General features: G+C 52.1%; 103 protein-coding genes, 1 tRNA gene and 1 other RNA gene (2 of these 105 only partly in view). 75 read left to right on the forward strand and 30 right to left on the reverse strand.

What is annotated here, in order from left to right; translation table 11 throughout:
- From CJP46_RS12885 to CJP46_RS12905, 5 genes are all read right to left on the reverse strand, one after another.
- Positions 1-1,031, reverse strand: the 5' portion of a protein-coding gene (locus tag CJP46_RS12885; protein WP_094595970.1) for a M42 family metallopeptidase. 7 nt of this gene lie to the left of the window's left edge; the window shows 1,031 of its 1,038 coding nt (coding positions 1-1,031); it begins with the start codon at positions 1,029-1,031; its stop codon lies beyond the left edge, outside the window.
- Positions 1,032-1,067: 36 nt separating this feature from the next.
- Positions 1,068-1,394: a LapA family protein gene (locus CJP46_RS12890; protein ID WP_094595971.1), complete on the reverse strand. Its 327-nt coding sequence runs from the start codon at positions 1,392-1,394 to the stop codon at positions 1,068-1,070.
- Positions 1,395-1,478: 84 nt separating this feature from the next.
- On the reverse strand, positions 1,479-3,269 hold the full coding sequence (pepF, locus tag CJP46_RS12895; protein WP_094595972.1) for an oligoendopeptidase F: 1,791 nt from the start codon (positions 3,267-3,269) through the stop codon (positions 1,479-1,481).
- A 200-nt stretch (positions 3,270-3,469) separates the two neighbouring features.
- Positions 3,470-3,664, reverse strand: coding sequence for a hypothetical protein (locus CJP46_RS12900; RefSeq protein WP_094595973.1), 195 nt, complete (start codon positions 3,662-3,664; stop codon positions 3,470-3,472).
- Between the two features lie 6 nt (positions 3,665-3,670).
- Positions 3,671-3,904 carry a hypothetical protein gene (locus tag CJP46_RS12905; protein WP_094595974.1) on the reverse strand — a complete coding sequence of 78 codons (234 nt, stop codon included), beginning with the start codon at positions 3,902-3,904 and terminating at the stop codon, positions 3,671-3,673.
- Between the two features lie 279 nt (positions 3,905-4,183).
- On the opposite strand from CJP46_RS12905, the gene CJP46_RS12910 reads away from it, so the two are divergent.
- Entirely contained in the window at positions 4,184-4,381 is a 198-nt protein-coding gene (locus CJP46_RS12910; RefSeq protein ID WP_094095967.1) for a cold shock domain-containing protein, read from the forward strand.
- Positions 4,382-4,542: 161 nt separating this feature from the next.
- Here the strand turns inward: CJP46_RS12910 and CJP46_RS12915 are convergent, their stop codons facing one another.
- Complete coding sequence (locus tag CJP46_RS12915; protein ID WP_094595975.1) at positions 4,543-5,736, reverse strand: MFS transporter; 1,194 nt, start codon at positions 5,734-5,736, stop codon at positions 4,543-4,545.
- 325 nt (positions 5,737-6,061) lie between these two features.
- Between CJP46_RS12915 and CJP46_RS12920 the strand changes: the two genes are divergently transcribed.
- Together CJP46_RS12920 and pfkA are read left to right on the forward strand one after the other, a co-directional pair.
- Positions 6,062-7,093, forward strand: coding sequence for a tetraprenyl-beta-curcumene synthase family protein (locus CJP46_RS12920; protein WP_094595976.1), 1,032 nt, complete (start codon positions 6,062-6,064; stop codon positions 7,091-7,093).
- 17 nt (positions 7,094-7,110) lie between these two features.
- The gene (gene pfkA, locus CJP46_RS12925) at positions 7,111-8,079 is read left to right on the forward strand and encodes a 6-phosphofructokinase (protein WP_094595977.1); all 969 of its coding nucleotides are present in this window, start codon (positions 7,111-7,113) and stop codon (positions 8,077-8,079) included.
- Positions 8,080-8,216: 137 nt separating this feature from the next.
- Here the strand turns inward: pfkA and CJP46_RS12930 are convergent, their stop codons facing one another.
- From CJP46_RS12930 to CJP46_RS12945, 4 genes are all read right to left on the reverse strand, one after another.
- The gene (locus CJP46_RS12930; RefSeq protein WP_094595978.1) at positions 8,217-9,575 is read right to left on the reverse strand and encodes an MATE family efflux transporter; all 1,359 of its coding nucleotides are present in this window, start codon (positions 9,573-9,575) and stop codon (positions 8,217-8,219) included.
- 176 nt (positions 9,576-9,751) lie between these two features.
- Positions 9,752-10,924: a putative glycoside hydrolase gene (locus tag CJP46_RS12935; protein ID WP_094595979.1), complete on the reverse strand. Its 1,173-nt coding sequence runs from the start codon at positions 10,922-10,924 to the stop codon at positions 9,752-9,754.
- Between the two features lie 330 nt (positions 10,925-11,254).
- Entirely contained in the window at positions 11,255-11,449 is a 195-nt protein-coding gene (locus CJP46_RS12940) for a hypothetical protein (protein WP_094596167.1), read from the reverse strand.
- A gap of 187 nt (positions 11,450-11,636) precedes the next feature.
- A complete protein-coding gene (locus tag CJP46_RS12945; RefSeq protein WP_373557982.1) occupies positions 11,637-12,461 on the reverse strand; it encodes a YitT family protein in 825 nt (274 codons plus the stop codon).
- 323 nt (positions 12,462-12,784) lie between these two features.
- Between CJP46_RS12945 and cshA the strand changes: the two genes are divergently transcribed.
- On the forward strand, positions 12,785-14,350 hold the full coding sequence (gene cshA, locus CJP46_RS12950; RefSeq protein WP_094595981.1) for a degradosome RNA helicase CshA: 1,566 nt from the start codon (positions 12,785-12,787) through the stop codon (positions 14,348-14,350).
- Between the two features lie 170 nt (positions 14,351-14,520).
- Here cshA and CJP46_RS36840 read toward each other — a convergent pair whose 3' ends face one another.
- The gene (locus CJP46_RS36840; RefSeq protein ID WP_218831031.1) at positions 14,521-14,646 is read right to left on the reverse strand and encodes a YjcZ family sporulation protein; all 126 of its coding nucleotides are present in this window, start codon (positions 14,644-14,646) and stop codon (positions 14,521-14,523) included.
- A gap of 176 nt (positions 14,647-14,822) precedes the next feature.
- On the opposite strand from CJP46_RS36840, the gene CJP46_RS12955 reads away from it, so the two are divergent.
- The 3 genes from CJP46_RS12955 to CJP46_RS12965 all read left to right on the forward strand — a co-directional run bounded on the left by CJP46_RS12955 (position 14,823) and on the right by CJP46_RS12965 (position 16,503).
- Positions 14,823-15,656 (forward strand): YesL family protein, encoded by an 834-nt coding sequence (locus CJP46_RS12955; RefSeq protein WP_094595982.1) that lies wholly within the window; start codon positions 14,823-14,825, stop codon positions 15,654-15,656.
- A 74-nt stretch (positions 15,657-15,730) separates the two neighbouring features.
- A non-coding RNA gene (ssrS, locus tag CJP46_RS12960) (6S RNA) lies at positions 15,731-15,922 on the forward strand.
- Positions 15,923-16,110: 188 nt separating this feature from the next.
- Positions 16,111-16,503: a DUF1499 domain-containing protein gene (locus tag CJP46_RS12965; RefSeq protein ID WP_094595983.1), complete on the forward strand. Its 393-nt coding sequence runs from the start codon at positions 16,111-16,113 to the stop codon at positions 16,501-16,503.
- A gap of 71 nt (positions 16,504-16,574) precedes the next feature.
- Here CJP46_RS12965 and tpx read toward each other — a convergent pair whose 3' ends face one another.
- Positions 16,575-17,093: a thiol peroxidase gene (gene tpx / locus CJP46_RS12970; RefSeq protein ID WP_094595984.1), complete on the reverse strand. Its 519-nt coding sequence runs from the start codon at positions 17,091-17,093 to the stop codon at positions 16,575-16,577.
- Between the two features lie 121 nt (positions 17,094-17,214).
- Between tpx and CJP46_RS12975 the strand changes: the two genes are divergently transcribed.
- Positions 17,215-17,832 (forward strand): rhomboid family intramembrane serine protease, encoded by a 618-nt coding sequence (locus tag CJP46_RS12975; RefSeq protein ID WP_094595985.1) that lies wholly within the window; start codon positions 17,215-17,217, stop codon positions 17,830-17,832.
- 48 nt (positions 17,833-17,880) lie between these two features.
- Positions 17,881-18,798 (forward strand): glutamate biosynthesis transcriptional regulator GltC, encoded by a 918-nt coding sequence (gene gltC, locus CJP46_RS12980; protein WP_076170234.1) that lies wholly within the window; start codon positions 17,881-17,883, stop codon positions 18,796-18,798.
- A gap of 64 nt (positions 18,799-18,862) precedes the next feature.
- Here the strand turns inward: gltC and CJP46_RS12985 are convergent, their stop codons facing one another.
- Complete coding sequence (locus tag CJP46_RS12985; RefSeq protein WP_094595986.1) at positions 18,863-19,546, reverse strand: zinc metallopeptidase; 684 nt, start codon at positions 19,544-19,546, stop codon at positions 18,863-18,865.
- A 31-nt stretch (positions 19,547-19,577) separates the two neighbouring features.
- Entirely contained in the window at positions 19,578-20,012 is a 435-nt protein-coding gene (locus tag CJP46_RS12990; RefSeq protein ID WP_094595987.1) for a MerR family transcriptional regulator, read from the reverse strand.
- Positions 20,013-20,275: 263 nt separating this feature from the next.
- Here CJP46_RS12990 and CJP46_RS12995 point away from each other — a divergent pair, with 263 nt between their 5' ends.
- The 3 genes from CJP46_RS12995 to CJP46_RS13005 are packed head-to-tail and all read left to right on the forward strand — an operon-like array spanning position 20,276 to position 23,587.
- Positions 20,276-21,721, forward strand: a complete 1,446-nt coding sequence (locus tag CJP46_RS12995) for an ammonium transporter (RefSeq protein WP_094595988.1) — start codon at positions 20,276-20,278, stop codon at positions 21,719-21,721.
- Between the two features lie 49 nt (positions 21,722-21,770).
- A complete protein-coding gene (locus CJP46_RS13000; protein ID WP_094595989.1) occupies positions 21,771-22,850 on the forward strand; it encodes a DUF294 nucleotidyltransferase-like domain-containing protein in 1,080 nt (359 codons plus the stop codon).
- Positions 22,847-23,587 (forward strand): exonuclease domain-containing protein, encoded by a 741-nt coding sequence (locus CJP46_RS13005; RefSeq protein WP_094595990.1) that lies wholly within the window; start codon positions 22,847-22,849, stop codon positions 23,585-23,587. The genes CJP46_RS13000 and CJP46_RS13005 overlap by 4 nt, the downstream gene beginning before the upstream one ends.
- Here CJP46_RS13005 and CJP46_RS13010 read toward each other — a convergent pair.
- The gene (locus CJP46_RS13010) at positions 23,573-24,028 is read right to left on the reverse strand and encodes a M67 family metallopeptidase (RefSeq protein ID WP_179281145.1); all 456 of its coding nucleotides are present in this window, start codon (positions 24,026-24,028) and stop codon (positions 23,573-23,575) included. The two genes, CJP46_RS13005 and CJP46_RS13010, sit on opposite strands and share 15 nt — an antisense overlap.
- Before the next feature lie 239 nt (positions 24,029-24,267).
- Between CJP46_RS13010 and CJP46_RS13015 the strand changes: the two genes are divergently transcribed.
- A complete protein-coding gene (locus CJP46_RS13015; protein ID WP_094595992.1) occupies positions 24,268-24,819 on the forward strand; it encodes a TlpA family protein disulfide reductase in 552 nt (183 codons plus the stop codon).
- A gap of 163 nt (positions 24,820-24,982) precedes the next feature.
- Here CJP46_RS13015 and cimA read toward each other — a convergent pair whose 3' ends face one another.
- Positions 24,983-26,602 carry a citramalate synthase gene (cimA, locus tag CJP46_RS13020; protein ID WP_094595993.1) on the reverse strand — a complete coding sequence of 540 codons (1,620 nt, stop codon included), beginning with the start codon at positions 26,600-26,602 and terminating at the stop codon, positions 24,983-24,985.
- 179 nt (positions 26,603-26,781) lie between these two features.
- Between cimA and CJP46_RS13025 the strand changes: the two genes are divergently transcribed.
- The 3 genes from CJP46_RS13025 (at position 26,782) to CJP46_RS13035 (ending at position 30,064) form a co-directional block, all read left to right on the forward strand.
- On the forward strand, positions 26,782-28,080 hold the full coding sequence (locus CJP46_RS13025) for a DNA polymerase IV (protein ID WP_094595994.1): 1,299 nt from the start codon (positions 26,782-26,784) through the stop codon (positions 28,078-28,080).
- A gap of 150 nt (positions 28,081-28,230) precedes the next feature.
- Positions 28,231-28,473 (forward strand): ferredoxin, encoded by a 243-nt coding sequence (locus CJP46_RS13030; RefSeq protein WP_094595995.1) that lies wholly within the window; start codon positions 28,231-28,233, stop codon positions 28,471-28,473.
- A gap of 127 nt (positions 28,474-28,600) precedes the next feature.
- Positions 28,601-30,064, forward strand: coding sequence for a L,D-transpeptidase (locus tag CJP46_RS13035; RefSeq protein ID WP_094596168.1), 1,464 nt, complete (start codon positions 28,601-28,603; stop codon positions 30,062-30,064).
- Positions 30,065-30,121: 57 nt separating this feature from the next.
- On the opposite strand, the gene CJP46_RS37105 is transcribed toward CJP46_RS13035, so the two are convergent.
- Positions 30,122-30,256 (reverse strand): hypothetical protein, encoded by a 135-nt coding sequence (locus CJP46_RS37105; protein WP_256992312.1) that lies wholly within the window; start codon positions 30,254-30,256, stop codon positions 30,122-30,124.
- A gap of 187 nt (positions 30,257-30,443) precedes the next feature.
- Here CJP46_RS37105 and CJP46_RS13040 point away from each other — a divergent pair, with 187 nt between their 5' ends.
- The 5 genes from CJP46_RS13040 (at position 30,444) to CJP46_RS13060 (ending at position 35,709) form a co-directional block, all read left to right on the forward strand.
- On the forward strand, positions 30,444-31,538 hold the full coding sequence (locus tag CJP46_RS13040; protein ID WP_179281165.1) for a quinone-dependent dihydroorotate dehydrogenase: 1,095 nt from the start codon (positions 30,444-30,446) through the stop codon (positions 31,536-31,538).
- A 24-nt stretch (positions 31,539-31,562) separates the two neighbouring features.
- A complete protein-coding gene (yjbM, locus tag CJP46_RS13045; protein WP_094595997.1) occupies positions 31,563-32,393 on the forward strand; it encodes a GTP diphosphokinase in 831 nt (276 codons plus the stop codon).
- 113 nt (positions 32,394-32,506) lie between these two features.
- Positions 32,507-34,069, forward strand: a complete 1,563-nt coding sequence (locus tag CJP46_RS13050; RefSeq protein WP_094595998.1) for an RsmB/NOP family class I SAM-dependent RNA methyltransferase — start codon at positions 32,507-32,509, stop codon at positions 34,067-34,069.
- Positions 34,066-34,827 carry a pseudouridine synthase gene (locus CJP46_RS13055; protein ID WP_094595999.1) on the forward strand — a complete coding sequence of 254 codons (762 nt, stop codon included), beginning with the start codon at positions 34,066-34,068 and terminating at the stop codon, positions 34,825-34,827. The genes CJP46_RS13050 and CJP46_RS13055 overlap by 4 nt, the downstream gene beginning before the upstream one ends.
- Positions 34,828-34,905: 78 nt before the next feature.
- Entirely contained in the window at positions 34,906-35,709 is an 804-nt protein-coding gene (locus CJP46_RS13060) for a Cof-type HAD-IIB family hydrolase (RefSeq protein ID WP_094596000.1), read from the forward strand.
- 82 nt (positions 35,710-35,791) lie between these two features.
- Here CJP46_RS13060 and CJP46_RS13065 read toward each other — a convergent pair whose 3' ends face one another.
- Together CJP46_RS13065 and CJP46_RS13070 are read right to left on the reverse strand one after the other, a co-directional pair.
- Positions 35,792-37,183: an RsmB/NOP family class I SAM-dependent RNA methyltransferase gene (locus CJP46_RS13065; protein ID WP_094596001.1), complete on the reverse strand. Its 1,392-nt coding sequence runs from the start codon at positions 37,181-37,183 to the stop codon at positions 35,792-35,794.
- 47 nt (positions 37,184-37,230) lie between these two features.
- Positions 37,231-38,397, reverse strand: a complete 1,167-nt coding sequence (locus CJP46_RS13070; RefSeq protein ID WP_094596002.1) for a GGDEF domain-containing protein — start codon at positions 38,395-38,397, stop codon at positions 37,231-37,233.
- Between the two features lie 134 nt (positions 38,398-38,531).
- On the opposite strand from CJP46_RS13070, the gene CJP46_RS13075 reads away from it, so the two are divergent.
- Positions 38,532-39,659: a glycosyltransferase family 4 protein gene (locus tag CJP46_RS13075; RefSeq protein WP_094596003.1), complete on the forward strand. Its 1,128-nt coding sequence runs from the start codon at positions 38,532-38,534 to the stop codon at positions 39,657-39,659.
- A gap of 78 nt (positions 39,660-39,737) precedes the next feature.
- Here CJP46_RS13075 and CJP46_RS13080 read toward each other — a convergent pair whose 3' ends face one another.
- On the reverse strand, positions 39,738-40,766 hold the full coding sequence (locus CJP46_RS13080; RefSeq protein WP_094596004.1) for a YkvI family membrane protein: 1,029 nt from the start codon (positions 40,764-40,766) through the stop codon (positions 39,738-39,740).
- A gap of 184 nt (positions 40,767-40,950) precedes the next feature.
- Here CJP46_RS13080 and CJP46_RS13085 point away from each other — a divergent pair, with 184 nt between their 5' ends.
- The 4 genes from CJP46_RS13085 to CJP46_RS13100 all read left to right on the forward strand — a co-directional run bounded on the left by CJP46_RS13085 (position 40,951) and on the right by CJP46_RS13100 (position 43,063).
- Complete coding sequence (locus CJP46_RS13085) at positions 40,951-41,544, forward strand: DedA family protein (RefSeq protein ID WP_094596005.1); 594 nt, start codon at positions 40,951-40,953, stop codon at positions 41,542-41,544.
- 91 nt (positions 41,545-41,635) lie between these two features.
- A complete protein-coding gene (locus CJP46_RS13090) occupies positions 41,636-42,208 on the forward strand; it encodes a xanthine phosphoribosyltransferase (RefSeq protein ID WP_094596006.1) in 573 nt (190 codons plus the stop codon).
- A gap of 118 nt (positions 42,209-42,326) precedes the next feature.
- Positions 42,327-42,656: a hypothetical protein gene (locus CJP46_RS13095; RefSeq protein ID WP_094596007.1), complete on the forward strand. Its 330-nt coding sequence runs from the start codon at positions 42,327-42,329 to the stop codon at positions 42,654-42,656.
- A 191-nt stretch (positions 42,657-42,847) separates the two neighbouring features.
- Entirely contained in the window at positions 42,848-43,063 is a 216-nt protein-coding gene (locus CJP46_RS13100; RefSeq protein WP_094596008.1) for a hypothetical protein, read from the forward strand.
- A 52-nt stretch (positions 43,064-43,115) separates the two neighbouring features.
- On the opposite strand, the gene CJP46_RS13105 is transcribed toward CJP46_RS13100, so the two are convergent.
- Positions 43,116-43,577, reverse strand: a complete 462-nt coding sequence (locus tag CJP46_RS13105) for a YhjD family protein (protein WP_256992313.1) — start codon at positions 43,575-43,577, stop codon at positions 43,116-43,118.
- Positions 43,578-43,778: 201 nt separating this feature from the next.
- On the opposite strand from CJP46_RS13105, the gene CJP46_RS13110 reads away from it, so the two are divergent.
- Positions 43,779-43,862, forward strand: a tRNA-Leu gene (locus tag CJP46_RS13110).
- A gap of 165 nt (positions 43,863-44,027) precedes the next feature.
- Positions 44,028-44,936 (forward strand): divergent polysaccharide deacetylase family protein, encoded by a 909-nt coding sequence (locus CJP46_RS13115; RefSeq protein ID WP_256992314.1) that lies wholly within the window; start codon positions 44,028-44,030, stop codon positions 44,934-44,936.
- Here CJP46_RS13115 and CJP46_RS13120 read toward each other — a convergent pair.
- A complete protein-coding gene (locus CJP46_RS13120) occupies positions 44,911-45,621 on the reverse strand; it encodes an N-acetylmuramoyl-L-alanine amidase (protein WP_094596010.1) in 711 nt (236 codons plus the stop codon). The two genes, CJP46_RS13115 and CJP46_RS13120, sit on opposite strands and share 26 nt — an antisense overlap.
- Positions 45,622-45,794: 173 nt before the next feature.
- On the opposite strand from CJP46_RS13120, the gene CJP46_RS13125 reads away from it, so the two are divergent.
- Complete coding sequence (locus CJP46_RS13125; protein WP_094596011.1) at positions 45,795-46,013, forward strand: YqzE family protein; 219 nt, start codon at positions 45,795-45,797, stop codon at positions 46,011-46,013.
- A 95-nt stretch (positions 46,014-46,108) separates the two neighbouring features.
- Here CJP46_RS13125 and CJP46_RS13130 read toward each other — a convergent pair whose 3' ends face one another.
- The 3 genes from CJP46_RS13130 to CJP46_RS13140 form a co-directional block, all read right to left on the reverse strand.
- Positions 46,109-47,095 carry a hypothetical protein gene (locus CJP46_RS13130; RefSeq protein WP_094596012.1) on the reverse strand — a complete coding sequence of 329 codons (987 nt, stop codon included), beginning with the start codon at positions 47,093-47,095 and terminating at the stop codon, positions 46,109-46,111.
- A gap of 142 nt (positions 47,096-47,237) precedes the next feature.
- Positions 47,238-48,179, reverse strand: a complete 942-nt coding sequence (locus CJP46_RS13135) for a YqhG family protein (RefSeq protein WP_094596013.1) — start codon at positions 48,177-48,179, stop codon at positions 47,238-47,240.
- Entirely contained in the window at positions 48,179-49,924 is a 1,746-nt protein-coding gene (locus CJP46_RS13140) for a DEAD/DEAH box helicase (RefSeq protein WP_373557983.1), read from the reverse strand. Before CJP46_RS13140 ends, CJP46_RS13135 begins: the two co-directional genes overlap by 1 nt.
- Positions 49,925-50,372: 448 nt before the next feature.
- On the opposite strand from CJP46_RS13140, the gene CJP46_RS13145 reads away from it, so the two are divergent.
- The 15 genes from CJP46_RS13145 to CJP46_RS37530 all read left to right on the forward strand — a co-directional run bounded on the left by CJP46_RS13145 (position 50,373) and on the right by CJP46_RS37530 (position 78,254).
- A complete protein-coding gene (locus tag CJP46_RS13145; protein ID WP_094596015.1) occupies positions 50,373-52,982 on the forward strand; it encodes an adenosylcobalamin-dependent ribonucleoside-diphosphate reductase in 2,610 nt (869 codons plus the stop codon).
- A gap of 750 nt (positions 52,983-53,732) precedes the next feature.
- Positions 53,733-54,512, forward strand: coding sequence for a DeoR/GlpR family DNA-binding transcription regulator (locus CJP46_RS13150; RefSeq protein WP_094596016.1), 780 nt, complete (start codon positions 53,733-53,735; stop codon positions 54,510-54,512).
- A 17-nt stretch (positions 54,513-54,529) separates the two neighbouring features.
- On the forward strand, positions 54,530-56,824 hold the full coding sequence (locus CJP46_RS13155; protein WP_179281147.1) for a helix-turn-helix domain-containing protein: 2,295 nt from the start codon (positions 54,530-54,532) through the stop codon (positions 56,822-56,824).
- A gap of 340 nt (positions 56,825-57,164) precedes the next feature.
- Positions 57,165-58,076 (forward strand): ABC transporter permease, encoded by a 912-nt coding sequence (locus CJP46_RS13160; RefSeq protein ID WP_143812971.1) that lies wholly within the window; start codon positions 57,165-57,167, stop codon positions 58,074-58,076.
- A 70-nt stretch (positions 58,077-58,146) separates the two neighbouring features.
- Entirely contained in the window at positions 58,147-59,031 is an 885-nt protein-coding gene (locus CJP46_RS13165; protein WP_373319038.1) for a carbohydrate ABC transporter permease, read from the forward strand.
- Positions 59,032-59,097: 66 nt separating this feature from the next.
- Positions 59,098-60,666 (forward strand): ABC transporter substrate-binding protein, encoded by a 1,569-nt coding sequence (locus tag CJP46_RS13170; protein WP_094596019.1) that lies wholly within the window; start codon positions 59,098-59,100, stop codon positions 60,664-60,666.
- A gap of 81 nt (positions 60,667-60,747) precedes the next feature.
- Complete coding sequence (locus tag CJP46_RS13175) at positions 60,748-62,853, forward strand: beta-galactosidase (RefSeq protein ID WP_094596020.1); 2,106 nt, start codon at positions 60,748-60,750, stop codon at positions 62,851-62,853.
- Complete coding sequence (locus CJP46_RS13180) at positions 62,850-63,839, forward strand: DUF4432 family protein (protein WP_094596021.1); 990 nt, start codon at positions 62,850-62,852, stop codon at positions 63,837-63,839. Before CJP46_RS13175 ends, CJP46_RS13180 begins: the two co-directional genes overlap by 4 nt.
- 371 nt (positions 63,840-64,210) lie before the next feature.
- Positions 64,211-67,657: a fibronectin type III domain-containing protein gene (locus tag CJP46_RS13185; RefSeq protein WP_256992315.1), complete on the forward strand. Its 3,447-nt coding sequence runs from the start codon at positions 64,211-64,213 to the stop codon at positions 67,655-67,657.
- Between the two features lie 572 nt (positions 67,658-68,229).
- Positions 68,230-73,659, forward strand: coding sequence for a sugar-binding protein (locus tag CJP46_RS13195; RefSeq protein WP_094596024.1), 5,430 nt, complete (start codon positions 68,230-68,232; stop codon positions 73,657-73,659).
- A gap of 478 nt (positions 73,660-74,137) precedes the next feature.
- Positions 74,138-74,983, forward strand: coding sequence for a class I fructose-bisphosphate aldolase (locus CJP46_RS13200; protein ID WP_256992316.1), 846 nt, complete (start codon positions 74,138-74,140; stop codon positions 74,981-74,983).
- The gene (locus tag CJP46_RS13205) at positions 74,983-76,140 is read left to right on the forward strand and encodes a Gfo/Idh/MocA family protein (RefSeq protein WP_094596025.1); all 1,158 of its coding nucleotides are present in this window, start codon (positions 74,983-74,985) and stop codon (positions 76,138-76,140) included. The genes CJP46_RS13200 and CJP46_RS13205 overlap by 1 nt, the downstream gene beginning before the upstream one ends.
- A gap of 1 nt (position 76,141) precedes the next feature.
- The gene (locus CJP46_RS13210; protein WP_256992317.1) at positions 76,142-77,344 is read left to right on the forward strand and encodes a carbohydrate kinase family protein; all 1,203 of its coding nucleotides are present in this window, start codon (positions 76,142-76,144) and stop codon (positions 77,342-77,344) included.
- 13 nt (positions 77,345-77,357) lie between these two features.
- Positions 77,358-77,951, forward strand: coding sequence for a D-lyxose/D-mannose family sugar isomerase (locus tag CJP46_RS13215; protein ID WP_094596170.1), 594 nt, complete (start codon positions 77,358-77,360; stop codon positions 77,949-77,951).
- Positions 77,952-78,107: 156 nt separating this feature from the next.
- A complete protein-coding gene (locus CJP46_RS37530; RefSeq protein ID WP_373557992.1) occupies positions 78,108-78,254 on the forward strand; it encodes a hypothetical protein in 147 nt (48 codons plus the stop codon).
- Positions 78,255-78,284: 30 nt separating this feature from the next.
- On the opposite strand, the gene CJP46_RS13225 is transcribed toward CJP46_RS37530, so the two are convergent.
- Positions 78,285-78,956 carry a hypothetical protein gene (locus CJP46_RS13225; protein WP_094596028.1) on the reverse strand — a complete coding sequence of 224 codons (672 nt, stop codon included), beginning with the start codon at positions 78,954-78,956 and terminating at the stop codon, positions 78,285-78,287.
- A 375-nt stretch (positions 78,957-79,331) separates the two neighbouring features.
- Between CJP46_RS13225 and CJP46_RS13230 the strand changes: the two genes are divergently transcribed.
- The 8 genes from CJP46_RS13230 to CJP46_RS13265 all read left to right on the forward strand — a co-directional run bounded on the left by CJP46_RS13230 (position 79,332) and on the right by CJP46_RS13265 (position 89,083).
- Positions 79,332-80,459, forward strand: a complete 1,128-nt coding sequence (locus CJP46_RS13230; RefSeq protein WP_094596029.1) for an ROK family transcriptional regulator — start codon at positions 79,332-79,334, stop codon at positions 80,457-80,459.
- Positions 80,460-80,646: 187 nt separating this feature from the next.
- Complete coding sequence (locus CJP46_RS13235; protein ID WP_094596030.1) at positions 80,647-81,609, forward strand: ROK family protein; 963 nt, start codon at positions 80,647-80,649, stop codon at positions 81,607-81,609.
- Complete coding sequence (locus tag CJP46_RS13240) at positions 81,578-82,303, forward strand: glucosamine-6-phosphate deaminase (RefSeq protein WP_094596031.1); 726 nt, start codon at positions 81,578-81,580, stop codon at positions 82,301-82,303. The genes CJP46_RS13235 and CJP46_RS13240 overlap by 32 nt, the downstream gene beginning before the upstream one ends.
- Before the next feature lie 57 nt (positions 82,304-82,360).
- The gene (locus CJP46_RS13245; RefSeq protein WP_094596032.1) at positions 82,361-83,683 is read left to right on the forward strand and encodes an ABC transporter substrate-binding protein; all 1,323 of its coding nucleotides are present in this window, start codon (positions 82,361-82,363) and stop codon (positions 83,681-83,683) included.
- Positions 83,684-83,765: 82 nt separating this feature from the next.
- Complete coding sequence (locus tag CJP46_RS13250) at positions 83,766-84,689, forward strand: carbohydrate ABC transporter permease (protein WP_094596033.1); 924 nt, start codon at positions 83,766-83,768, stop codon at positions 84,687-84,689.
- Complete coding sequence (locus CJP46_RS13255) at positions 84,689-85,528, forward strand: carbohydrate ABC transporter permease (protein WP_094596034.1); 840 nt, start codon at positions 84,689-84,691, stop codon at positions 85,526-85,528. Before CJP46_RS13250 ends, CJP46_RS13255 begins: the two co-directional genes overlap by 1 nt.
- A 22-nt stretch (positions 85,529-85,550) precedes the next feature.
- A complete protein-coding gene (locus tag CJP46_RS13260; protein ID WP_094596035.1) occupies positions 85,551-86,936 on the forward strand; it encodes a family 4 glycosyl hydrolase in 1,386 nt (461 codons plus the stop codon).
- Between the two features lie 20 nt (positions 86,937-86,956).
- Positions 86,957-89,083 (forward strand): glycoside hydrolase family 3 N-terminal domain-containing protein, encoded by a 2,127-nt coding sequence (locus tag CJP46_RS13265; RefSeq protein ID WP_094596036.1) that lies wholly within the window; start codon positions 86,957-86,959, stop codon positions 89,081-89,083.
- A gap of 116 nt (positions 89,084-89,199) precedes the next feature.
- Here CJP46_RS13265 and CJP46_RS13270 read toward each other — a convergent pair whose 3' ends face one another.
- Positions 89,200-90,003, reverse strand: a complete 804-nt coding sequence (locus CJP46_RS13270; RefSeq protein ID WP_179281148.1) for an inositol monophosphatase family protein — start codon at positions 90,001-90,003, stop codon at positions 89,200-89,202.
- Between the two features lie 433 nt (positions 90,004-90,436).
- Between CJP46_RS13270 and CJP46_RS13280 the strand changes: the two genes are divergently transcribed.
- From CJP46_RS13280 to CJP46_RS13305, 6 genes are all read left to right on the forward strand, one after another.
- Entirely contained in the window at positions 90,437-91,132 is a 696-nt protein-coding gene (locus CJP46_RS13280) for a GNAT family N-acetyltransferase (RefSeq protein WP_256992318.1), read from the forward strand.
- A gap of 369 nt (positions 91,133-91,501) precedes the next feature.
- Positions 91,502-92,305 carry a substrate-binding domain-containing protein gene (locus CJP46_RS13285; protein ID WP_094596038.1) on the forward strand — a complete coding sequence of 268 codons (804 nt, stop codon included), beginning with the start codon at positions 91,502-91,504 and terminating at the stop codon, positions 92,303-92,305.
- A 38-nt stretch (positions 92,306-92,343) separates the two neighbouring features.
- Positions 92,344-92,832, forward strand: a complete 489-nt coding sequence (locus tag CJP46_RS13290; protein WP_094596039.1) for a hypothetical protein — start codon at positions 92,344-92,346, stop codon at positions 92,830-92,832.
- 96 nt (positions 92,833-92,928) lie between these two features.
- Entirely contained in the window at positions 92,929-93,474 is a 546-nt protein-coding gene (locus tag CJP46_RS13295; RefSeq protein ID WP_094596040.1) for an RNA polymerase sigma factor, read from the forward strand.
- Between the two features lie 64 nt (positions 93,475-93,538).
- Entirely contained in the window at positions 93,539-94,198 is a 660-nt protein-coding gene (locus CJP46_RS13300) for an anti-sigma factor (RefSeq protein WP_256992319.1), read from the forward strand.
- Positions 94,199-94,385: 187 nt separating this feature from the next.
- Entirely contained in the window at positions 94,386-95,999 is a 1,614-nt protein-coding gene (locus tag CJP46_RS13305) for a GMC family oxidoreductase (RefSeq protein ID WP_094596042.1), read from the forward strand.
- Between the two features lie 82 nt (positions 96,000-96,081).
- Here CJP46_RS13305 and CJP46_RS13310 read toward each other — a convergent pair whose 3' ends face one another.
- Positions 96,082-96,501 (reverse strand): DUF1259 domain-containing protein, encoded by a 420-nt coding sequence (locus CJP46_RS13310; RefSeq protein WP_094596043.1) that lies wholly within the window; start codon positions 96,499-96,501, stop codon positions 96,082-96,084.
- Positions 96,502-96,555: 54 nt separating this feature from the next.
- Complete coding sequence (locus CJP46_RS13315) at positions 96,556-96,975, reverse strand: DUF1259 domain-containing protein (protein WP_094596044.1); 420 nt, start codon at positions 96,973-96,975, stop codon at positions 96,556-96,558.
- Between the two features lie 432 nt (positions 96,976-97,407).
- Here CJP46_RS13315 and CJP46_RS13320 point away from each other — a divergent pair, with 432 nt between their 5' ends.
- The 9 genes from CJP46_RS13320 (at position 97,408) to CJP46_RS13360 (ending at position 105,582) form a co-directional block, all read left to right on the forward strand.
- Entirely contained in the window at positions 97,408-98,448 is a 1,041-nt protein-coding gene (locus CJP46_RS13320) for a Cfr family 23S rRNA (adenine(2503)-C(8))-methyltransferase (protein ID WP_094596045.1), read from the forward strand.
- A 39-nt stretch (positions 98,449-98,487) separates the two neighbouring features.
- Positions 98,488-98,751 (forward strand): CD3324 family protein, encoded by a 264-nt coding sequence (locus CJP46_RS13325; RefSeq protein ID WP_094596046.1) that lies wholly within the window; start codon positions 98,488-98,490, stop codon positions 98,749-98,751.
- Between the two features lie 358 nt (positions 98,752-99,109).
- Positions 99,110-99,733: a 50S ribosomal protein L4 gene (gene rplD / locus CJP46_RS13330; protein WP_094596047.1), complete on the forward strand. Its 624-nt coding sequence runs from the start codon at positions 99,110-99,112 to the stop codon at positions 99,731-99,733.
- A gap of 144 nt (positions 99,734-99,877) precedes the next feature.
- Positions 99,878-100,762, forward strand: a complete 885-nt coding sequence (locus tag CJP46_RS13335; protein ID WP_094596048.1) for an AraC family transcriptional regulator — start codon at positions 99,878-99,880, stop codon at positions 100,760-100,762.
- A gap of 126 nt (positions 100,763-100,888) precedes the next feature.
- The gene (locus CJP46_RS13340) at positions 100,889-102,169 is read left to right on the forward strand and encodes a glycoside hydrolase family 27 protein (RefSeq protein ID WP_094596049.1); all 1,281 of its coding nucleotides are present in this window, start codon (positions 100,889-100,891) and stop codon (positions 102,167-102,169) included.
- A gap of 89 nt (positions 102,170-102,258) precedes the next feature.
- Positions 102,259-102,612, forward strand: coding sequence for a VOC family protein (locus CJP46_RS13345; protein WP_094596050.1), 354 nt, complete (start codon positions 102,259-102,261; stop codon positions 102,610-102,612).
- 56 nt (positions 102,613-102,668) lie between these two features.
- Positions 102,669-103,193, forward strand: a complete 525-nt coding sequence (locus tag CJP46_RS13350; protein ID WP_094596051.1) for an AAA family ATPase — start codon at positions 102,669-102,671, stop codon at positions 103,191-103,193.
- Positions 103,194-103,450: 257 nt separating this feature from the next.
- Positions 103,451-104,926: an FAD-dependent oxidoreductase gene (locus CJP46_RS13355; protein WP_094596052.1), complete on the forward strand. Its 1,476-nt coding sequence runs from the start codon at positions 103,451-103,453 to the stop codon at positions 104,924-104,926.
- Positions 104,927-104,985: 59 nt separating this feature from the next.
- Positions 104,986-105,582 (forward strand): TetR/AcrR family transcriptional regulator, encoded by a 597-nt coding sequence (locus tag CJP46_RS13360; protein WP_094596053.1) that lies wholly within the window; start codon positions 104,986-104,988, stop codon positions 105,580-105,582.
- A 187-nt stretch (positions 105,583-105,769) separates the two neighbouring features.
- On the opposite strand, the gene CJP46_RS13365 is transcribed toward CJP46_RS13360, so the two are convergent.
- Complete coding sequence (locus CJP46_RS13365; RefSeq protein ID WP_094596054.1) at positions 105,770-106,774, reverse strand: aminoglycoside phosphotransferase family protein; 1,005 nt, start codon at positions 106,772-106,774, stop codon at positions 105,770-105,772.
- Between the two features lie 182 nt (positions 106,775-106,956).
- Here CJP46_RS13365 and CJP46_RS13370 point away from each other — a divergent pair, with 182 nt between their 5' ends.
- From CJP46_RS13370 to CJP46_RS13405, 8 genes are all read left to right on the forward strand, one after another.
- Positions 106,957-107,973, forward strand: a complete 1,017-nt coding sequence (locus CJP46_RS13370) for a response regulator transcription factor (RefSeq protein ID WP_179281149.1) — start codon at positions 106,957-106,959, stop codon at positions 107,971-107,973.
- A complete protein-coding gene (locus tag CJP46_RS13375; protein WP_094596056.1) occupies positions 107,970-109,808 on the forward strand; it encodes a cache domain-containing sensor histidine kinase in 1,839 nt (612 codons plus the stop codon). The genes CJP46_RS13370 and CJP46_RS13375 overlap by 4 nt, the downstream gene beginning before the upstream one ends.
- Before the next feature lie 119 nt (positions 109,809-109,927).
- A complete protein-coding gene (locus CJP46_RS13380; protein ID WP_256992338.1) occupies positions 109,928-111,457 on the forward strand; it encodes an extracellular solute-binding protein in 1,530 nt (509 codons plus the stop codon).
- A gap of 87 nt (positions 111,458-111,544) precedes the next feature.
- Positions 111,545-112,441 (forward strand): ABC transporter permease, encoded by an 897-nt coding sequence (locus CJP46_RS13385; protein WP_094596058.1) that lies wholly within the window; start codon positions 111,545-111,547, stop codon positions 112,439-112,441.
- The gene (locus tag CJP46_RS13390) at positions 112,442-113,308 is read left to right on the forward strand and encodes a carbohydrate ABC transporter permease (RefSeq protein ID WP_094596059.1); all 867 of its coding nucleotides are present in this window, start codon (positions 112,442-112,444) and stop codon (positions 113,306-113,308) included.
- Between the two features lie 40 nt (positions 113,309-113,348).
- Positions 113,349-114,062: a glycerophosphodiester phosphodiesterase family protein gene (locus tag CJP46_RS13395; protein ID WP_094596060.1), complete on the forward strand. Its 714-nt coding sequence runs from the start codon at positions 113,349-113,351 to the stop codon at positions 114,060-114,062.
- A gap of 318 nt (positions 114,063-114,380) precedes the next feature.
- Positions 114,381-114,647 (forward strand): CD3324 family protein, encoded by a 267-nt coding sequence (locus tag CJP46_RS13400; protein ID WP_094596061.1) that lies wholly within the window; start codon positions 114,381-114,383, stop codon positions 114,645-114,647.
- Between the two features lie 160 nt (positions 114,648-114,807).
- Positions 114,808-115,343: the 5' portion of a GNAT family N-acetyltransferase gene (locus tag CJP46_RS13405; protein WP_094596062.1), read on the forward strand. The gene runs 16 nt beyond the window's last position; the window shows 536 of its 552 coding nt (coding positions 1-536); its start codon is at positions 114,808-114,810; its stop codon lies off the right edge, out of view.

Genomic DNA, 115,343 nt, shown 5'->3' on the forward strand with positions numbered 1-115,343 from the left:
CGGATATAAGCCGCAAGCAGCTTGACCGTATTCAGCACCGCCTGCTTGTGGGTCCGCTCCATCGCGTGCGAAGCGTGCACGCCCGGTCCAATCAGCGCAGCACGAATGTTATTCCCACCGGACAGGGCGGCGGAAGCGTCCGAACCGTAGTGTGGATACACGTCCACGGCGTATGGAATGCCTTCGGCTTTGGCCAGCTCGATCAGCCGGCTCGTCATATCATAATCGTACGGTCCGGAAGAGTCCTTCGCGCAGATCGAGACGTCAGTCTCTTTGCAGCTGAGGTCGTCGCCGATGCAGCCCATGTCCACGGCGATCATCTCATCGATGTCGGAAGGAATATAAGCGGTACCGTGTCCAACTTCTTCATAGTTGGAGATCAGCAGCTTCACATTGGTGGACGGTTTCCAATTTTCCCGCTTCATCGACTCCAGCAGGCCGAACAGCGCCGCTACGCTTGCCTTATCATCGATATGCCGGGATTTGATATAACCGCTATCCGTAATCGTCGCTCTCGCATCGAAGGAGACGAAGTCGCCGACCCCGATGCCCAGCTTCAACACGTCTTCCTTGGATTCCACCAGCTCGTCGATGCGGACCTCCATATGGTCCTCCTGGCGTTTGAAATCGCGTGCGTCGCTGTATACGTGCACTGATGGATGGGTGCTGAGGATCGTGCCGGTATAGGTTTTGCCACTGCGCGTATGGATGACGCAGTATTCGTTCTCGATGCTATGCATCATGAAGCCCCCGACAGAGGTCAGCCGCAGCGTGCCTGATGGCTTGACCGCTCTGACCATCGCCCCGAGGGTATCCACGTGAGCGCTCAGCGCAACGGTGCGGGAAGAATCCTCGCCCTGCACCTCCAGAATCGCTCCGCCTTTATGATTCCGGGTCAGCGGAATGTTCAGGGTTGCGGCTTCCTCTTCGATGAGTTTCATGATGTGGCCCGTAAATCCTGTAGGGCTCGGCGTATCGAGCAGCTTTTTCAAAAAGGTTAACATGTATTCTTCATTTGGTTGTATCGACATGTTCACGGTTCCCCTCCGTTTGATCTACATTTCTATTTACGACGGTTTCGCCTCGGCCCCCTCGTCAGAGTCCGCTTTATTTGCGGCAGGGTCCGGGAAGGTATACCCCGTTTCGGCCTGAACCTCTGCCAGTTGGGACGAGAGCTGCCTGATCTTTTTCTGAAGTTTGTACTGCCTGAAAATTCCATAGGACCCGACGATGATCCCGCCGATCAGCGTACATCCGAGAATGAGCAGAATCAGCGGGATGTTCACTTCGGCAAACATAAAGTTGACTTTCACGGGATCGACGTTGATCACGGCAAAAATCGCGGTGAGCAGCGCAAACAGAAGCCCAAATATGAGTGACCACTGCATTTTCATTTTTGAAAACACCCTCTCCGGCAGACAGTAGAAAAATCCCCCGCCCCCGCGGGCAAGGGATTTTCATAGGCCTGGCCGTTCAACTTATTTTGTCAGCTGTTCCATTTGCTCGATGACGCTTTCGAAGACGCTCATCGCTTCGCGGACCGGCTGCGGCGAAGACATGTCGACTCCGGCTTTTTTCAAAATATTGATCGAGAAGTCGCTGCCTCCGCTCTTCAGGAAGCCGAGGTAACGGTCGACGGCCGGTTGGCCTTCTTCCAGAATCTGCTTCGAGAAGCTGGTCGCCGCCGAGAAGCCCGTAGCGTATTTGTACACATAGAAGCTGGTGTAGAAATGGGGAATGCGAGCCCATTCCATCTCGATATCCTTGTCGACGACCATGTCTTTGCCGTGGTATTTCACGTTCAGGTCGTAATAGATCTCCGACAGCGCCTGAGGCGTCAACGCTTCGCCTTGCTCTGCACGTTCGTGGACGAGTTTCTCGAATTCGGCGAACATCGTTTGACGGAACACCGTTGTCCGGAACTGGTCTGCATAATAAGTCAGCAGGTACATTTTTTCCTTCGGATCGGTCGATTTCTTGAGCAGGTAATCCATCAGCAGCGCTTCGTTGGTCGTAGAGGCCACTTCCGCCAGGAAAATCGTATACTGCGCGTCACGGTATTTCAGCGCGTTGTCCGAATAATAGGAATGCAGCGCATGGCCCATCTCGTGCGCCAAGGTGAACATGCTGTTCAGGTTTTCCTTGTGGTTCAGCAGCACATAAGGGTGCGTGCCGTAGGCGCCCCAACTGTAAGCGCCGGTCCGCTTGTTCTCATTTTCGTATACGTCAATCCAACCGTTGTCATAGCCTTCCTGCAGGGAAGCCAGGTAGTCTTTGCCGAGCGGCTTCAAGCCTTCGGATACGGTCTTTTTCGCATCTTCATACGTAATGTCCATTTTATATTCGTCAACGAGCGGGGCGAACAGATCGTACATATGCAGTTCATCCACGCCCAGCAGCTTCTTGCGCAGCTCCATGTAACGGTGCAGCAGTGGCAGGCTTTCATGGATGGTGTCGATCAGGTTCGTGTACACTTCCTTCGGAATGTTGTCGCCGTAGAGGGACATCTCCAGCACGGAAGGGTACTTGCGCACATTGGCGTAGAACATGTTCTTGTTGACGTTGGCGCTCAGCGTGGAAGCGATCGTGTTCTTTTGCTTTCCGTACGTTTCGTACACCGCTTTGAACGCCCGCTCGCGGACTTCGCGGTTCGGGTTCTCCAGGAACTGGATGTAGCTGCCGTGGGTCAGCTCCACTTCCTTGCCGTTCTCGTCCTTGATTTTCGGGAATTTAAGGTCGGCGTTGTTCAGCATGCCGTAGATCGTCTGCGGAGCCTGGGACAGGTTGCCAACCTGCGCGAGCAGCGCTTCTTCCGCCTTGGATAGGACATGCGCTTTCTCACGCTTCATTTCGGTAAGCGTAAATTTGTAATCGGCAAGCTGCGGATCGGCAATGAATTCATCCAGCTTGCTGTCCGGCAGCGACAAGATTTCCGGCGTGATGAAGGACAGGGCTTCGCCCACCTGTACGCTCATTTTTTTGGCTTTGGCCGACAGGGCCTGGTATGTAGGGTTGGCTGTATCTTCGTCGTGGTGCAGGTGAGCGAACACATATAGGCGTTCCGTCTTCAGGGAGATTTCATCCTCCAGGGCGAAGCAATCTTTCACCGCTGCCGCGTTATCCAGTTTGCCTTGGAAATCGGCGGCCTTCTTTACTTCCTGCTGAAGTTCGGTAAAAGTTTTGTCCCAAGCCTGCTGGCTGGCGAACAGGTCCTCAATCTTCCATTGGTGCTCGGCGGGTACTTCAGAGCGTTTAGGTAATTGTTCCATCGGAATCCTCCTTGACTGTTGGGTTAATATGAATTGGGCTCCATGTGAAGAAGCCGCAGGAGGAACAAACAGGACCGAGAGCATGCTGATGGCGACGGCAAGCTTCAGGGTCTTCGAGTATCTCACAAAAGGGGACCTCCTCTGACGGTCTGTCTTGAAGAAATATACCCCTTAGTATGACCTTACCCGAAAAAGATTATTTATCCTCCATTAGGGCTGGAACCCATGGTAAGCAAATTGTATACAATAAGGAAAAAGGCAACCAGGACCATGATGAGGGCGATGATAGCCATGCCGCGCTTCAGCTGCGGCGGGATCGTATCCTTTTTCATGATCAGAACTGCGCCTAAACAGAAGGCCAAAATAACAAAGATCAGGACGCTGCCGTATTCCATCCCGAATTATACCTCTTTAAAGGCATTCATAATTTGACGCCATTCATCTTCATTGCCCTCATAATCTTCCTTCGGAAAGCGGTTGTTCACCCATTGCATCATGGCTGGCCGGCTCATAAAGGTGTGGGTCTCTTCGCCCCACTGATCGGAAATTTCCCGCAGGACGATATAGCGGCCCTGGACTTCGACAGTCATCATGTTCCATTTGTCTTTTTTGTATATTTCATGTTTTTTGATCATATGTCATTCTCCGTTTGGTCTTTTGGTAAAATGATACCGCAGAGGCTTGTGTAAAAGCAAATAAGAAAAACGTCCTCAATGCAAATTTCATTGAAGACAGACCGTGTTTACGCGGAAGTTTTTCTTGCGATAATGGGATGGTTCAGCTTAGATAAAACTTATAAATTCCGTTCCATAAAAAGAAGCTTCGGACGAAAAAGAGCGATTGCATTGTCAAAGGTCATGAAGTATAATGTACTTATTCGCCACAGATGGCGGTATTTTTAGGAGGTTGTTCATTTGAAAGGTACAGTTAAATGGTTTAACGCAGAAAAAGGCTATGGCTTTATCCAAGTTGAAGGCGGCGAGGACGTATTCGTACATTTCTCCGCAATTCAAGGAGACGGCTTCAAAACTTTGGACGAAGGTCAAGAAGTTGAATTCGAAATCACTGATGGCAACCGTGGCCCTCAAGCTGCTAACGTAATCAAATTATAAGATCGACTCCGGTAACGGATTCCTTATAAGTTTTGGTTAAAAATTGCTTATTAAGCACAGTTCTCATACGGGGACTGTGCTTTTTTGTCTTCGTATATTTGTGAAGAGAAAAGCCCGTTTCCTTCCGTTCTCGCGGTTAGAAAATGGGCCTTTTTTGTAGGTTACATCTTGCGGCTATCCATCGAAGCGCCCGGAACCTTGGCATTCCCGAGCAGGTGTCTAGCCAAAAAACCGGCGCAGGCGGTCAGTGCCAGCCCCGCGGCGATGAAATAGAAGGTTGTGCGCCCGGCATGTTCATACAGCACGCCGCCGAACGTCCCGCTGACGAGCCCGGCTGCGCTCGACCATACGATCGTAAACAGCGCGAGTCCTGTCGCCCGGAATTCATCCGGAATCATCCGGGTGATGTACCGGACCGCCGTCACATAGTAGATGCCGAAGGTCACGCTGTGCAGGGCCTGGACCGCGATGACCGTCCCGGGATGATCCGCGATCGACATCAAGAAGAAACGCAGCGCGAACATCAGCGCGGCCAGAGCGAGGAGCGGCAGCTCCTTGAAACGTTCTCCGAAGCGGCTTAGCAGGAAGAAAACCGGAATTTCGCTGAGGGCCGCCGCCAGCAGGGACCAGCCGATCAGCCCCTCGCTTGCGCCCATGCTTTTGAGTGTTAGGGTCAGGAACGCTTCATTCATCCGGTAAGGGAGAGCGAGACAGAACACGCCCGCAAAGAACCACAGCACTTCTTTTTGCCGAAGCACGTTCCACAGGCCATTCCATTCCATCTTCTGCCCGTCCGTTTTAACGCCGTCCCTGAGTCTTGTCGCTAGAAGGAGGGCAGCCCCCGCAATGAGGATGACCAAGAGCAGCGTTCGGGAAATGCCGACATTGCCGAGAACATAGCCGATGGACAGGGCGAAGAAGGCATAGCCGATCGAACCGAAAACCCGGATGACGATGAAATTTTTCCCGTGCCTCTGGGCGGTCTGAATCGACATCGTGTCCGACAGCGGGAATACCGGATAATAGAAGAAATAAAAGACCGTAATCAGCGCAAACACCATATAAAAAGAAGAGGTGGCTGACAGAATCAGCCCCATGCCCAGCTGTCCGGCGAAGAGCAGCAGCATGATCTTTTTGGTCGTCCGGTACCGGTCGCTGGCCATGCTCCAAAACATATTGGAGAAGATGGAGATGAAGGGCCCGACGGCGTAAAGATAGCCGACCTGCGAGCTGCTGAAGCCCAAATGGCTGAAGTACAGCTGGAAATAGGAGGCGACCAGGACGCTGGTCCCGTAGATGGTAAAGGTGAATGCTCTTTGCCAATTGACATCTGGCGTTGATTTTTCTAGTTTCATGCCACGTACCCCGAAGTATTGTATTTTTTGTGCAAAAAGTCACTCTGCAGCATGGTGCCGACCGTTATACTATATACGAGCATATGCTGCGGCGGTAGAATCTTTCAGCTTACCTTTTCGAGGAGATCCCGGCACACTCCTTTAATTGGACACATATTGTTGTAAAAAAAGGGCGGATTCATGCACGGTTTATTTGTGCAAATTCCAGGACCATATTATAATAAAGTACATTAGGATCGATACAAGTAGACAACAATGTGGAGGCACCGTCTTGAATGTAAATGGGCAAACTCGATATCAAGTTCCCCGGAATCCTGTCAGTTTAATGAGCCGGGTGTACAAGCATATATTGCCGGAAGTGCGAAAAGAACTGGACGGATGGCGGAGGAAAGCAGGGAATATCCCTGATCCCGAGCTGAGAAAGCAAGCCTTGGCGAGTATTGAGACGAAACAATTTCACTGTGAGGGCGGAGGCATCTATGCCGCTGTTCCGCTGCCGGCACGGCTTATACTTACCAAGCTCATCGTGGCTTATCAGACGATCAGCGACTATCTGGATAACCTGTGTGACCGCAGCACATCCATGGACGCCGAGGATTTCCGCCTGCTTCACCAATCGATGCTGGATGCGATCGACCCGGCGGCCGAGCCTGTGAATTACTATGCACTTCGTCAGGAGCAAAATGACGGGGGTTATTTGCATGGGTTGGTGACAACCTGCCAGAGCTGCATACGCCAGCTGCCCGGCTACGCTGCCGCAATGCCCTTTATCCGGGATTTAGCGGGCCTGTATACCGACCTGCAGGTTTACAAGCACATTAAACCGGAGTTAAGAGAACCGGCGCTGCTTGCGTGGTGGGAGCTTCACCGTGAACGGACTCCCCAGCTCCAGTGGAACGAGTTCGCCGCGGCAACCGGTTCGACCTTGGGCGTGTTTATGCTCTTTCTTGCCGCAAGCGACCGCAATTTGAGCAGTACTGCCGCCGCCTCCATTCATGCGTCATATTTTCCACATGTTTGCTGTCTGCATATTATGCTGGATTACCTGATTGATCAGGAAGAGGATCGGCTTGGCGGAGACCTCAATTTTTGCAATTACTATGAGAGCCCCGAAGTCATGCTGGACCGGATTGCCTTTATTGTGGAATCGGCCCGGAAGGATGTTGCAGCCATCCCGGTGCCCCCGTTCCATCGGATGATCATTGAGGGGCTGCTGGCAATCTATTTATCCGATCCCAAAGTCAGCGAGCAGCAGGAAGTTCGCTCCGTATCCAAACGTTTGATGAAGGGAAGCCCGCTTACCCGCTTATTCTTCTTCTTCAACAGCCGGTGGATCCGCAAGCATTTGTACGAGTGATAAGAGGAGGAAATAACATGGCAGTCAAAAAAATCGCAATATTAACCAGTGGCGGAGATTCGCAAGGGATGAACGCAGCGGTACGTGCCGTCGTACGCAGCGGCTTGTATCACGGACTTGAGGTTTACGGCATTCAGCGCGGGTATCACGGCCTGCTGAACGACGACATCTTCTCGATGGATCTGCGCAGCGTGGGCGATATTATCCAGCGCGGCGGCACCATTCTCCAATCGGCACGCTGCAAAGAATTCATGACACCGGAAGGCCAGGAGAGGGGTGCGGACATTCTCCGCAAGCACGGAATCGACGGCCTTGTCGTTATCGGCGGAGATGGCTCTTACCAGGGCGCCAATAAGCTCAGCAAGCTTGGCATCAACACGATGGCACTGCCTGGGACGATCGATAACGATATCGCCTTTACGGACTACACCATTGGATTCGATACCGCGGTCAGCATTGTCGTTGATGCGGTGAATAAGTTGCGCGACACCATGTCCTCGCACGAGCGGTCCTCCATTGTAGAAGTCATGGGAAGACACTGCGGAGATATCGCTCTGCATGCGGGCCTCGCTTCGGGTGCGGAGACGATCCTCGTGCCGGAAATGCCGCACGACATGGACGAAATTACGGAGCGGATGAAACAGAACTTCGCCCACGGCAAACGGCACAGCATCGTGCTCGTGGCGGAAGGCGTGGGAAGCGGAGAAGAGGTTGCCAAAGCTCTGACCGACCGCTGCCCGACGCTGGAACCGCGGGTCACGGTGCTTGGACATATCCAGCGCGGCGGGACTCCGACACCGGCAGACCGGAACCTGGCGAGCCGTCTGGGCGATTTTGCGGTTCGCATGCTGATCGAGGGCGAATCCGACAAAGCTTGCGGCATCATTAAAGGCGAACTTGTGCTGACGGATATCGATAAAGTCGTCAACACGAAGAAGGAATTTAACCGGGAACTGTATGAGCTTGCTTCACGGCTCTCGCAATAAACGATCGTACGGTACACATACAAGGCGCTGCGGGTTTAACCCTGCAGCGCCTTTTTGGTGAGCTTGAATGGGGAAGGATCGGTCATTTCGGTTTAGCTTGCACGGCAAGATGAGTAACCGCTCGGGGAACCCGGTGGCTACGCGCCTTTGGCGGCAGCGAACCGCCGCTGAACCTTAACGAGCCGTCCGAGCAGGAGTGCCGCGCCGACCGCGAGCCCTGTAATCAGGCCGACCCAATAGCCATAGGCTTGAAGCGGGGTGAACTCGGCCAGCAGATAGCCGACGGGAAGACCGATGACCCAGTACGAAATAAACGTAATGATGAATGCCGGATTGACGTCTTTGTATCCGCGCAGTACTCCCTGAACCGGCGTGGCTACGGCGTCGGAGATCTGGAAGAAAATCGCGTAGATCAGAAAATGCTGAATCAGTTCGATCACGTGGCTCTCCTCGGAGTAGAATCCTGCGACATAACGTCCGGCTACGAGCAGGATGACGGCGGTCAACAGCGAAAGGCCCACAGCCGTGGAAATGCCGAGCCTGCTGTATTGTCTGGCGTCCCGCAGCCGGCCCGCCCCGTTCTCGTAGCCGACCAGGATGGTCAGCGCCATGCTGATGCTGAGCGGAATCATATAGAGCGTGGACGCAAAGTTCATCGCCGCCTGATGGGCTGCGATCGTCACTGTATCGAAGCTGCTCATCAGCAGGGTGACGGCGGAGAACACCCCGGTTTCAAAAAAGATGGAAAAGCCGATCGGCACCCCGATCTTCAGAAGCTCTTTCCAGACGGAGAGCGATACGCCGTAAAGCTTCCGGAAGATACCGTAATCCGTGAACGGATGAAGCCGATGGATGAACAGGATCGCAATCAGGAACACGCACCAATAAGTGATGGCGGAAGAGATTCCCGCGCCTGCGCCCCCCAGACGAGGGAATCCCCAGTTGCCGAAGATGAGCAGGTAATTGCAGCCGACGTTAATCGGCAGCGAGATCAGCGTGATCAGCATGGAAATCCGGGTCTGGCCAAGCGCGTCTATATAGCTCCGCAGCACGGTATATCCGAACATCGGCACGATGCCGATGGACAGATAGCTCAAAAAGCGGAAGGCGATATTCCTGACGTCGGCCTCCAGGTTCATCCCGTCCAATATAACGGGGAGCAGCAGCGAACCGATTCCGAGAATCACAAGGGCCAGCAAAATGGCGAGATACAGCCCTTGTATTACGTGATGGGCTACCTTATTGCGGCTGTCGCCGCCAACCAGATGCGATACGATCGGGGTCATACCCATCAGGATGCCGCTAAGGCCGGTTTGCAGCGGAATCCACAGGCTTGTGCCGATCGCCACGCCGGCGAGGTCGGTCGAGCTGGCCCGGCCGGACATGTTGGTATCGAAAAACGTAATCGCGGACAGTGCGATTTGCGTAACCAGAATCGGCAGCAGGATGACGATAAACTGCATGGTTTTTTGCTTGAGCGACAGTGTTGTTTTCATGGTGAAATAAGCCTCACAGACATCTGAATTTCTGACATAAAGGTGACAAGACTATCATTGTAAACCATGGCACGCCGGTTTGAACAGGGTCATTTCCAAATAAATAAAACCCGGCGAAAGCCGCCGGGATAAGGAAGTGCGTTTATAATCGAGCCTTTTGATCTAGACGGTGCCTCTTATTTGTAGGCCACGCCCTGGGAATACCGGTTCGAAGCGTTCCATAATAAGTATTCGTCCACGCCGGCGTCTTTTAACGCTCGGATCTGATCCTCTACCTGCTGCTTGCCGTACTTCTCGTAATGGCCGCTGCCGAGCCAGCTCGCGGTAAAATCCTGAATCCACGGGCGGATGATAGGCTTGCGGTCTTCGAGCGGATCCAGCTTTTTATGCGTATCGGCCATGGATCCCTTGATTGTCTTGTAAGGTTCCTTGTCCGGGTCCTGGGCGCCGAACCAGCCCGTCGTGTAATGACTCGGATACACCATCGGACTGATCACGTCCACGTTTTCGGAAATTTTGCCGAAATCCTGCCCGATCCCTTCCGCCGCCGGAACGGACGCCGCATAGCCGAAAATGTCAACAGAAACGCGAATGCCGAGAGGGGATAACTGCTTGCGTGCATATTGGACGAACTCCGCGACCGCATCCACGCGGGATTTCCCGTTCTTGGCGTATTTCAGTGTGTCGGCCCGTTTCTCGAACCCTTCCGGAAACCGTACATAATCGAACTGGATTTCTTTAAAGCCAAGCTTTGCCGCTTCCTTGGCGATGGCGATGTTGTAATCCCATACCTCCTTGCTGTACGGGTTGACGAAGCTATCGCCTTTGCCGTTTTCCCAGACCGTCCCGTCCGGTTTTTTGAATGACAGATCCGGCCGCTTCTTGGCAAGGATCGTATCCTTGAATACAACCACCCGGGCGATGGGGTACACGTTATGCTTTTTCAAACGCTGCATCAGCTGGTCGATGTCGGGAATGAACGACTGCGGCTTGCCCATCTGCTTCAATGTGGCATTGTCCGTCTTATAGGTTATGTATCCGGCATCGTCCTTGATGTCGACCACCATCGCGTTCAAATCGGTTTTGTCGACGAGATCAAGCAGCTGATTCATACGCGAACCACCGGCGCTGTAAGCGGTAACGTAAATGCCTTTGACGTTGGGTGCGGTGACCTGCGGATCCACCTTGACCGGAGGGTGGTCTGCGCTGACCGGAACGTCTTTTTGGGAAGCGATTATAGCGGAATGAACGGTAGCCTGAAACAATTGGCTTAACGAATGATTGCTGTCATGTTGAGAATGCCCGGCACTGTTTCCGAGCAGCAGCAACAGTGCCCAAATAATATTCATAATACTCTCTCCCTTGAATGGCTTACATGTACATTATATCGGAACGACCTCCTGTTTAGTGCAACAGCTTTGTAATCATTTGGCGAAGGCTGCGGGGCTTAGTACCTTCCTTTTTTTTAAACGGATCGGCCTGGAATCAAACGGCCTTCCTCTTTCGTAGGGTTGCCACCGGGATGCCTAAATACTTGCGGGAAAAGCGACTTCCAACATTTTGACAAAAAATCTGGTTCCCGTCCTTGGGGCCGCTTCAGGCCAAATAAAAATGCCATCCGCGCTGCCGCCGAAGCGGCCATACGCGAATGGCATGTTATTCAAAGCACTTGCTATAAATCAGTGGAGAAACGCGGAGCTCTGATGTTCACAGATGCTGTACTGGATGATCTCCATGGCATCTTCTTGTTCCAGAATGCTAAGTCCGTCCCGCAGCACAATGAGGGAATTCAGTTCATTTTGCTTCAAGAATGGCATCATATCCGGGAACCATTTCATGACGATTTGGGACAACTTTACCGTTTCCATTTCCATTTCCACAAAAATCACCCTTTCCTCCTTCGAATCTTCACAGTCAGATGATCCAACGCAAGGCGAATCGGAAAAGCGTTTTAGTGCTTTGGGAAATTCGGGTCGATCCTAATCTCATGGAACTATTGTAGGAAGCGCGCACTATTAATATACCACATTTGGCGTTTTTTTTACACAACGCATACAAAAATCAGCTTCTGCGGAAGGAACCCATGACACCGACGGTCTCGACGATGTTGACGAACGCCTTGGGATCGGTCTGCTTGATGATGCGCTTCAGCTCGGCCAGCTCATATCGGGTGGTGACGGTCATCAGCATATCCTTTTCCACATTGGAAAAAGCGCCCTGCGTCTTGATTTTGGTTACTCCGCGCGGCCGTTCCAGCAGCTGATGAAGAAGAGCGTCCGTTTCGTTTGTGATGATGTACACGGTGACTTTGAAATGGCTTACATGGATCATGTCCACGACCTTGCCCGTGACGAATATGGATACGATGGAGGCGAGCGCAAGGTTCCAATTGTCCTGTAAGTAACCGGCCGCGAGGATGACCACTCCGTTCATGGTCACGAGAACACTGCCGATCGGGAAGTCGCGGTAACGGGTAACGATGGACCCGATGATATCGAATCCGCCTGAGGAGCCCCCGGCCCGGAACGAGATTCCTGCTCCGATCCCGACAAGTACACCGCCGAATACCGCGGCCAGCAGCCTATCGGACACGAGGGATGTCTCGGGGATCACCGCGATCAGCCATGTCGTGGCGACGACCGACAGAATGCTAAGAATGATGAAACGTTTGCCGAGCTGGAACCAGCCGGCGACAAGCATCGGTATGTTGAACACGAAATAAAGTACGCTGAGACTGATCGGTGTAAAATAATTCACGAGCATCGACAAGCCCGATACGCCCCCGCTCAGCAAATGCAGCGGAACGAGGAATAAATTGAACCCGCTGGCAATAAAGGCCGCACCCAGGACTACGACCAGATACTTCCAAATATTTTTGAGCTCCAAGCTCATCACCCCATTATGTAATTTTCTGCAAGAAGTTTGAAAGTTCTTTCAGCTTGACTGGTGTTTGTAAATTGGTTTGTGATATAATGTATTAGATGTTCTTGAGTACGGTTGTACAATAGTATTATTTTGCATTGTTTCAGGAGAATAATTACCGTTTACTAAATTCTGTAGGCTGTTCTGTTTGCCCGGATAAACGCTATAGAGAATATAAGCCATGAAATTATTGATCGAAGTTTGGCTACCCTATATAATGTTTACCGCTACTTAAGAATACAGACAAGATTGTGGTATGTCCACTTTATAGAAGGAGTATGAAAAATTTGAAAAATTTCGCAGAATTAGGCCTCGAACCAAAGGTATTGCAGGCCATTACGGAGCTTGGGTTTGAGGAAGCGACACCGATCCAGGCACAATCCATTCCGATCGCGATGAGCGGGCGGGACATGATTGGCCAAGCACAGACGGGTACAGGCAAAACAGCTGCCTTCGGTATCCCGTTGATTAATAAAATCTCCAAAGATACGGATAAAATCGTCGCCCTCATTATGACACCTACCCGGGAGCTTGCGATTCAGGTCGCGGAGGAAATCGGAAAACTGACCCGCTTCAAAGGGATTGGTTCCCTGCCGATTTACGGCGGTCAGGACATTGGACGCCAGATCCGCGCGCTGAAGAAGAGACCACAAATTATTATCGGCACACCAGGTCGTTTGCTTGACCACATTAACCGCAAAACGATCCGTCTGGACGATGTCGAAACCGTCATTCTGGACGAAGCCGACGAAATGCTGGATATGGGCTTCATGGAGGACATCCAAACGATCCTGAAACTGGTTCCGGAAGAACGCCAAACGATGCTGTTCTCCGCGACGATGCCGCCGAACATTCAGAAGCTGGCACAGCAATTTTTGAAAAATCCGGAGCATGTTTCCGTCATTCCGAAACAAGTCAGCGCACCGCTGATCGACCAAGCTTATATCGAAGTGCCTGAACGCCAGAAGTTTGAAGCGCTCAGCCGCTTGATCGATATGGAATCTCCGGAGCTTGCCATCGTTTTCGGACGCACGAAACGCCGCGTCGATGAACTGGCCGAAGCCTTGCAGAAGCGCGGATATTCCGCAGACGGCCTGCATGGGGACTTGTCCCAGAACCAGCGCGACACCGTCATGCGTAAATTCCGCGACGGAAGCATCGACGTGCTGGTAGCGACGGACGTTGCTGCCCGCGGTCTCGACGTATCCGGCGTTACCCACGTCGTGAACTTTGACCTTCCTCAGGATCCGGAAAGCTACGTGCACCGGATCGGACGTACCGGCCGTGCCGGTAAAGAAGGAACCGCATGGACCTTCGTCACTCCACGGGAGATGGATCATCTGCATCTGATCGAACGCGTAACCCGCCACCGGATTCCGCGCAAACCGCTGCCTACGCTGGCTGAAGCTATCGAAGGCAAACAGCGCGTTACGGCGGAAAGATTGCTTGAAACCATAGAGAATGGCGAATTGAACGAATACAAAGGACTAGCCATCCAACTGCTGGAGCAGTACGACTCCGTGCAGCTGCTGTCTGCGGCTTTGAAGATGATGACAGGCGAGAAGAAGGATTCGGATATCCAGCTGACGCCGGAAGAGCCGATCCGCGTCAAACGCCGTCACAGCGGCAAGCCGGACCTGCGCAGCGGACGCAAACCGTCCGGCGGCTACCGCGGCGGCAACAGCGGCAGCCGGAGCGGCGGTTATAACCGCGACCGCGATGGACGCGGCGGCGGCTACAGCAAGAGCTACAGCGGACGCGGGGATTCGTACCGCGGCGACCGCAAACCGCGCACAAGCAGCAGCAGCGAGGGACGCCGTCCGACGAAACGCGAAGACTCTTACGAGAAGTAAAATAATAAAGAGGCGAAGTGCCGCGTGCACTTCGCCTCTTTTTTCATGATTATAGAATTTATTCATTTTCACGGAGCTGAACCATTCTATAATCGCAAGAAAAACTTCCGTTTAACACGGTCTGTCTTCGCACGAATGTACGTCGATAGACGTTTTCTTATATCATCAAATTACCAGATGAATGCGCGAGTGATAATAACGAGCAGGATGAACAGCACCAGAATGGCACCTGTGGAACCAAACATGCCGGCACCGCAACCATATCCATATCCAACTCCGCCTACAGCGTGAGACATTGAACATAACCTCCTTCAAAAGTTGAACTCTTTTGGATTACGGTGTATCTTATGACGGTTTTCGCCCGCATGTATAGACCAACACCCAAATGCCGGAAATTAGGCTCTGGCAATGTACGGTTAAAATGCGGTATTATTATAGGTACAGGCATGTTAGTGGAGGAGGAGACTTTTACTTGGAATTCAAAGGTGCAATGGGTGGAATTTACAAAATTACAGAGTGGATTACCCGGATTGCTTACAGCAATATCTTGTGGATGCTGTGTTCGATCCCATTCTTCTTTTTTCTGGTAACGAAGCTGCTGGTGACGGGGGCTAACGAATCGCTGCAGATGAACTGGGCCATGGGAATCGTGGCACCGTTTACATTGTTTCCAGCAACCGCGGCGCTGTTTGCGGTAGTGCGCAAGTGGGTGATGGGCGATACCGATATTAAGATTTTCAGCACCTACTTTAGGGCGTATAAGGAAAACTACAAACAAAGCATGGTGGGCGGTATTTTCTACGTCCTGCTGCTTGTCATTATGATGGTGGATTACACGGTCTATATGACTCAATTCCGCAATATGCAGCTGATCGGTATTGTGATGCTGATCCTGTTGATCGTTCTGTTCCTGTCGATGTTCAACTTCTTCTCGATGATCGTTCATTACCATATGAGCATCGGCCAGATTTTGAAGAATGCGGTTCTGATTACGATTATCCGGCCTTTCCGGGTGCTCGCTACCGTACTTGGAAGTGCGGTCGTCCTGTTTATTGGTTCTAAGTATCCTGCGCTGATTTTCTTCTTCGGCGGAAGCGTCATCGCACTGTGGGCGTTTTTTAACTTCTATGGCACCTACATGAAGATGCAGGAGCAAGCGGAGCGTCTCAAACTGAAGGAAGAAGAGGCGCAGCAGGAAGCCGCTGATGCGGAGGGTACCGTAAGTCAGTCAGGTGATCCGGATAAAGACGATGAATTGCACAACGAAAGCGTTTTGAATGGCGATGGGCCAGGTAAAAGAAACTAAGTCAGCAAACGATATTTTCTTCTAAAATTTTACCAATTCGTTTACATGCTGACGATTTCGGTCTATAATAAGACTACATCCTGCGATGTTCGCCACGGTTAATCGTTGTTTTGAACCAATGATAATGTCTGAGGGAGATCTATATGCAGCGCAGCTGAAACGCCCTGTCTATACGACAAGGGGACTTCAAAACCGCTAATGCGATCACCCACCTGCTAGAGCAGGTTCAGAAGACAATTTAACCGGACGGCATAGGCGGGTTTTTATTTTGTCGATGAACCCATTGCGACCATAATGGTGCAGAATAGAGAACATCCCGACCCGGTTACATTTCCGGTTAGGGGTGTTTTTTTGTTGAATCTCCGGCATCATCCCGTACTTACTCTTTTGTTCTGACCGTAACAATGATAAACTGTTAAGTATTGATGATGTTTACTATAAAGGAGGAAAGGTCTTGTCGCTAAAGAGAGTTCTAGTGGGGGTCATTCGTAGTCAAGAAGGAACAAGCGACCGCGCGAAGGATCCTAAAATGAAAACGCGCTATTACAATTTATCGAAAGACAAGGCATGGGAGGAAATCTCCTCTACACTTAAAAAAATTCCTGGCTACAAAGTGCTGCACGAGGTGTCTTCCGTCGGGGAGATCACGCTTGAGAAGAGAACCTCGCTTGGCCGTACCGTGGATATTACCGTTTCGGTGCTATCGGTTGGTCCAGTCCGCACCGCTGTTGATATGTACTCCGCCTCCCGAGGCTCGCTAGGGGATTTGGGGTATAATTACCGGATTATTTTAAACTTGTTCGGCATTTTGGATAAGAAACTGGCTAAATTCAAAATATCACAATGAGTAAGGAAAAAGCGGGGGAAAGATCAGCTCTTTCTCCCGCTTTTTATGGGATCATAACGGCTTAAGCCGGATTACAGCAGTTCTTTAACAGCTGCCACGGCACTTTCGTAGTTCGGATGCTCGGCCATTTCCTTGAGGTACTCGACGTATGTAATCTTGTCGTTTTTGTCCACGACGAAAATGGAGCGCATGTCCAGACGGAATTCCTTGATATGAACACCATACGCATCGCCGAACGACATCTCTTTATGGTCGGAGAGGGTCACGACACGGTCGATTCCGGCTGCGGCACACCAGCGTTCCTGAGCGAATGGAAGGTCGGCGCTGATCGTCAGCACGATGACGTCGTCGCCAAGGCCGGCGGCTTCTTCGTTGAAACGGCGCGTTTGGGCGTCACATACTCCCGTATCAAGAGAAGGAACGACACTAATTAATTTGATTTTGCCGGCATAATCCTTAAGAGTAGCCTCTTCAAGCAAATTTTTGCTGACCTTGAACTCCGGAGCGGCATCGCCCACGTGAAGTTCCGGGCCAATGAGGGTAATCGGATTGCCTTTGAATGTAGCTGCATTTGTACGTTCTTGTGCCATATGAAATCTCCTTCCTGGTTATCAAAAATTGGTGATTCGTGACAAAGTCCATTATAATCTTTTTAAAAAGGCATTGTCCAATTTCGTCGGCGGTTTACTCGGATATAGAAGGAAGGATAACATGTTATTTGTACGTTACGAGAATTTAAAAAGTTATTTGAAGTACTACCCGATCACGACGCTGCTCTTTGTAGCCAACCTGGTGATGTTTCTCATTTTGGCCTTCAATGGGGGCTCCACCAACAATGAAACGCTGATCCGGTTTGGCGCACTGACCAATATCGATCAATATAATGAATGGTGGAGATATGTAAGCTCCATGTTTTTGCATGCGGGTTTTTCCCACTTGCTGTTTAACAGTTTCGCGTTGCTCGTGTTTGCCCCGCCACTGGAGAGGCTGCTTGGTCCTTGGCGATACGGGTTGCTGTACTTGCTAAGCGGAATTTTGGGCAACTTGATGACAATGGCTCATTACAACCGTACCGGAGAGATCCTGATTTCCATAGGCGCTTCGGGCGCGATTTACGGCATTTATGGTGCCTATCTGTACATCGCCTTGCTACAGCGGCAATGGATGGACGACGCTTCGCGGAAAACCGTGTACGGTATTTTGATCGTAGGCGTCATCGTAACCTGGGTTTCGCAATACAACATTAACTGGGTAGCCCATTTGGGCGGATTGATTGGCGGTTTCTTTATTTATGGACTGATGGCCAGGGTGCTGAAAAAGCGCGGCTAGCCATGCTCGGATGAACAGGTATCGTATAAGCAGAATGGAGCGAAAGTAGTGGAATTAAGACAGTTGCAATACTTTTTGAAGGTAGCACAGAAGGAACATGTCACGCAGGCCGCAGAGGAGCTGCATGTCGCCCAGTCTGCGGTGAGCCGGCAGATTCATCAGTTGGAGGAGGAACTCGGAGTCCACTTATTCATGCAGAAAGGCAGAAACCTGCAGTTAACCCCCGTAGGGCAGCTGTTCTGCAAACGGGTGGAGGGCATCCTGAAGGATTTGGATAAGGCGGTCATGGAGGTTCATGAATTTCTGGATCCGGAGCAGGGAGAAATTCGTATCGGATTTCCGCATAGCCTGGGGATTCATCTGATCCCTTCCGTAGTGGCGGAATTTAAACGCCGGTATCCGAACGTGAAATTCCGTTTCAAGCAGGGGATGTTCCCGTCCTTGATCCGTGACGTGATCTCAGCGGAAGTCGATTTGGCCTTCATTTCTCCTTTCCCGGAAAAGCATGAACATGTAGAAGGCGAAGTGATCCTGACTGAAGAGCTGTATGCGATTCTGCCGCCGAACCATCCGCTGGCCGAGAAGGAGAGCATCAAGCTCGTCGAGCTGAAGGATGAAAAATTCGTTCTCTTCAGCAAAGGCTATTCTCTGCGGCCGATTGTGTGGCATGCATGCCTCGAGGCCGGCTTCACGCCGAAGATCGCCTTCGAAGGAGAGGAGACCGATACGATCCGCGGATTGGTGGCAGCTGGTATGGGAGTCAGCATCCTGCCGGAACTGGCCCTGTTCCAGACCAATCCGCTGCAGCCGGCACGTGTTAAAATTTCGGAGCCGAAAGTCACCCGCACGATCGGGCTGATTCATCGCTCGGACGATAAACTTCCGCTGGTGGCGCAGTCCTTCCGCACCTTTCTGTTAAAGTATTTCGGCTTACACCAGAACAATAAAAATACCCCGGTCGGTTAAACGACACGGGGTATTTTTGTATTAGGGCTGTCTTCCGTGAATACATTTGCTCAGCTTGTGCGTGTTAGTCACGGTTGTTGTTCGTAAAGATCAGAATGTATCTGAGCAGTTCGAGCAGGGAAACCAGCGCCGCTGCAACATAGGTCAGGGCTGCGGAGTTCAGCACTTTCGCCACGCCGCGCTCTTCTTCGTTCGTGATGTATCCCTCGGATACCATGATCTCGCGTGCTCGGTTGCTGGCGTTAAATTCGACCGGCAGCGTGATGAGCTGGAAAGCTACTGCAACGGAGAAGAAGATAATGCCGAGGCCGATCAATCCAAACCATTGGAAAATGAAGCCGGCGATCAGGAGGATCGGAGCAAGTCCTGATGCGAAGTTGACGATCGGGAAAATCCGGTGGCGCAGAACCAACATCGGATAGTGCTCCTTGTGCTGAATGGCGTGGCCGATTTCGTGACAGGCGACGGAAATCGCCGAGATGGAGCTTTCGTAATATACCGGTTCTGACAGACGGACGACGCGGTTAATCGGGTCGTAGTGGTCGGAGAGAGCTCCTCGTACCGGTTCAATCGGCACGTCATGCAGCCCGTGGGTGTCCAGCATATGCCGGGCCGCATCGTATCCGGTCATGCCGCTGTTCGCTTGAACCGTGGACCACTTCTTAAAGGTACCCTGAACCCGAAATTGTGCCCAGAGCGAAAACAGAAATGCAATAATGATAAGTATATACATTCCGTCGAAATACATTTCCATACCTCCTGCCTTATTTTACGCAAAACTAGAGGGTTGGGCCGTGCTGTTCAAGGAAGAGGCGGATAGCCTCGATGCAGGCCGCACCCTGCGGGAAGAGATTCAGCAGCACCAGCCGCGCATGGCTTGGCTTCATTTGCTTAATCAGCGGCTCAAGCTCCTTCACCTCGCGCTCCAGCTGCTGCATGTGAAGCTCAAGGTGGGACAGCTTGTCGGACACCTGCTTCTCTTCCGGAACCGAATCCCATTTCTCGAGCATCTCTCTAATCTCATCCAAACTATATTTCTCTTGTTTCAATTCATTAATACGTTTAAGCCGGACCAAGGTTTCATGGCTGTATAAGCGGTAATTCTTAAGCGTGCGCTTCTCGGGAAAGATCAATCCCAGCTTGGTGTAATAATCAATTGTACGCTCGCTGACACCCCCTGCTTTAGCCAATTCACCGATCCGATACAGTATCATATCCCCATCCTATATCACCTCGCAGGAAATTAACGAATACTCGTTTCCATATTATATTACTTAAATTATGATACATGAATCCGAACCGTACAGTCAAACGTCATGCTTTTCCTGTAAACCTGACATTGTAAGTAAATATCACATGAAAAACATTTTTTCATTATTTTCAAAAAAAATCTTGTCAATTTCAGGACTATCAGCTTATAATGTCATTAAGAATTTCACTTTGTGTTAGAAATATTGACATTGGGGGAATGGGGTACATGAAAAGAAAATGGTTTGGAATCATGTTATTAATGCTTACATTATTGACGTTTCCCGTAACGGTTTTTGCTGCCGATGACGGGGTAACCAACGTTCAACTACAGGCTGGGTTGAACACCTTCTTCGTATTTATAGCTGCCATGCTCGTGTTTTTTATGCAGGCAGGTTTCGCACTGTTGGAAGCCGGCACGGTACGGATGAAGAATGCGGGCCACATCGCAGGGAAGACCGTACTGACACTCGGGATTGCTATCGTCGTGTTCTGGGCATTGGGCTTTGGCCTCGGGTTCGGCAACGGGAACAGTTTATTTGGAACGACGGGGTTTTTCCTGACCGGCGATTCCATGGCGGCATCCTTTGATTCCTTATCCGGATCGGATGCATCGTTGACGGTTAAGTTTTTGTTCCAGCTGTCCTTTGCGGCTGTTTCGCTGGCCATTGCATGCGGCGGTATGGCGGAACGCGCTAAATTGAGCGTATATATCGTATTTGGAACGATCTTCATGATCGTGATTTATCCGGTTGTTGCCCACTGGGTATGGGGTGGAGGCTGGTTGGGTCAATTGGGTATGCAGGACTATGCCGGATCGACCGTCGTGCATCTGACAGGTGCGACCGCAGCCCTGGTCATCACTTATATGCTGAAGCCGCGCCTTGGCAAGTATAACAAAGACGGCAAGCCTAACAGCATCCCGGGTCACAATCAGGTGTTATCAGTACTTGGCGTATTTATTCTATGGATCGGCTGGTTCGGTTTCAACCCGGGCAGTGCGCTGACTCCGCTGATGGATGGATTCTTCGGATATGTGGCCTTGACCACCAACCTGGCTGTCGCTGCCGGCGCTGTCGCCGCCTTGCTGATTTCCTGGGCAATATTCGGCAAAGCCGATATTCCGAGCATGCTGAACGGCGTTTTGGCCGCTCTCGTCGCCATCACCGGTTCTTGTGCATTCGTAGATGCGTGGGCGGCGATCGTGATCGGTGCCGTTGCCGGTATCATTACCTTCTTCACAGCTCAATGGTTTGAGAGAGCAGGGCTTGACGATCCGATCTATGCCTTTTCCGTACACGGTATTGCCGGGGTTTGGGGCGCCGTTTCCACCGGATTGTTCGCAACGCCAAAGCTTGTTGAGATCACTGGAGTAGGTAAACCGGGATTGTTCTATGGCGGTGGATTTTCGCAATTGGGTGTTCAAGTGCTGGGTGTGCTCGGGGCGTTCGTATTCGTTCTCGTCATCTCCTTCATCGTCATTGCCATTATGAAAGCAACGATGGGAATCCGCGTTACCGAAGAGGAAGAAATGATGGGTCTGGACATCAGCGAACACGGCACATACGGTTATCCGGAGCAAATGAAGCTGCTGATGGATTCCGAAATCAGACCTTCGGCACCTTCTGCAACGGCTCCTAAGCCGTCTGCAGGAACCAACGAGTCCTTTACCTAATCTAAAGGAGTCTGTCTGAATATAATTCACCATGGAGGGGGTGAACCGTATGGAACCGCTGAAGTCGGAATCATGTGACTTGGATCTGGGTACGATTGCTGGCGCAAACTCGCGTGAAGAGCTTCGGCATAGGCGGCTGGACTGTCAGGAGCAGCTACAAGAAATGTTTGCTGACATGCCGATCGGCGCTTGGTCTGCGCTCGTCAACGAAATGCATGATTTGATCGCAGCCAGAGCCGTCGATATATGCGAGCGGGAGCTGGAGGAGGCCGGTTACGGCCTGCCTCCCGTCCCCTACGCCTTTGTCGTATTCGGGAGTGCGGGCCGCAGGGAGTCGACGCTGTGGAGCGACCAGGATAACGGCTTGATCATCAGCGACGAGCCGGATGCATATAAGGAGGCTTATTTTCAAGCTTTCGGGCAATGGCTGTCGGACTTGTTTGAATATTTGGGCTACGAAAAGTGTAAGGGGAAAGTGATGTGCTCTGAGGCACTGTGGCGCAAAACGCTGGAGGATTGGAAAACGCAGCTCTCCCACTGGTGCAGCGACTTCAGCTGGGAGCCGGTTCGCTACCTGATTATCGCCACAGATATGCGGTATATATCTGGAGACCGCAATCTTTCTGAGGCGTGGAAGGCTTTTTTCGGTAAATGTCTCGATGAGACGCCGGAGCTTGCGCTCGCGATTCTGCGAAATACGGTCAGACATAAAGCAACGCTAAATCTGCTTGGCCAGGTAGTTACCGAACGGTTTGGAGAACATGCCGGAGATTTTGACGTGAAATACGGGGTTTATATCCCGCTCGTTAACAGCGTCCGATATATGGCTTTGCAGCAGGGAGTCAGGGAATCATCCACGCTGAAACGGCTGGAAAGGCTGATGGTGCTGGACGGAGGCAACATGCTGCTCGAAAACGTGCAGCGCGCCTTTCTCACCGCTTTGATGCTGAGATCGACCGCTCCTCACCGCGAAGAAAAGGGCATCTTCATGAGCAGCGGATACATTCCGCAGAAGGAGCTCAAGAAAAGGCCGCTGATGTATGAGCTCCGCGAAAGCCTGACGGTCGTCAGACGGACTCACCGGGCTCTGCAGCGTCAGCTCCGATTCGCGGAGAGGAGAAGACCGTGAAGACGCCGGAGCGGGGGAACAGCGGTTTTTGGAGTCTGCTCCGGCAGGGAGGCATGCCCTCGGCGATTGCTTCCGTGATGGGCGGTTCTTCCGCGCAGCAGATGGCGTTTATCCGCTCGCTGATGAGAGAACAACGGCGGCCCGAGGTTCTGCATACTCCGCTCAGCGAGCTGGAGACGGTTGTGTTTGATCTGGAAACGACGGGGTTTAACGTTCAGCAGGGCGATGAAATCTTGTCGATCGGGGCGCTTCGGGTCAAAGGGGGCGAGATCAAGGACGATGAGTCTTTCTACAGCCTCGTTCAATGCAAACGCCCGGTTCCGGCCCACATTACCGGATTGACGGGAATTACGCAGGCGATGATTAACGAAGCGCCGCCGCTGATGGACGGACTGCACGGTTTTATGAACTTCGTCGGGGGAAGGGTGCTGGTCGCCCATGCGAGCGCGCATGACAAATCCTTTTTGAATGCGGCGCTGTGGAAAACTTCGAAGGTGAACCTCAGCCACCGGGTGATCGATACGATGATGATTGCCCGCTGGCTTGAGCCGAAGCGTGCCAGCTTTGCGCTGGATGACCTGCTGATGGAGAAAAATATCCCGATTGAGGGAAGGCATCATGCCTTGGAGGACGCCAAGATGACCGCAAAGCTGTGGGTCATGTATCTGCGAGACATATCGCGCAGGAGACAGGTGGAAACGCTGGGTGACCTGTACGCCTATTTAAGTCATGCATAACCGGGCCGGGCGGAGCGCGAACTCACCTGCCGGTGATCGATCAATGAAGTAAGCATGAGTCACGATAGAAGACCCCGATTCGTCGGGGGAGCTGATCAAATAGATCCGGAGCAAATCTCCGAAAAGCGGGAGCTGACGTAAATCCTCGGCGGACGGAACGGGAGCGGAATGCGGATGCGTGTGAAAGATTCCGAGCAGTCCGGAAGGATTCAGACACTCCTGCACCCACTCTTGGGGATTCAGGGTGAAACGGTGCAGCGGGTCAGGCGCTACGTTGCGGATCGGGAAGAACGTCTCGATTCGCATGCCGCCCGCTGCAGCATTACCCCGCAGTACACCGCAGGCTTCATGAGGCAGATGAAGAAATAGATGCTCCGCCAATCCGTGGGCGCAAGCAGCATCCAGCCATATTTCTTCTCTGTGTACGTGAAGCTCTGTCAACCGTATTCTCCCCTCTCACTTTGGGCCTCTGCATTTAGCAGAGGCTCTTTTTTTGTAGATTCATATCACGTCAAGTGTATCCGGATGCCCATTCAAGCGCAAGAGGCGTTCTCGGCAGATCAAGCCAGGCGCAAGGGGAATAGGAGGGGCGGGAAAAAAATTGCAGTTCATTTGTAAGTTCCGGTGAAAAGAGGGTAAAATATAGGGTATACCACTTTAAGAAAAAAGGGACGACATCAATGAAACGTAATGTGTATATTCTGCTCGCCTTTTTAGTGCTGGCGGGTGTTGTAGTCTATCAAAGCGCAGGCGACAAAATTCAGGCTGCATTCCAGCAGGAGAAGTCGCTGCCGACTGAAACCAAGCCGCAGGAAGGATATCTGGCACCGGCCTTCTCAGCCACGGGGCTCGACGGGCAAGAATACCATGTCGGCGGAGCACAGGACAAGGCCATCCTGGTGAATTTCTGGGCTTCCTGGTGCGATCCTTGCCAGCAGGAAGCGCCCGAGCTGCATGCCTTGGCGGAAAAATACAAGGATGACCTGAATATTTACGGCATCAACGTCACCAAATACGACAACAAGAAAAATGCCAAAAGCTTCGTCGAGAAATACGACGTGAACTTCCCGGTCATGCTGGATCTGAAAGGAACCATTTACGACCAGTATAAAGGAGCTGTGTTCCCGACGAACGTGCTGATCGACAAGAACGGCGTCGTTCAGGACGTGATCCTGGGGATTCTGCCGTCCAAGGATCTGGAGAAAAAGATCAAATCTCTGATCAAGTCGTAAATCGCAAAGATATGGATTGGAAGACCCGCCGGGTACATCGGCGGGCTTTTTTTTGCGAGATCAGGATGATTTAGCCGCGAAAGTTTATACGTTTTGATTCTCTAAAAAAGACCGTCAAGATTACTCCCAGACGGTCTGCTTCATAAAGCTAAGTTTTAATGGTTTAGTGATTGACCAGCCCCTGCGATGGGGAAGCCGCTTCAGATTCCGACTCCTGAAGGATTTGTCCCAGCAGGGCATAGCGCATACTGTCGACCAGCGCCTCCCAGCTCGCCTCGATGACGTTCTCGGACACGCCGACGGTGTTCCAGGACTGGTTGATGTTGCGGGATTCGATCAGTACGCGTACCTTGGCCGCGGTCGCATCCTTCTCGTCCAGCACACGGACCTTATAGTCGGACAGGTGCATTTCCTTGATCGCCGGGAAGTACTGCACGAGCGCCTTCCGCAGCGCGTTGTCGAGCGCATTGACCGGACCGTTGCCCTCGGCCGCGGTGTAGACGTTGTTGCCGGCGACGTTCAGCTTGACGAAGGCCTCGGAAACGACGGCTCTGCCGGCGGTTTTCTCCACCAGCATTTTGAAGGATTCAAAGGTGAACAGCTCTTTCATTTCGCCGCCGGCTTCGCGCAGGAGGAGTTCCAGGGACGCGTCGGCCGCTTCGAACTGGTAGCCCTGGTGCTCGAGATCCTTGATCTTCTCGATCACTTTGCGCGAATGCTCGCTCGTTGAATCAAAGTCTAGGCCCATATCCTGCGCCTTGGACACGATATTGCTCTGGCCGGCGAGCTCCGACACCAGCACGCGCTGCTTGTTGCCGACGAGTTCAGGCACGATATGCTCGTATGTGCGCGAGTCGCGGAGAATGGCGGAGACGTGGATTCCGCCTTTGTGCGCGAATGCTGCGTTGCCGACATACGGCTGGTTCACCGGCATGTTGACGTTGGCGATTTCGCTGACGAAGCGGGCGGTGTTGGTCAGCTGCTTCAAGCGCTCTTCGCCGATGCACTCATAGCCGAGCTTAAGCTCCAGGTTCGGAATGATGGAGCAGAGATTCGCGTTGCCGCAGCGTTCGCCGTAGCCGTTGATCGTTCCTTGAACCTGGCGGGCGCCGGCTTCCACCGCGCTGAGCGTGTTGGCCACGGCGAGCTCGCAGTCATTATGCGTATGGATGCCGAACTGGGCCTGAGGAATGTGTGTTGTCAGGCTGGAGACGATCCCGTGAATTTCGTGCGGAAGTGTTCCGCCGTTCGTGTCGCACATGACGAGCCAATCGGCACCGGCTTCCTTGGCCTTCTTCAGCACGGAAACGGCATAGTCCGCATTATTCTTGTAGCCGTCGAAGAAGTGCTCGGCGTCGAAAATGACCTCAAGCCCTTGCTGCTTCAAATAGGCGATCGAATCATAAATCATGGCCAGGTTCTCTTCCAGCGTGGTCTGCAGCGCCGTATGGACATGAAAGTCCCAAGATTTGCCGACCAGCGTGGCGGCTTGGACGCCGGATTCGAGAATACGCTTTAAATTTCCGTCCTGTTCAGCTTTGCTGTCTTTGCGGCGCGTGCTGCCGAAAGCGGTGATTTTGGCGCTCAGGCCCAGCTGCTGAACCCTTTTGAAAAACTCGATGTCCTTGGTGTTGCTTCCCGGAATGCCACCTTCAATATATTGTACGCCAAGCTCATCGAGCTTCTTGGCAATCTTCAGTTTATCGTCGGCGGACAAGCTGACACCTTCGCCTTGGGTGCCGTCCCGCAGGGTCGTATCGAAGATGGAAATGGACTTAGACATGGGAGTCCTCCTTTGGAAGTCTTGGAATGATCACTACGTCATTTGTATAATTCATTATTATATCATTTTTACGCGGGAATGTAACAAAGAATTCGGAGTGCCAGAAGGTTCCCGGGGTTCTTGACCTCGTTTGTGGCGAGCGGTATGCTGGATTTATGAATTTGGTAAGGGTGAGAAGGATGGACAAGCAAAGCGTAGATGCCTATTATCCGCAGAATGGCAGAGTCATTTTGCATGTTGATATGAACGCGTTTTATTGCTCCGTCCATGAGGCGGAGGAGCCGGAGAAATACCGGGGAATGCCCACGGCGGTTGCAGGAAGCATGGAGCTGCGCAAGGGGATTATCGTCACTTGTTCCTATGCTGCGCGAAAACGGGGCATTTCGACAGGCATGTTGGTCACCCGGGCGCTGAAGCTGTGCCCTGATCTGATCGTCATTAAGCCTGATTTTCATTTATACCGCAAGTATTCCAAGGCATTCATGAAAATTGCCTATTCCTATACACCGCTTATGCAGGCGACTTCGATTGATGAATGCTATCTCGATATTACCGGATCAAAGCAGTTCGGGACGCCGCAGCACATCGCTGAAGAAATCCAGCGGCGGATCTATGAGGAGCTGGGATTGCCATGCTCTATCGGGATCGCCCCGAACAAGCTGCTGGCCAAGATGGCCTCTGACATGAAAAAGCCGAACGGCATCTCGGTCCTTCGCATTCGCGATGTGCCAAACGTGCTGTGGAACAAGCCTTGTGGCGAACTGTTCGGGATCGGCGGCAAAACAGCGGAGAAGCTGCGCAAAATCGGCATCCATACGATCGGTCAGCTGGCGCGTACGGACGAAGATGCACTGATTCGCGTGTTCGGGGTCGTAGGGGCCTGGATGAAGCAGGCGGCGAACGGTATTGACCATTCGCAGGTGGTGGAGGACCGGGAGCAGAGCAAATCGGTCGGCCATACGACGACCCTTCCCCACGACATTAGCGACAAGGAAGACGTGCACCGGGTGCTGCTCAATCTGAGCGATCAGGTGGCCCGGCGCTTAAGAAGGAAGGAACTCGTCGCAGGAGGGGTGCAGATCACAATCCGGACGCCGGATATGAAGACGATCACGCGTGCCCGCGTGCTGCCTGCCCCGACCGAAAATGCCGAGGACATCTACGAGGCGGCATGCAAGCTGTATGCGGAGCATTGGAGCTGGGACAAACCGGTCAGGCTGCTCGGCGTGACGCTGCAGCATTTGGTACCGAAGGAAGAGTCGGCGATCCAGCTCGATCTGTTCAGTTACGAGAAGCAGCCGAAGAAGGAGAACCTGACCAAGATCATGGACGAGCTGCGGAACAAATTTGGGGAGAACGCCGTCGTTACCGCCGGCATGCTCGGCGACGATCCGTCGGCGCTGCTGCGCAACCACCGGGTCAGAGGAACGTCGCTGCAGATGGATTTTGTTGATAAGCGCGAAGAGGATCTTCCGTAGGCGGCTAGGACGAAAGTCACGAAACGAAATTGTGTGATTTTTGTCATTGAAGAGATGACGAAATTTGCGTTACGATATAAATATGAATTTGTTGCTATAATGGAGAGCATTTCGTTTTTTTATAGATAAATAGAAAGGTAGAGGAGAGCCATGGCCAAATTTACTTGGGTTGAGAAAGATACCTGCATCGCGTGTGGCGCCTGCGGCGCAACCGCTCCGGATATTTACGATTACGACGATGAGGGGTTGGCCGAGGTCGTGTACGGCGGCGACGGCAACACCGGCAACACGGAAATCCCTGAAGAGATGTACGATGACCTGCAGGATGCCGTTGACGGCTGCCCGACCGATTCCATCAAGATCGCAGACTGCCCTTTTCATAAAGAAGGCTGAGGCGCCGCCTGCTGGCCTTCGCCCGTTTCTGAAAGCATCCCCCGGCCGAATAGGCCTCGAGGGGGATGTTTTTTTGTTTTCCACGTGCCGATATAAATAGAAAGAACATTTGCGCATGGAGGTTCCGGTGAAGAATTCGCTCTATCTCAAAAAATACGTTCAGATGCATCCGGAGAATAAAATGGGATGGTATTTGCTGGGGAAGGAATATGAAAAAAACGGTCAGCAGGGGAAGGCTAACTACTGCTTTAACCAATCGGGCGGAATCTTTGAAGCCTTTGAAACGAGCCGGGTTCCTTCGGATATTTGGCTTGAATATGAACAGAAGCTGCTGAAGCAGGCTGAGGATGCGGAGCGGAAACGGCGGTGGATCCGCCGGGCGGCGGTTGTCTTGATGATCCTCATCCTGGTGCTGATTCCTTCGGTGGAGTCGCCTGAGCGGCAGAGCCTTGCAGAGCGCTCGGCGCAACCCACGGAAGCGGGGCAGGAGGCTGCTGCAGCAAACGGCGGCATGCCGGAGACCAAAGATATGCCAGGCAGCGGTAAAGGCGAAGGGGCTGCGGAAGAAGCGGGACAGCCCGCTTCCGGTACGGTGTTTACCGCACTGGGCGAGGATGATACGAATGGCAAAGCGCTCCTTCTTGCCGACGCATTATCAAGTACGAAGGAAACCAAGAATCGATTGGCGGTCCAGTCCATGAAACGGCAGGGGAAATGGCTGCTCTGGTCGCGCGATCTGCCGGTTTCCTATACGATGCTATCCAGCGGCAAAGGGGAGATGACCTATCAGTCCTATAACGCCAAGGAGTGCGCTTGCAATCCGCAGGATCAGGAAGCATTGCAGTCCGCCGCCTCGAAGTGGATGCAGGAGCAGGAAGAGCTGGCATTACTGTACAGCGCCATGGCTGCCTACCGCGAAAAGAACGGAGCCCTGCCGAAGTCCCTGGGCGATCTGATGCAGCCGTTTCCCAAAAACTGGGTTTCGGGACGGACGCCACGGATGCAGGACGCGTTTGCCCCGATGGCTGAATGGATGCAAACCGGCAGAAGTTCGTCTGTGGGGCTGGAAGGTGGGAGCGGCGAAACGGCATCCGGCACGAATGCGCCGTCGTCGCCGTTTGCTTCGACATGGGGACAGAAGCCCTTTTTTCAGCAGCGGCTCGAAATCATCGTTGATAAAGCGGCGCACCGTCTGGCCGTGGTCAGCGGAGATAAACTCATCCGCAGTTATAAAGTTGGGCTAGGGGGAGAACGGACACCAGAGGGGAAATACGCCATTTCGATCAAGGTGATGAATCCGAACGGGCGCGATGACGGCGAGTTTGGCAGCAGGGGCATGCAGCTCTCGGACACCAATTATGCGATTCACGGGACGGATGAGCCGGACAGCGTAGGCAAGGACGAATCCAAGGGCTGCATCCGGATGAGCAAGGCGGACATCGAGGAGCTTTTTGATCTCGTTCCGCTGGGCACCCCGGTACTCATAAGCAAGGGGGGTCTGCCTGATCTGCCGCTCGTTCCGAAGGAAAGATTCCTTACGAAGCCGAAGCAGGATCAGACGAACCCCCATCAGACGTATCACTGGCTGTGAACCGCAGCCTCGTAGAGAGGCTTGTCCTCAGTGAAATGCGTGGTTGCTGCGTTTTTCTCACACGTTGAAAATAATCAGAACCGAAATGAGCAGAATGAGCAAAAGCAGGCCGATCCCGACCCAAAGCACCGCCCTCCGGTTGACTTCTTCTTTCTTCTGCTGAAGCGTCGGCGGTTTGCGCTTGGTTGCCATACGTTCTACCTTCTTTCCTAATCAGATTCAATCTTACCCCCATTGTAATGGCTTTCAATGTAAAATGCCAGCAGGGAACAGGTGTGGCGCCAGCCGCTCCAATCGGGCAAAAAACTTTATTTTTATACCGATAAAGGATAAACTGAAGGATAGAGACGACAATGTGCATGGAGAGGAAGATTGGCTGGTGCTGTACCGAAATTTGGCAAAACCGATATTTTTTAAAATGGATCCGGAGAAAGCTCACCATTTGGTCATCGGCGGACTTCATTCCGCGGGCGCGTTTCCGGGAGGAACGGGCCTACTGCGAAGCATGTACGGCGTGAACGAGACGGCAGACCTCGCAGTGGATCTGTTCGGCATACATTTTCCGACACCGGTTGGACTTGCAGCAGGATTGGACAAAAATGCAGCAGCGGTCGACGGTTTTTCTTCCATCGGCTTTGGTTTTATGGAGGTTGGCACGGTAACCCCGAAGGGACAGCCGGGCAACGATCAGCCCCGCCTGTTTCGCCTTCCGCCCGATGAGGCGCTTGTGAACCGGATGGGATTCAACAATGAGGGAGCGGAGGCTATGGCCAAGCGGCTGTCGGCCATCAATAACCGCCGGATCCCGGTCGCCGTAAACATCGGCAAAAATAAAGTGACTCCGAACGAGGAAGCCTATAAGGATTATCAGGAATGCCTGCGTACCCTGTATCCGTACGGGGATTTTTTTGTGGTTAACATCAGTTCGCCGAACACGCCGGATCTGCGCAATCTGCAGTACGGCAGCGAACTTTCGTCATTGGTCCGGCATATTATGGAAGAGATGCGGGCACAAGCTGCCAAGCATGGGGAGTCCAAGCATATTTTGGTGAAAATCGCGCCGGACGTGAGCGACACCGAGCTGGAGGAAATGGTCGATGCGCTTGCTCCGAGCGGGATCTCTGGCATTATTGCCACGAACACGACGATCGGGCGGGAAGGGCTGAGCCATTCAAACGCCAAGGAAACCGGGGGACTGAGCGGCAAACCGCTGCGCACCCGGTCCACGGAGGTCGTATCCCGGGTATACCGCCAGACGGGCGGCAAGCTGCCGATCATCGGTTCCGGCGGCATTTTCACCGCTGAAGATGCTTATGAGAAGATCAGGGCGGGTGCAAGCCTGGTGGAAATTTATACTGCCCTTATATATGAAGGACCCGAAATCAACCGGATAATCAACGCCGGGCTAAGAGAGCTTTTGCGTCGTGACGGTTTTGCCCATATCTCCGAGGCTGTGGGGGCAGACCATCACTGAGGGAGACAGACAGGAGGCATGTGAATGGACGGCAGAGATTGGGGATTGTTTCTACTACCGTATGAACAAACCGTTGAGGAACTGAAAGTCAAATTCAAGACGATGCGTGCGGAACTGAAGAAGAGAGAGGAATATGCCCCGATCGAGTTCGTGACCGGACGCGTCAAGAGGATATCGAGCATCCTGGACAAGGCAAAGCGGTTGAATGTTCCGATGGACCAATTGGAGCAAGGGATCGAGGATATTGCCGGCATCCGAATCATGTGCCAGTTCGTCGAGGATATCCGCCGCGTGGCCGAATATATCCGCAAGCGGAAGGATCTGACGGTGCTGTATGAAAAGGATTATATTACGAATTATAAGGAAAGCGGCTACCGCAGTTTTCATATGATCGTGGAGTACCCGGTTCAGACGGCGGTCGGCCAAAAACCGGTGCTGGCGGAGATCCAAATCCGCACACTGGCGATGAATTTCTGGGCGACAATCGAGCATTCGCTCAGCTATAAGTATCGGGAGAGCCTTCCGGACAATATCCGCAAGCGGCTGCAGACCGCGGCGGAAGCGGCATCCGTGCTGGATAACGAGATGTCGAGCATACGTGAGGATATCCTCGAGGCGCAGAAGCAATTTGAGGACGATTCCAACGTGACCTCTACGGTGCTGGCGATGATCCATCAGCTCTACTACTATCATCTGGTGAATGAGGCGATGGCGTTCCAGGAACGGTTCAATCAAATCTGGTCCAGGACCGAGCCGGGCGAGCCTCATGACATGGAGAGCATGAGACAGCTCCTCGAAGAGGTACGGGAACTGATCGCGGCCTACAAGAAAAACGATCATTCCGATGAGGCATAACATCCGGATTCAGCCCGCTGCCGATCCATACGCAGCGGGTTGTTTGTATGGACGAGGGCTGATACAATGGGTCCGGCCAACGATTTTATAATAAAGACAGGATGATGAAGCACATGGCGCTCAAGCTGCCGGCTGCCTTTCAGGAACGGATGCGTTCCTTGCTGAAAGAGGAGTATACCGATTTTATGGATTCGTATGACCGTGTGCCGCGCAGCGGCATCCGGGTCAATACGCTGAAAATTTCTACAGAAGACCTGCTGTCTATCGCCCCATGGGAATTGCGGCCGATTCCCTGGTGCGGGACAGGCTTCTATACCGAAGCGGGAGAACGGCCCGGCAGGCATCCGTATTATCATGCGGGCCTCTATTATATCCAGGAGCCAAGCGCAATGGCTCCGGTGGAGCTGCTGGATGTGACGCCCGGAGAGGCCGTACTGGACCTGTGCGCCGCCCCGGGAGGCAAATCGACGCAAATTGCGGCCAAGCTGCAGGGGACAGGCATGCTGGTCTCTAATGACTTGAATGCTGACCGGACCAAGGCACTGGCCAAAAATATCGAATTATACGGCGTCCGCAACGCGGTCGTGCTGAATGAGCATCCCGACCGGATCGCGGAGAAATTCCCGGCCTTTTTCGATAAAATTCTGATCGACGCCCCTTGCTCAGGCGAAGGGATGTTCCGCAAAGACGAAGCGATGATCAAGGAATGGAACGGGGATTCGCCGCTGAAGTACGCGGACATGCAGCGCGGCATTTTGCGCGCTGCCGCCTCGATGCTCAGACCCGGCGGACGGATCGTTTATTCGACCTGCACGTTTTCCCCGGAAGAGAATGAGGGGATGATCGCAGAATTTGTGGCCGCTCATCCGGAGTTTCGTGTGGTTCCGATCGGAGGAACCGGCTCTTTTGCCGCCGGGGAAACGGATTGGCTGAAGGAACAAGGCTCCGGGTCCAGGGATATTCCCGATGAGGTTTGGGAGCAGGTACGGGGCACGGCCCGGCTGTGGCCGCATCGGATTGAAGGCGAAGGGCATTTCCTGGCCGTCCTGCAGCATGAGGCGGACACCGAATCTGCTGCCGAAGCGGGGCGGGCCAGGGACGCGCTGCTGAGCAGCACGCCTCCGGCGGAGCCCGCTGACCGGTCCAAGGGAAAGGAACGGACCCTTCGAAACGCCAAGCCAGGGAAAGGGAAGCCGTCGAAAAAAGGCACGGCAAATCAGGGTGAAGCCGCGCCAACGGCCGCGTATGAAGCATTCATCCGCGGGCATCTGCAAGGTTTCGTGCCAGGGGGCCACACGGTCGTCTACGGCTCCCATATCTATCAATCGCCGCTGCCGGCCGGCCTTCTGGACGGGCTGAAGGTCGTCCGGCCGGGCTGGTACATGGGCGATGACAAGAACGGCCGCTTCGTTCCGGCCCATCCGCTGGCAACGGCGCTGCATCCCGGGGAGTTCGTCCGGGTCATCCGGCTGGACTCCGGGAGCGGCGAAGCCGTCCGTTATTTGAAGGGCGAAACGCTGAACATTCCCGAGGAACGCGTGGAATGCGGGAGCGTGGCTGCGCCCAAGGGTTACGCCCTGGTCTGCATCGACGGTTATTCGGCCGGATGGGGCAAGTGGCAGGAGGGTATGCTGAAGAACGAATATCCGGCAGGCTGGAGGTGGACATCCGCATGAGCAAGCAGGGCAGAACGACACTGCGGTTGGACAAGGTTTTAACGCATATGGGATACGGTTCCCGAAGCGATATCAAGAAGAAAGTCAAACAGGCGGGGGTTACCGTCAACGGAATCCGCGCCAAGGACAGCGGCATGCATGTCGATCCGTACAAGGATGAAATCCGGATTGACGGGGAGCAAGTCCATTATAAGGAATTCATCTATCTCATGCTGCACAAGCCCCCGGGCGTCGTATCGGCGACCGAGGATACACGGGACCGGACCGTGCTGGATCTGCTGGAGCCGGAGCATTTGGCTTTCGAGCCGTTTCCGGTCGGGCGGCTGGATAAGGATACGGAAGGCTTGCTGCTGCTCACAAACGACGGCAAGCTGGCGCATGAGCTGCTGTCGCCCAAGCGGCATGTCCCCAAAACGTACGAGGCTGTCGTATCCGGCGACGTGACCGAAGACGATGTCAAGCAGTTCGCTTCCGGAGTAAGGCTGGACGACGGTTATGTCACGCTACCCGGCGAGCTCGCCATTGTGCGCAAAGAGCAGCAGGGGGACGAGGTCATATCCCACATCTCCCTCGTGATCCATGAGGGGAAATTTCACCAGGTGAAGCGGATGTTCCAGGCGGTCGGGAAAAAGGTCACTTACCTCAAGCGCGTGCAGATGGGAAGCCTGAAGCTGGATGAAGGCTTGCGAATCGGGACTTACCGTGAGCTGACGGAAGATGAGCTGCTGCAACTTGGGAAGGATGAAACATCCCGATAACATTGGCATACTACAATAGATCAAAGATAGATACGCTCTGAAACAGAGAGAGACATTACTGCAAAGGATGGATGGAGCATGAAATACAAACTGATTGCGCTGGATGTCGACGGCACACTGCTTAATGATGAGCATGAAGTGACCGAACAGACGCAGAAGACGATTCAGGAGGCCGCGCGCCAAGGCGCCGAAATCGTGCTGTGCACCGGGAGAGGACCGCAAAATTCCATTCCGTTTATGGAGCAGATGGGGCTCTCCGGCTATGTCATCAGCCATAACGGGGCAGCTACGGTTAAGGTGGACACCCGTGAAGTGGTTCACCAATATGCGATGGACGCCAAGGCGATCCTACCTTACCTGGACTACTTCCGGAAGGAAGGCGTTCATTTTGACGTCAATACGGCGTTTCAAATGTTTGTCGACGACGTTGAAGGACTGGCCGTGGAAGTACGCAGCATGTATGAAAACTATCTGATGCTGCCGTCGGTCTTGCCGCCGCTGCATGACCTGAAAGAGCCGATCGTCAAGGTCACCGCGTTTGGGCAGCCGGACACGATGGACCGGGTGCATCAGGAAATCGGGGCGTGGACGCCGGAATTTAACATTTTGCGCAGCGGTGAATACTTTGTCGATCTGATGAACCCGGAGGCGTCCAAAGGGAACGCCCTGAAGCAGCTCGCCGAGCGGCGCGGCTTCCGGCAGGAGGAGATTCTGGCGATCGGCAATTATTATAATGACATTACGATGCTGACCTATGCCGGCCTGGGCGTGGCGATGGATAACTCGCCGCTGGAGGTCAAGGCCGCGGCCAATGTGGTGACCGCTTCGAACAATGAAGATGGCGTGCATGCGGCGCTGCTGGAATACTGTTTGTCGTCATGAAAAAAGAGCCTTCCTACGGCTTCAGCATGGTACACGCTGGCGTAGGGAGGCTCTTTGCTGTTGATGGCCGGTAGCGGGGCGGCTAGTGCTGCCGCAGGCCTTTGGGCAGATGGTTCTTCAGCTGCCCGCCGCTGGCTTTGCCCCAGCCGAGCGGCAGTCCGTCCACGGCCGCGAGCACCCAGCCCTTCAGGGAGGCATCGACCGGAAGGGTCTCGCCCCGCAGGTAGGCGTAGACCTGCGGGTCCTCCGCGGCCAGCGTGATGCGCTTTGCCGCCTTCTGCAGGGAGAGAGCCATGGCGAGCGCATGCGCCGGCTCGATCCGGTTTTTCTTGAGGTGGGCCAGATGGAGGCCCGCCCGCGGCACTTTCAGGCCTTGGAGCTGTTGTTCCTGCAGCAGCTCCCCGCCTGGAAGCAGGTACAGCGATTCGCCGAACAGAATCGGCGTACCCGCAGGCAGCGTGAAGTCCGGCAGCTCCTCATCCGCCCAGGACTGGAACGCCTTCAGCGCAGACTGGGCGTCCTGGAGGCCGGTTCCCGCTCTGCCGCTTCCGCTTCGGCCTTTTTTTCGCGGCCGCTGACGTTCGCTTGGCGATGCCTCCAAGTTGGGGGCGCCGGCTTCTCCCCGTTTCTGGAGGAGGGCGACGAAATGCCCTTCCCCCAACTCGCGATGCGGCCACAGCCGCCTCATCTCGATGATGTCCATGTCAGCGAAATGAGCCGTAAAGCGCTCCATCATATCTTCATTTTCGCTGCGGTTAAACGTGCAGGTCGAATAAGCCATTGTCCCGCCGGGTTTCAGCATGGCGTAGGCCTCCTGCAAAATATCCCACTGCCGGGCGGCGCACAGCTCAACTAGCTCCGGCGTCCATTCCGCGAGCGCCCCGGGGTCCTTGCGAAACATGCCTTCGCCCGAGCAAGGGGCATCCAGCATGATCCGGTCAAAGGCTTGCGGGAAACGGCGCGAAAGCTCGTCCGGCGCCGCGCTGGTAACCACTGCACCCGTAATGCCCATGCGCTCAATGTTCTCGGCCAGAATCTTCGCCCGTTCCGGGTGAATTTCATTCGAGACAAGCAGCCCTTCACCCTTCATTTTCGAGGCGATATGCGTGCTTTTGCCCCCCGGTGCGGCGGCCAGGTCCAAAATCGTCTCGCCGGGCTGCGGGTCCAGCAGTTCCACCGCCGACATGGCCGACGGCTCCTGAATGTAATATAAACCGGCCGTGTGGTACGGGTGCTTGCCAGGCCGGACGTTCTCCCCGTAATAATAGCCGGCCCTGCACCATGGAACCGGGGTCAAGCCAAACTCCCGGATCAAGGCCTCCTTCAGCTGCGGCACATCCGCAAGTTTTAAGCTGTTGAACCTCAGCCCATGCGTCCTCGGCTGCTCGTAGCTGTCAAGAAATGCTTCGGTGTCGCTTCCCAGCAAGGGCTCCATCTGTCTGACAAAAGCTGCGGGGAGATCCTGTTTATCCATTCGTTACATACTCCTTTATTCATGGTCATCATCATTTGATGCGGTTTCTATGTATTCGCGCTGTCCGCCGAAGGGGCGGTCCCGACGGCTGCCGACGGATTTGCAGACCGGTATGCGGTCACTTTATTTTTACCTGTCGTTTTCGACCGGTACATCGCCTGATCCGCCTGCGAAATGAGCGTACCGGCGTTCATGCCTGCGCGAAGGCTGCTGTATCCGACGCTCAGGGTCACGATCGTTTCGGCCTCGACCCGGGCCCGGATTTGCTCGGCAATCCGGCTGACTTTGGCCCTCTTGTCCACGATGAGGGCTACCAGCTCTTCGCCCCCGTACCGCCCGGCCAGGCCCGCTTCGTCGACTTCCTCCTCGATAATGGCAGCTACCTGCTTCAGCACTAGATCCGCCCTGGCATGGCCTTCGGTGTCGTTCAGCTTCTTGAAGTTGTCGATGTCGCAAAAGATCAGCGAGGCTTTCAGTCCTTGATCTACATAACGGTTCAGCTGCCTCGTGAAAAAGCGGCGGTTGTATAGATTGGTTAAACCGTCTGTAATAGATGAGCGGTAGATCGACTGCATTTGCTCTACAATCCGCGTAAACAAAATAAAGAAGAGGACTGTATAAAACAAGAGCGGCAGCCAAATCCAGATAGCTGTAATCCAAGTGGGCTCCAATGGGATGAGACGGTTCAGCAGATGCACCGAAATGTACATGAAATAAACGGCCAATCCGGCGGTATATTTCTTGCGCTGGCCGATCCGCGGCGCCATGCCGGTTAGCCCTATCATTACGGTGCCCAATTGGCACAGGTCTATATAACCCGCCTGCCAGCTCCCGTTCCCCTCGAGAAAGCCGGGAGACAGGAGCGGAACGATGTACAAGCACGCCATAACGATCAGGAGCGCCTGCAGCCTGCGGTTCATGCGATGGTACAGTTGATACACGGCAAAGTTCAGAAGCAGGAAGGAGAAGGCTTGCAGCCAATCGGCCCATTCCGGATAAATCCCCTGCCGCGGTGATTCCGAAAAGGCAAAATGGATGTTCACCCCTTCATATGCCATAATGAACAGAAAGGCGGCCACCATATAGAGATAGGCTTTTTTGCGCTGCCTGCTGTACATCGTGAGACAAATCAACAGCATGATGAGTATGATATATAAACCTGATGCGGCAGCAATCCCCGGCACAACGGGGGATAAGAATGAAGAGTAGGGCATGGATCATTCTCCTGCTCTCTTGTATATTGTTTGGATCAGCGGTTTTTCTTTACTGAAACATATGTTCTAATATATCATAATTTACAAGATGCCGAAATGCTAAGAGACCTACAGAAAGGGGTGGTATTCCCATTATGAGATTGTTACAGGCCCTCTTTTTTCCACCCGAGCAGCCGGGCGGAGTATCCTCGATGATTCCTTACATGCAGGAGCGATTCCAATCTTCAAGATGGGATATGGAGCTGTTCTGGCTCCCCAGACGAATCCGCAACAAGGGGTATGAAGAGGTCGTGTTCGACACCTTCGATTGGACCGAGTTCGAGGACTCCCCTATCGTTCAAAAATATATCCAGACGTACAGGGATTACCTGTGGTGGACGCGCCTGCGGATCCAGAAGCCTTATGATCTGATCCATGCGCACCATCCCATCGCCGGACTGGCGGCCAAGCAGGTTTTTCCCGATACGCCGTTAATTCAGACCATTCACTCCAGTTATGAACGGGAATTGATATTGAACGGACGCATTAAGAGCGGGGGACCAGAGCACCGATTCCTGGTATCGCTGTACCGCGAGTTGGAGCAGAAGAGTCAGCGTATGCTGACGGTTTCCCGGTCGTTTGCCGGCTATTTGTCGGACTATGTGAATCATCCGGAGAAGATCGGCGTCATTCCGAACGGGTTTGATGAAAAGCGGTTCAAGCCGGTTCCGCACGAGAACGAGGTGCCGCAGCTGATTACGGTCTGCCGCCTTGTTCCCGCCAAAGGGCTGGATATTCTGCTGAAGGCCTGTGCCGAGCTGAAGAAGAATGGCCATGACTACGTACTGCACATTATCGGAGACGGACCGTTCCGCACGGAGCTGGAGAGCCTGGCCCAAGAGCTTGGGATCTACAACGAAACGATTTTCTATGGATACACGCTGCATCCGGAAGAGTTTATGCCGTTTTTCGATATTTTCGTTCTGCCTTCCAGAGCGGAAGCTTTTGGTTCGGTCTTTGCGGAAGCCGCGCTCAGCTGCCTGGCCCTGGTCGGTACCGACGTGGGAGGAATTCCGGAACAGATCGAAGACGGAGTGAACGGCCTGCTGGTGCCCCCGGAAGACCCGATCGCGCTCTGCGAGGCGCTTGAGAAGGTTATCACCGACCCGATGTACCGCTACGATCTCGCCCGGACGGCCTGGGATAAGGCAAAGAGCCAATATTCGCTGACGCATGCGGTAAATGAACTAAAGAAAATTTATTTATCTCATCAAAAGGTGTAGCGAGCGGTCTGCCGTTCAACCTAAAGAGGCAGGTGCTGAGGAAATCAGCTCCTGCCTCTTTTTGTTTGATGAGTGTGGTCATTTGGATTTGAACATCAGCCTCAGCACCAACAGCAGGCTCAGCGCGCCGAAAATCGGGTACAGCACGGACAGCAGGGAGCTGAATCCAATCTGGCTCAGCAGAAAGCAGACGAACATGACGCAGGCGATCAGGAGTTTGGGCGGCAAATGGATGTGCTGCTGCAGTTGAAGGGTGACCCCATAAATGTCGGCGACGAAGGTGCTGAAGATCTCCAAGAAAATCAGCATCACATAGATCAGCTGTATGGTGGTGCCCAAGCTGCTGGCGATGCTGCCCATCGGGATTTCGTACTGCCGGATGCCCGGCATATGGGCGGACATGGCGACATGGGCGGCGAGCAGCATGAACCCGACGCCGATGCCTCCCAGAATACCTCCCCATTTGACCACCGCATGGCTTTCCGCCTTGCTTCCGAGGGGGACCAGCACCGCTTGGGCCATGACGAGGTTGAAGGCCGTATACAGCAGAGGGGAGGTCCACACGGCCGTAAAATGATGGTCGGTCGTAATCCGGAGGAAGCTGTCTGAACCCGGCATGCGGATCGTGTTGAAAATAATGGCCAGGGAAAGGGTTAGCATCATGGGAACGACAATGCTGTTCATCTGCACAATGGCGTTCATGCCACGGGTGAGCAAGATATATGATCCGATCAGGGTGATGAGCAGGCCTGTCTGATAATGAAGGTTTAAATGCTCGACGAAAACGGAACCGGCTCCCGCCAGCATGACGCTGTTTACGCAGACGAGCACGAACATCATCACGATGCTGATCATTCCTCCGGCCCGGTCCCCGAACAAATGCTTGTTGAAATCCTCATAGGACCTGGCCGAGATCCGCCGCGAAATGATCATGATTTTGGTCCCGAGCCAAATAAATAGGGCGGTAGACAGCAAAATCGTCAGCGTCGCCCATTTGCCGTATTGGGTAAAAAACTGCAGGATTTCCTGGCCGGTGGCAAAGCCAGCACCTACGATGGTTCCAATATATGTAAAAGCAATTTGAAGCACCCTGATCCCATTCTTCATCGTTCTCCTCCCTGCTCCAAGCAGTCCGGTTTGTGTCCTGCCTGTAGTACAGGTTATGATGATTAGAGGAAGGACATGACTGGAACCTGTCCATGCCGCATGACCGCAGTCCTGAAGGCGTTCCCTTAGACCGTCTTCGGCCGAATGGACTGAAGAAAGACCGATAGGAAAGCGAGGCTCTGGTATGGCTGGGATTACCTTTTACATTGCCCATTACGGATATGCCGCGATGTATTTTCTACTGGCGTTAGGCATTCTGGGCATTCCGGTGCCTGACGAGACGCTGATCGTCGCTTTCGGGGGGATGGCCGCGAGGGGAGAATTCAATTTTGCCGGTGCGCTGTCCGTCGCTTTTCTGGGGAGCATGACGGGTATGATGATCAGCTATTCTCTTGGACGCCTAGTCGGCGAACCCCTGCTTCACCGATATGGAAAATGGGTAAGAATGACTCCAGAGCGGTTGGCTTCGACTGAGAAGTGGTTCAGGCGCTATGGGTCGTTAAGCATTATATTCGGCTACTTCGTGCCGGGGCTCCGGCATTTATCTTCGTATATCGCAGGGATGACGAAACTTCCTGTCAAGGCTTATGTCATGTATTCGGGGGCTGGGGCCGCCCTGTGGTGCACCACGTTTATGCTGATCGGGCATGCTGTGGGATACCATTGGAGCGAAATCGCCGGCAGGATGACCCACTCTACGGTCCGGATCGGGCTGCTTACCGCGGCCGTCCTGGCACTGGGAACGACCATCGGCTTGCTTCGGTGGAAGAAACGCTGACATTTGGGGTCATATATGGAGTTTCCCCTTGAAGTGGGAGCCCAAGATATGTTACTTTTACGTCAAAGGAACGGCGTAGGGGGCTATTGAAATGGATAAGTTAAAAGAAAGAATTTTACAAGAAGGCGTCATCATTTCGGAGCAGGTGCTGAACTTGGACGGTCTGCTCAATCACCAGGTGGATCCGCAGTTGACGATGGAGATGGGAAAAGAGTTTGCTTCCCGGTTTGCCGAAGCCGGCGTGACCCGGGTCGTTACTGTGGAATCGTCCGGGATTGCGGTGGCCTTTGCGACGGCTTACGAGCTTGGCGTGCCGCTGGTGTTCGCCCGCCGCAAGAAGACGCTGCTGGCCGATCCGGACGCTCTTTGCGAACGGGTTCCTTCGTTTACCAAAGGAATCGTGACGGATATTATGCTGTCGCGTCATTATATCAGCGAGCAGGATAAAGTGCTCTTTATCGATGACATCATTGCCAACGGGGATGCCGCGCGGGGACTTATCAAAATTATTGAACGCTCCGGCGCTGAATTGGTCGGCCTTGGTGTCGTCGTAGAAAAATGCTTTCAGGCAGGGGCCCGTACCATCCGGGAGCAGGGCATTAGCATTGAACCGCTCGTCCGAATCCAGTCGCTCGAAGGCGGCGTCATCACGTTTGCGGAATAAGCCCGGGATGAAAGCCCGTTTCGCCGCATTTTCCGCGGATAAATCGAAACAATTTCTTTCAACCGGCCGTCTTTTGGCTTATAATATGTATTAGATGATCATGAGGGGAGGCAGCACAATGGGGAAAGAACCGATAACCGAACAGTATTTCATTGATAAATTGGCCAAAGCAAAGGATCACTTTGAAAGAGCGCTTGATTGCAAGCATACCGAATTCGATGACCTCTATCCCTATATAATGGAGCATCCTCAGTTTTTTTGGTATAAACGCTACGTGGCCTGGTCAGAATTGCTGACCATCGTGGGCATGTGTGATGAGTTAGACTTCTCCTGGAAGGAATTGTTTACCCCTCATCAAGTTGAATATCTGGAAAAACGAGTGATGTCGTCGACGGTGCTCGATTATTGGTACGAGAAGAATGACAGTAAAGAACACGCACAACGTTAATTGCTGAACGTCACCAAGATCGGTTCAGATGATTAATATACACACCTTTATACGCACATTTCAGGATCAGCGGCCCATTGGCTGCTGGTCCTTTCTTAATAGAACTCCATTGTAAGAGATGCGGGAAAAGCATATACTTATCCATGTTCATTACTTGAAGAGGTTGCTTCAGAAGCAAAGGAGGATTGCAGATGATCAGCGATGAGGAATTGGATGCGTACCGCCAATCCGGAGAACAGGTCCGGGTGGTTCGCGACGGCATCGAGAGCAATGATGTGACAGGGATTGTTGTGGCTTGGGACAACAGCCAGGTGCTGATCCGCCGCCGCAACCGCAAAGTGGTCAAGCTGGACCGGAACTACTGGTACCAGCCTGTGAGCACTCCGCGGCAAAGCCCTCTGGAATAATAGTAGAGCCGTCTGGTTCCCCTTGGTATATATCAGGGCCACCAGGCGGCTCTTATGGTTTGGAGCCCTCCTGGTAATAGGCAGCAGCAGGGTGAGGCATATGCGGAGTGAAAGAATGTGAGGGAAGGAGAGAACGGTCTTCGGGAGAGAAGGGATCCAGCCCGAGATAAACTCTCATCCGAACGAGCATCTCGTTGCGAAAAGCCGGCCAGAGAATATTCATTTCGTCGGTATAGCCTCTGCAGGAATAATCCGCCCTGACACCGGCGTCGTCCTGTCCGATCCGAAGGATCCGGATCTTACGTCTTCTCATTTCCCGTTTGACTTCAGCGAGCAGCGTTCCGGCCTGCCGGTCGCCGTTCACGATCAGTTCCGAATACAGCTGGGGTGTCTTGAACACGCCGCTCTCCTCCATAATCCGAATGTCCCGTTCAAACACTTTATGAATAAAAACCAGAAGCAGGTAACTCTTGATCAATGATGCTTCTTCCGGAGTCATCCCGGGTGTCGCCATCCTTATCACCACCTACACGAACTTATGTTCTTATTTTACCCGCAAATGCCTGTATTATTCAATACATAGGAACTGGAAATTCAACGGGATTAGGAAGGGAATAAACTTTTTTGAAAAAGTGTTGACTATACTTGTCCACCATGGTATGATCTATCTTGTCGCCGCGAAAGATTGAATCTTTCAAAAGTGACCGACCGATTTGCGGTCGTGGCGGAATTGGCAGACGCGCACGGTTCAGGTCCGTGTGGGCTAACCCCCGTGGAGGTTCGAGTCCTCTCGACCGCATACATACATAAGGCGTTCCCGTTTGAACAGCGGGGACGCCTTTTTTGTGTCTGTACCCGTTACCTCACGGAGAGGTTGAACGGGGATTTTTGCTATACATAATTCCTCCAACATCCTCAAACAATGAAACCACATCGTGAGCTACCGAGTAAAGGAGGAAGTTGCTTGAATACATCATCTTTCAATAAGCGGCATCATGGCTGGCGGAATATTGCGGCAGCGGGGCTGGCGCTTACGGTTGCCCTGTCAGGTCAAACCGCCTTCGCGGATGGGAAACGCACATTTGCGGTGGAGCGGGCCGTCAATGTACAAGCAGAGCAGCCAACGACAGATAAGCGGCAAAGTGAAGTGAAGCCGAATAAAAAGGTCGCGATCATCATTGACGACTTCGGTAACGGACAAGGCGGGACGGAAGAAATGCTGTCCATGCCGATCAAGCTCACCGTGGCCATCATGCCGTTTCTTCCCACCAGTAAAACCGACGCGGAATTGGCCCATAAACGGGGATACGACGTCATTGTCCATATGCCGATGGAGCCAAAACAGGGCAATCCCAAATGGCTTGGACCCGGCGCTATTACCTCCAATATGACCGATGAGGAAGTTCGTAAACGGGTGGAGGAGGCTATCGACAACGTGCCGTATGCGGTCGGCATGAACAACCATATGGGATCGAAAATCACCGGAGACGAACGGATCATGTCCGTCGTGCTTGAGGTTTGCCGCGAACGCGGGCTGTTCTTCGTGGACAGCAAGACCAATTACCATTCCATTGTCGGCAAGCTGGCTGTGCAAATGGGAATGCCTCCAGTCGCCAACAACATTTTTCTGGACGATCAGCACACCATCAGCCATATCAGCAGGCAAATGAAGGCGGTTGAAACCTGGGCCAATGAACATCAGAACTGCGTAACGATAGGGCATGTCGGCGTGCAGGGGAAAAAGACGGCGGAGGCCATTCGCCAAAGTATCTCCGGGATGCAGAATTCCGTGTCCTTCGTAGGAATCGGTGATCTGGTCCGGGATACCTGGGATTGGAAGCCGTCTCCTATAGTGCCGTCAAATAATAATTGATTCCGTTCGCAATGGCCTGGGCAATCTTGAGCTGTCCACGCCGATTGCACAGCATCGCCCGGTCTGCGGCATTGCTGAGAAATCCGGTCTCAACGATGACGGCAGGATCTTTGACCTGATTCAGCAGGTAAAATGGACTTCCCAGCCGGATGCTCCCCTTCGTCAGGTACAGCGGGTTGAGCTGCTGCTGAATGCTGTCGGCGAGCAGGACGCTTCGCCCTTCGTTCTGGTGAAGCACAAGAGCTCCATTTTTTGAAGAATTACGGCCCCAATTGACGTGAAGGCTGACGACGATCAAGGTTGGCAGCTGCTGGCTTAACTCCTTGCGCTGCGCGAGGTCGCGCTTATGGCGGGAAGAGCTTCGGAGCCAATGATTGTCATCGCTGAGGGCGTAATCGGCAGTCCGGTTCAGAACCGCGTCGTATCCTTGGCTGCGCAGCAGCATAAACAGTTTCTGGGCGATAGCGAGGTTAATGTCCTTTTCCAGAATGTTCTGAAAGGAAGTACCTCCATCGATGCCGCCATGTCCCGCATCAACGATGATGACTTCATGCGGAAAGGCCGGGTGCTCCGGATAGGCGTCCGTACTTTTGTATGCAGGGGATGCAGCCAAAGCGGATGAGCCTCCTGCACACAGGATTGCCGGGATCAGGAGAATTGCGGCGATCAAGTTTTTGATAGGCATAAAAAATGGCCTTCCTTTCGAAACGGGATTTGAGCGTAAAATCGATATCGAAGTTAGAATGTGCAATAAACGGTAAAAAATGCACCGCTCGCTTTCCTTCGTTTAGATTACGGGATCTCTGCGCAAACTAAGAGCATGGCAGAGCTGTAATTTGGCATGTGGGGGGAATGGAAATGGCCAGTGGAGATGAACTTGTAAAATACATTACGGAGCGCGTCGTCAGCTACATGGAAACACCAAAGGAAGAACGAAGGAAGCAAAAATATAAAGAGCCATGGACGGTGAAGTGGTTTGGTATGATTCCATTCAGCCTGTCCCAGCTGGGAGGCGGTGCCGCGGACAAACGCAGGCAGAAGCGGCGGAAGGTCAATACGCGGAACCTTCATGACTGAACAAAAAAGGACGCGGACCACGTATCATACGAGGTCCGCGTCCTTTTTTTCGGATGAATGCAGGTAAGGGCAGAAATAGATGCTTATGAGCGACATTAGGGACGGGCATGAAACTCTCCGGCAGCCATCAGCATGGAGACGGGGAGGTACCGGCTTCCGGCACGTCCTGTGGCCGCGTAGCTGACCGCAGGAGCGCTCGTGGACGGGGACCATATCTGGACACCGGTTACCGCAAACGGCGCCCCATAGGACGCATTCCGGCCGGGAGCGGTGAAGATTAGGCTGCCGCCGGACGTGACGGCTTTCAGCAGATCGTCTCCTCGGCTGATGTTCAGCCGGGGTGACGTCATCCAGAGCAGGTCGTCATAAGGATCGCCGCCGCTTTGCTTTGCAACCGCGGACGATGACTTAAGGTGAAGACCTTCCTGATTCGTGACGATTTCCGTTCCGGAGACGGGAGTGGAGCTTGCGGACACCGCATTCCCCGGTAATCTTTCCAAAGTCAGTGCGTCAATGTACATCGCCGGCTTGCCGGGCAGGATCACTTTCCATACCGGCAGCATCGCCATATATTGGGCTTGTATCTGGACGTTCGCAGGGATACCGGGTTGATCCGGAATAAGGGCATCCTCTGCCAGCCGGTCATGAAGCGCATCGCTGCTGTAAGGGATGGCCGGGCCGCTGCCGTATTCGCTGAGCATATATCCGCCTTCTTCCCTGGCGGTGAATATTAAATATCCCAGCTGCTTGCCGTTCTCCGAGACGATCGCAAGCCAGCTGTGGGTTCCGGGTCCGAGCGGATAATAATCGATGGCTGCACCGCTCCACTGCTGAAAATTGGACTGTGCGGACAGCTCGCGGACGACGGAGTCGGCAAAGTTCTTCAGCGGGGCCGGCACAGCCTGCATGTCTGAGGCAGACGTGAACCGAATCAAGGCTGTCCGTACGGGGCTTGCAGTTTTGACGGCAGCGGAGCTGACCGCTGCGGCCGACTGCGGGATCACCGTGCCTGCGACCGGCCAGGCGCAGCTGACGGCACAGGTCATCGCCATCACTTTTAATGCGAGAGATATGATCCTCATCACATTCACCCTCCTCTACTTTCAGAGCTATATTGACATCATTGTAGCGGACAAGCCGTAAAAAGGCTGTTGCAAGGTGTCGGGCTTTGGGGCGCAGGCACGGGTCTTTTTTTGCCTTCTTTTAGCGAGGGAGGTCAGATGCTCATGGACGGGCGGACCTTAAGTGAAACAGACCGCAGGTTATGGCGGATAGATTCACCTTAGGTTCATACTGCCATGTCATTTCGCTGCGCCGGTTGTCGTATTGCTCCCGGATGGCCGCAAGCTTCTCTTGGTCCGGTTCCTTCAGCAGATCTTCGTAATACATGTCGATGACCGCGAGTTCTTCCCTAAGGCGCTCCCTGGCCGCCTCCGCCCAGGCATAATCCTCGCTTGCCAGCAGACCCTTCATATGCTTTTCCAGCAGATTGGCCGCGCCTGCGAGCGACAGGCTGCCCGGCTGGAGATGGATATTCTCGGGCAGCCGCGGCCCGAGCTGAACCGTGTCCAGACGCCGGGTAAACTGCGGGTCGATCTGCCCGGTCACCAGCGAAATCCCGATAAAATGCAGCGCCTCTTTTTTTACGTCACAGGTCATCTCGACCTTGAAGCAGACGCCCAGCCACGGCTCGTAGGGGGCTGAGAACAGCGTCTCCCGCTGCAGTGGGCCCGGCTGCTCGAACAAGTACACGCAGGAGCCCTCCTGACGGGCTACGGCCCAAATTTGCTGCAGCCGGCTGCTGCCGTACGTAACATCTTCGCGGGGAATCCGTCCCGGACCGATCCGCGGCCCCGTCGGATTAACCCCGAAATACCTCGACAGAATGCTGTCCTGCGGCTGGGGCTGCGAAGAAGGCGGCGGGGTTGCAGCCGCCTGTTCGTTATATTTGTCCGGATCAAAGACGAAGGTGTAGGAGAGGGTCTCCGCCTCTGCCCCAGTCCGCTCAATAAAGCCCCAATAGTAGGGGCGGTTGGTGAGCTGTTTATCCGCCTGCGGAGACAGCTTGACCGTCACGTGGTGTGGAGACTTCTCAATGATGCTGCATTCGGTCGTTTCCAGATAGGTCAGCACTTGCTTCTGAACTTCCTGCGGGGACAGGCTCATCAAGCTTCCTCCTCAATCACGGTTTCCGCTTCCTCGTATTCGATCTCACGTTTGATCTGGTCAAGCGACTGTCCCAGCGAGCTGACCTTGCTGCGGATTTCCTCATCCGACTCCGATTCGAGGAACAGCTTGTACAGGCTTTTCTCGAACGATTCCTTTTTCTCAAAACGCTCCAGAATGACATCGAGGCCCCCGATGACCGTTTCGAACATGTTGATCTTTTCGTGCAGCAGGTTCAGGATATGCTCCTCGATCGTTCCAGTGGTGGACAGGTTATAGATTTTTACGTCATTCTTCTGACCAAGCCGGTGCACGCGGCCGATCCGCTGCTCCACCCGCATCGGGTTCCAAGGCAGGTCAAAATTGATCATATGGTGGCAGAACTGCAGGTTGATGCCCTCGCCTCCGGCTTCGGTCGCGATCATGACCTGGGCCCGGCCGCGGAACAGGTCCATCATCCAGTCTTTTTTGCCCCGGTTCATTCCGCCGCGGTACGGTACACAGGATAAGCCGTGCTTTTGAAAATACTGCAGCAAATATTCCTGTGTCGCCCGGTATTCCGTAAACACGATGACCTTCTCGTTCATTTCCTTGATCAGCTCGATCGTCTTTTCGGCCTTCGTGTTCGCCTTGATGTTCCGGATCGCGTTCACGAGCTCCCACACCTCGGCCGTGAGCGGGGAGTCGTCGGGGATCTTCTTGGACAGGTTCACGAGGGTCAGGAACACGGCGTCCCGGCTGCTGCACACCTCGCGCTGCAGGGTGACCAGGGACAGCATGCTGCTGAGGTTGCCCGCGGACGCTTTGTACTGGTTCTTGACGAAGGAAGTCACGCCGTCGTACAGCGCCTGCTCTTCAGGGGAGAGCTGCAGGCTGACGTTGCGGACCGTCCGTTTGGTGAACTCCACCGGGCCTTCGCCGCGCCGGTTGCGAATCATCACCTTCGCCAGCTCGTCCCGGAGCTGCTCCTCGTTCTTGGCCTGCCGTTTGCCGACGACGAAGTTGGCCGCAAAATCCCCCTGCCGCCCGAGCTGGCCGGGCTTCAGCAGGGTAATGAGGTTGAAGAGCTCGCTCATATCGTTTTGAACCGGCGTTGCGGTCAGCAGCAGGCAGTACTTTTTCCGCAGCTTCTGGATAAATTGGTAGTTCGTCGTTTTCTTGTTCTTCAGCTTGTGCGCTTCGTCGATAATGAGCATGTCGTATTCCTGCTCCATCAGCATGTCCTTGTGAGGTTCACGCTTGGCGGTATCCATGGAGGCGACGACGACGTCGGAATGCCAGGAATAGGCCTTTTTCTGCGCGACCGCCGGGATGCCGAATTTGCTGTTCAGTTCGCGGACCCACTGCAGCACCAGGGAGGCGGGTACCAGAATCAGCACTTTGGATACCAGACCGCGCACCATATATTCTTTTAAAATCAGGCCGGCTTCGATCGTCTTGCCCAGTCCAACCTCGTCGGCCAGAATGGCTCTTCCGGACATTTCAAACAGCACCCTCCGCGCTGTGTCGATCTGATGGGGAAGGGGGGACAGGTCCTGCAAATGCTTCACACACTGCAGCTCGTCAAAGCTCGTCACCAGCCGCGCCTGTTCACCCTGAACGGCCAGCTGGAACAGCCGGAAATCCCCCCAGGGGCCTCCTTTGTCCAGGCGGGATTCCAGGTTATCCAGCCAGCTGCGGTCAATATTCAGGGGAACGGGGAGGTCCCCGGCCTGCGCCCCGCTACCGAGATGAGAAGTTTTCAAGCCTTGTACCTCCTTCATAGGTTCGTAAACTCGCGTAACAGTAGTATGCACGTAAACCGGAGAGTTCATAACCTCAGCATGGAAGGGGCATCCGCTGATTTTCACAACTTTTTTCAAAGGAACCAACGTAAAAAAGTGAGATTGACGGAGATATGCAAAGGTTGTCCCGGAGTGAAGAGCTTTCATGGCTTAAATTTCAGGATTGAGTCGTGGAGTAACAATATATGGTATAGTATAATAATCAATGCACACAATATATGGTACATGACGAGCGGATTTGTGTTTTAAACGGGGTTATTGCGTTTATTGAATTGGAAGGAACACAGCCTTAAAAATGCCATTCCCGGAAGTGATCCGGCAACTCTAGCGCGGCAGACCGACAAAATCCGCTGAACGGAGCCGGAGCCGATTCGTTCGGCAGAACCAGTCATGGGAGGAGAATGTAACAGTGAACCAAGTTCAAAACAAACAGAAGCTTGAGGGGTTAAGCGAAAAGATCTTTTTAGACCGGTATGCATGGAAGGATCCGGACCCGAATCACGCCAAGGCAGGAGACGTCGTTCTCGTTCTGACCAAGGATGATCCGAAGTTTCCGACGAAGGAAGTCGGCGAAATCGTATCGCGTGACGGAAAGCGAGTTACGGTAAAAACACGCCGGGGCGAGCTGGTTGAAGCGGACGTCGAGAAGCTGACGCTGAACATCGAGAAGACGCCGGAGGAAATGTGGGACCGGCTGGCCGGGGCGATGGCTTCGGCGGAGCCGACGCCGGAGCTGCAGGCGGAGTGGAAGGAGAAGTTCCGCTACATTCTGGACGACTGGAAGCTCGTTCCGGGCGGGCGGATCGCTGCCGGAGCAGGTGCCAGCGACGAGCTGACGCTGTTTAACTGCTACGTCATTCCTTCGCCGAAAGACAGCCGCGGCGGCATCATGGCGACGCTGTCCGAGATGACCGAAATTATGGCGCGCGGCGGCGGGGTCGGCATCAATCTGTCCTCGCTTCGTCCGCGCAGAGCTGTCGTCAAAGGCGTGAACGGATCCTCGAGCGGCGCGGTATCCTGGGGCGGACTGTTCAGCTACACGACCGGCCTGATCGAGCAGGGCGGCAGCCGCCGCGGCGCGCTGATGCTGATGATCAACGACTGGCATCCGGATCTGCTCGATTTTATCACGGTCAAGCAGACGATGGGACAGGTGACGAACGCCAACCTTTCCGTCTGTGTCAGCAATGACTTCATGAAGGCGGTCAAGGAGGATCTTGACTGGGAGCTGGTATTCCCGGATACGACGGATCCCGATTATGACGAGCTGTGGGACGGCGACCTTGAGAAATGGAAACAAGGCGGCCATGCCGTCATTCCGTACCGCACAGTGAAAGCAAGCGAAATTTGGCATACGATTATCGAATCGGCGTGGAAATCGGCCGAGCCGGGCGTTGTCTTTATGGAATACTACAATCAGATGTCCAACAGTTGGTACTTCAACCCGATCATCTGCACGAATCCGTGCGGCGAGCAGGGGCTTCCGGCATGGGGCGTCTGCAACCTGTCCGCAATGAATCTCTCCAAGTTCTATGATGAAGAGAAGCATGACGTGGCCTGGGACGAACTAGCGACAGTGACGCGCTACTCCGTGCGTTTCCTGGACAACGTCATCGACACGACGCCGTACCATTTTGAAGAAAACGAGAAGAACCAGAAGAAGGAACGCCGGATCGGCCTTGGCTCGATGGGGCTGGCGGAGCTGATGATCAAGCTGAACATCCGGTACGGCAGTCCGGAATCGCTCGAATTCCTCGACAAGCTTTACGGATTTATCGCCCGCGAAGCGTATTTGGCATCGGCCGACATTGCGGCAGAGAAAGGCTCGTTCCTGGCATTTGATGCCGATCCGTATTTGCAAAGCGGATTTATGAAAAATATGACAGAGGCGTTTCCGGAAGTCGGCACGGCCATCCGTGAAAAGGGGATGCGCAACGTGACCGTCATTACCCAGGCGCCGACCGGCAGCACGGGGACGATGGTCGGCACGTCGACGGGCATCGAGCCGTACTTCGCGTTTAAATACTTCCGTCAGAGCCGTCTCGGCTTCGACGAGCAGTTTGTGCCGATCGCGCAGGACTGGCTGGACGCCCATCCGGGCGAAGAGCTGCCGGATTACTACGTGACGGCGATGGATTTGAAGGCGGAGGATCACATCCGCGCCCAGGCCGCCATCCAGCGCTGGGTGGACAGCTCGATCTCGAAGACCGCGAACTGCCCGGCGGACTTTACGGTCGAAGAAACGAAGCGGCTGTATGAGCTGGCGTTCGACCTTGGCTGCAAAGGCGTGACGATCTACCGCGACGGCAGCCGCGACGTGCAGGTGCTGCAAACGGAGAAGAAGGAAGACAAGAGCGTAGCGAAGGAAGCTCCAGCTGTTGAAGCATCTGTCCCAGCCGCTTCCGTGCCGGCCGCAGAGCAGGCAGGTGCCCAGGTCGCCGCTTCGGCGGCAAGCGGCCAGAGCTCGGTGGTGGATAAGCAGTACAAGCGCCGGCCGCAGGTGCTGCGCGGTGCAACCTATAAGATTAATACGCCGTTCGGCATGGCGTATATTACGATCAACGATCTGGACGGCATCCCGAGCGAGATCTTCCTGAACGTAGGCAAGGCGGGCTCCGATGTGTTCGCCATGGCGGAAGCGCTCGGCCGCGTCTGCTCCTTGTTCCTGCGCTACGGCGACCATGGCCACAAGGTGGAGCTGCTCATCAAGCATCTGAAGGGGATCGGTGGATCCGGTGCGATCGGCTTCGGTGTCAACCGTGTGGAATCGATCGCCGACGCGGTCGCCAAAGCGCTGGAAGCCCATGTGCAGAGCGGCATCGACGATGACCTTCCGGAGCCTGCTCCTGTGGCGGCAACGCTGGCACCAGAGACGGCGGACCATGGCGGCACCCACTCGCATAGCCATGATGCGCCGAAGGCGTCGGTGGACCTGTGTCCGTCCTGCGGAGCTGCGGCGCTAATCAATATCGAGGGCTGCAAAACTTGCGGAAACTGCGGGTACAGTAAGTGCTCGTAAATGGAGAGTGGTCATAAAGAGATAGATTCGGTGAGTTATTATTAACTTTGACGCATAATGGAATATGAATGTCACTTATCTTGAACATGAATGTCTTCGCCTGATCCTTAATGGATCAGGCTTTTTTATTATGAATCGCTCTGAACCGTAAATAACGAAACGAGGACGGGGTCGGCGAAATCCGAAGCCTCCTCGCCTTTGGGATTGCGAAGACGGAACAGGAAGGCGTCGCCATTTGGCTATTGAAAGTGAAGGTAGGGCAGCGAATTTAAGGTAGAGATATGAAGCCGGGTATCCGTTAAGATTTTCGGCTTTTTTACGTTTACTCATTTTTACTCTAAGTAAAATGATGGCCAGCGCAAAAAGCCGCACAGTGCAATGTAATATGTATTTGCCGATAATCGAATACGTTGACCAGTTTATTGGTATGTTCGTTATAAATATAAAATTGTTGCAAACGAACAAAAATCTGTTATTATCAAAAGATAGTTTCCATGCTTACGTAAACATGGATCGATGCCCGATCGAGGGACCTCATGCTTTATTGAAGCAGACGTGTCTGGAGCATCGTTATACTCCCGGCAAGCAGGAAATATTCTGCTGCCGCTGGGGATACATTTATCTCTATTGCCTATTCGATGATAGGCGAATGCCATAATCAAAGAAGATGTCGAATAAAAGCAGGATGAAGGATTGAATGCCTGCCAATTGTGATATTTGCACCTGAAAATAAGACAGGAGGAAGCCGTCATGAAACCTGAAGCCCATCGCCAACTGAATTCCAGACAATCACAGATGCTGAACCTGATCTCTCGCGAAGGGGAAGTCCGAATCGCCGAATTGAGGGAATCCTTCCCCGTCACGGAGATGACGATCCGCCGCGATCTCGAGAAACTGGAGGAGACGGGCGTCGTAAAGCGGACGTTCGGCGGGGCAATCTTTGTTGGGCAAGACGTGGCTCTAAAAGAGCGAACGGGAATTCTCACCGATGAGAAAGTCCGAATCGGACGCAAAGCGGCTTCACTCGTTCACCCTGGGGATTCCTTGTTTCTTGACGGGGGGACGACGACGCTTCAGGTCGCCCGGTATCTTCCGTCGGATCAAAAGCTGACCGTTGTGACAAATGCACTGAATGTGGCTCAGGAACTCACGGCAAGAGGCATCCCGACCACCATTACAGGCGGGACGCTACTAGAGTCAACTCTCTCGCTTGTCGGTCCGATTGCTGTTCAAAACTTGTCCGGCATGGCGTTCGACCTTGTTTTTCTGGGAGCAACCGGCATCGACGCCGAGCATGGCTTCAGCAATTCCAACTTCTATGAAGCCGAGATCAAATCTTTTGCTATCCGTCAGGCTGCGGAAGCCGTCGTCGTGCTGGATCATACGAAATTCGGCGCTCGTGCGCTCGCTTCGTTCTCTCCGCTAAAAGGCGTCGGCCGCATCGTGACCGACGAGCTTCCGGAAGAGACGTTGTTCCAGACATGCAAGGAGAATGGCGTTCAGGTAGAAGTCGCAGACAGACATCAATAAGAGAGGGTGCTGGCAACATGCCACAATCATGGATCGGCAGAATGAGTGTTGTGGCCGGGGCGAACAGGCTGATTCCGAAGCAGACGTATCTCCGGATTTTCCTCGGAGTCGGCCTTCTCTTTGCGATCGTCTCCGTCCCTTTCGCCTTCTTGCTGTCCAATCAGTTCTCCCGCTATGCGATGAATCAGATCGATAAGGTGAGCGAGGCAGAGATGGCGCATTCTCGGGACAACGCGCAATTCCTTCTTAATAAGATGATCTCATACGGCTTAAACATGTACGCGAACAAGAACATTCAAGCCTGGATGATGGCGGACGCCGAATCGCAAGGGACCCAGGTCGACGCTTTGGCGGCGGGGACGCAATACATGGCGACCGAACCCTTCCTTGATAACGTCTACATGATCAACATGCAGACTGAGCACGTCATCGATCTTCGCTACGGCATCGCCTCGTTCGCACAATTCCGCGATCCGTCATTGCTAGATCTGGTACGGCATCCTCATCCTTCTTATCAGCGCTTTATTCCTCACGAGCTGTACGGCAAGACCAAACTCGCGCTTGTCATCCCGACCGTCCCTTCCGGCCAGCTTTCATTCGGCTATCTTGTCTTGGTACTTAACGAGGATCTGTTGAAGCAATACTTGCTGAAGGACGATGGGAAAGCAGGCGTCCTTTCGTTTATTCTGGACGATAAGGGCAAGGCGATGCTCGGACCGGCAAACGATTCGTTTGAGTCTCTTTACGATGGCTACGTGTCCAAAGTATCGGCGGAACAAGGGAGCTTCACGGCTCGATATGAAAACGAGACGTGGTCGGTTCAATATGCGAAGATCGAACCACAAGGATGGACGTACTTTCAGATGGCGAAAGTGGCCGGCATCCAGTCCGACTTCCGCACGTTTCAGACGAGAATGACCGTATTCCTGGCAAGCCTTATCATTTTGCTGCTCGCCATCTTGTTCTGGAATTCCCGACGGACGTACCGCCCGTTCTCTCAACTTGCCAACCAGTTGGAGTCGAAGTTCGGAACAGGGCTTCGCAATATGACGAGTGAGGGACCCTCGGAGGAATACCGAGTCATCCGCTACGGGATTGAGATGTTGGAGAACCGGATGGACCAGCTTGATTCTTCGATGAGGGAGCATCGCAACGTCATCAAAGCCGAGTACTTGCGGCAATGGATCCTGCAGGGCAAGCTTATCACGCCATTAGAGACTTATTTGCGGCAGGAAGCCATCCCTGCATTGTTCGAAAAAGACGGTCTCTTTGTCGGAGTTATTCGCATTAACGGTTACAGCGCGTTTAAAGAGAAATACAGCTTTGCTTCGCGCAAGCTGGTCAAGTATGCAATGGGTAACATTGCGGAGGAAATCATCCGGCGCGAAGGTTTCGCCGAGGCGGTCGACCTGGGAGGTGACCATCTCGTGCTTCTGATAGCGGGAGGCACTTTGGATGGGGACCTTCTACCGCGATTGCTGGAAGAGACGGGCGAACAAATCATGCAGTGGACGCAGGTTAGGGTTGCTCTCTCTGTCAGTGGACAGAAAGCGACCGTAGACGATCTTCGCGCCGTTTATCAGCACGTCCTCGAACTGACGATGCTGCAGTTCGTCTCGGGCGAGAGCAAGGTATTCTTGGAGCGAGACTTCGAAGCCTACATGCGGAAGGTCGAGCCTCTTCCCGACGACAGTCTACTGGATGATCTAATCGCAAAAGTCCGAATGGGGAGAACGGAGGAAGTGTCGGCAGGGCTAGACCGGATTTTCGAGCCGATGCAGTCCATGCTGTACGCCCAAAGCAAGTTCCAGCTGTCGCATATGCTGTATACGCTGTTCAAGGCGTTCAACAAGCTGCCCTCTGTCGAATCGGTGGAAGGCATTAACGGCTTGCTCGAATCGTTCGATACGCTGGCCGGCGTTCGGAGTTGGCTGGAGAGTGAGTTGCTTGCGATCATCGAGGAACTCAGCAGCAGGAGAAACTCAAGCCGCCGCGATGAGGTCGTAACGGAAATCGTCGATTATGTACGCAGTCACCTGCACGATCCGAATCTGACGATCGAGGAGATCGCCGAGCACGTCTCACTCTCGACCCGTCATGCAAGACAAGTTTTCAAGGACGTGTGGGGCATGACGCTGTCGGACTATATTCTTCAAGAACGAGTGGAGGAGGTTAAGAAGCTGCTAGATACGACCGAATGGACGGTAACGGATATCGGCGAGAGAGCGGGCTTCCAGACAAAGAGCCACTTCTTCACGGTCTTCAAGAAGGCGACGGGCAAGACTCCTAGCCAGTATCGTGAGGGGGTATAAACGTTTGAAGAACTCCGCATCGCTCGGTTGGGCGAGGCGGAGTTTTTAGCTATGGAGTTGTTAGCACATAGCTAATTCTTAGATGACTTTCTCTTATCCCGTAAACACTATTTTCACTTGAAGCCCCCCTGCTCGAAGAGCCACCTATATTCGCCTTCACTGCGGCTTTTCTTCACCCTATTTCCTTCACGAGAACCGAATTCCAGTTTGAGAACCTTGATTTTATGCGGTTTTCTAGCCCTTTTTCCAAGATGAGAACTATACAGACCGAGCGCGGCGCACGTAATGTTGGACACAGAGCAAGTTAATTGCCGACAGCAAGAAAGGAGACGAAAAACGGGTGGGATTCATTAGAGAGATCGTTAGAAACCGCTATTTGTACGTATTGGCATTGCCCGGGTTATTGTTCTTGATCGTGTTCGCCTATGTGCCCATGGCCGGACATTTGATCGCGTTTAAGCAGTACCGGCTTGCCGACGGCATCTGGGGGAGCAAGTGGATTGGCTTCGACAACTTCAAGTTTTTCTTCATGGGTAGCGATTGGTATAAGGTGACGTTCAACACCATTTTCCTTAATGGGTTGTTTATTGTCTGTGGCCTCGGAATCGCGCTTCTGCTCGCTATTTTCCTAAGCGAGATTCAGAATGCGCTCTATAAGAAAATAGCTCAATCGCTCATTTTTATGCCTTACTTCATTTCCTGGCTTGTCGTTAGCATGATGGTGTTTGCGTTCCTAAACATGACCGACGGCATCCTGAACCGGACGCTTGCTGCGAACGGGTTGGATCCGAAGAACTGGTATCTCATGCCGAGCATTTGGCCAGCCGTGCTCACCATTGTTTACATGTGGAAGTTCGCGGGCTACTACTCGATCATCTTCCTCGCTGCGATCGCAGGCATCTCGGGCGAGTATTACGAGAGCGCACGCATCGACGGGGCAACACGGTTCCAACAGATCATCCACATTACGCTTCCGTTAATCCGCAACGTTGTAATCGTGCTTGCGTTGCTCGGGGTGGGGCGGATTTTCTACGGAGATTTCGGAATGATCTACGGCATCGTCGGCGATACCGCTCCGCTCTACCCGACGACGGACGTTATCGATACCTACTCTTACCGCGCACTGAGACAGCTTGGCGACTTCGGAAAATCATCAGCCGTTATCATGTACCAATCTGTGATGGGACTCGTAACCATCATTATTTTCAATGCGCTCGCCAAACGAATCGACAAGGATGCCAGCCTATTCTGATTCCGACAACAAGGAGGTACAAAGCGTGGAAAACGCTATTCAACAAGTCCGTTCCAAAAAAGCGGCCAAAATCAAAAACGACCGAACGTTCTCGGAGAAGTTGTTCGTTATTTTTATCTATGCGTTCAGTGGATTGTTTGCCCTAATATGCTTCCTTCCGTTCTGGCTCGTGTTCATCAATTCTTTCGCGGCCGAGTCTGCAATCAAGAAATACGGCTATCAACTCATTCCGCACGACTTCACTTTGTATTCTTATGAATTCGTTATGAAAGGCAAGCAGGTAGCTAGCAGCTACGGTGTCTCCATGATGGTGACCATCGTGGGCACGGTGCTAGCTTTGCTAATTACGGCGATGTACGCCTATGTGCTGGCCCATCCAAGAGTAAAGTACCGTAATATTCTAAGCTTCTTGACCTACTTCACGATGATTTTCGGTGCAGGCCTTGTCGGATTCTATATTCTGATTGCGAACTGGCTCCATCTCAAGGATACGATGTGGGCGCTCATCCTTCCTTATCTGTTGAACCCATTCTTCGCTTTCATCATGGTATCGTTCTACCGGACGCTCCCTTATGAGATCAACGAAGCCGCCACGGTAGACGGAGCAAACGAGCTTCGAACCTTTTTCCAAATCATTTTGCCAATTTCGAAGCCCGTTCTTGCCACGGTCGCTCTTTTCTACGCGCTGCAATATTGGAATGACTTCTTCCTGGCGCTTATGTTCATTGATGATTATAAGCTGCATCCATTGCAGATGATGATCCGTCAGCTGATCTCCAACATAAATATCAGCGCCTATGTTGGCGGCAGCCAAACGACTTATACCCAACCGTTGCCTACATATGGAGCTCAGCTCGCGACGGTATGTTTGACCATCGGCCCGATTTTCCTCTTGTATCCATTCGTTCAACGGTTCTTTGTCAAGGGAATTACGATCGGCGCCCTCAAGGGTTAGTCTTGACACGGGGACATAAAGCCCGGTTAAGGATAGAGACGTATTATATAGGAGGTCATATTAAACATGATTTTTAGAAAAGGATTAACGGTAATTGCGGCAACCGTGCTTCTGCTGGTAACGGCGGCATGCGGCTCGAATTCGAACGATGCCGGTAACACAGCCAGTTCGAACAAATCCGTCAGCGAGGCGGTATCGGGGACATCGTCCTCTCAGCTGGACCCAGTCACGCTTAAAATAGTCGTACCGGGAGACCGCCCGGCGGATATGGACGCGGTCATTAAAGAAGCCGAGAGCCGGATGGCAGATACGATCAACGTCAAGCTTAACCCTGTGTTCGTTCCATGGTCGGACTTGGCTCAGAAGACACAAGTTATGCTCGCTTCTGGCGAAGACGTCGATCTTATCTTCGACGCACCGTGGCTGCACTTGGATCAGATGATCAGCGCCGGTTACTATGAACCGTTGGAAGACCTGATGGACAAGTACGGCCAAGACGCGGTGAAGGTCCGTTCCGATCAGATGTTCGACGCCAACAAGTTCCAAGGTCACATCTACGCGCTGCCCCTCGGCAACACCCATCTTGCAGGCAGAACGTATCTTGTGCGCAAGGATCTTCGCGAGAAATACGGGCTTTCGCCGATCCAGTCTTATGATGATCTGATCAAGTTCGCGTATAAAGTCAAAGAGAACGAGAAGGATATCGTGCCGCTGCTCGCGTACGGGCAATCCGGCCAGAAGGACGTCTCCTGGGGAGCGTTCCGCTCCTTCATGGAATATGACCCGCAGCTGCTGCGCTCGGATGCACTCGGCCAGAGCCTTGTGCTCTACTATAAGAACAACGACAGCAAGGTTTACAACCTGTTCGACGAGATGGAACCTCGCGTTTGGTCGTGGATCAAAGACGCCCGCAAGTTATACACGGATGGCCTAATCCATCCAGACGTTCTGGCAATCAAAGACGTGGACTCTATCATCAATTCCGGCAAGGTCGCCGTAGCCACGTACAATGAATTTGGCGTACCTTCTTCGATTAGCGCGGCCCTTGCACAGAATGCTCCGGGCGCTGAACTGGAAGCGGTCACGTTTATCAAGATGGAGAAGGGCGAGAACATTACAAACTTCAAGCAAGCAAATTTCCAGGCGATTCCGAAGGTCAGCAAGCACAAGGAACGGGCGATGATGTTCCTTAACTGGGCAGCAGACAAGGACAACTACGATTTGCTCGCTTACGGCATCGAAGGTAAAAACTATGAGAAGATCGGCGACGACCAATACAAGCAGATCGGTTCGGGCTACAGCTACTTCCCTTATGCATGGATTTGGAATCCTACAACGGACCGTCTCAACGGGGGCTTCGACGAGGAGTCGATCAAGCACTACCAGTTTAATAAAGACGCTTCCAACCTGACGCCGAGCATCTTGACGGGCTTCTCTTTCGATCCGACGCCGGTCATTAACGAAATCTCGCTGTATAATGCTACCGAAGATAAATACTACAATTCGTTGTTTAATGGCGTAACCGACCCCGATACAACTTGGACGAAGTTTAAGAATGAAGCCGAAGGCAACGCCAAAAAAATTCAGGTCGAGCTGCAGAAACAAATCTACGCCTTTCTGGCAAGCAAGAAGTAAGAGAGGAATACGCAGTTAGACCGCGGGTATCCGGCAGCTGAGAGGCGCTGGGTACCCGTCCTTGACAGGAGGGAATACGATTTGGATACGAAAAAGGTTCAGCCGGTTATCAGGTTCGGCGGTGATTACAATCCCGAGCAGTGGCCTGAGGAGATGCTGGAGCGGGACGTTGCCTTCATGAAAGAAACGGGGGTTAACGCAGTTACATTAAACGTGTTCGGCTGGTCGGCGGTTCAGCCGGAACGGAATAGATACGATTTTCGCCGATTGGATACCGTATTTGATCGGTTGGAGCAGAGCGGGATCGGAATCGTCCTGGCGACGCCGACCGCCGCCCCCCCGGCTTGGCTGTTCCATGAACATCCGACGATGCTGAAGGTTGGGGAGAACGGTCAGAGGGCCGTACATTGGAGTCGGCAGGCGTATTGTCCGAATCATCCGGTCTATCTGGCGGAAATCCGTAAGCTTGCGGCCGTGCTAGCCCAACGATACGGAAAGCGCAAAGCACTGCTCCTGTGGCACATCAATAACGAATACATCGTTCATTGCTATTGTGATCATTGTGCCGAGGCGTTCCGGGAATGGCTCAAGCGCAAGTATGGTACGGTGGAACGGTTGAACGAGGCATGGCAACTCAGCCAGTGGAGCCTGACGCGTACTTCCTGGGAGCAGGTTTCGCCGCCTATTGGCGGAATGTCGCACACAAGCCACAGTTTGGATTATCAGCGGTTTTTGTCGGATTCCAACTTGCGAGGTTTTCTGGCTGAGAAAGACGAGATCGTTCAGCGTTCGCCAGGTGTTCCCGTCACAACCAACTTCTACTCCCTCGACTTCCGGGGACAGATCCATCCACAATGGGGGCCTCATTTGGACGTCATAGCGTGGGATTCTTATCCTCCTCATCGGGATCACGCGGTTTGGTCGGCATTCCAGCACGATTATTTTCGCGGCTTGAAGCACCAGCCGTTCCTCCTCATCGAGCAAGCGACCGGCAGCGTCAACTGGAAGGAGTACAATCCCGCCAAGCGACCGGGCATGATGCGTATCCAAAGCTACCAGGCAATAGCGCGAGGGGCGGAGGCAGTGATGTTCTTCCAGTTCCGGCAAAGCCGGGGGGGCGTGGAGAAGTTCCACAGCTCCTTGGTCAGCCACGGCTCAGAAACGGAAAACCGGATTTATCGGGAGGTCCGAGATTTAGGTAGAGAATTGGCAGGGCTGGAAGTGCTCGCATCTGCAGGCATTGGAGAGGCGCGGGTCGCAGTGCTGTTCGATGTAACACTTAGTTGGCTAGTTGATTGGAATCGCGGAAGCCGTGACGTCTCCTATCGAGATGCGGTAACCGCCTTCTATCGGCCGTTCTATGAGGCGAACATTCCCGTGGACGTCGTTCACCCGACGGACGATCTAAGCAGATATGAGATCGTTGTCGCTCCGATGCTGTACATGTTCGAGGAGGGCGTACCGGAGCAGCTTCGCGCTTTCGTTAAGCGTGGAGGCAAGCTGGTCATGAGCTACATGAGCGGCATGGTTAACGGCAACGACGTTGTAGAGTACGGAGGGTTCCTGCGGCCGATCGACGACGTGTTCGGAATCATCGTGGAGGAGTGGGATGCTTTCGAACCGGACATGGCCAATCGAATTACATGGACGAAGGCAGTGGCGGCAAGGGCAATCGAAAAGAACTTTTCGTCGGGAGCTGGCGTGACCGATTCGTTCCTGACGAGTGACTCCATGTGCCCGAGCTATGAAGTCCAAAAATGGGCGGAAGTTGTTCATCTGCAAGGAGCCGAGTCCCTTGCAACTTTCGAGGAAGACTATCATGCCGAGCAACCGGCTGTCACGCGCCATAAGTATGGCAAGGGAGAAGCCTATTATGTGGCAACTCACCCCGAGGATGCTTTCTTACGCGAGCTGTTCGGATGGATCTGTCATCAGCACGGCTTGGAATCGCTTGGCGGCCGGGACGTTCCGGCTGGGGTGGAGATTACGTCTCGAAAAGGAGAAGAAGGCACGTATTTGTTCGTCTTGAATCACAATTCGGAGACGGTGGAATTTCATCTTGAGGAAGCCGTCGGCGGATGGGACCTAATAAAAGGACGGCCAGTAAACGGCGGACTGATTACGATGGATGGATACGGCGTTGCCGTCGTAAGGCAGGAGTCTAGAAAGGAGCCGGTTGATCCGTGAGTTTCTTGGACATTTGTGAGCTTTCGGTCGAGGGCATACCGGCTGTGCGGCTCGAGAACGAGTGGCTGATTGTCGTCGTTCTGGTCGGTAAAGGAGCGGATGTGTGGGAACTCATGTATAAGCCGCTAGGCATTGACTTGCTCATGAAGACGAAGAGCGGACTGGAGCCTCTACATGGAAGAGACTTGCGATCGGAGCCGCTCACTCATTACGCGAAGCCTTATCCTGGTGGATGGCAGGAACTATTGCCGAATCGAGCACTGTTCGGCGGCCGCGAAATCGGACACGATCGAGAAGGCGAATCCGCTTGCGTTCCGTGGGAGTTCGAGCTTCGTCAAAACGTGGCGGGTGAGATTGCGGTGCGTTGCAGGGTAGCGCTGCCGGAATCCCCGTTGATAGCGGTGAAGGAGTTCCGGCTGCGTGCGGGAAAGCCGGAGCTGTTCGTTGAGGAGGAAGTCGAAGGAGTGGGGGGAGAGCCCGTCCAGTTTATCTGGACGCATCACCCGGCTTTTGGCGAGCCGCTGGTTGATGGGTCCGCGAGAATCGCGCTTCCACCAGGGAGTCGGGCGTTTCAAGCGCTTTGGTATGATGCAACACCGGATTCAACGGGGTTGTTGTCCTCATTCGAGGAAGAGGTTGGGAAGATAACACTGGATAACGGTAGGATTAAAGATCTGCGCGAAGCAGAACAGAGGAGGATGGATGGCGATAACTGCTTCGTTTCTTTATTTGGCTTCGAAGAAGCAGAAGTGGGTATCGATAATCCCCGGCTCGGAATCCGACTGAGGTTGATGTGGGATAAGGAGACTTGGCCGCATCTGCGCTACTGGTCTAGCAACAACGAGGAGATGTATACCGTTGCGCTGGAACCATCCAACTCTCGCTTTTCGGACATTAACGACAGTCTGAAGTATGGCGAGGCTCTCACACTTCACCCGGGAGAGAAGCGCTCAGCCTGGATGCGTCTTCGAGTTGAACTACTATAGTCCTGCCTATTGTTCTGCCTCTGACTCCCGATTTGACTAAGGGCGAGAGACGAATCGCCCAGCTAGGCCCAGAAGTTCATTTATCCGTCTGCTATGAAAAGAAATCAGTAGCTCTAATAGCAAATTCGCGCTTAAGCCATAGAGGACCGTAGCTAGATAAGGTCTTTCTTTTCGACACGTTTTGTAAACGCTTACGAATCAAATGGGGTTCGGATCTTACCGGAATACTCTCGCGATCGGACGGGCGGTGGACTAATCCGAAAGGAGGTGATGTAGCGCCAAGATGACATGTTGGAAAGGAATGTCCTGATAAGTGAGGGAGAGTAATGAAAAAGGGCATGAAATCAACAGAATATGGAGGAGGAATTGCAATGAGGGGCAAAAAAATCGCAACTGGTCTGCTGGCGTTGACGCTGGCGTGGGGCGGGTTCCCCGCGCTGAGCGGAAGCGTATCGGCCGACAATCCCGGGCCGATGATCAATCTGCTGGCTGCAGACATGGACGTGCATTTCGAAGGGGGAACGAGTTCGTTCGTCTTATCCAATGCTTCTTCTGGTGGGACGCAGCAGATCGTGCAGGAGAACGGCAACAACGCGTTGGAGTTCCGAGATGCTTCGCTTGGCACGAACGTGTCCAGTTATTTCTATAAGAGGTTCAGCAGCGGGACGTTAAAGGATCGCATCAACCAGGTGTACAACCAGCCGGTTGGAAGCCAGCCGGTGGACTTCATTCTGGAATACAAGCTGAAGCGCACCGCCATGAGCGACAAACCGGTCGCCAAGGACATTTACGCGCAGATCCAATTCGGTAACTTCGATAACGTCAACGTGCCACGGTTCCCAGTGGCTGCGACAACTATAACGGGAACTGCCGCCTACACGAGCACGGCAGGCACGCTCCAAACGGTGAACGACGTCGACATCTCGGGCTACCGTTTCACAGTTGTGCCGAATGGCGGCCAGCGCACGATCTCGAACCTGGAGATCGGTTTTTCCACCCGTGTCGATACAGGGGGATCTGACGAGGCTTACGTCATAGACGACCTGGCCGTGTACGAAGTGGGCAGCGTACAGGATACGGTGCCGCCGACGGCGCCCAGCAGCCTTGCGGTGACGGGGCAGACAGATACGAGTGTCAATCTGTCGTGGGCGGCATCGACGGACAACCAAGGCGTGACAGGCTATGACGTTTATCGAGACGGTACCTTGGCTTTATCCGTCAGCGGTACGGTATACGGAGCACAAGTCACGGGACTGACGCCGGCAACGTCATATAGCTTTACTGTCAAAGCAAGGGACGGTTCCGGAAATGCCTCCCAGGCCAGCGATGTGGTGACAGCGAAGACGAACATCTCTCCTGGCAGCTTGCCGACTCCGTTCGGAGACCAGGATATTGGCACCGTTGGCATCGCGGGAAGCGCGGTTTACGATGCGAATTCCGGTTCGTTTACGGTTTCAGGTTCCGGCGCAGACATCTGGGGAACGGCGGATGCGTTCCGCTTCGCGTACCGCCCTTGGACCGGCTATGGACAGATCGTCGCGCGCACGGCAAGCGTGACGAATACGGCCGACTGGACGAAAGCCGGCGTCATGATCCGCGCGAACCTCAGCCCGCAATCTCCATACGCGTTCGTGGCATTGACTCCTTCCCGCGGCACGATTTTCCAAGACAGATTGCTTTCCGGTGGGGCTTCCACGCAGACGAACGGCACGACGGCGGCGGCGCCGTACTGGCTTAAGCTGGTGCGCGACGAGCGCGGGATCAGCGCCTATGATTCTTATAACGGCAACAACTGGACGCTGATTAAGAGGGAGACCATCAACCTGCCGGAGACGATCTACATCGGGTTGGCCGTTACGAGCCATGCGAATAGCCGCCTAGCGACCGCCGTGTTCGATCAGGTGACCGTATCGGAGGCACCGCCGATTGAGAGCACGTATGCGCCATTCCCAGGTACGATCGAGAGCCGCAAGCAATGGCTGTGGGACAAAGCGAAGACCATGCAGGAGGAGAGCGGACCGCTCAACATCACGCAATATGTCGCCCAAATCCTTGACGGACAGAACGTGGCGAACAACCTACAGAAGCTGGACGCGATGTATCAGACCTACGATTATGAACAGTACAAAACAATGGCCAAGATGTACGCCTATCTCATGGTCGGCGATCAATTCAGCAGCACGATGATGGAGCATGTTCGGGCCTACTTCGCTTCGTACGCTTATGCTGAGCTGGCTCAGACGGAGAATTTGCGAATGAGCAATTATGCGACCGGCTATCTGGTCGGGCAGTATTTTCCCGATCTGGTCGACCTGAACGGCAATTCCGGTACGACGCTAAAGAGTATCAACAAAGCGAATGTGATAGCTATGATCGAAGCGGGCGTACATAAGGGGTGGGCGGAATACGAGAGTCCGGAATACACATTTATGACCTATTTTTGCCTAAATGCGATCTATCAGTATTCGGACGAAGCCGACCTCCGGCAAAAAGCAAAGATGGCGATGGACGTCATGTGGTTCGAGTGGGCGAACGACTGGATCGACGGTTACCCCATCTCCTCGGAGAGCCGAGCGAAGGGTGATTCCGTGTCCGCGGTTGACCCGTCGTGGCGGGGAGCCGAGCATACCGCGCTATCTTGGGCCTACTTCGGCGCGCACCGCGCCCAGCAGGCGGTAGGCGAGTCGGACAATTCGGCACCATCTCTCTACCGTCCGAACCTCGAATATCTCGGTTTGGTGCTCTACAGAGGAATGAGCTACGAGCCGCCTGAGTTAGCGATCCGAATCGGACAGAACACAGCCAAGGAGTACCAGTCCCGCAAGACGACGATGCAGAACTCGAGCGGACGCGGAATGAAAATCTACCACCAAGCCTTCGTGAAGCCGATGTGGGGACTTGCGACCGAGGTTCAATACGAACGCGTCGACAACTGGATCGAGGACCTACCCGTCGTGCTGCGCTGGCACTCCGATGCGGCGAATCCGCTGTTCCGGTTGTCCACGGACCAAGGCACAGCTCCGATCGGCAACTATGACCAACCTTTGAGCCATCGGATCATGCAGGACGGCGAAGCGGCCGTAGGGGTGTTTAAGCTTGAGAACAGCCCAACGACGAACTACATCAACGCCTTGTTCCCGGATACAGGATCGATTATCGCCAAGGAGGAGCAAGGCGGTTGGACGTTTGTCAACGCCGGGCCGATGTACTTCGCTTTCCAATTTGTGAAGCCGGCGACCTGGTACTACCAGACGAACACCGACCCTTCCAACAAGGTGAAAACGACGGCTCAACTCCACCCGACGGCAACGCTGCTTTACAACTACAACATTCTCCGCAGCCAAGCGGACAAAAACGGCTGGGTGCTTCAGACGGCTGATGCTTCCGAGTACGCGGATTTCGCCGCATTCAAGAGTGCCGTTCTGACGAACGCATCGGTCGACGCGAGCCATCTCGACGAGACGAATCCTCGCCTGATCTATCATGCTCTGAACGGGGATACGATGGACATCACTTTTGACGCGGCTTCGGCGGCATACAACAATACGCACAAAATCAACGGTACACCGATTGCTTACTCGTCGTTTAAGGTGTTCGATACGCCGTGGTTGCAGCAGGACCAGAACAGCAACACATTCACTGTGACTGAGGGCGGAGAGCAACTCGTCTACGACTTCGCCAACTGGACTGTAACTTCCCTGAATCCGAACGAGGGAACGGATAGCTTTGTAGACTCCGAACTCATGCCTACGCATGAGCTCGAGAAGGTGACGGTAAAGCGGACGGTACGTCGACAACCTCGAAGTCTGGAGCCGTGACGGTCGCCTTTCCCAATGGAGTTCCGCTCGCTCCTGTTGCGGGCAATACGGCCAGCGGGCAGAGGTGGGGGATAGGGCAATAAGTCTCATTCGGATTTGGACTTTTCCCCGGTATTATCGTCCTTCGCCCCGGTTTTCGGCTCGGTAGGATTTAGATACCCTTAGATATGTAATCGCTTTCAGGTTGATCTGCATCCGGTCAACAAGGAATCGGCAGGAGTTCCGCTGATTTCGGGAAAGCGAGTCGCTTCTATAAAGAGAGGTTTGGAGGAGGGGCGATTCGCCTCCAACTATCTGGACTCCCCAACCAAGTTCGCCAAGCAGACCGAACTGAACATGTTGAGAGATTCGGTGTTCACGCAGATCATAATGGGCGGTGATATCAACAAGTTCGACGACTTCATCAAGAAGTGGAGGCCTCAAAGCGGCGACCAAATCCTGAGTGAGCTTGAAGCTCCGTTCCAGAAGAGAGCGGGCAAGTCATCAATAGAACGACAGCAACCTCTCTGTCGATCCGGTTATTCAGGAACGTCAGAGAGGTGCTTGTTGTTCATTCATGGAGGGAATTCAGAATGAGCAACCATTTTCGGTTTGTTACCCTACTTTTGATTGCGGCACTATTCGTACAAGGCTGGCCAGGAGTTCCTGGCTTTAAGGTGTCTACGGCCTCTGCGGAAGAGGCGGCTCTGCTGTTCTCGGACGACTTCGACGGCGGGCTGACGCGATGGGATCTGTTTGGCAGCGCGGCATGGCAGATTCAAGGCTCGGGAGCCGCGGCGAAGCTGGCGGGGATGACGACATCGACATCCCCGCAACGTGCGGTCGTCAAAGCCTCCTCGTTGCCATATAGTTCCACCGATTACGCAATGGCCTTCGATGCCCAAGGTGATCGCTTCCGTGTCATGTTCCGCTACTCGTCGGGAACGAGCTATTACTTTTTAGAATTCAAGACCGGGCATTGGGTCGAGCTTTGGAAGTATCCCAATTCTTCGGCAAGTTCGCAGGTTGGCAGCTCCGTCGATATCGCGGCTGTTCTGCCGGGATTCGATCTGGCGGACCGCCACGACTATCGGCTGAACATTCGCGGGTCGCAATTCACCCTCTCCATAGACGGGGAGACCATCTCGGCGTTCTCCGACTCTTCGCTCGTCTCGGGTGGCGTTGGCTTCGCTCTCCGAAGTGTTGGATCGACTGTCAGCCTAAGCGTCGATCGGGTAGAGGTGCTTCCGGCCGATGAGCCGGCAGGCGGCGATCTCTCGATCGTACATACGCCTGTTTCGGGCGTCCCTTACTTCGCGGACCTGCCCATCTCGTTCTCGCTCACGGGCGCCACTTCCGAATCGACCGCAGCGATCCACTACGGCTACGGGGATGAAGAGGCGGACCGGGAGTTGGCGGCGACGCCGGGGGGAGCCGGCGTCTTCTTGGGAACGGTTCCCGGAACGAACCGGGCGACGTCCATCCGTTATTACTTGACGGCGGAGGATGGCGCGGGCGGAATAGCCCGTTATCCGGTAACCGGCGAGTTGGTCGTACCGATCGCGGCGATGCCTGCGTATACGAACAACTTCGAAGGCGAAACGGCGAAAGCCGCTCCGGCTGGCTGGACGACAGGAGGAAGCGCCAAAGTCATACAACTTGAAGACGGCAACAAAGTGTTTAATCTCAACGGTTCGGGAAGCGCCAAGCTGAACCTGCCGGAATACCGCAACGCGGACAACTTCATTGTCAAGTTCAAAGCGAAGTACGAGCGCACGAGCACCGCGGCGCAAAATACATGGCGCCTTCGCTATCGCGCGGCGGATGACGCGAACAACAACGTGATGGAGTGGGCAACGCACAATTCGAAGTATTTTCTGATGCGGAAGACGACGCTCGGAGGCAACTATCCGATCGCGAACTATGTGCAGTCCCTGCTCGGGGGTTGGCACGAGTACGAGCTTCGCATTAGCGGCATCACTCACAAGCTTCTGATCGACGGAGTCGAGATCGCCAGCGGCGAAGATTCCGACCCGCTGGCGCCGGTCAAGGGCTACTTCCAATGGAACGTCGTCGGCGGCATTAATTTGATGATCGACGATTTCTCTATCGAGCCTCTGCCGCTGCCTTACGTTATCGACCTGCAGCCGGCGGGAGATTATTCGGGCATCTACCTGACGGGCGAGAATCCGGGTTTGGATCTGGCGATCGATGCCGGAGCGGCGGCGCACGAGCTTCAGATCGACTATGAGGTCAGCCGCGCCGATGGCGATCTCCGGGCGGTCGTCTCCGGGACGAAGTCATACGATCTCGATGCCTACGAGAAGTTGAACGATACGCTGTCATTCGAGCCGGGTTTAAGCTCGATCGGCACCTATGAGGTGAAGGCGAACTTTACGCTTGACGGGGAGTCGATGCCGGCTCTAGCCAAGCAGATGCGAGTGGCGATCATCGGTCAAGCAGGAACGGCGGGCGCCCCCCTCGATCTCGATAACGAGAGTAAGTTTGGGCTGAACACGCATTACGCGCTTAATTGGCGGGACGACATCATCGACGGAGCACGCAAGCTTGGAGCCAAGCACCATCGCTCCGGCATCTCCTGGGCGGACGTCGACAAGAACGTGAAGGACGCTTCCGGCAACGCGGTTTACGATTACGCCGGGACCGACTTGTTCCTGAATAAGCTGTTCGATTACGGCTTCAACCAGATCACCGTGCTCGGCATCGATCAGAACGCATATTATCAGAGCGGGATTACGAATACCTCGACCGCGCTTCGGGCGATGGGGGATTTCGTCTACCGTACAGTGGATCGCTACAAGGGACAGGTAAGACAGTGGGAGATGCCGAACGAGCCGGAGATTTTCGCCCAGCCGTATATCCCCGAGGAGTTCGTCCAATTGCAGAAGATCGCCTACCTGAATATGAAAAAAGCCGATCCCGATGCAATGCTGCTTGCAGGAGACCATACGTCGAGCGTGCTCAGCGTGCTGCCGAAGGAGCTGGCGCTCGGCTCCTACGACTTCGCCGATGCGTATTCGTTCCATCCGTACGTGTACAACTCGATGCCTGACGACAACTTGCCCAACCTGATTGATGGCGTCAAGGATAAAGTTAACGCGTACGGCGGCTGGAAGGACTATTATCTGACGGAAGGCGGATGGCCGACGGCGAAGGCCGGCTACCCGTCGGTAACCGAGGAGACGCAGCGGGATTACATCGTGCGGGCTTTCCTGACTTACCTGACGCTCGATCAGGTGAAGGCTTACGAGTATTACGATTACAAGAACGACGGAACGGACGACCGCTACTACGACATCTTCTGGGGCATCACGGACAACGACGGGCGGCCGAAGCTGGCGTACGCGGCGGTGAATCAGCTGATGACCTCCCTGGAGCGGGCGAGGTACCTCGGCACTTGGGATGCGGGAGATCCGAACGTGTCCGTCCAGCTGTTCTTGGAGGATGGGGAGCCGGTTCTGGCTGCCTGGAGGAAAACCGACCACAAGGACGATCCCGACGTTCGGCCGCCAACTAGCGTTCTGACGCTTCCCTTCGCAGCCGCGGGAATGACGGCGAAGGACATTAACGGCGTGTCGATCTCGCTCCCGACTTCTGGAAATGTGTCGTTAACGATCAGCGGCTCGCCCGTCTACTTGACGGGGTTGCCGGAAAACTTCGTCTATGAGGCCGCATCGCAGCTACTCGCATCCAAGCAAGCCGAAGCAGCCGGCAAGCTGGAGGCGCTGCGGACGGGGGCGAACGGCAACATCGTGGATCGCGACCTCGCGGCACTTACCTCGTTGGCGGCGGCTTTCCAGCCGGGGATTAGCGGCGGACTGTCCGATGCTGCTCTCGAGTCCGCGGTAGGCGAGATTTACGAGTTGATGGCCCAAGGAGCCGGGCAGATCGGGGACGGTTCGGTCGCGATGGCTGCGGGATACGTCGCTTTGGAAGCGCTGTACAATCTGGCGGAGAACGTATCTGTCGCTTTGGCGTATGCCAAAGCGGAGACGGGAGCCGCCGGAACGGCGAACGCCCTTGACTACGCGCCGGCCACGACGGCTGCGACCTCGGCATTCGAGAATCGGAAAGGAACCGACAACGTCATGCCTGTCTCCGCATCAGCCGTGCTGCGGATGAACCGGTACGGCAGGCTGGCGGAAGCGACGCGTGCAAGGGGCGATTACTCGGATAGCTACGCGTACAACCTGCTGGCGCGGGAGTTCGCGGCGGCAACTGAAGCGATGGTCGCCTCCGAGACGCCGAAGTTCGTCGGCGTCGGCTCCAATCTCGTGCCTACGCAGGCGAACGGAGAGGCGGGGTCTCCGAGCTCCTTCACGATCTCCTTGTTCAACGATACCGACGTTGCCAGGGAAGTGAAGGTGCAGACGCAACTGCCGGACGGTTGGGATGCTTCCCAGACCGAGCCTCAATCGATCGCGATGACAGTCCCCGCTTGGGGAACGGAGGATGCCGTCCTTACGGTGATCGTTCCGGAAGACGCGGTCAACGGAAGGGTTGATATCGGCTTCGACCTGCTGGCGGACGGCGCTGTCTTCGAGACGAAGAAAGCCCAGTTGACCGTGGAGGACGGCATCGGCGTGCGGCTTGCTCCCGTCAAGAAGACGATTGATGAGCTCGAGACGGTGACGGTGAAACTGACGGGCACCTCGTCGGCCGCGAAGTCAGGCGCCGTGACGGTCGTCGGACCGGATGGCGTTCCGCTCGCCCCGGTTGCGGGCAATACGTTCAGTGGGTTGAACAAGGGCGACGTCTTAAGCCTTGATTTTGTCTGGACGGACCGCGAGCGCAGGCCGTACAACGAGTACCCGGTCGACGTGAAGGTCGAAGATGCCGCCAGCGGCAAGACGCTCTTCCGCGATGGGGCGATGCCGCTTGACTTCAATCTGATTCAGAAGGCGACGGGTGTGACGATCGACGGCGACTTGATCGATTGGCAGGATGCGTATCCCATCCACCTGCGATATAAGACGCAGAATGCGAGCGGCTACCACGATCCGGACAATCTCGAAGCGACGGCGTACGCGAAGTGGGAGGACGACGGCCTTCTGCTGGCGCTCACCGTCGGCGACAACATCCATAAGCAGTCGGAGAACGCAGCGAACTTATGGAAGAACGATTCCGTGCAGATCAGCCTCGACCCTCTGAATAATCGCGAAGCGCCTTATGGGCCGGACGACGTCGAATGGGGCTTCGGGCTGACGGACACGGGCACCTTGCTGACGAACATCTTCAGCTCTTCGCTTCCTAATCCGAACGGCGACATCAGCGGTCAGACGCCTTTCGCTGCCGTCCGGGACGAAAAGGCGAAACGGACGTTCTACGAACTCAAGATTCCGTCCGCTTATGTCGGTCATTTGCAGCCATCCATTGGCGGTCATATCGGCCTGAACGTGGCGGTGAACGACGCGGACCTGCAGAACGGACGCGACGACTTCATTCAATGGACGAAGGGAACGGCCGATTCGAAGAACACGTCGCTGTACGATTCGTTCGTCTTTATCGACGACGTGCCTCCCGCGGCGCCGGACGAAACGGCTCCGTCCCTGCGCATCGTCGCGCCGGAGAGCTTGAGCTTGTTGGAGGAGGCGACTTTGGCCGTGGAAGCCGAGGATGCCGAAAGCGGTGTCGATAGCGCTCTGCTTCGATTGGATGGCACGAAGGTCGCAAGTCCGCATGAGGTTTCTCCTCTGTCGTTAATGCCGGGCGACCACCGCGTCGAAGCGGAAGCGGCCGACCGCGCAGGGAACCGCTCAAGCACGTCGGCGACGCTGACGGTGACGTTCGGTTGGGAGGACCTGCCCGCGTTGTTGCAGTATGCATATGAGCAAGGGTGGATCGACGGGCATGGCATTCTGCAAAGCTTACTCGCGAAGGTGAACGGGGAGGAACCGAACATCAGGCCTTTGCTTCAGGAGATTCAGGCGCTAAGCGGCAAAAAGCTGAACGAGGAATTCGCTTCTAAGTTGCAAGAGCTTCTGAGTTTATTACAGCCATAAAGAACGCCATACGACCGGCGGGCTGAGCAGGATGGGGCGCCGCTTTTCTGCTGACGGATCCTTCGGTGAAAAATTTGCTCGAAACGCAGCATCCTACTCAATATGAGGCTATTGACGGTTATTTTAAGCTGGAGACGAGTACTCCGTAAAATATAAAAATGGGCAATTAATTCATTTCTTGTCAAAGTTCCATACCCACAAAAGAGGATTTTTGTTAGCTGGAAGACCCTCCCCAATACTATTAATAAATGCAGAAGCCCTTTCACCGTAAATTTCGGCCGAAAGGGCTTCTGCATGACAAATAATCATGACGGGGATCATCCTATGATAAGCGTCTGGTCGGATGGTTGCATTTATCAAAGGGATGAAAAATTCGCAGAGATATATAGACAGATGTGAGAGTTTACTTTAAAATAATGTTTGAAAATAACATTTTAGTGTTATAAAAGAACAAGTCCTTAGTGGGAGTGATGATTCAGTGGTGTCGACAAAAGCTAGATTGAATCGTATGTTTAGTGAGCAAGGAAAATGCTTCGATGTTGCAATCGATCATGGTTTTTTTAATGAATGTTCTTTTTTATCAGGCATTGAGAATATGAAGCAAGCCGTTGAGACAATTGTAAAAGCTGGACCGGACTGCGTTCAATTAAGTGCAGGTCAAGCAATGCTGCTTCAAGATATTCCCGGCAAACATAAGCCAGGGCTCGTTCTAAGAACGGATGTGGCAAATATTTATGGAGGCTCCCTTCCGCGGTTTCTGTTCAGCGAGTTGATTGACCGAGCAGTCGAACAAGCGGTGGTTCTGGATGCCGTCGCGGTGTGTGTCAATTTGCTGCTATTACCGAATCAACCGGAATTGCATCATCAGTGCGTGCGTAATATTGCACAGCTTAAAACAGAATGTGAGAAATACGGGATGCCACTAATGATCGAGCCGTTGGTCATGCAGCCGAATGAAGTGAAAGGCGCATACATGGTGGATGGCGATCTTAATAAAATCATGCCGCTAGTCCGCCAGGCAGTGGAGCTTGGTGCAGACGTCATAAAAGCGGACCCGTGCGATGATGTGAGGGAATACCACCGGGTAATTGAGATTGCTTCTGGGGTTCCGGTACTGGTTCGAGGCGGGGGCCGCGCCAGTGATGAAGAAATTATGTACCGCACCGTGGAATTGATGAAGCAAGGTGCTTCTGGGATCGTATACGGTCGCAATGTCATCCAACACCCGAATCCGGCCGCTATGACTTCTGCCCTAATGGCAATTGTCCACGAGAGAGCGGGAGCCGAACAGGCACTTGCGATTTTGAAAGGGGACCAGGCTTAATGGAGAAAAAGATCATTCGTTTCGGCGTCATTGGTTGCGGTCTTATGGGCAAGGAATTCGCTAGCGCCGCAGCAAGATGGTGTCATCTTGTGGATGTGGATTTCGAGCCGCGAATCGTGGCAGTTTGTGATGCTAATCCGGCTGCAACTCAATGGTTTAAAGATCATGTTCCAAGTGTGGAGCAAGCGTATACGGACTATCGGGAGTTGCTGGCGGATCCGTCACTTGAAGCGGTTTACTGCGCAGTACCGCACAATCTTCATGAGCAAATCTATATCGATATCATTAAGGCTGGTAAGCACCTGTTAGGCGAAAAACCGTTCGGAATCGACCGCCATGCGAATGCTGCCATCCAAAAGGCGCTTAATGACAATCCGGACGTTATAGTACGCTGCTCGTCGGAGTTTCCTTTTTTCCCTGGGGCGCAGCAAGTCGTCAAATGGGTAAACGAGGGAAAATTCGGACGCATTATTGAAGTCGAAGCGGGTTTCTGGCATTCCAGCGACTTGGATCCGACGAAGCCCATGAATTGGAAGAGAAGGATCTCCACCAACGGCGAGTACGGCTGCATGGGCGATTTGGGTATGCATGTCCTTCATCTACCCCTACGATTCGGGTGGAAGCCTTCGAGCGTTCGGGCGTTACTGTCCAAGATCATTCCTGAACGCCCAGATGGCAAAGGAGGAGTTGCGCCTTGCGAGACGTGGGACAATGCGCTGCTTGCATGTGAAGTAAAGACGGGAAGCCAACGGTTTCCGATGCTCCTTTCTACAAAACGCATTGCACCGGGGCATGCAAACACGTGGTTTATCCGCATCCAGGGCACGGCGTTTTCGGCCGAGTTTACCACCAAAAATTCGAAGCAAGTTGCATCTCTCCCTTATGAACCAGGAGAACAGCAGGCTTGGCATGTCGTCGATGCGCCTTACAAATCCGCTTACTCCACCATTACGGGCGGAATATTCGAATTTGGTTTCTCTGATTCAATTCTGCAGATGTGGGCCGCTTTCTGTGATGAGTTGGCTCACCGCGGCGATATGCGGCAGCCGTTCTACTGTGCCACACCTGAAGAGGCGGAAGGAAGCCATCGCATCTTCACAGCCGCACTCGAGTCGGAGCGCACTGGTGAAACAGTAATGTTAGATTGGGGGAATTAAGGTGAAGAAGGTTTCGGCTGATTTTGTAGTAGCCGGACATATTTGCTTGGATGTCATCCCCGAGATTCCGGGTCTTGCGAATGGGCTTGGCGATCTGCTTGTACCTGGGAGGCTGACGGCAATCGGTCCAGCATTGATGTCTACAGGCGGAGCGGTCTCCAATACCGGCCTGGCTCTTCATCGGCTTGGCTTTGCGGTTCAATTGATGGGGAAAGTAGGGGATGACCTTTTTGGCAAGGCAATATTGAATGGAATTTCAGGATATGGCAGCGCTCTGACGGAAGGAATGATCCTCACTCCAGGAGAAATAAGTTCGTATACTGTCGTAATAAGCCCTCCAGGTGTAGACCGAGTATTCCTTCATGCAACGGGAGCGAACGATACATTTTGCGCGGAAGATATACAGACGGATCTGTTGGAGGGAACCAAGTTGTTTCATTTCGGCTATCCTCCGCTGATGCGTCGAATGTTCGAGAACAACGGGAAGGAGCTTGTTAGACTTCTATTAAAGATCAAGGCCCTCGGAGCAACGGTGTCGCTTGATACCGCCATGCCTGACCCGGCATCGCCTGCTGGTCGAGCCGATTGGCGTAAGATTCTCACTCATGTGCTCCCTTTTGTGGATATATTTCTGCCTAGCTATGAAGAAATTTTGTTCATGCTTCATCCCGAAATCTATGAAAAAATGAAGCGGGAATACGCAGGGAAAGATCTTTTATCCTATGCAGACGGTTCGATGTTGTCATCGATGGCAGAAGAACTGTTGGGGATGGGGGCTGCCGTAGTCGGTTTTAAGCTGGGCGAATATGGTCTCTACATCCGTACTTCCAACGACACTGAACGGCTTTCGGCGATGGGAGCATGTGCGCCTTCCTGTACGGATAATTGGATGAATCGCGAGCTTCTCGTTCCCTGCTTTCAGGTCGAGGCTGTCGGAACAACAGGTGCGGGGGATTGTACGATCGCAGGGTTTCTGGTTGGAGTGATGAACAGGCTTACCATCGAACATACGATGCTGGGAGCCGTCGGTGTTGGAGCATGCAATGTGGAGCGAGCAGATGCGGTAAGCGGCGTGCGGTCGTGGAAGGAGGTTCTGAGCAGAATTCATGAGGGTTGGCCACAGAGCGGCCATATGATCCCGCTTGATGGCTGGCGCATTTTGGATCTAGAGGGGCTGCGACTTTATGAACAGAATCATGAATGAAGGGGGACAGCAGATGAATCTGAAACGAAGTGAATTCAAACAAGCACAGGCGCGTGCGGCTGAATTATTTGGTCGTGCGGGAATCGTATTGACGGAACAGGAACGGGAAGGCATCGAAATCGCAGGCTTCGGACTTGGAAACCTCGATCTTCAGGGCCTGGAGATTGTCACTTATGTCAATACGGATCGTTATTGCGCGAAGGAGTTGGCGCTTTTTCCAAAACAGACATGTCCTGAGCATCTTCACCCCCCGGTGAACGGGGAACCGGGCAAAATGGAGACGTTCCGATGCAGATGGGGAACTGTTTATTTGTACGTGGAGGGAACATCGACGAGAAGTATTCATGCGGTCGTTCCTCAAGGAAGCGAACCTGCCTATACGGTTTTTCACGAGATTGTTCTCCGTCCTGGTGAGCAATTCACGATTCCGTCGGGAATGAAGCATTGGTTTCAGGGAGGACCAGAAGGAGCGGTAGTGTCGGAGTTTTCTAGCACGAGCCGAGACGAGTTTGACGTTTTTACTGATCCATCGATCATTAGAATACCTGTCATCGAAGAGGATGAAATGGAACTTCCTTCCGCAGATTACGAAGCGCGCATAAGATAATGACGCTCCGCGCAAAAGCATAAGCAGCCCCACCCCGCAGTGACTTAGAGAAGTTAGAGGAATCCAGAAGCGTTAGAAGGACGTATGGCGGGGCGATCTTTGTGGGAAAGGGCATCAACCCTACAGGAACGCTCAGGTATATTAACGGTAAAGAAAATGCGAATAGGAAGTAAGACAGCAGCACTAATTCAACCTGGAGAATCCATCTTCATCGATGGGGGTACAACGACTCTGCAGGTAGCGCGCCACATTCCGCCGGGGGTGAGTCGCCTGATCCTTAATGGATCAGGCTTTTTTGTTTAAGCTGGGTTACCGGGTAGAAGTCCCAATTTATCACGAATCGCGTTGAACCGTAGATAACGAAACGAGGACCGGGCCGGCAAAATCCGAAGCCTCCTCGCCCTTGGGATTGCGAAGACGAAACAGGAAAGCGTCACCCGTTTCGGACTCCCACACGATATAATCGTGAATCCCTTCACCGCTCGAGACTTGAAGATAGAGCTTCGCGGAACCCAGTGGATGCTCGACAAGCTCTCCGCTATAATCGGATACTTCGCCGAACTGGTCCAACTCCTTTTTACCTGCAGCTGCAAGTTGTGTTAGATCATAGTTGGCCGGCAGCATTTCGATATCGACATCGTACTCCGGATGACTGCTAAGAAACAGACGTCCTTTAGCTTCGTCGAAGGTAAACTTCTCGAATACGTATAAGGAGAAGCCCTCGCCTTGCTGCAAGGTGGCGGTGTATGACTGGTTCCCCTCACCCGTCATCAGATCAAAAATTTCGCTCGGAGGACGAGTCGATTCAGGATTTGGCTCGTTCTCGGTTTCAGGAGCCGATTCTGGGCTTGGCTCATTCCCAGCCTCTGGAGACGTGGCTTCCTCATTAACCGGTACTGATGTCTCAGGGGTGACGGAAGGTTCCGTGGAGCTTGAGCATGCGGTAAGCGTTAGAGCCATAACGAGAGTCGATATTTTCATGTAAACAGAAACTTTTGGATTCACGTTTGATCACGCCTTTCTGTCTTAAGTTCATTACAGGTTTCATGATATCTAAGTGGTTAGCCTCTTGAAATACTGACGTGGCAACATTATTTTTTGTTTCGTTAAAAGAATATGATGAATTATGAGGAATTACCCTTCTAAAGGATTGCGAAACAACGTACTCGCCAGCAATTCTTTTCAAGAATGGGGAGATTTTAAGTTCTTCCCGGTTTGCGTTATTGTTCTTTGCGGCACGCCGTATTCGCCTGCTGCCTAATAGATTTGTCAGACATGGAAACGGAGTGAAAGAAAGATCACCTTGCAGGTCCGTCCATTTGACGGGTTTAATCCAATGGATTAAATTAGGCTTAAACATAATGCAGGGAGAATGGGATTGTGAGAAAAGGAAACTTGGAGCTTTTAAAAAAAATTAATAGGGATCTCGTACTCGAAACGATACGCTCCCAGCAGCCCATTAGCCGCGCCAAAGTCGCACAGCGTCTCAATTTTAGCCGTTCGACGGTCTCGTCCATCGTTGACGAACTGATCGCAAAGAAGTTCGTCGTGGAAACCGGTCTCGGGTCTTCGACCAAGGAAGGCGGGAGAAGGGCGATCGAGCTTGAGTTTAATCCGAAGTCCGGTTTCGGGATTGGCGTCGAACTGATGGCGGACGGGCTGTTCATCTGCATCACAGATTTAGATGGGAACATGGTATGGAAAGATCGATCAGACTTAGGTAACGACTTTAAGACAATCTACGAGTGCATTCTTGCGAGCCTAGATAAAGCGTCAATATCGATGGATGACGTAATCGCCGTTGGATTCTGCATTCCCGGGCTGACCAACAGTAAAAAAGGAATCATTGTGGATGCGCCAGAGCTTGGCTGGAAGGATGTTGCTTTTGTCGACGAAATGAAAAAGTACCTGGCCAAGCCCATCTACGCAAACAACGACGTGAACTGCGCGGCCTTAGGAGAACGTTGGGTCGGCGGTGCCAAGGAAATGGAGGACTTCATCTACATTTATATCGGACAGGGCTCCGGGGCCGGAAGCGCGATCGTTGCAAACGGGAACTTAGTGCATGGCAAGGATTTCATGGCTGGAGAAATCGCCTATTTGATCCAGGAAGAAGACGTCATGCGGAATCAGGTGAACGTAGCGGGACAATTCGGCGTCTTTGAAAAAAAGATCTCGGGGAAGTCGCTCGCTGATGATGAGAGTTCGGTGCAGGCTCTTTTCCAAAACTATGCGCAAAATGAGCCCCGCTCTGTTCAAATGGTGAACCGTTTCATTACTCATCTGTCTATCGGAATCTCCAACATGGTCAGCCTGCTTAATCCTGAGAAAGTGATTCTTGGCGGCGAAGTGTCCGGATATCTGAATCCCGTATTAGACGAAATCCGTTCTGCGGTCGACCGGATGACCCCGATTCGAACGACGTTGGAGATATCGCATATGGGGGCGGAAGCTGGTGTGCTAGGGGTCATTGCATACGCCTTCGAACAGGAACAGAACGTTATTTAGAGGTTGCGGCTTATACATCCGCTTAATTCAGTGCACGGTTGGTTCGCGTATACGAACTAACCGTGCTTTTTTGTTTTTTTATTGACATCTCTTTGAAATCGGTTTATTATTCGTTTTAGTTAGTACGTACACAGAACAAACTAACTAAAAACAGCGGAAACTGGGGTGCCGACAGAGTGATTAAACAGTGAAAAGGAACAATGCACAGCTGTCTCAAGCTGAACAGTTATACGGTGTCGGAGTTGATATCGGCGGAACGAAGATCATGATTGTGATCGCCAATCAGACCGGCGATATCGTGTACAGGAAGAAAGTGAACACCAGCGGCGAATTTGACGTCATTTCCGAGCATATCACGGAAAGTCTGCGCGCCGCAGGCATCTCTCTGGATCAAGTGGTAGCCATGGGCTTCGGGGTTCCGGGCATTACCAATAGCGAGGAAGGAACCGTTATCGAAGCGCCCGCGCTTCAGTGGAATCACCTACCGTTCCGGGAATGTTTGCAGCGGTACTTCGACAAGCCGATTTTCGTTGACAACGATGTCAACTGTACGGCACTGGGTGAGAAGTGGCTTGGTTCAGCGAAGAACTCGGAAGACTTTGTGGTAGTGGCAATTGGAACGGGCGTTGGCAGTGCGATCATGGCAAACGGATCGCTGGTGAAGGGAAGCAGCCACATGGCCGGGGAAGTCGCATATTTGGTTGTCGAGCAAGATGTTCTCAGCGACAGTGTCAATGCTTTTGGCGATTTCGGACAATTTGAGAAGAAGATCTCAGGGGTTGCCTTATCGCAGTACGGTGCTTTGCCTCATGAATTATTCGAGCAATACACTCGCGGCGACGAGAAGTCGAAAGCGATCATCCAACAGTTCGTAACGGATTTGTCGATCGGCATTGCCAATATGGTGAGTCTGCTGAATCCCCAGAAGGTCATTCTCTGCGGTGGGGTCTCTCAATCGCTGGGGCCGGTGCTCGAACTTATTCGCTCGACGGTGTCGAGTTTGACACCGATTCCCACATCGATCGAATTGACATCCATCGGGGAGGAAGCGGGGGCCATCGGAGCGGTCGCGTTGGCGTTTGAGAAAGCAGGTATGGATTTAAACAGGGGGGATTGGCATGAAAACGCATATCGCACGCAATTATCATGAAATGTCGGTGCATGCCGCCGAATTGATTATTCATCAAATTAAGCAAAAACCTGACTCGCTGGTTTGCTTTGCTGCCGGCAATACACCGCTCGGCACGTTCTCCTGTTTGGTGGAAGCAGTTCACGGAGGAAGGATAAGCCTCGATCAGTGCCAATTCATCAGTCTCGACGAATGGGTTGGCCTCGGCGCTGCGGATGAAGGAAGTTGCCGAGAGACGATGGACCGCCATTTATTCGAACCGTGCAGAATCAAGGAGAAAAACATCCATTTCTTTAATGGAACGAGTGATGATTTGGACGCGGAATGCAAGGCAATGGACGACTTTATCGGGGCACGCGGGACAATCGATTTATTGCTGCTTGGTGTCGGAATGAACGGTCATTTGGGCTTTAACGAGCCCCATGCTGACTTTGAAGGGTATTCATATGTGACGGAGCTTGACTCCATTACGAAGCAGGTTTCCGCGAAGTACTTTCCGGATCAGAAGGACGTCCAAAAGGGAATTACACTTGGGATCAAGCATCTAATGCAGGCGGAAACGGTGATTCTAATCGCGGACGGGGACAAAAAAGCAGATATCATGAGAAAAGCTCTGAGGCACGAGGTTACAGACGAAATACCAGTCACAGTCCTGCAGCGCCATCCAAACGTCCACGTCTACATGGACGAAGCGGCGGCGGCGTTGGTTCGCTGAAGAGCGACCGCCGCGGTCAGGCATCAGCTAAATTCGAGATAATAGGGGGGCACTCCAATGTCCAAAACGAAAGCCGGTCTGCTGTTCGTCAGTTTGACCGTCATGATTGTCAGCCTTTTTGGTTGCGGTTCCAATTCCGGCGATTCGTCCGGATCTTCTTCCGGCGGCTCGTCCGGCTCCGGCAAAATTACGTTGAACGTCACCTCATCCATGACCGACGAAGCCCGCGTCAACATTATGAATGAAACCATCAAGATCTTCAACAAGACACATCCCGACGTCACCATTCAGTACAGCCCTAGCCCGTGGTCCGAATATGCGCAAAACCTGAAGCTGGCATTCAATTCCGGCGCGGGTCAGGATATTGTCTATGTCGACGATACGATGCAGCAGATGCTGCAGAAGAACAACTATCTGATGGACATAACCGACGATGTTAAGAGCCGCGGCTGGATCGACAAGGAAGTAGACGGAGCGATTGATTTTCAAAACGCCAGAACGCCTGGCAAATATTACAGCGTTCCGTTTATGACAGCTCCCGTCGTCGTTTACTACAACAAAGATATTTTCTCGAAGCTGAATTTGACCCCACCGAAGACGATGGACGATTTTAACGCGATTTTGGCCAAGGTAAAAGAAGCCGGCTACGTTCCGATGGAGAATGGAGGCATGTCCAACTTGCCGAAGATGTGGTCGGTATTCCATCTACTCTATAACCAAGTGCCGATGGACGACGTCAAGAAGTTCTACTTCCAGCAAGGAATTACGCCTAATTTTGAAAAGGCATTCTTGGCGGCTTTGAACCAGGTCAACGATTGGGAGAAGAGCGGGTACTACCGGAAGGAAGACGCTTCGATCGACGGCAGCGCAGTGCCGACGTATTATGCAAAGGGCCAGTCCGCGATGGTACTCGGAGGCAACTGGGACATTCCCGTTTACGAAGGTTTAAACGTGCCAACCGGCGCTTTCTCCTTCCCGCAGCAAGATGTGAACAGTAAGGAACACCGGATCGTCAACGCGACAGATGGCGGCTGGGCGCTGAACGCCAAGCTGAGCGGAGAGAAGAAGCAGGCGGCGCTCGATTTCATTGACACGTTCATGAATCCGGATGTCGTCAAACTTTGGTATCAAGACGGTTCCACGCCAACGATTAAAGCTGATTTGTTGGGGGCACAAGCTTCAGACTTGAAAAAACAAGTCGACCAAGCGATTCTAGGCGCGCAAATGGGCTTCTTCCTTGATAATGCCGTTCCCGGACTGGGGGATATTCTGAATAAGCAGCTGCAGTTGATGTCCTTCGAGAAGAACACGCCAGAGCAGGCATGGGAAGAGATCAAGCAGGAGTACAACAAGCTGTCCGAGGCAGCTCAGGGACAGTAGGCATCAAAGGTAAATATGACAAGATGTCCTTTAACCCTTCCGGGTTAAAGGGCATCCATCCTGCAAGATTGAGGTGATCTTTGTGAGACAAGAAGCCGTGCCCCGGCAGCGGCGTACGTTCAGACGGAGAGGAGCAGAGAAGACCAATCCGCTTGCGTATTTGTTCCTTCTGCCGGCATTTGCGATGGTGGCTATCTTCATGATTTGGCCGGCGCTGCAGACGTTTTATATCAGCATGACCAATTGGGATGGAATCAGTCCTAAGAAGTTTGTCGGCTTGCAAAATTATATCCATCTGTTTACCGAAGAACCGATGTTCTTGCAGGCGATCAAGAACACGCTGCTATGGGTCGTCGGCGGCGCGACGATTCCCGTAGGGTTGGGCCTTATTTTTGCTAATTTGCTTGTTCGCGGCAAGATTCGATTCGCCAAGTGGTTCCAAATGGGCTTTTTCTTCCCGCAGATCATCTCTTCCGTTATTGCTGCGGTGATTTGGAAGTGGATTTATGACCCAAGCTTTGGTCCGCTGTCCGCGATTTTGGATCATCTCGGTATCGGACGGCCGATTACCGGATGGCTCGGCAACCCCGATCTCGTCATGTACGCTCTGTTCGTCATTTTTGTATGGGGCAGCTTTGGCTATACCACGATGCTCTTCACTGCGGCGCTGCAGAGCGTGGATTCGCAGCTGTACGACGCCGCCAATATCGACGGCTGCAGCTCGTGGGGCCAGTTCTGGCACGTCACGATTCCCGGTCTGCGGCAAACGATGACGACGGTCATCATCCTGATGACGATCAGTTCCTTCAGCGTGTTTGACATCGTTATGGCCACCACCAAGGGCGGTCCGGGATACAGCTCGTACGTCATTTCATATTACGTCTACACACAAGGCTTTATCGTCAACCGGCTAGGCTTTGCAGCGGCCGCTTCCATCATTCTAACGTTATTTATTCTCATCGTTTCAAGAACCATCATTTGGATGAGGGAAAGGGACCAAAGCTGATGAATATGAACCGATCATTGCTTATCCGACGTACGCTCGTTTATGCTTTCATGATCTGCACGGCGGTGCTGACGGTCGCTCCGTTTCTGCTCGTCATCAGCACGTCCCTCAAAACGATGAACGAAATCAACATGGACGGCCCGCTGGCGCTGCCGCAAGTTTTCCATTGGGACAATTATTCCCGCATCTGGGATGTAGGTAATTTTATTACCTATTATAAGAATAGCGTAATCGTTACCGCTGTAGTCGTTGTGCTGGTCGTCTTGTTATCCCTGCTGGCCGCTTATCCATTTGCGTATATGAAATTCAAGGGTAAGGGCGTTTTTTTCCTGATCGTCCTCTGGGGACTGACGGTCCCTTTGGATTTGATCATCATTCCGTTGTTCAACAATTTGAAGTCGATGGGCTTGCTGAATACGATTTGGGCACTCATCCTGCCGCAAATCGCGATGAACATTCCGTTCTCGATTTTTCTGCTGAGAGGGTTTATGAAAGACATCCCTTACGCCCTGCTGGAATCGGCCCGGATCGACGGCTCGACCGAAGTGAAAAATTTGTATTATATTATCATGCCGATGTTGTATCCACCTATGGTGTCCCTTATCGTGTTTACGGCCATCGGCACTTGGAACAACTTTATGCTTCCGACCATCTTGATTCAGAACGACGAATTAAGAACGCTGCCGGTTGGCCTTAATTATTTTCAAACCAAGTTTACGATGGATTTTCCCATGATTGCCACGGCAGCCGTCGTCTCGGCTCTTCCAGCGGCGCTGGCTTACATCATCTTCCAACGGAAGATTATTTCGGGCGTCATGATGGGTGCCTTGAAAGAATAAATCACAAAGGAGTTCTGTAACCATGAAAAAGATGAAAATTGCATTAATCGGAGCAGGAAGCGTCTCGTTCGCTCTGGGAGCGTTGCAGGATATCGTGCTGTCTCCGCGGCTCAAACATGAAGTAGAGCTCGAAATCGCACTCATGGATATTAACGAGGACAACGTCAGCCGGACTTATCGATATGCGAAGGAAATGTTTGATTCATTTTCCCATCCGGCTTCGATCTGGCAGACGACGAATCTGGAGCAAGCGCTGCAGGACGCCGACTTCGCCATTGTTGCGATCGAGGTTGATCGTTACTTCTACTGGTCCCAGGATTTCCACATTCCACGCCGCTACGGCAGCAAGCAAATCTATGGGGAGAACGGCGGGCCTGGATCGATGTTCCATACGCTCCGCAATCTTGGGCCAATGCTCGAAATTGCCCGGACGATGGAAAAAGTATGCCCGGACGCCTGGTTCATTAACTACACGAATCCGGAAGCAAAATTGGTGGAGGCCATTTCCAAGTTGACTTCCATTAAGATTGTGGGCCTCTGTCACGGTTTGGACATGGGCATTCATCAATTAGGCGAGTTTCTGGAGCGAAAAACGGAAGAAATCGGCATCGAAGGCGGCGGCTTAAACCACTTCGGCTTCTTCACGAAAATTTGGGACATGAAGACAGGCGAGGACCTGTATCCACTGTTCCGCGAAAAAGAGAGCAAGGCTAACCGCCTGGCACAGTTCGATCATATTGGACTGTCGAGAGCGATGTATCATATTTACGGCTATTATCCATACCCGGGGACGAACCATTGCGGCGAGTACATCTCGTATGCAGACGATTTTTATGCAGGGCTGTCGCTGCAGTACCGCTATAATCCGATTCGGGAGCAGCTGTGGAAGGAAGGTTCAAGAACGCCGGAATTCGTCTATGCTGCGAGCGGCAACAGCCTGGACAAAGGACTGTTCGACAGTGTGCAGTCGCAGGAAAGCTGGGCTGAACAGGCCTACACGTTCGATAAAGAGAAAGTTAGCACGAGCAACGAATACGCCATTCCGATTATTGAGGCGATCTTCTTCGATGACGAAGTGCAGATCAACTCCGTAAACTTGCCGAACAACGGAGCCATCCGCGGCCTTCCTGACGATATGGTGGTTGAAACTCAGGCGATTGTAAACGGGCAGGGTATCGAACTGAAGCCGATGACCGTCGACCTGCCGACGGCGGTGATTGGAACGATCCACATTCAAGGCACAATCCACAAGCTGCTCCTCGAAGCATTCGTTGAGAAGTCGAAGACGAAGCTGCTGCAAGCGATTCTGCTCGATCCAAGCGCGCCAACTTATTATCAGGCCTGCGCCATGATCGATGAAATGTGCGAGCTTCAAAAGGAAATTTTACCTGCCCTGGAATGGGTGTAATCCGGAAGAGAGGCCTTACGATGGATAACGATCGATTACAAAAGTTGTTGGCGTCCATGACACTAAAAGAAAAGTTCGGTCAGTTGTCGCAAATTACGGGCGAGCTCTACGTTGGCCAAATCGACGAGGAGATGTTGGAGACCGGGCCCGCCTACCCGCGGCATATCCTGGACGAGGAGACGATCTACACGATCGGCAGCGTCATCGGCGCCTCCGGTGCCGAAACGACCAATCGGATTCAGGCTGAGTATTTACAGCGCTCCAGGTTGAAGATTCCCTTGCTTTTCATGCATGACGCGATTCACGGCTACCGGACGATTTTCCCGATCCCTCTCGGCCTGTCCTGCAGTTGGGACGAACAGCTCGTGCAACGGGTTGCGGAAGAGACGGCTTCCGAGCTGCGGGCGGCTGGCATCCATGTCAATTTCTCGCCGATGACGGATCTAGTCAGGGACGCCCGTTGGGGCCGGGTCATGGAATCATTCGGCGAGGATCATTTGCTATCGGGCAACCTGGGCAGAGCCATGATCCGAGGGTATCAGAAAATTCTCCGCGATGGGCGAATTGCACCGGATGGCGTTGCTGCCTGTCTGAAGCATTTTGCGGCTTATGGAGCGGGGATTGCGGGGAAAGATTACAATGCCGTCGATATGTCCATGCGGGAATTTTTCGAGTTCTACGGCAAGCCTTATGAGATCGCGCTGCAGGAGCGGCCGAAATTCGTCATGAGTTCATTTAACACTTTTAATGGGGTCCCGGTAACGGCAAGCTCCGAAATACTCAAGGAGATTCTGAGAGGACAGTACGGATTCGAGGATCTGGTCATCTCCGATTGGGGCGCGGTGACCGAGCTTCAGAGGCACCGCGTGGCCCGAGACGGTAAGGAAGCGGCTGAATTGGCACTGGGGGCGGGCGTCGACATCGAGATGGTTTCGACGCATTACCTGGAGCATTTTGAGGCTATCGTTAAAGAGCGGCCGGAACTGCTGGAGGACGTGGACACGGCCGTGATGAAGGTACTACGACTCAAAAACGAACTGGGCCTGTTTGAAAATCCGTACGCGGACGAAGCCAATGAAGACGAAGTCATTCTGAATCCAATTTCCCTTGATCTCGCCGAAGAAGCGGGCATGCGAAGCTGTGTCTTGCTGAAGAACGAGAATGAGATGCTGCCGCTGCGTCCGGAGCATCGAAACATCGTTCTCGTTGGCCCATTCGCCCGTACGCGAGAGCTGCTCGGGAATTGGGCATGCAAAGGACGCTTCCGAGATGCCGTATCGCTGGAAGACGGCATAAAACAGGCCGACGGCTCACTGTCGGTCGATGCTTTTGGTACGCTGGAGGCTTGCCCTAAAGATGTTCTGGACCGGTGTGATTACATCGTCGTGGCGATCGGCGAGTATTGGGAGCAAAGCGGAGAGGGGCACAGCAGCGTTAAGCTCGAACTGGAAGAAGAGCAAAAGCAGCTGGTTCGGGCTGTGAAGGAAACCGGCCGGCCTTATGCATGCGTTTGCTTCTCCGGCCGGCCGTTAGCGCTGCAGGATATTGTAGACGACATGCCGGCGTTGCTGTGGTGCTGGTACCCGGGGACAAGGGCAGGATCGGCCGTCGCGAAGCTTCTAACCGGTCAGTCGACTCCGGCCGGAAAGCTGACGATGTCATTCCCACGCGTTTCGGCACAGACGCCGATTTATTACAACGAGTACAGTACGGGCCGGCCGGCCAATGCTTCCAGCTACAGCAGCCGGTATCAGGATTGCGACATCGGCCCGCTGTTCGCGTTCGGCCATGGCTTATCCTACGCGCAAGCGACCTATTCGGACTTCGCTATATCAAGCAGCCGAATTACGGAAACCGAAGATTTGAAGGTGACCTTTCAAATTAATAACCCGAGCCATTACGAATACCGGGAGATCGTCATTCTGTATATCGAAGATGTGGTATCCAGGACGGTTCGCCCGGTTCGGGAGATGAAAGCGTACCGGGTCGTTCCGGTTCCCGCTTATGGTTCCGCGAGTGTGGAGATGTCTATCTCCTTGGAAGATCTGACATATTTAGATGCCGATTTGAGGAAGACGGTCGAACCGGGAGAATTTCGTGTCTACGTGAACGATCTTGAACATCCGATATTTACGTTCGAATATTGAGCCATACGGCCAATTAAAAGCAGTTAAAACTATTTTAATGTAAACAAGCAAAGGACTATCCGATGACGGATAGTCTTTTGCACACTTCATTGGTCACTTTATATTTTGTTAGAGACTCAAGAATACAAAACGGTTTTGGAAATACTTAATATCTCCCGGTGGAGGTCTTTTCCTGCAGCAAGAATGCTGCTGCCTGAAAGATATATATTAACCGGTTCACCGTTTAAACAAGTCACTGCACCGCCTGATTCTTCGATTAGCAATTTACCGGCAGCAAAATCCCACGGTTTTTGATAGGAACTAAAATACGCATTGAATCGCCCACAAGCGACGTAGGCCAGTTCCAGAGAGCCGCATCCAATCATGCGGATCCCTCTGGAGTCATTGGCTATCTGATGTACAAACCGATCAAATCCAAGTCTTTTTTCTTCCTGATCATACCGAATGTAAGTTGCAATTAATGCTTGGGTTAGTTCCGTTGATTCAGAAGGAATCCATAGTCGTTGGTTGTTCAGATAAGCACCGGAGCCTTTTTCCGCCCAGAAAAGCTCTTCCTTAGTCGGATCATAAACAGCCCCGCATAACCCTTGTCCATTCCGGTATAAAGCGATGGAGATCGCAAAGCACTGTTTTTGATGCACATAGTTCGTTGTCCCGTCGATGGGATCAATAACCCAAACGAAATCGTCCTGTTCAAAAGCATCCCCGGTGTAACTTTCTTCTCCCAAGATTTTGTGATCCGGGTAACTTTCATGAATTCGTTGTGCTGCTGTATGTTCATTTTGACGGTCTACGAATGTGACTAGTTCTTTATGCGATCCTTTCAAACCTGCATTCAAGTGACCTTCTAAGTGAAGCAAGCTATTTTTTCCTAATTCGATTACGATTTCTTTAAGTAATTGGAGATACGGTTTGGACATTTGAAAAACCTCCGGGCAAGTTTTTGAAATGCTTTGTGATGACGGATGAGTGTGTACATTTAGACCAGCTACCATTTTTTACTATCATTATATATTAAAAGTAAGGCCACAAGGATTTATATGCTAGAGTGAAAAATTTGGTCAAATCTTATGGTCAAGAAACAGTTTTAAATAATATGAATTGCTCCTTTGGAAGCAAGGATGCGGTTGTTTTGCTCGGCGGATTATCGTTCCGATCAGGTCAATGCTTCTGATTTGTAGCAACTTAGAAAGGCCAACTCATTTTGGAATATAATGAACCTATGAATAAGGAGGGGGTTAATATGGGTTACTCTAAAAAAATGGGTCGTAAAGTTTCAATAATAAGGGAAGGATCATCTATTGACCCGAAAACGATGAAATCTTCTCAAAAATAACAAAGAGGAGTTTTACATTGAGGGATTCAAGTATTATGTTGTCTGATTTAGAATTGATGGAATATCATGTGAAAGTGTTGTTTAAACACGATAATGAAAATCGAATGACAGTCGTGAATGAACCCCCATACGATCTTGCTCCAAGGATTTTCATCGGTGGCACCAAACAAGGGTATGTAGTAAGGTATTCAAATACGCTGAAGGCAAGTGTCGTAGAAAAGCTAGAAAAATTCAAAGGGACAAATCCTGGTGATCATTTGGTAGATGTAATGAAAGATTTGGGTATAGATTTACCAATAAATAATCTATCGATTGGACCAGCATACGTATTCCCAGATGTCATAAGTAGGTCATGTCCAAATGCAATACAAGTGACTCATGAAAACAAAGATCTTCTAAAAGATCATTTTCGATTTACGTTTGAAGATTTCGAGTATAAGCAACCTTGCTTTGTAATAATTGAGGAAGGTATCCCTGTTTCAATTTGTTGCAGTGCAAGACAGACATCAATTGCTGATGAAGCAAGTATCTTTACACATGAAAATTACCGTGGAAGAGGATACAGCGTAGAAGTTTCGAATGCTTGGGCTGCAGAGGTGCAAAAGCGAGGACGAATTGCATTATATAGTACTTCATGGAACAATTTTGCATCCCAAAGCGTGGCAAAGAAACTAAAGTTAATTCAGTATGGGACAGACATTCATATGAGTTAAAATTCAGTAACACGCAAGACTTCTTCTTCATTTAACGAGGGGCTCTGTGTTTCATAAAAAACGACAAGTCGTATTCTCTTGTTATTACACAAGGGAAGTCGAAATGTCGTCTTTTTTTTTCTATTTTAATGACATTGGAAGTTCAGACCCATGTGCCGAATGAGCATGATCATATCCAGGATGTGAAAGTGGTGACATCAATCCTGGACAACCAAGGCAGACTCGTTGGGTCGTCAGAAAGCATGATCGAAATTGTTACGGCTGAAGGGGAGCATCTAATATTTTGCAATTACAATCAAACCGTTTACAGCCTCCCTTCGTTTCCTTTAACAGTACCGGAAAAATCATGTATGAAATGGAGGAAGAATCATGATGAAAACCGTGTTCCTGTCAGTTCTACTGCTCTTTGTCTTTACGGCTGCCGGATTGTCAGCCTATGCAAAAATGGACAATAAGCCGGCGTCCCAGGCGACACCAAATTCCAGCCAAAGTGATCATGTCATCCGGGTGTACGGGCCGGGCGGACCACTTGGACCGATCAAGGAAACTGCTGAACATTTTTCAGTTGAAACGGGAATCAGAGTGGAAGTAACAGCAGGACCAGAGGGAAATTGGATCGGCAAGGCAAAGCAAGATGCAGATATTATCTTTGGTGGTTCCGAGTATATGCTGCAGGACTTCATCTTTAACCACTCCGATATGATCGACACTAAATCACGAATGGAGCTTTACCCGCGTGCAGCGGGAATATTGGTGAGGAAAGGAAACCCTAAGAAGATTGAAAGCCTGGAGGATTTAACAAAAAAGGGAGTAAAAATAATCGATGTGAATGGGGCTGGACAGCTTGGCCTGTGGGAAGACTTGGCAGGCAGAAAAGGGCTGATCGAAGGCATCTCCCAAAATATTAACCTTTCAGTAAAGTCGAGTGCCGAAGCCATTGAAAGATGGAAATCGAATTCCAGCCTGGACGCCTGGATTACCTATGAATCGTGGCATTACCGGCTCCAGGATGTGACTGACCTGGTCGAACTGGCTGAAGAAGAAAAACTCTATCGTGGAACGCCGATCGCCCTGACGAATATCACCGATCAGAAAAAAGAGGCCATGCAATTTATTGATTATTTAAGAACGGAAGAATCTCACCAAATCTTTCAAAAATGGGGCTGGAAGTAAGGATAAGCCTTGAATCTAAAAAACGGGGAGGAACATACATGAAAAAAGGAATTTTTACCCTTGTGATCCTATCGATTATTTTTGTTTTGGCTGCCTGCGGAAAAAGCACTGAGGAAAAAACAGAGGCGGATCAACCCAATCAAGCCCAAACGGATCAAACTAAATCGGAAAAAGCCCCGGCTGACAGCCTCCGGCTATTGGAGAATGAGAAAGCTGGAAAGTACCTGGCGGATCCACAGGGAAGGGCCCTGTATTACTTCAAAAAGGACGAAGCAGGAAAAAGCAATTGCAGCGGAGAATGCCTGGCAAACTGGCCGGCATTTACCCAGGAGGATTTCACCGTCCCGGAAGGTTTTGACAAAAAGGATTTTGATACGATCACAAGAGAAGACAACGGGGAGAAGCAGGTCACGTATAAAGGCTTTCCTCTCTATTATTTTGCAAATGACAAGCAAGAAGGGGATGTAAACGGACAAGGAGTAAAAGATATATGGTTTGTCGTAAACAGCGAAACAAAATTTGAATAAACCTGCCCAGGGAACGATCCGTCGCGGTCGTTCCTATCTTTTCTTTTAGAATAAAAAAATTGCAATGAATTTTTATCCAATAGCAGGGAGTGCCATATGAAAGAAAAACACGATGCGGAATTAATGAGATTGGTAAACGAAAACCACCATCACGCATTAGAGGAGCTTTATGATCGATATATAAAGCTTGTCTACAGCTTTGTTATGAAGTTTTGCAATGGGAATGAGGATAAGACGAAAGAGATTATTCAGTTGGTCTTTTTGAGGCTATGGACAACAAACAGCCAATACGACCCCGCTCAAGGGAGCTTTGTTAATTGGCTCCTCACGATTACCCGCAATATTTGCATTGACTACCTTCGCAAAGAGAAGAGGCATACTGAGCACCATCAAGAGGAACATGAAGAGATCGCCGACCCTGCCAATGAAATCGAGCAACGAGTAAATAGTAATAATATTGCGATGGCGAAAAACAAATTGCCGACGGCGCAAAGAAAATTAATCGATTTGCTTTATTGGAAAGGGTATTCTCTTTCAGAGATCGCCAAGCTGGAACAAGAGCCGCTCGGTACGATTAAAAGCAGGCTTCACCAGGCTCTTAAAGGATTGAGAAAGCATCTGGAACTGGAGGATATAAAATAAAATGAAAAGAGAGTGCGACCATTTAATTCCATATATAGCGAATGAGCTCAAGGAGAGCGAACACATGGCCTTTGTCGAACATTTAAAGAATTGTACGGATTGCAAGAAAGAATATCAGGAATTGTCCCAGGCATGGCATGCTTTGCCGTTTGATTATACCGAAATCGAGGTGCCTGAATCGCTAAAAGATGAGGTGCTGGGGTTTGTTTTTGATCGCAAAAGGAGAAGCGTTACGGAAACATTCATGACTAAGATGAGCAAGCTTGCCATGATGCTCAAAAGCCAGTTCACTCCAGTTTCAGCCAGTATCGTGGCCGTCTTGTTGCTCGTGACTATTGGCTTTGGAATAGCGAATGTACAGGACAAAAATCGCCATGCCGAAAATATCCCTATTGAAATTTTAGCGGCCATTCCCTTAAAAGCAGCCAATCACAGCCACCCGGGAACAAACGGCATCGCCTATATTGTCCAGCAGGGATCAGCGAAAAATTTGGTGGTGCAGGTACACGAATTGCCCAGCGTCGAAGCTTCACAGGTTTACCAGGTTTGGCTGCTGAAAAACGGCACGAGGGAAAATGGCGGCATATTCAAGCCGGACGAACACGGATCCGGAATACTGACCTACCAGCTCGCCGCAGGGCAGACTTTTGATCAAATCGGTATCACCGTTGAACCGGACACCAACAGCAGCCAGCCAAGGGGAGAAAAAATAGCCGGGTCATAGATGGTAACAGAAAAGGACAGATATATTTTGTGGCATAGCCCCGTCAAGTTCTATCGATGTCCTTTTTCGTTTGTCTACCTGAAGGGGATAATATCAGATCCGGAAGTCCTTTTTCTTTTTGGCTCAGGAACATAGGACAGGTCAATGTAATATTGTTACATTAGACCATTTAATAAGGGGAGTTTTGATGAGCCAGAAATTAACCTTTGATTATATCATCGTAGGAACAGGTCCTGCTGGCGCAGTCATCGCCAAAACATTAAGTGATAATAAAGAAGTATCGGTTCTTGTCTTGGAGGCCGGTGAAAACAACGATAAGGATACACCCATTAGGGATTCTACATTCGCTCCTGAACTGGAAGAACTATTCTCCCCCCAATACTTCTGGCAAGCGGAAGGAGTTCCGCAAGAGGGGCTGGATGAACGCTCGTTTGAATGGACTACGGGGCGCCTCTTGGGCGGGGGATCCTCGATTAACGGGGAGCAGTATGTGCGGCCTACATCAGCCGTTTTTAGGGAATGGGAAAAGCTCTTAGGTCCGCTTTGGTCACCTAGGCGGGCCATTCGTCGGTTCAAGAAGTTAGAAAAGTATAACGGAGAAACCGATAATTCAAAAGCACGGGGATACAGTGGTCGGATCGATATAAGGCAGGCCCCGGTACAGCCTACATCTATGGCGGAAAAGCTCACTTCAGCCATTGAGAAGGCTACAGGTTTTCCGGAGATCCTTGACTATAACGATCCTAAAACACCCCTGGGTCCATTTACCCGTTGGCAGTTGTATCAAAATCCAAATGGTCGAAGGGAAAATTCCTCCACAGCCTTTCTCTCTTCGGATATCATGACGCCTTCCGGCCGCGGTGTAAACGGCAGAAAACTAAAAGTTTTCTTTAAATCAACGGCTCTACGCGTGCTTTTTGACAAGAAACGCGCCACGGGCGTGGAATTCCTAAAAGAAGGAAAACGCATTCGAGCTTACGCACAAAAAAAGGTGATCATATCTGCGGGCATCAATAGCGCTCAACTATTAATGCTATCCGGAATTGGGCCGGCTGCATTACTTAAAGAAGCAGGTATCCCTGTGGTTTTTAATAACCCGAACGTAGGCAAGAGGTTGAGAAATCACACACTTAACTTTGCCGCATTCACCACCAATCCGAACGATAATGCCCTGCCTGCGAATGATCTGAATGCCCTTTATACAGGGGGAGCCTTTTTGCCCGATCCGACGGGTGTAAACAGCAATCGCCGGGCGGTTCAGCTTATTGGCATTGGTTCCGACAGCATGTTAACCTTAGCGGTACTTTACTTGCGCCCCAAGAGCCGAGGCTCGATTAAGATCCAGAACAAGGATCCGCTTAAAATCGTGCTTGCGGATGAAGGATTTCTCGCCAATCCGGCTGACATGGAAGCCGTTAAACATATTTTTAAAACCTATGTTAAAAATATAGCGGCAGAACTCGCATCCATCGATCCGTCATACCAGCTTGTTTCACCCACACTGGATATGATTGAGGACGACTCGCAATTGGAGGAGTTTATTAAACAGAATTTCGACCATAATCATCACCAGCAAGGCTCCCTTCGCATGGCTCCGTTAAAAAAGGGTGGGGTTGTCGATTCAAGGGGAAACGTGCACGGGGTAGAAGATTTAATCGTTGCAGACGCTTCTATCATTCCATTTACGGTGGATGGTAATACTTCAGCCGCTACTTTCCTTATTGGTTATACGATTGCAAGGCAATTGATATTACCGGATAAAAAAGGCAGAAGACAGCCAGACGAGAGCGACGAAGAGTAATTGACCCATCTTATTCATAAAGAATTCAAAAGTCCCCGGGTTCGAAAACCCGGGGACTTGAGAGCTTTGCTCCTTGTTGATATTAACCCAAGAATTTAATGGATTGTTTCGTTTTTCTTGCAAATGCAATGGGATCATCGACCGACTCCCAGTGAACATACATGAGGCGCGGATTCTCGAATAACCAGTGATTGTGGACTGCCGTTACTGTAATCCCGTTTTTGCGGAGATTTGTCAGCAATCGGTTGACTTGATTTTGGAAGAGAGCCGTTTCCCCTAAACAGAGGGCACGACCCGAACTATTCAGGGATTCGAATGAGAACAGTTGATACCGGACCAAAGGAGAAGTGGTACGTCTTCCTAATATAGAGGCTCTAATGACTCTGTTTCTGGAGACAAAACAAACCGGACCTTTTGTAATTTCATGCTCCGTTCCACCTAAAATCGTTGAGAATTCGTCACATAGTTTTTTAAAGCGAGGACTTACTTTAACTTGCGCCATCCGAAATCATCCTCCCACGAAATGATATACTTACAAACGGATCGTTCAACGGCATTAACCCAAAAATTTAATGGATTCTTTTGTTTTTCTAGCAAATGCAACAGGATTATCAATGGATTCCCAGTGCATATACATTAAGCGAGGTTGTTCTTTCAGCCAGTGATTATGGACCGCTGTGACTTTTATCCCGCGTTTACGGAGATTCGACATCAATTGATTCACCTGATTTTGATGAACGGCAGTTTCACCCAGACAAAGTGCGCGGCCCGACTTATCAAGAGATTCGAAGGAAAACATTTGCATTTGAACCAAAGGGGAACGCGTTCTTTTTCTCAGAATGGTCGCTCTTAAATTCGTCATCCGCGTGACAAAGCAAACCGGACCTGCGTCAACTTCCGATTCACCCCCCAATATTTTCCCGAATTGGGTACAAAGCTTTTTGAACTGCGGACTAACCTTTACTTGTTCTGCCATCATAAGTCCTCCTTTTATCAAGTTCTATGTATTCTATGATCAAAAAAGAAAGTTGCGTGGACCGATAACATAGGGTACTTCGCATAAGAAAACGAACATTCGATATTACGCATGACAAACGCTTGACGGACAGAAGCATCTTGTGATAGTTTCTTCAGTATAAAAATGAAAAGGGAGGGATAAAGCGATGACGATTTCTGAGATTGTAGATGATCAGGTGAACCTGTCTTTAAGAGCGATGTTTGACAAGGTTCACCAAATCACATACACAATTCAGATACCGGAACTTTATCCTTCTATGCATAGATATGGTGAGTGACTTATTTTTTAGATAGTCGCTTGTTTTTGTATAGCTAGGTTAATGTAACGCAAAAAGCACCGGTAAGCTGGTGCTTTTTTGCGTTTTCTCCGTTTAAGAGGAGATCGTTAACGATGAAGCATAGTTCTAAATACGAGAAAATCCGTCAGATCCTATCGGCGCTTAAACAACCTGATTATAGATACAGGCAAATTACGGAAGCCATTTTCAAGCAGAAAATCGGACATTTTGAAGAAATGACCAACTTGCCTAAAGTCGTAAGAAACGAATTCATCAAGGAGATCGGTGACAATGTAATGAGCATTACGCCCAAAATCGTGCAGCAGTCCAAACAAGTAAGCAAAATCCTTTTTACTATCCCCGGTGACGAACATATTGAGTCCGTGAAGTTAAGTTATAAAGACGGCTGGGAATCCTATTGTATCTCATCCCAGTGCGGCTGCGGTTTTGGTTGTACGTTTTGTGCTACGGGAACGCTTGGTTTGAAGAGAAATCTCACAACGGATGAAATCACAGACCAGCTTCTTTATTTCACCTTGCATAATCACCCGTTGGATAGTGTGTCCTTTATGGGGATGGGCGAGGCACTCGCAAATCCATATGTATATGATGCTTTACAGGTGCTGACGGATCCTCAGCTTTTTGGATTGGGGCATCGGAGAATTACCGTGTCTACCATAGGTATACTGCCTGGAGTAAAGAGGTTAACGAGGGATTTCCCGCAGATCAATTTAACTTTTTCTCTTCACTCCCCGTTTCAGGATCAGAGGAGCGAGTTAATGCCTATCAATCATCATTTTCCGTTGGGAGAAGTTTTGGCGGTGTTGGATGAGCATATCCAGAATACGAAGCGAAAAGTCTACATTGCTTATATCCTTCTAAGGGGAATCAATGATTCGACCAAACATGCTGAAGCCGTTGCTGATTTATTGCGTGGAAGGGGCTCATGGGAACATTTATATCATGTCAACCTCATCCCTTATAATTCTACCGATGCCACCCCACAAAGTTATAAAGAATCGGATCAAAACAGTATAAATATGTTTCTTAAAGTCTTAAAGTCCAAAGGAGTCAACGTCACCGTCAGAACCCAGTTTGGTTCTGATATCAACGCAGCTTGCGGGCAGCTGTACGGATCAAATCAAGCCAAATGATTTTGCTGCTTGAACCATCATTTCAAGGAGTGAGTCTCAGTGAGATATATTAACGCCTCTGCCGTCTTGCCGGAAGAGTTAGTCGAAAAATTACAAGAATTTGTTCAGGGGGAGTACCTCTATATTCCCGCTATAAAAAATCAACATCGAAGCTGGGGAGAGTTATCAGGCGCCCGAAAAGAGATCAACCAAAGAAACCGTGAAATATTAAAAGCATATTTATTAGGAGCATCCGTCGAGGAACTCTCGGAATCGTTCTATTTGTCAATCTATGCGATCAGAAAAATAATTCATCAGAAGTAGAAATGGATTTCCCCCCTCAAGCAAACCGTGCTAAAGGAAGCATGATGTGACTTGTAGGGGGTTTTTTATACTAAATACTACAGTACCATTCCGTATATAGATCAAGAAATTTCAATCTGTTAACGTATAGATGTGGGCAAATGATTAAATTTATTATTCTTTGAATGGTATCAAGAGGAGGTCGAAGTAATGGATGCTATCGTAAATACTTCGGTTGTCATGTAAGTAAACATAAAGGAATGATGATTTAAAATACAAGTAACAGCTGAATATCATTATTTATGCTTACTTAAGGCTAATCGTTCCTGCGTATATTCATGCACAATATGTCTAGAGGATCATCAGGAGGTATTAAGCTTTGTTAAAAGTTTCCGTATATGATATGGAAGGTAGAATGACTGGTGATATGGAGCTCGAAGAATCTATCTTCGGTATCGTCCCGAACGAATCCGTTCTACATGATGCGGTTGTCAACCATCTCGCAAATAAGCGCAGCGGGACTCACTCCACATTAACTCGTGGCGAAGTTAGAGGCGGAGGCCGAAAGCCTTATAAACAAAATAAAATTGATAAATCTAGAGCGGGTTCGACTCGTATGCCACACTGGCGTCATGGAGGGGTCGCATTTGGTCCCAAACCTCGCGACTATGGTTATCGCCTGAATAAAAAGGTCAAGCGTCTCGCGATCAAATCGGCTTTGTCGGCTAAAGTACAAGATAACGAGCTCATTGTAGTCGACAGCATTCAATTAGAGAGTTACAGGACAAAGTCCATCGTTGCCATGCTTAATGCTCTGGATGCCAATAGGAAAGCACTTATAGTCATACCTGAAAAAGATCATATGGTCTATAAAAGTGCAAATAACATTCCGGGTGTGCAAACAACAGAAGCCGATTCGCTGAATGTATATGATATTCTGAATTGCGATACGTTCATTATTACTAAAGATGCTGTAAGAATGGTTACGGAGATCTATGTTTAGGAAGTAAATCAATTTCATACACACCTCTATTAGCCTGAATCCCAAGAGGATCAGGCTTTTTAGTTTGCGCTCGAACGGGGATGGATTATAGTTATAACAAAGCCAATCGTATAAGTGATCATTACTGGAAAAGGAGGGGAACACATGGCATCCGGTATGGAGACAGGCACCTACGGCTTTCGTTTCACGGCGCCTTCGCACCTGGCGCTGTGCGAATTGTTTGCGGTCGGGCGGGACGAGATCAGGCACCCGTCGTACCGATGGGATGGGGATGAGCGGAAGGACGGTCCGCTGCTGCTGTTCCAGTATACGCTGGAGGGTGAGGGTATGTTCGAGTCGGATACGGAGACGTACCGCATCGGTCAGGGACGGGCGATCATGGCCGAAATTCCGGGGAATCACCGCTATTTTTTTCCGGCGGTCGGGTCGCATTGGTCCTTCGTGTTTATTCTGATGCGGCCATCGCTCATCCTGCCGAATTGGGAGGAAGCGAAGCTGCGATTGGGAGAGGCTCCATACTTGCCGCCCACAAGCCTGCCCGTCCGCGTGCTGCAGGAGATCTGGGATCAAGCGGGTTACGGCCGGATTACGGACCCTTACACGGCCTCTTCCTGTGTATACTCCTTCGTATCCGAACTGTGCCGGTATGCGTTGGCACCGCATGATGAACGCCGGAACTGGCCGGATAAAGTACGCCAGGCCGCCGAGTATATGGATGCGAATTACCGCTCGATGATCAGCCTGGACCAGCTGTCGGACCGGCTCGGATGGTCCAAATACCATTTACTGCGCACGTTTGCCGCCGCGGTCGGCCAGACACCGAGCGAATATTTGAATCGGGTCCGGATTGAACAGGCGATGCGGCTGCTCCGGCAGACGGACATGAGCGTTGAACGGATCGCCGCACAGGTTGGATATTCCGGCGGCAGTTACCTGATTAAGGTGTTCCGCAAAATGACCGGGCTGACGCCCGGGGGCTTCCGCTCCGAAGAGGGGCAGCTGACGTTCAGCCGAATGTTCTTCGATTAGATGTGTTGGACCGCAACATATTGCTATGACAGACGAAAGATTACTATGGAAACGTCATTCTTCCCGGCCGTAATATAGGAGGCATAAAGCAATTTCATTCTACTAAATCATTTCGGGAGGAACGTCATGCAGCATCATTCCTTTGCACCAACACCCCCTATGGGATGGAACAGTTGGGATTGTTACGGCGCAACCGTTACGGAAGCGGAAGTCTGGGGCAATGCTGAATATATGGCTCGTCATTTAAAGGATTACGGATGGGAATACGTCGTCGTCGATATTCAATGGTACGAGCCGGGTGCGGTTTCCGACCTTTACAGACCGTTCGTCCGGCTGGAAACCGACGGTTACTCGCGGCTCGTTCCGGCGGTGAACCGCTTTCCGTCCGCGGAGGGGGGCCAGGGCTTCAAGCCGCTGGCGGATTACGTACATAGCCTTGGATTAAAATTCGGCATCCATATTATGCGCGGCATTCCGCGGCAGGCGGCACATGATAATACCCCGATTAAAGGCACGAACATCACGGCACGAAATATCGCCCATACCTGCTCCTTCTGCGGATGGAATACGGACATGTACGGCGTCGACGCAGGGAAGGAAGGGGCTCAGGACTACTACGATTCCTTGTTCGAGCTATACGCCGAATGGGGTGTCGATTATATCAAGGTAGACGACATTGCGGATTCTTGGCTGCACGGAGGGCCGCATTTGGCGGAGATTGAATTGATCCGCAAGGCGATCGACCATGCCGGCCGTCCGATGGTGCTGAGTCTGTCGCCCGGACCCGCTCCCGTGAAGCATGCCGATTTCCTTGAAGCCAACGCTAACATGTGGCGGATGACCGACGATTTCTGGGACCGCTGGCCGCTGCTGCTCGATATGTTCGACCGCTGCGAGACCTGGCAGGGACGGCCCAAACCCGGCTGCTGGCCGGATTGCGACATGCTTCCTCTGGGCCGCATCGGCGTTCGCTGCAGTCATCCCGACCGGATGACGAATTTTACGCGTGACGAGCAGCTCACGATGATGACGCTGTGGACGATCTTCCGTTCGCCGCTCATGTTCGGCGGCGAAATGCGCGACAACGATGAGTGGACGTTATCGCTGCTGACGAATCGGGACGTGCTGGACATGCATCAGCACAGCTTCGGTACCCGTCAGGTGAGCCGGACTGGTAGCAGCGCTGTCTGGACTGCTGAAGGTCCCGCTGGCGAGCGTTATGCGGCGCTGTTCAATACCGGCGAGGAGGCTGCCGAAGTTTCCGTATCGCTTGCTGAGTTAGGCATATCTGGCTCGGTACATGCGAAAAATTTGTGGACCGGAGAGGAGCGCGGGGAGCTGGGCGGCACATTGGCGTCTACGGTTCCACCGCATGGAGCTGCTTTGCTCCGGCTTATCCCGGAATAAAAATACGATATATGTTGGTAGACGCCCCGCGGCTGTTATAATGATGCCGTGGGGCGTTTTTTATAATCATTGTTAAGGAGATGATAACGATGAAATCACTGAAGTTAAGACCTTTTGTTCCGTCAGGTGAGGATTACCCGTTAGCGGTGCGGTTCTATGAAGATATGGGATTTGAAAAAATGTTCACCAGCGATGAGCTTACGATTTTCCGGATGGACGAAACAGAATTCCATCTACAGAACTATCAGAACGCTGAATTTCAGATGAACTATATGCTGGAACTATGCGTTCAGGACTTGGATGCATGGTGGAGCCATCTTCAAAACGCTGTCATCGGGAAATACGGCGTTAAAGCCAAGCCCCCTGAAATCCAGCCATACGGCAGACGCGCCATCCATTTGTTGGATCCCGCCGGTGTTCTATGGCATTTTACAGAAGTCTGATTCCAGCCGATTGGACAGGTTAGACTGGTTTTATTGGAGAGAGGAGGATGGTTCATATGGATGGGGATACGAAGAAAATCTATCTGATCTCCGGTCCGCTCGGGGTCGGTAAATCCACAGCGTCGAAAGAACTGGCGCGGCTCGTGGAACACTGCGTGTTGATCGAGGGCGACGATTTACTCCACATGTATATGACAGAGCCTTCACCGGCATGGGAGGAACGCTTAAGCTTAGCTTGGATGAATATCCTTTCGGTCACCAGAAATTTTATCCAAAGGGGCTTTCATGTCGTGATCGACTTTGTCGTCGAAGATGAATTCGAGTGGTTTTGTCAGCATATCGCCGATTTGAACGTACAGCTCAAATATGCGGTGCTGCTTGCAGACGAAGAAACGATAGCGGAGCGCCTCAATAAGAGAGGCGATATTCATTCATTGGACCGTTCGCTGTTTTTGCTAAATAAACTAAAGACTTCGCCAGTCAATACGGAATATGTTGTGGATACGAATCAAAAGGATCCGGCCGACGTTGCCGCAGGAGTGGTCACAAACGATAGGTTTCATGTTCATGTGCCGAACTAACGGAAGTGTTATTAAACAGCGGCTGCGCAAGCCTTAGACTGCTATTCTCCAAGTCTTCGTCGGCCGCTGTTTTGTTGTGCTCGAAAGTCTCTGAAGAGGCAAGATGGCAGCCCTTGAAAAAAGGGGTTGACAATAATTGTTAATCGACGCATAATAACATTGACTGAACGAGTCAATCTAAAACAATCCGACATAAATATTTTTTTGGACTATTATCGACTGAATGAGTCAATCTAAACTCGAGGAGGAATCATCTTATGGTTACCAAGACAAACAAAAGCAAGGCCATCGTCATCGGTGGAGGTATGGGAGGATTAATGACCGCGCGGGTGCTTTCGGATCATTTCAAAGAAGTGTTGATCATCGAGAAAGATGGATATCCGACACGGCCGGACGTTCGCCCGGGAACACCCCAGGCATTCCATCCGCATCGCTTTACGGCGCGCGGGAAAGCGGTCATCGAACGGCTCTTTCCTGGATATGAGCAAGATATGATCGCGAACGGCTGCCCATCTTCTCTCAACAAAACAGCGTATTTCCTAAACCAGTACGGCAGCTTGGAAATGAAGTACGACCGGGATGATCTTAAATTCAGCAGAGCGCTTCTGGAGTGGGTCATCCGCCAGCGGACGGCCGCCATTTCCAACGTGCAATTTCTGACGAAACACCAGGTGACCGGCTTGTTAACGAGCCCTGATGGATCGATTGTAACGGGAGTGCAGGCCAGAGACCGCGAGCAGTCCGGACCAGAGAAAGCCCTGATTGCCGATCTGGTCATCGATACGAGCGGCCGGTCATCAAAACTATCGGGCTGGCTTATGGACCTGGGCTACGAGGTTCCCAAACCGGATCTGTTGAAGGTCTCGCTCGGATACAGCACCCGCCGTTATAAAGTGCCGCCGCATCTGACTCATTTGATCGATCAATGGGACGTTATTAACATTCAAGGTCAGCCTGCCAGCGGTACGTATACGAGCGTCTTCTCCTTTATCGAAAACGAAACGGCAGAAGTGCTGCTCGCCCGTCCGGGCGGGAATTACCCTCCAACAGATGCCGCCGAATTCGAGATGGCCTTACAGCAGCTTCCGAGCCCGAAAATATCGGAAATCGTCCGCGATTTCGAACCGATCGCTTCACCCAGACCTTTCCGCGTTCCGGAATTGTACTGCCATCGATACGAGCAGATGCCACAGTGGCCGCAAGGCTTGCTGGTCCTGGGAGATGCTTACTGCATCTATGACCCGATCTTCGGCCAGGGCATGACCGTGGCTGCCATCTCTGTCGAAATCCTCGAGGCGTGTCTGCTGGAACAGCACGCTGAGAAGCGGCCGGATTGGGAGCATGGCGTACTTCACCGTATCAAAGAGGCCATCGAGCCGGCGTTCTGGCTGAACTGTACGGCCGATCTCCGGTGGGAGGGGGTCGAATACGATGGGGCGGATTCGAGCAGGGGGGACGCCTTTAGCCGGGAATATATGGAGCTGTTCCTCAAGTATGCTGTCAGCAAACCCGATTGGAAGTTCTATGGACTCTATTGGGCGGTTAATACGTTATCGGTATCCCCCCGAAACATTTTCAACCCTGAAACAGCAGTCCAAGTGTTAACCGCTTCGGAAGAAGGCAGGAAGCTGCTCTCCAGTCTTACGGCGGACAACGGCCAGCCCGTTGAGACGATTCTTGAAGAAATGCTTCCCCGGTTCCCGGAATCGCCGTTCGAGCTGGTCAGACCATAGCGGTAGTAAAGAGGGATTTGATATACTGATAGAAAACGGCGGCAAAGGGGTACTTGACATTGGCACCATTAAACGAAGAGCAATTACACCAAATTCGCGATGAACGAAAAGAGCAAATCAAGGCGGCAGCGCTCCAGGTATTTGCCCGCAAGGGCATCCTTAGCGCGAAGATGAGCATGATCGCGGAAAAGGCAGGCATTAGCAACGGGCTGCTGTACCATTATTTCAAATCGAAAGACGAATTGTTCACCTCGCTCGTTCAAGAGGCGATGGCCGAATCGGAAGCGGCGCTGCGCAGTGTTTATGACATGCCGGGAACGCCGCTCGAGAAAATCAGGGCGTTAACGGCGGAAATCCTCAATGAAGACGGCACTCCATACTTCATGCTGATTCACCAGGCAGCCACGTCCGACGGGGTGCCCGAACAAGTGAAGCAGCTTCAACAGAAATATTCTATGGATACGTATGTGGATATGCTGCTGCCGTTATTCGAAGAGGGCCAGCAGGCAGGGGAATTGACGGAAGGAGATCCGCGTGAGCTCATCGTTTGTTATTTATCCGTCCTATCCGGTGTGATGGTTATCAATTCGAATGGAAGCAAGGTGTATCAAATTCCGAAGCCCGACATGCTGATGCGGCTAGTTGCCCGGAAATAAACGATCCTGAAGAATAGCGATCATGGATGATAGACGTCCTTCACGATCCGACCAAGTCACGAATGGTGCGGCCTCCGGTCATCGTAAAAAAACTCTTTCCTACCTGTCTATCAAGACGGTTGGAAAGAGTTTTTATGTTTTTCCCTTATTCGGGAAGGGGGGACAGCTCCGGAAGCAGCAATTCTGCTTATCCGGCTCCATACTGGGCGAGATACTGCGGATACGAGCGAAGATGAACCGCTTTGGCCTTGCGCTGGGCCTCTTCCCGATGTTCCGGGACCTCCTCCGACTCGACGTAATCGGCCAGCACGTCAATGACGTCGTCCAGCAGTTTCGCCCGAAAATACAGCTCAAGCCGTTCGGCAACCGCATCTCCTGCCGCTGCCAGCACCTTCTCCCTCCATATCGGCCATGATGGGCCATGCCTTAGCGGCCAAAGCAGGACGGAGTAGTCCATCGCGGCATCTCCCTGGCCGGATAGGTCGTCCCAGTCGATGATCCGAAAGCCGTCGTTACCGCAAGTCAGTACGTTGTTTCCGTTCAGGTCGTTATGAACCACATCGCGCGCAGGCAGCCCAAATGCGGGGGTCTGCCGGACGGTTTCCCTCAGCCTTTCGATCTCTTCTCCAAACCACGAAATGGTCTCATCCGACACGAAATCCCGCAGCAGCTCCCGGGATCCGCGGATTCCTTCCAAGTCTTCTGTGAATCTGGATATGTACTCGTCCTCAAAAGCATCGGCATAAGTACGAGCCTCTGCTTCAGGCAGCATTCCGCGAAGAATGCCGTCGCGGTGCAGCTTGGAGGCGGCCTCGATCACGCCTGTCAACACGGGCTCAGGATTCAGCGCTTCCGCCAGCGGGACCGCTTCCTCGATATATTCGAACACAAGGCCGTACGGATACCCCTCTACGATCTCGCGGTCGATCCTGTGGACCAGCTTGGGGGCGGCGTAGTGTTCGGCAAGATAACCGCTGACGCCTGCCCACTGCTGCAGCCGCTCGCATCGATCGGGCGGAGCCAGCTTAACGTGAAGACGCGTGCAGCCATCCGACAAGCGGAGTGACAAATTGCCGAAGCCACCGGGATTATAGATATATGAAGCTTGGATATGATGTGGATCCAGGCCGATCGCATCGGCGTTCGCTGATGCCCATCTTTCGACCATTCGTTCTGCTAGCCGAACATTCATAACCGCTTCCGGCCTCCTCGCCTTCTATTGGTATATACCGGATATTGTAGCATGGAATGGGTGTAATTACCCGTCCGTCAAGAAGCAGGAAAAAACCATTCGTTCACGAATGGTTTTTTTAGATATCAGAAAGGATGTCCCAAGCATCTTGGATAATTGCCAACAATGGAGGTAAGCGCAAAATGTACACCGTTTTGATCGCCGAAAATGAACCGTGGGTACTGAAAGGAATCGTCCAGATGGTGAAGACGGCGGGGGAGGAATTCGAGCTCGTTGGAGAATGCAGCAACGGGGAAGAAGCCTGGAGCATGATTCAAGAAGTATGGCCCATGCTCGTGATCACCGATATCATGATGCCCGAGCTGGACGGATTATCTCTGATCAAAAGGATAGCTGAGCATCGCATTCCGCTCGTATCGGTCATTGTTAGCGGCTACGATAATTTTCAATATGCCCAAAAGGCGATGACGTATGGCGTGTCGGACTATTTGCTGAAGCCGGTAGAGTTTGAAACGCTGACCGAAGCGTTAAACCGGTCGAAGGAGAAGCTGGAATCGCTCAAGGACCTGAACGACTATATCGTCAAGTTTCAGTCTTTACTGGATAACAGCCAGGGCTTGACGATGGATGCGGTTTTGCAGAAGCAGCGCCATTTAATCGAGTCCATCTTAAGACTGCATGTGCTGAACAAAAATGCGCGGGTTGGGCTGCTGAATCTGATGGAGCACAAGCTGAAAAGTCTGATGAATGAACTCGGCCTGGATTTCAAAGACGTTCCGAAATATCAGTCAGGCGACGATGCGTCCATCCTGAAATATTACATGATGCTGCTGGAAAAGTGGTACCTCGGATACCCGGGATCGCCGAAAACGAGCATGCCCGCCGCCATTTCCCAGTCGTGCCGGTATATCGACGCCAATTATAAAACGAACCTGTCGCTCACGGACATAGCGAACCTGACGAATTTCAGCGTCTCCCATTTCAGTGCGCTGTTTAAAAAACATACAGGCAGCTCGCTCGTCAGTTATGTCAACCGTTTGCGTATTGACGAGGCCAAAAAGCTGCTGCGAACCACCTCGTACGCCGTATCCGAAATTGCGGAAATCGTCGGCTACACGTCTACGCCGTATTTTACGCGGGTATTCAAGGCACTTGCCGGGGTGGCGCCCCTCGAATACAGAAAGAGGATGGGATCATGAAATGGAGCCATTGGCATTACCGCTTCTCGTTCAAGACGAAGATCCTCGGGCTGGTGCTGTCGGTGAGCTTTGTGTCCATCGCACTGATGGCGGTCTTCACATCCTACTACTATACCGAATCGGCTAAAGATGATTTTTACACAATCGCCCAGGACTCAACCGCGCGAATCAATCATCAGCTTGACCGGTATTTTACGCAAATGGCCCAATCGACCTACGCTTCGATTGCCGGTCCTCTGCCCTCGAATTCGCTGCTTGGCGACAATCCGGAAAGCGGCCTTCTGCAGAAATGGCTCATCAGCGGCGAGAATTTCAACCGGGAACAGGAGGCGCTGGTCGAAGGCATCATGTCCAAATATATCGCGATCAATTACTCCAACGTCCTGGGGATTGTTCTCCGTTCGCTGGACGACCGATTGATTTATTCGAAAGATCATTCCCTGAGTCATCCGATGATTGAATCCTCGCCTTGGAAGGTCAGCCCCTTGTCCGACAAATTAAAAATCGTTCCCTCCTATTACCGCCATGAAGATGCGGTCATGCCCGCATACCCTTATATTACGCTGATCGTCCCTGTTTTTGATCCGAATTCGCTCAAGCTGATCGGCAACCTGAATATTGCCTTATCGATTACGGAAATCCAGGACATTCTTGGACAGACGAGACTCGGGAGAACAGGATATTTTTTTATCGTGGATTCGAGTGGCGAAATCGTGTATCACCCGGACGTGAGTTTGGCAGGCCGGCACGTGGAAGATACGGCTCTGGGCGTTCTTCCCCTCGGTAAGCAGGATGCCGTCATTGAGCGAGACGGGGAGAAAATTCTGATGTCCGGCAACCGCTCGGAAGTGACCGGCTGGAATATGGTTGCCTCCGTGCCCTTACACGAGATGGCCAGCGGCCTGGACTTTGCCCGCAAGGCTACGCTGTGGGTGATGACGGGCATTATTGCGTTATCGCTGCTCTTTATTCCCAGGATGGTCGGCCAAGTGGTGAAGCCCATTCTTCACCTGCGCAATCTGATGAAGCGCGTGGAGACAGGTGATACCAAAGTCAGTGCGGTGGTGGTTGCCGGCAGGGATGAGATACAGCAGCTGAACGGCAGTTTTAATCAAATGACGTCCAGGCTGAATGAACTCATCCACACCGTTCATCGTCTGGAGATCAATGAGATGAAGCTGCAGCTGCGGCAAAGGGATGCGCATATTCAGGCCCTTCAGAACCAAATCAATCCGCATTTGCTGTACAATACGCTGGAAATTATCAAGAGCATCGCTTTTATCGAGAAGGTGCCGACCATTGAGAAAATGGCGACCCGTCTGGCGGGCGTCTACCGGTATACATCGAAAATGCCCGGGTCGGAAGTGCTGCTGCGGGATGAACTGCGGAACCTGCAAAATTATTTGGACATCATTCATATCCGTTTTGATCATTTTCAAAGCAGCATTTCGGTGCCGGAGTCCTGCATGGACTGCCGCATGATCAAGCTGTCGCTGCAGCCGATCGTGGAGAACAGTGTGAAATACGCGGTTGAACCCAAAAACGGCCATGCCCGAATTACGGTGGAAGCCTATGAGCGAGAGGACGACCTCGTCATCGACATCACCGACAACGGAAATGGGTTTCCTGAAGAAGACCTGGAGCGGATCACTCATCGAATGAAGCTTGTGGAGCAGCAGGCGGAGCCGTTCGCCCATGAGGAGTCGGTTGGAATCATCAACGTTCATGCCCGAATGGTGTTGAAATACGGTCCATCCTACGGCGTCCGCGTGCAGTCATTACCAGGGAAAGGAAGCATCGTCACGCTGAAATTCCCGAAAAAGATAAAACCATGATCGGAAATTCGGATAAAAAGATCATCATTTTGTGAAAAAGTGACCGCTGGCAGCAAGATATATTGAAATGGAAGAGGACAAAATCCAATGGGTAATGGAGGTCACCTGAAGTGAAACGAATGCTCTCAATCATCCTGGTTATGAGTCTCGCAATCTTATCGGTCGTTGGATGTACATCCGCGGGATCAGAGAAAACGGGGACGGCATCTGGAACGAACGGAGACAAGGACAAGCCGAAGAAAATCAAAATTGACATGATGATTGCATCCTGGAAAGGCGGAGGCTGGCCGGACAACAATCATCCGATCATCAAGTACATCGATGACAAATTCAATGTGGACCTGCAAATTCAATGGGTGCCGAATGCAAATTTTTACGAAAAGCTGAACGTGATCGCGGCATCCGGCAAACTGCCCGACGTGATGCGGATCGATAGTCCAAGCCAGTATTTGAAATGGGTGGAGCAGGGTGTATTTCAGGACTTAAAACCCCAATTAGCCCAATATCCTCATTTACAAAGTATCGCGAAGCCGGAAGAATGGGCGCTGCTGAACCCGAAGGACCAGATCTTCGGCATTCCGATATACGCCACAGCCCAAAATACCATTTACGTTAGGAAGGACTGGCTGGATAAGCTGGGCATACCCGTACCGTCCCCTGATACATTCACCATCGATCAATTTTATGACATCGCCAAAGCTTTCACGACCCAGGATCCGGACGGCAACGGGAAGAACGATACCTTCGGATTCTCGGCGCTTGGCAACTCGAGCCTGATGGGCATGCCGGAGCTGTTCGCGCCATTTGGGCTCGCGAATGGCTGGAAGGAGGAGAACGGTAAGCTGATTCCGATGCAGGTCCAATCGGACGAATGGAAGGCTTTCCTGACCTTTATGAGCCGTGCATATAAGGAAGGCGTGCTCGACAAAGACTTTGTTACGAACACGAACTTCAACGAGAAGTATGCGCAAGGTAAAGTGGGCTTTGCCGACATGCATTACCAGTTCAGCCAACAAACGAACCAGCAGCTGCAGACGATTTCCCCTGGAGCTAAGTTTGTGGAGCTGGCGCCGCCGATGGGTAAAGGCGGGGTGCGGGGAACGTCGACGCCTACGAGCGGAACGATTAAAGTCGTTCTGAGCAAGGACGTGGATGCCGAGAAGCGGGATCGCATTCTGCAATTGTTTGATTGGTGGGTATCTCCGGAAGGAGAAGACATCCTGAAGAACGGGATTGAAAATATCCATTACAAGAAAAACAGCAGCGGAGCTTATGAAATGACCGATGAGTTGAAGGCCGAAGGCGAGGGGCGGCAGAGCCTCTTGTGGAACTGGGTATTGCGGAACAATTCCAATACGTTCAACACGTACAAGTGGAGCGATCCGACATGGGCCAAAGAAATGGAGCAATCCATTGATAACGCAGGCAAGTATCCGTACAAGAACGCGTCCGATGCCTATCTTTTCTCGTCAAATACGTACTTGGAGAAGGGGACGGCACTGGATGACAGCTTCCACAAAACCGTCATCGAAATCATCGCAGGCAAAAAGCCGGTGGAGAGTATCGATGAAGCGATCAAAGAATGGAAGAGCAACGGTGGAGACCAGATTATCGGGGAAGTGAATGCCGCATACACGGCGAATCCATAACGTTCGCCTGAAGGTCCCGGGCGGCTGCGGCCGCTGGGGACCGTTTATTTCCAGGCTGGCTTTACAGCGAGTTGGAGGGTTGAAGACATGAAAGCGTACTGGAAGAGGGCATTTCCCATCTATTTCATGATCCTGCCGGGTCTGCTCTATTTTATCATTTTCAAATATATCCCGATGTTCGGGATCTCGATCGCCTTTATGAAGTACAGCCCCTTCAAGGGAATAACGGGAAGCGAATGGGTAGGACTTCAATATTTTCGCAGATTATTTGCCGAAGGCGATTTTCTGCTGCTTCTTAAAAACACGCTGCTGCTCAATCTGCTGGATGTGCTTTTCTTTTTCCCAGCTCCGATCCTGGTCGCCCTGCTGCTGAATGAAGTCAGAGCCAGACGGCTCAAGACGGCAGTCCAAACCATTCTCTATGCACCCAATTTTATTTCCTGGGTCGTAATCGTGGGCATTACGATCGTTCTCTTCGCCACCGGCTCCGGAGGCATCAACCGGCTCCTGGAGGACTGGGGGCTGGGTCCGATCGAACTGATGACGGATCCCCGCTACTTCCGGTGGGTGTGGCTGCTTCAGAACATTTGGCAGGGTGCGGGCTGGGGAGCGATTATATTTCTGGCAGCCCTATCGGGTATCGACCCCACGCTGTATGAAGCGGCTGTGATGGACGGGGCGAACCGGTGGCGCCAGGTGTGGCATATTACGCTGCCCGGCTTGCGGGGCGTCATTGTCGTCATGTTTATTTTGCGGTTCGGGCACATGATGGACCTCGGCTTCGAGCATATTTTCCTGCTTCAGAATCCGATGAACCAAGATGTGTCCGAGGTGTTTGAGACTTTTATATACAAAAAGGGTCTGATCGAAGGCGATTACAGCTATTCGACGGCCGTCGGGTTATTTAAATCCGTGGTCGGATTGGTGATGGTATGGGTTGTGAACCGGATCGCCAAGAGATTCGGCCAGGAGGGGGTGTTTTAAATGCGGCAGGCAAAAGGTCACGATCTGTTCTTCACGTGTCTCGTTTATTTCATCCTTCTCCTGGGGGCCGTGATCGCGATTTTTCCATTGTTCTACGTACTCGCGGTTTCTTTCTCGACGGAGTACGAGTATTTAACGCGGGGGTTCTTTGTCATTCCGAAGCAATTTACCCTGGATGGTTACTTGTATTTACTCGCCCATCCCGGCTTTATCCTCGCATTCCGCAATGCGGTGATCATCAGCTTGGGAGGGACGGCGCTGAATATCGTGCTGACCTCCCTCATGGCCTACGGATTGTCCAAGCGGTGGCTGAAGCTGCGCAGTACAATGAATTTTATGGTGTTTTTTACGATGCTGTTCTCGGGCGGCATGATTCCGACCTATTTGGTCGTCCGCTCTCTCCATCTATTGGACAGCTTCTGGGCGATTTGGCTAAGCTCGGCGATCGCAGCGTTTAACGTCATTGTGATGAGAAGCTTCTTCCAGTCCATGCCGCTTGAGCTTGAAGAGTCTGCCCGAATCGACGGGAGCGGAGAGTGGCGCCTGTTTTTATCGATCATCGTGCCGCTGTCCATGCCGGTCATCGCGACCTTTACGTTGTTTTATTTGGTGAGCAACTGGAACACGTATTTTTCCGCCATTATTTATTTGAACGATGCGAAACTAATGCCGCTGCAGGTTTTTCTAAGGCAAATGCTCGTTGAGGATGACCCTACCATTTCCAACGCGTCCAATGTATTGTATAAATATACGCCTGCAGCCAAAATGGCGGCCATCATGTTAACGGCGCTGCCGCTGCTGGTCATTTTCCCCTTCTTGCAAAAATATTTTAATAAAGGGGTCATGCTCGGTTCGATCAAAGGATAAACCACAGCAACAAAAATTCGGATCATTGAGGTGAAGATAGGTGAATCATCAACCGAAATACGTAGCCCATCGCGGGCTTAGTATGCAAGCGCCTGAGAATACCGTTGCGGCTTTTGAGTTGGCAGGCCGATCGGGATTCTGGGGCATTGAATGCGATACCTATTGTACGACGGACGGCCGCTGGATTGTCCATCATGACCGTACCGTCGACCGGATGACGAACGGAACGGGAAGGACGAAGGATTTCTCTTTTGCCGAGATCCGTGAGCTGAGCATCACCTCCGGAAATGGAATCGGCGGCTATTCGGGCCTGCAAATTCCGGCGCTGGAGGAAGTGCTGTCCGTGTGTGTTTCCTACGGCATGCACGCATTTGTCGAGATCGAAGAATATCACCAGGATCGCGATCTGGAAAAGCTTGTTGAGCTGGTTCGCGGCTCCGGCATGATGGGACAAATGAGCTTTATTTGTTTCAATGCCAACGATCTGTTGAAGGTGCGTGCCATCGACCCGGCGGTGCCGCTCGGCTTTTTATCGGCCAACCCGCCAAGCGCTGCAGACCTCGAGCTCATCGGCCGGCTTCAGCCCGCTTTTCTGGATTACGACTACCGTTCGACGACTCCGGATGACGTACGAAACTGCAGCAAGGCTGGAGTGGACGTGTCGATCTGGACCGTGAACGAGCGGGAGATTTCGCGGCCGTTTGAGGAAGCGGGGGCCGCTTACATTACGACGGATACGATTTTGTGGGATTGATATAAGAGCCTTTCCCGCTAATCATAAAAAGGGATCCACAGACATCATGTGGAAACTACAATAGCAGACAGGATATGAATTACGAAAGAGAGGAATATCGTGATGATGATGGTTCAGGACATACTGAATCTAAAAGCTTACCCGATGCAAAGTTTCCAATTTTGCTCCATGCAGAGTCTATGTGACAAACAGCGGCGGTTGTTTTGCATGGAGCCGTATACCCTAACCGCATCATTTTCGCATCGTTAACAGGATGTTTGTCATACAGGCTTTGCTACCTAGCCATCTTGAATTCATTTAGATGAAAGGGCGAAGCCAATGAAATATGTATCTGCGAGCGACATTTTACCTGAACAACTGCTTCTGGAAATTCAAAAATACGTCCAAGGCAGGACGATCTATATTCCTTCTCCGGAGGATGACCGCAAAAAATGGGGCCAGCTTTCGGGACAGCGGGACTATCTGCGGAAACGCAATCTAGAGATCAGGCAATCGTTCCGTAAAGGAATTGGTGTGGAACAGCTCTCCCAGTCCTATTGCCTCGCTGTAGAAACGATCCGAAAGATCGTATACCAGAAAAAATAATGCCAGGGGCTAGCGTGTGATCAAACCAGCGCGAGCCCTTTTTGTATTCTAAATGGTTATATGTATTCTCTGCATATTTTTTTACACTGCCAGTCGATATACTTTACTTAAGGATTGAAGGGCAGCTTTTGTACCACTCATAAGGGAAGTGATATTTGTAGTGAACGTTGTGGTTGAGCTTTGCAGCAAAAAGCATAAATTTATTCTCAATAATATTTACCCTCTTTATTTACATGATTTATCTGAGGTATGGATGCATAAGAGCAATCGTTATGGTGTATTTGAAGAGGATGATCATACTCGAACTTTGACCGAGCAAAATAGAGTGTTTGACATCTGGTGGAAACACCCCGGGGTTCTGTTCCCATATATGATTAAGGTGGATGGGATTCCGGCAGGTCTTGCCTTTGTGGCGACTCGGCCGTATATACCTTGTCCTCCATTTATTGATTATTATTTGAATGAGTTTTTTTTATTACGTTACTATCGCGGGAGGGGGATTGGAGAAGAAGCTGTTCGACTGCTTATTGAAATGATGCCTGGACATTGGGAATTACAAACCAATCCTACGGACCGAAATGAAAGAGCGATTCATTTTTGGCGTAAAACGCTGAGAGCCTGCATTAAGGGGAACTATACTGAAGAATTAGGCTGCCACCCCGAAGATGGGGAAAAGCTTATATTTCGTTTTATCCA

The sequence above is a fragment of the Paenibacillus sp. XY044 genome, from assembly GCF_002257645.1.
Taxonomy (GTDB): Bacteria; Bacillota; Bacilli; order Paenibacillales; family Paenibacillaceae; genus Paenibacillus_AQ.

What these genes read in the sequence shown, in the direction of transcription:
- CJP46_RS13075 (WP_094596003.1), top strand. Translation starts at nt 38,532, where the DNA reads ATGAGATTGTTACAGGCCCTCTTTTTTCCACCCGAGCAGCCGGGCGGA.
- CJP46_RS13065 (WP_094596001.1), bottom strand. Translation starts at nt 37,183, where the DNA reads ATGGATAAACAGGATCTCCCCGCAGCTTTTGTCAGACAGATGGAGCCC.
- CJP46_RS13130 (WP_094596012.1), bottom strand. Translation starts at nt 47,095, where the DNA reads ATGAGGATCATATCTCTCGCATTAAAAGTGATGGCGATGACCTGTGCC.
- CJP46_RS13055 (WP_094595999.1), top strand. Translation starts at nt 34,066, where the DNA reads ATGAGCAAGCAGGGCAGAACGACACTGCGGTTGGACAAGGTTTTAACG.
- CJP46_RS13090 (WP_094596006.1), top strand. Translation starts at nt 41,636, where the DNA reads ATGGATAAGTTAAAAGAAAGAATTTTACAAGAAGGCGTCATCATTTCG.
- CJP46_RS12905 (WP_094595974.1), bottom strand. Translation starts at nt 3,904, where the DNA reads ATGATCAAAAAACATGAAATATACAAAAAAGACAAATGGAACATGATG.
- CJP46_RS13105 (WP_256992313.1), bottom strand. Translation starts at nt 43,577, where the DNA reads ATGGCGACACCCGGGATGACTCCGGAAGAAGCATCATTGATCAAGAGT.
- CJP46_RS13060 (WP_094596000.1), top strand. Translation starts at nt 34,906, where the DNA reads ATGAAATACAAACTGATTGCGCTGGATGTCGACGGCACACTGCTTAAT.
- CJP46_RS12920 (WP_094595976.1), top strand. Translation starts at nt 6,062, where the DNA reads ATGAGCCGGGTGTACAAGCATATATTGCCGGAAGTGCGAAAAGAACTG.
- CJP46_RS13120 (WP_094596010.1), bottom strand. Translation starts at nt 45,621, where the DNA reads ATGCCTATCAAAAACTTGATCGCCGCAATTCTCCTGATCCCGGCAATC.
- CJP46_RS13135 (WP_094596013.1), bottom strand. Translation starts at nt 48,179, where the DNA reads ATGAGCCTGTCCCCGCAGGAAGTTCAGAAGCAAGTGCTGACCTATCTG.
- CJP46_RS12935 (WP_094595979.1), bottom strand. Translation starts at nt 10,924, where the DNA reads ATGAATATTATTTGGGCACTGTTGCTGCTGCTCGGAAACAGTGCCGGG.
- CJP46_RS13295 (WP_094596040.1), top strand. Translation starts at nt 92,929, where the DNA reads ATGAAAGAAAAACACGATGCGGAATTAATGAGATTGGTAAACGAAAAC.
- CJP46_RS13290 (WP_094596039.1), top strand. Translation starts at nt 92,344, where the DNA reads ATGAAAAAAGGAATTTTTACCCTTGTGATCCTATCGATTATTTTTGTT.
- tpx (WP_094595984.1), bottom strand. Translation starts at nt 17,093, where the DNA reads ATGGCACAAGAACGTACAAATGCAGCTACATTCAAAGGCAATCCGATT.
- CJP46_RS13050 (WP_094595998.1), top strand. Translation starts at nt 32,507, where the DNA reads ATGGCGCTCAAGCTGCCGGCTGCCTTTCAGGAACGGATGCGTTCCTTG.
- CJP46_RS13095 (WP_094596007.1), top strand. Translation starts at nt 42,327, where the DNA reads ATGGGGAAAGAACCGATAACCGAACAGTATTTCATTGATAAATTGGCC.
- CJP46_RS13100 (WP_094596008.1), top strand. Translation starts at nt 42,848, where the DNA reads ATGATCAGCGATGAGGAATTGGATGCGTACCGCCAATCCGGAGAACAG.
- CJP46_RS13150 (WP_094596016.1), top strand. Translation starts at nt 53,733, where the DNA reads ATGAAACCTGAAGCCCATCGCCAACTGAATTCCAGACAATCACAGATG.
- CJP46_RS13375 (WP_094596056.1), top strand. Translation starts at nt 107,970, where the DNA reads ATGAAATGGAGCCATTGGCATTACCGCTTCTCGTTCAAGACGAAGATC.
- CJP46_RS13355 (WP_094596052.1), top strand. Translation starts at nt 103,451, where the DNA reads ATGGTTACCAAGACAAACAAAAGCAAGGCCATCGTCATCGGTGGAGGT.
- CJP46_RS13310 (WP_094596043.1), bottom strand. Translation starts at nt 96,501, where the DNA reads ATGGCGCAAGTTAAAGTAAGTCCTCGCTTTAAAAAACTATGTGACGAA.
- CJP46_RS13245 (WP_094596032.1), top strand. Translation starts at nt 82,361, where the DNA reads ATGTCCAAAACGAAAGCCGGTCTGCTGTTCGTCAGTTTGACCGTCATG.
- CJP46_RS13315 (WP_094596044.1), bottom strand. Translation starts at nt 96,975, where the DNA reads ATGGCAGAACAAGTAAAGGTTAGTCCGCAGTTCAAAAAGCTTTGTACC.
- CJP46_RS13000 (WP_094595989.1), top strand. Translation starts at nt 21,771, where the DNA reads ATGGAACCGCTGAAGTCGGAATCATGTGACTTGGATCTGGGTACGATT.
- CJP46_RS13305 (WP_094596042.1), top strand. Translation starts at nt 94,386, where the DNA reads ATGAGCCAGAAATTAACCTTTGATTATATCATCGTAGGAACAGGTCCT.
- CJP46_RS13320 (WP_094596045.1), top strand. Translation starts at nt 97,408, where the DNA reads ATGAAGCATAGTTCTAAATACGAGAAAATCCGTCAGATCCTATCGGCG.
- CJP46_RS12990 (WP_094595987.1), bottom strand. Translation starts at nt 20,012, where the DNA reads ATGATACTGTATCGGATCGGTGAATTGGCTAAAGCAGGGGGTGTCAGC.
- CJP46_RS13215 (WP_094596170.1), top strand. Translation starts at nt 77,358, where the DNA reads ATGAATCTGAAACGAAGTGAATTCAAACAAGCACAGGCGCGTGCGGCT.
- CJP46_RS13125 (WP_094596011.1), top strand. Translation starts at nt 45,795, where the DNA reads ATGGCCAGTGGAGATGAACTTGTAAAATACATTACGGAGCGCGTCGTC.
- CJP46_RS13285 (WP_094596038.1), top strand. Translation starts at nt 91,502, where the DNA reads ATGATGAAAACCGTGTTCCTGTCAGTTCTACTGCTCTTTGTCTTTACG.
- CJP46_RS12995 (WP_094595988.1), top strand. Translation starts at nt 20,276, where the DNA reads ATGAAAAGAAAATGGTTTGGAATCATGTTATTAATGCTTACATTATTG.
- CJP46_RS13400 (WP_094596061.1), top strand. Translation starts at nt 114,381, where the DNA reads ATGAAATATGTATCTGCGAGCGACATTTTACCTGAACAACTGCTTCTG.
- CJP46_RS37105 (WP_256992312.1), bottom strand. Translation starts at nt 30,256, where the DNA reads ATGGCAACCAAGCGCAAACCGCCGACGCTTCAGCAGAAGAAAGAAGAA.
- CJP46_RS13270 (WP_179281148.1), bottom strand. Translation starts at nt 90,003, where the DNA reads ATGTCCAAACCGTATCTCCAATTACTTAAAGAAATCGTAATCGAATTA.
- CJP46_RS12975 (WP_094595985.1), top strand. Translation starts at nt 17,215, where the DNA reads ATGTTATTTGTACGTTACGAGAATTTAAAAAGTTATTTGAAGTACTAC.
- CJP46_RS12915 (WP_094595975.1), bottom strand. Translation starts at nt 5,736, where the DNA reads ATGAAACTAGAAAAATCAACGCCAGATGTCAATTGGCAAAGAGCATTC.
- CJP46_RS13205 (WP_094596025.1), top strand. Translation starts at nt 74,983, where the DNA reads ATGGAGAAAAAGATCATTCGTTTCGGCGTCATTGGTTGCGGTCTTATG.
- pfkA (WP_094595977.1), top strand. Translation starts at nt 7,111, where the DNA reads ATGGCAGTCAAAAAAATCGCAATATTAACCAGTGGCGGAGATTCGCAA.
- CJP46_RS13370 (WP_179281149.1), top strand. Translation starts at nt 106,957, where the DNA reads ATGTACACCGTTTTGATCGCCGAAAATGAACCGTGGGTACTGAAAGGA.
- CJP46_RS13260 (WP_094596035.1), top strand. Translation starts at nt 85,551, where the DNA reads ATGAAAAAGATGAAAATTGCATTAATCGGAGCAGGAAGCGTCTCGTTC.
- CJP46_RS13255 (WP_094596034.1), top strand. Translation starts at nt 84,689, where the DNA reads ATGAATATGAACCGATCATTGCTTATCCGACGTACGCTCGTTTATGCT.
- CJP46_RS12940 (WP_094596167.1), bottom strand. Translation starts at nt 11,449, where the DNA reads ATGGAAATGGAAACGGTAAAGTTGTCCCAAATCGTCATGAAATGGTTC.
- CJP46_RS13350 (WP_094596051.1), top strand. Translation starts at nt 102,669, where the DNA reads ATGGATGGGGATACGAAGAAAATCTATCTGATCTCCGGTCCGCTCGGG.
- CJP46_RS13015 (WP_094595992.1), top strand. Translation starts at nt 24,268, where the DNA reads ATGAAACGTAATGTGTATATTCTGCTCGCCTTTTTAGTGCTGGCGGGT.
- CJP46_RS13240 (WP_094596031.1), top strand. Translation starts at nt 81,578, where the DNA reads ATGAAAACGCATATCGCACGCAATTATCATGAAATGTCGGTGCATGCC.
- CJP46_RS13085 (WP_094596005.1), top strand. Translation starts at nt 40,951, where the DNA reads ATGGCTGGGATTACCTTTTACATTGCCCATTACGGATATGCCGCGATG.
- CJP46_RS13365 (WP_094596054.1), bottom strand. Translation starts at nt 106,774, where the DNA reads ATGAATGTTCGGCTAGCAGAACGAATGGTCGAAAGATGGGCATCAGCG.
- CJP46_RS13345 (WP_094596050.1), top strand. Translation starts at nt 102,259, where the DNA reads ATGAAATCACTGAAGTTAAGACCTTTTGTTCCGTCAGGTGAGGATTAC.
- yjbM (WP_094595997.1), top strand. Translation starts at nt 31,563, where the DNA reads ATGGACGGCAGAGATTGGGGATTGTTTCTACTACCGTATGAACAAACC.
- CJP46_RS13390 (WP_094596059.1), top strand. Translation starts at nt 112,442, where the DNA reads ATGCGGCAGGCAAAAGGTCACGATCTGTTCTTCACGTGTCTCGTTTAT.
- CJP46_RS13300 (WP_256992319.1), top strand. Translation starts at nt 93,539, where the DNA reads ATGGCCTTTGTCGAACATTTAAAGAATTGTACGGATTGCAAGAAAGAA.
- CJP46_RS13185 (WP_256992315.1), top strand. Translation starts at nt 64,211, where the DNA reads ATGAGGGGCAAAAAAATCGCAACTGGTCTGCTGGCGTTGACGCTGGCG.
- CJP46_RS13335 (WP_094596048.1), top strand. Translation starts at nt 99,878, where the DNA reads ATGGCATCCGGTATGGAGACAGGCACCTACGGCTTTCGTTTCACGGCG.
- CJP46_RS12930 (WP_094595978.1), bottom strand. Translation starts at nt 9,575, where the DNA reads ATGAAAACAACACTGTCGCTCAAGCAAAAAACCATGCAGTTTATCGTC.
- CJP46_RS13265 (WP_094596036.1), top strand. Translation starts at nt 86,957, where the DNA reads ATGGATAACGATCGATTACAAAAGTTGTTGGCGTCCATGACACTAAAA.
- CJP46_RS13380 (WP_256992338.1), top strand. Translation starts at nt 109,928, where the DNA reads ATGCTCTCAATCATCCTGGTTATGAGTCTCGCAATCTTATCGGTCGTT.
- CJP46_RS13195 (WP_094596024.1), top strand. Translation starts at nt 68,230, where the DNA reads ATGAGCAACCATTTTCGGTTTGTTACCCTACTTTTGATTGCGGCACTA.
- CJP46_RS12985 (WP_094595986.1), bottom strand. Translation starts at nt 19,546, where the DNA reads ATGTATTTCGACGGAATGTATATACTTATCATTATTGCATTTCTGTTT.
- CJP46_RS36840 (WP_218831031.1), bottom strand. Translation starts at nt 14,646, where the DNA reads ATGTCTCACGCTGTAGGCGGAGTTGGATATGGATATGGTTGCGGTGCC.
- cimA (WP_094595993.1), bottom strand. Translation starts at nt 26,602, where the DNA reads ATGTCTAAGTCCATTTCCATCTTCGATACGACCCTGCGGGACGGCACC.
- CJP46_RS13170 (WP_094596019.1), top strand. Translation starts at nt 59,098, where the DNA reads ATGATTTTTAGAAAAGGATTAACGGTAATTGCGGCAACCGTGCTTCTG.
- CJP46_RS12900 (WP_094595973.1), bottom strand. Translation starts at nt 3,664, where the DNA reads ATGGAATACGGCAGCGTCCTGATCTTTGTTATTTTGGCCTTCTGTTTA.
- CJP46_RS13070 (WP_094596002.1), bottom strand. Translation starts at nt 38,397, where the DNA reads ATGCCCTACTCTTCATTCTTATCCCCCGTTGTGCCGGGGATTGCTGCC.
- CJP46_RS37530 (WP_373557992.1), top strand. Translation starts at nt 78,108, where the DNA reads ATGCGAATAGGAAGTAAGACAGCAGCACTAATTCAACCTGGAGAATCC.
- CJP46_RS13025 (WP_094595994.1), top strand. Translation starts at nt 26,782, where the DNA reads ATGGACAAGCAAAGCGTAGATGCCTATTATCCGCAGAATGGCAGAGTC.
- CJP46_RS13385 (WP_094596058.1), top strand. Translation starts at nt 111,545, where the DNA reads ATGAAAGCGTACTGGAAGAGGGCATTTCCCATCTATTTCATGATCCTG.
- CJP46_RS13340 (WP_094596049.1), top strand. Translation starts at nt 100,889, where the DNA reads ATGCAGCATCATTCCTTTGCACCAACACCCCCTATGGGATGGAACAGT.
- CJP46_RS13080 (WP_094596004.1), bottom strand. Translation starts at nt 40,766, where the DNA reads ATGAAGAATGGGATCAGGGTGCTTCAAATTGCTTTTACATATATTGGA.
- CJP46_RS13155 (WP_179281147.1), top strand. Translation starts at nt 54,530, where the DNA reads ATGCCACAATCATGGATCGGCAGAATGAGTGTTGTGGCCGGGGCGAAC.
- pepF (WP_094595972.1), bottom strand. Translation starts at nt 3,269, where the DNA reads ATGGAACAATTACCTAAACGCTCTGAAGTACCCGCCGAGCACCAATGG.
- CJP46_RS13030 (WP_094595995.1), top strand. Translation starts at nt 28,231, where the DNA reads ATGGCCAAATTTACTTGGGTTGAGAAAGATACCTGCATCGCGTGTGGC.
- CJP46_RS12890 (WP_094595971.1), bottom strand. Translation starts at nt 1,394, where the DNA reads ATGAAAATGCAGTGGTCACTCATATTTGGGCTTCTGTTTGCGCTGCTC.